At 44.7% G+C, this 115,343-nt stretch carries 108 protein-coding genes, 1 pseudogene and 1 other annotated feature (1 of these 110 cut by a window edge); of the genes and pseudogenes, 79 read left to right on the forward strand and 30 right to left on the reverse strand.

Annotated elements, in window-relative coordinates; translation table 11 throughout:
* The first annotated feature begins 238 nt into the window (after positions 1-238).
* The 8 genes from AC4G47_RS11420 to AC4G47_RS11455 all read left to right on the forward strand — a co-directional run bounded on the left by AC4G47_RS11420 (position 239) and on the right by AC4G47_RS11455 (position 12,058).
* On the forward strand, positions 239-4,609 hold the full coding sequence (locus tag AC4G47_RS11420) for a glycosyl hydrolase 53 family protein (RefSeq protein ID WP_491106054.1): 4,371 nt from the start codon (positions 239-241) through the stop codon (positions 4,607-4,609).
* Between the two features lie 201 nt (positions 4,610-4,810).
* Entirely contained in the window at positions 4,811-5,854 is a 1,044-nt protein-coding gene (locus tag AC4G47_RS11425; RefSeq protein WP_458123015.1) for an SPFH domain-containing protein, read from the forward strand.
* A 62-nt stretch (positions 5,855-5,916) separates the two neighbouring features.
* A complete protein-coding gene (locus AC4G47_RS11430; protein ID WP_458127286.1) occupies positions 5,917-6,891 on the forward strand; it encodes a diacylglycerol kinase catalytic domain-containing protein in 975 nt (324 codons plus the stop codon).
* A gap of 83 nt (positions 6,892-6,974) precedes the next feature.
* Positions 6,975-7,688 (forward strand): response regulator transcription factor, encoded by a 714-nt coding sequence (locus tag AC4G47_RS11435; RefSeq protein ID WP_458123014.1) that lies wholly within the window; start codon positions 6,975-6,977, stop codon positions 7,686-7,688.
* A complete protein-coding gene (locus AC4G47_RS11440; protein WP_491106055.1) occupies positions 7,685-8,683 on the forward strand; it encodes a sensor histidine kinase in 999 nt (332 codons plus the stop codon). The genes AC4G47_RS11435 and AC4G47_RS11440 overlap by 4 nt, the downstream gene beginning before the upstream one ends.
* Positions 8,684-8,869: 186 nt before the next feature.
* The gene (locus AC4G47_RS11445) at positions 8,870-9,640 is read left to right on the forward strand and encodes an ABC transporter ATP-binding protein (RefSeq protein ID WP_491106056.1); all 771 of its coding nucleotides are present in this window, start codon (positions 8,870-8,872) and stop codon (positions 9,638-9,640) included.
* On the forward strand, positions 9,615-11,573 hold the full coding sequence (locus tag AC4G47_RS11450; RefSeq protein ID WP_491106057.1) for an ABC transporter permease: 1,959 nt from the start codon (positions 9,615-9,617) through the stop codon (positions 11,571-11,573). Before AC4G47_RS11445 ends, AC4G47_RS11450 begins: the two co-directional genes overlap by 26 nt.
* Positions 11,574-11,713: 140 nt before the next feature.
* Complete coding sequence (locus AC4G47_RS11455) at positions 11,714-12,058, forward strand: cupin domain-containing protein (protein ID WP_491106058.1); 345 nt, start codon at positions 11,714-11,716, stop codon at positions 12,056-12,058.
* Between the two features lie 264 nt (positions 12,059-12,322).
* On the opposite strand, the gene AC4G47_RS11460 is transcribed toward AC4G47_RS11455, so the two are convergent.
* From AC4G47_RS11460 to AC4G47_RS11480, 5 genes are read right to left on the reverse strand one after another with little or no spacing between them, the layout of a single operon-like run.
* Complete coding sequence (locus AC4G47_RS11460) at positions 12,323-12,622, reverse strand: metal-sulfur cluster assembly factor (protein ID WP_458127285.1); 300 nt, start codon at positions 12,620-12,622, stop codon at positions 12,323-12,325.
* A gap of 31 nt (positions 12,623-12,653) precedes the next feature.
* Positions 12,654-13,886, reverse strand: a complete 1,233-nt coding sequence (locus tag AC4G47_RS11465; protein WP_491106059.1) for a YceK/YidQ family lipoprotein — start codon at positions 13,884-13,886, stop codon at positions 12,654-12,656.
* A gap of 13 nt (positions 13,887-13,899) precedes the next feature.
* On the reverse strand, positions 13,900-14,505 hold the full coding sequence (locus AC4G47_RS11470; protein ID WP_491106060.1) for a DUF2249 domain-containing protein: 606 nt from the start codon (positions 14,503-14,505) through the stop codon (positions 13,900-13,902).
* A complete protein-coding gene (locus AC4G47_RS11475) occupies positions 14,492-14,866 on the reverse strand; it encodes a hypothetical protein (protein WP_458123008.1) in 375 nt (124 codons plus the stop codon). The genes AC4G47_RS11470 and AC4G47_RS11475 overlap by 14 nt, the downstream gene beginning before the upstream one ends.
* A 17-nt stretch (positions 14,867-14,883) precedes the next feature.
* Entirely contained in the window at positions 14,884-15,117 is a 234-nt protein-coding gene (locus AC4G47_RS11480) for a DUF2249 domain-containing protein (protein ID WP_036613358.1), read from the reverse strand.
* 319 nt (positions 15,118-15,436) lie between these two features.
* Between AC4G47_RS11480 and moaA the strand changes: the two genes are divergently transcribed.
* Genes moaA through AC4G47_RS11510 form a run of 6 tightly spaced genes read left to right on the forward strand, consistent with a single transcriptional unit; the run spans position 15,437 to position 24,618 of the window.
* Positions 15,437-16,438: a GTP 3',8-cyclase MoaA gene (gene moaA, locus AC4G47_RS11485; protein WP_491106061.1), complete on the forward strand. Its 1,002-nt coding sequence runs from the start codon at positions 15,437-15,439 to the stop codon at positions 16,436-16,438.
* Between the two features lie 57 nt (positions 16,439-16,495).
* A complete protein-coding gene (locus AC4G47_RS11490; protein ID WP_491106062.1) occupies positions 16,496-20,248 on the forward strand; it encodes a nitrate reductase subunit alpha in 3,753 nt (1,250 codons plus the stop codon).
* Complete coding sequence (narH, locus tag AC4G47_RS11495; RefSeq protein ID WP_491106063.1) at positions 20,238-21,707, forward strand: nitrate reductase subunit beta; 1,470 nt, start codon at positions 20,238-20,240, stop codon at positions 21,705-21,707. The genes AC4G47_RS11490 and narH overlap by 11 nt, the downstream gene beginning before the upstream one ends.
* A gap of 23 nt (positions 21,708-21,730) precedes the next feature.
* Positions 21,731-22,384, forward strand: a complete 654-nt coding sequence (gene narJ, locus AC4G47_RS11500; protein ID WP_491106064.1) for a nitrate reductase molybdenum cofactor assembly chaperone — start codon at positions 21,731-21,733, stop codon at positions 22,382-22,384.
* Complete coding sequence (narI, locus tag AC4G47_RS11505) at positions 22,381-23,106, forward strand: respiratory nitrate reductase subunit gamma (protein WP_491106065.1); 726 nt, start codon at positions 22,381-22,383, stop codon at positions 23,104-23,106. The genes narJ and narI overlap by 4 nt, the downstream gene beginning before the upstream one ends.
* Positions 23,107-24,618 carry a nitrate/nitrite transporter gene (locus AC4G47_RS11510; RefSeq protein WP_491106066.1) on the forward strand — a complete coding sequence of 504 codons (1,512 nt, stop codon included), beginning with the start codon at positions 23,107-23,109 and terminating at the stop codon, positions 24,616-24,618.
* Positions 24,619-24,740: 122 nt separating this feature from the next.
* On the opposite strand, the gene AC4G47_RS11515 is transcribed toward AC4G47_RS11510, so the two are convergent.
* Positions 24,741-25,442: a Crp/Fnr family transcriptional regulator gene (locus AC4G47_RS11515; protein ID WP_458123002.1), complete on the reverse strand. Its 702-nt coding sequence runs from the start codon at positions 25,440-25,442 to the stop codon at positions 24,741-24,743.
* 71 nt (positions 25,443-25,513) lie between these two features.
* Between AC4G47_RS11515 and AC4G47_RS11520 the strand changes: the two genes are divergently transcribed.
* Both AC4G47_RS11520 and AC4G47_RS11525 read left to right on the forward strand, forming a co-directional pair.
* Positions 25,514-26,242: a YwiC-like family protein gene (locus AC4G47_RS11520; protein ID WP_491106067.1), complete on the forward strand. Its 729-nt coding sequence runs from the start codon at positions 25,514-25,516 to the stop codon at positions 26,240-26,242.
* 138 nt (positions 26,243-26,380) lie between these two features.
* Entirely contained in the window at positions 26,381-27,106 is a 726-nt protein-coding gene (locus AC4G47_RS11525) for a ZIP family metal transporter (RefSeq protein ID WP_491106068.1), read from the forward strand.
* A gap of 89 nt (positions 27,107-27,195) precedes the next feature.
* Here AC4G47_RS11525 and AC4G47_RS11530 read toward each other — a convergent pair whose 3' ends face one another.
* The 3 genes from AC4G47_RS11530 to AC4G47_RS11540 form a co-directional block, all read right to left on the reverse strand.
* Positions 27,196-27,621, reverse strand: coding sequence for a YlbF/YmcA family competence regulator (locus AC4G47_RS11530; RefSeq protein ID WP_491106069.1), 426 nt, complete (start codon positions 27,619-27,621; stop codon positions 27,196-27,198).
* Between the two features lie 147 nt (positions 27,622-27,768).
* Positions 27,769-28,455 carry a Crp/Fnr family transcriptional regulator gene (locus AC4G47_RS11535; RefSeq protein ID WP_458122999.1) on the reverse strand — a complete coding sequence of 229 codons (687 nt, stop codon included), beginning with the start codon at positions 28,453-28,455 and terminating at the stop codon, positions 27,769-27,771.
* Positions 28,456-28,504: 49 nt separating this feature from the next.
* On the reverse strand, positions 28,505-29,500 hold the full coding sequence (locus AC4G47_RS11540; RefSeq protein WP_491106070.1) for a multicopper oxidase domain-containing protein: 996 nt from the start codon (positions 29,498-29,500) through the stop codon (positions 28,505-28,507).
* A gap of 282 nt (positions 29,501-29,782) precedes the next feature.
* Between AC4G47_RS11540 and AC4G47_RS11545 the strand changes: the two genes are divergently transcribed.
* The 6 genes from AC4G47_RS11545 to AC4G47_RS11570 all read left to right on the forward strand — a co-directional run bounded on the left by AC4G47_RS11545 (position 29,783) and on the right by AC4G47_RS11570 (position 34,143).
* Entirely contained in the window at positions 29,783-30,388 is a 606-nt protein-coding gene (locus AC4G47_RS11545) for a hypothetical protein (RefSeq protein ID WP_491106071.1), read from the forward strand.
* Between the two features lie 181 nt (positions 30,389-30,569).
* Positions 30,570-30,998, forward strand: a complete 429-nt coding sequence (locus AC4G47_RS11550) for a hypothetical protein (protein ID WP_491106072.1) — start codon at positions 30,570-30,572, stop codon at positions 30,996-30,998.
* Between the two features lie 392 nt (positions 30,999-31,390).
* Positions 31,391-32,125, forward strand: a complete 735-nt coding sequence (locus AC4G47_RS11555; RefSeq protein ID WP_491106073.1) for an SMI1/KNR4 family protein — start codon at positions 31,391-31,393, stop codon at positions 32,123-32,125.
* A 21-nt stretch (positions 32,126-32,146) separates the two neighbouring features.
* Complete coding sequence (locus AC4G47_RS11560) at positions 32,147-33,448, forward strand: hypothetical protein (protein WP_491106074.1); 1,302 nt, start codon at positions 32,147-32,149, stop codon at positions 33,446-33,448.
* An 82-nt stretch (positions 33,449-33,530) separates the two neighbouring features.
* Positions 33,531-34,001 carry an SMI1/KNR4 family protein gene (locus AC4G47_RS11565; RefSeq protein ID WP_491106075.1) on the forward strand — a complete coding sequence of 157 codons (471 nt, stop codon included), beginning with the start codon at positions 33,531-33,533 and terminating at the stop codon, positions 33,999-34,001.
* Entirely contained in the window at positions 33,898-34,143 is a 246-nt protein-coding gene (locus tag AC4G47_RS11570) for an SMI1/KNR4 family protein (RefSeq protein WP_491106683.1), read from the forward strand. The genes AC4G47_RS11565 and AC4G47_RS11570 overlap by 104 nt, the downstream gene beginning before the upstream one ends.
* A gap of 300 nt (positions 34,144-34,443) precedes the next feature.
* On the opposite strand, the gene AC4G47_RS11575 is transcribed toward AC4G47_RS11570, so the two are convergent.
* Positions 34,444-34,776: a hypothetical protein gene (locus AC4G47_RS11575; RefSeq protein WP_491106076.1), complete on the reverse strand. Its 333-nt coding sequence runs from the start codon at positions 34,774-34,776 to the stop codon at positions 34,444-34,446.
* Positions 34,777-34,881: 105 nt separating this feature from the next.
* Here AC4G47_RS11575 and AC4G47_RS11580 point away from each other — a divergent pair, with 105 nt between their 5' ends.
* Together AC4G47_RS11580 and AC4G47_RS11585 are read left to right on the forward strand one after the other, a co-directional pair.
* Positions 34,882-35,934 carry a leucine-rich repeat domain-containing protein gene (locus AC4G47_RS11580; RefSeq protein WP_491106077.1) on the forward strand — a complete coding sequence of 351 codons (1,053 nt, stop codon included), beginning with the start codon at positions 34,882-34,884 and terminating at the stop codon, positions 35,932-35,934.
* A 148-nt stretch (positions 35,935-36,082) separates the two neighbouring features.
* On the forward strand, positions 36,083-36,886 hold the full coding sequence (locus AC4G47_RS11585) for a cupin domain-containing protein (protein ID WP_491106078.1): 804 nt from the start codon (positions 36,083-36,085) through the stop codon (positions 36,884-36,886).
* Positions 36,887-37,014: 128 nt separating this feature from the next.
* On the opposite strand, the gene AC4G47_RS11590 is transcribed toward AC4G47_RS11585, so the two are convergent.
* On the reverse strand, positions 37,015-38,061 hold the full coding sequence (locus AC4G47_RS11590) for a Rieske 2Fe-2S domain-containing protein (RefSeq protein WP_491106079.1): 1,047 nt from the start codon (positions 38,059-38,061) through the stop codon (positions 37,015-37,017).
* A 407-nt stretch (positions 38,062-38,468) separates the two neighbouring features.
* Here AC4G47_RS11590 and AC4G47_RS11595 point away from each other — a divergent pair, with 407 nt between their 5' ends.
* The 3 genes from AC4G47_RS11595 to AC4G47_RS11605 all read left to right on the forward strand — a co-directional run bounded on the left by AC4G47_RS11595 (position 38,469) and on the right by AC4G47_RS11605 (position 41,361).
* A complete protein-coding gene (locus tag AC4G47_RS11595; RefSeq protein WP_491106080.1) occupies positions 38,469-38,915 on the forward strand; it encodes a carboxymuconolactone decarboxylase family protein in 447 nt (148 codons plus the stop codon).
* Positions 38,916-38,947: 32 nt separating this feature from the next.
* Positions 38,948-39,883, forward strand: a complete 936-nt coding sequence (locus tag AC4G47_RS11600; protein WP_491106081.1) for a sigma-70 family RNA polymerase sigma factor — start codon at positions 38,948-38,950, stop codon at positions 39,881-39,883.
* Between the two features lie 144 nt (positions 39,884-40,027).
* Positions 40,028-41,361 (forward strand): IS3 family transposase gene (locus tag AC4G47_RS11605; RefSeq protein WP_491104603.1). Its coding sequence is split into 2 segments (ribosomal slippage): positions 40,028-40,430 and positions 40,430-41,361, totalling 1,335 coding nucleotides; the frame shifts between segments, so codons are not numbered across the junction.
* Between the two features lie 90 nt (positions 41,362-41,451).
* Here AC4G47_RS11605 and AC4G47_RS11610 read toward each other — a convergent pair.
* Together AC4G47_RS11610 and AC4G47_RS11615 are read right to left on the reverse strand one after the other, a co-directional pair.
* Positions 41,452-42,405 (reverse strand): hypothetical protein, encoded by a 954-nt coding sequence (locus AC4G47_RS11610; protein WP_491106082.1) that lies wholly within the window; start codon positions 42,403-42,405, stop codon positions 41,452-41,454.
* A gap of 274 nt (positions 42,406-42,679) precedes the next feature.
* A pseudogene (locus tag AC4G47_RS11615) lies at positions 42,680-42,766 on the reverse strand (spore coat protein); the annotation flags it as partial.
* Positions 42,767-42,958: 192 nt separating this feature from the next.
* On the opposite strand from AC4G47_RS11615, the gene AC4G47_RS11620 reads away from it, so the two are divergent.
* Complete coding sequence (locus tag AC4G47_RS11620; protein ID WP_491106083.1) at positions 42,959-43,495, forward strand: hypothetical protein; 537 nt, start codon at positions 42,959-42,961, stop codon at positions 43,493-43,495.
* A 28-nt stretch (positions 43,496-43,523) separates the two neighbouring features.
* On the forward strand, positions 43,524-44,252 hold the full coding sequence (locus AC4G47_RS11625; protein WP_491106084.1) for a DUF1361 domain-containing protein: 729 nt from the start codon (positions 43,524-43,526) through the stop codon (positions 44,250-44,252).
* A gap of 212 nt (positions 44,253-44,464) precedes the next feature.
* Here the strand turns inward: AC4G47_RS11625 and AC4G47_RS11630 are convergent, their stop codons facing one another.
* A complete protein-coding gene (locus tag AC4G47_RS11630) occupies positions 44,465-45,403 on the reverse strand; it encodes an alpha/beta fold hydrolase (RefSeq protein ID WP_491106085.1) in 939 nt (312 codons plus the stop codon).
* A 169-nt stretch (positions 45,404-45,572) separates the two neighbouring features.
* Between AC4G47_RS11630 and AC4G47_RS11635 the strand changes: the two genes are divergently transcribed.
* Positions 45,573-46,181: a TetR/AcrR family transcriptional regulator gene (locus AC4G47_RS11635; RefSeq protein WP_491106086.1), complete on the forward strand. Its 609-nt coding sequence runs from the start codon at positions 45,573-45,575 to the stop codon at positions 46,179-46,181.
* A gap of 144 nt (positions 46,182-46,325) precedes the next feature.
* Complete coding sequence (locus AC4G47_RS11640) at positions 46,326-47,348, forward strand: serine hydrolase domain-containing protein (RefSeq protein WP_491106087.1); 1,023 nt, start codon at positions 46,326-46,328, stop codon at positions 47,346-47,348.
* A 92-nt stretch (positions 47,349-47,440) separates the two neighbouring features.
* Here the strand turns inward: AC4G47_RS11640 and AC4G47_RS11645 are convergent, their stop codons facing one another.
* Entirely contained in the window at positions 47,441-48,418 is a 978-nt protein-coding gene (locus AC4G47_RS11645; protein ID WP_491106088.1) for a serine hydrolase domain-containing protein, read from the reverse strand.
* A 255-nt stretch (positions 48,419-48,673) separates the two neighbouring features.
* On the opposite strand from AC4G47_RS11645, the gene AC4G47_RS11650 reads away from it, so the two are divergent.
* Together AC4G47_RS11650 and AC4G47_RS11655 are read left to right on the forward strand one after the other, a co-directional pair.
* A complete protein-coding gene (locus AC4G47_RS11650; protein WP_491106089.1) occupies positions 48,674-48,817 on the forward strand; it encodes a DUF6809 family protein in 144 nt (47 codons plus the stop codon).
* Positions 48,780-48,944 (forward strand): DUF6809 family protein, encoded by a 165-nt coding sequence (locus tag AC4G47_RS11655; protein ID WP_491106684.1) that lies wholly within the window; start codon positions 48,780-48,782, stop codon positions 48,942-48,944. Before AC4G47_RS11650 ends, AC4G47_RS11655 begins: the two co-directional genes overlap by 38 nt.
* A 638-nt stretch (positions 48,945-49,582) precedes the next feature.
* On the opposite strand, the gene AC4G47_RS11660 is transcribed toward AC4G47_RS11655, so the two are convergent.
* Positions 49,583-50,254: an SOS response-associated peptidase gene (locus tag AC4G47_RS11660; RefSeq protein WP_491106090.1), complete on the reverse strand. Its 672-nt coding sequence runs from the start codon at positions 50,252-50,254 to the stop codon at positions 49,583-49,585.
* A gap of 1,358 nt (positions 50,255-51,612) precedes the next feature.
* Between AC4G47_RS11660 and secA2 the strand changes: the two genes are divergently transcribed.
* The 5 genes from secA2 to AC4G47_RS11685 all read left to right on the forward strand — a co-directional run bounded on the left by secA2 (position 51,613) and on the right by AC4G47_RS11685 (position 57,475).
* Positions 51,613-53,877, forward strand: coding sequence for an accessory Sec system translocase SecA2 (secA2, locus tag AC4G47_RS11665; protein WP_491106685.1), 2,265 nt, complete (start codon positions 51,613-51,615; stop codon positions 53,875-53,877).
* Positions 53,878-54,278: 401 nt separating this feature from the next.
* The gene (locus AC4G47_RS11670) at positions 54,279-54,563 is read left to right on the forward strand and encodes a hypothetical protein (RefSeq protein ID WP_491106091.1); all 285 of its coding nucleotides are present in this window, start codon (positions 54,279-54,281) and stop codon (positions 54,561-54,563) included.
* 285 nt (positions 54,564-54,848) lie between these two features.
* The gene (locus tag AC4G47_RS11675; RefSeq protein WP_491106092.1) at positions 54,849-55,268 is read left to right on the forward strand and encodes a hypothetical protein; all 420 of its coding nucleotides are present in this window, start codon (positions 54,849-54,851) and stop codon (positions 55,266-55,268) included.
* Between the two features lie 245 nt (positions 55,269-55,513).
* A complete protein-coding gene (locus tag AC4G47_RS11680) occupies positions 55,514-56,062 on the forward strand; it encodes a hypothetical protein (RefSeq protein ID WP_491106093.1) in 549 nt (182 codons plus the stop codon).
* An 825-nt stretch (positions 56,063-56,887) separates the two neighbouring features.
* Positions 56,888-57,475 (forward strand): hypothetical protein, encoded by a 588-nt coding sequence (locus tag AC4G47_RS11685; RefSeq protein ID WP_491106094.1) that lies wholly within the window; start codon positions 56,888-56,890, stop codon positions 57,473-57,475.
* A gap of 177 nt (positions 57,476-57,652) precedes the next feature.
* Here the strand turns inward: AC4G47_RS11685 and AC4G47_RS11690 are convergent, their stop codons facing one another.
* Positions 57,653-58,978, reverse strand: a complete 1,326-nt coding sequence (locus tag AC4G47_RS11690) for a hypothetical protein (RefSeq protein WP_491106095.1) — start codon at positions 58,976-58,978, stop codon at positions 57,653-57,655.
* A 740-nt stretch (positions 58,979-59,718) separates the two neighbouring features.
* On the opposite strand from AC4G47_RS11690, the gene AC4G47_RS11695 reads away from it, so the two are divergent.
* From AC4G47_RS11695 to AC4G47_RS11720, 6 genes are all read left to right on the forward strand, one after another.
* Entirely contained in the window at positions 59,719-60,693 is a 975-nt protein-coding gene (locus tag AC4G47_RS11695; RefSeq protein ID WP_491106686.1) for a phosphotransferase enzyme family protein, read from the forward strand.
* Between the two features lie 87 nt (positions 60,694-60,780).
* The gene (locus tag AC4G47_RS11700) at positions 60,781-61,122 is read left to right on the forward strand and encodes a hypothetical protein (protein ID WP_491106096.1); all 342 of its coding nucleotides are present in this window, start codon (positions 60,781-60,783) and stop codon (positions 61,120-61,122) included.
* Positions 61,123-61,186: 64 nt separating this feature from the next.
* Positions 61,187-61,615: a 3-hydroxyacyl-ACP dehydratase FabZ gene (fabZ, locus tag AC4G47_RS11705; RefSeq protein WP_458122972.1), complete on the forward strand. Its 429-nt coding sequence runs from the start codon at positions 61,187-61,189 to the stop codon at positions 61,613-61,615.
* 403 nt (positions 61,616-62,018) lie between these two features.
* Positions 62,019-62,162, forward strand: a complete 144-nt coding sequence (locus tag AC4G47_RS11710; protein ID WP_491106097.1) for a hypothetical protein — start codon at positions 62,019-62,021, stop codon at positions 62,160-62,162.
* Positions 62,163-62,249: 87 nt separating this feature from the next.
* On the forward strand, positions 62,250-62,390 hold the full coding sequence (locus tag AC4G47_RS11715; RefSeq protein ID WP_458122970.1) for a hypothetical protein: 141 nt from the start codon (positions 62,250-62,252) through the stop codon (positions 62,388-62,390).
* A 468-nt stretch (positions 62,391-62,858) separates the two neighbouring features.
* A complete protein-coding gene (locus tag AC4G47_RS11720) occupies positions 62,859-63,044 on the forward strand; it encodes a hypothetical protein (protein WP_491106098.1) in 186 nt (61 codons plus the stop codon).
* A gap of 158 nt (positions 63,045-63,202) precedes the next feature.
* Here the strand turns inward: AC4G47_RS11720 and AC4G47_RS11725 are convergent, their stop codons facing one another.
* Entirely contained in the window at positions 63,203-64,540 is a 1,338-nt protein-coding gene (locus AC4G47_RS11725) for a hypothetical protein (RefSeq protein ID WP_491106099.1), read from the reverse strand.
* A 342-nt stretch (positions 64,541-64,882) separates the two neighbouring features.
* Here AC4G47_RS11725 and AC4G47_RS11730 point away from each other — a divergent pair, with 342 nt between their 5' ends.
* The 5 genes from AC4G47_RS11730 to AC4G47_RS11750 all read left to right on the forward strand — a co-directional run bounded on the left by AC4G47_RS11730 (position 64,883) and on the right by AC4G47_RS11750 (position 68,610).
* The gene (locus AC4G47_RS11730) at positions 64,883-65,689 is read left to right on the forward strand and encodes a helix-turn-helix transcriptional regulator (RefSeq protein ID WP_491106100.1); all 807 of its coding nucleotides are present in this window, start codon (positions 64,883-64,885) and stop codon (positions 65,687-65,689) included.
* Positions 65,690-65,824: 135 nt separating this feature from the next.
* On the forward strand, positions 65,825-66,781 hold the full coding sequence (locus AC4G47_RS11735; RefSeq protein WP_491106101.1) for an aldo/keto reductase: 957 nt from the start codon (positions 65,825-65,827) through the stop codon (positions 66,779-66,781).
* 135 nt (positions 66,782-66,916) lie between these two features.
* Positions 66,917-67,510 (forward strand): cupin domain-containing protein, encoded by a 594-nt coding sequence (locus tag AC4G47_RS11740; RefSeq protein ID WP_491106102.1) that lies wholly within the window; start codon positions 66,917-66,919, stop codon positions 67,508-67,510.
* A gap of 142 nt (positions 67,511-67,652) precedes the next feature.
* A complete protein-coding gene (locus tag AC4G47_RS11745) occupies positions 67,653-68,333 on the forward strand; it encodes a hypothetical protein (RefSeq protein WP_491106103.1) in 681 nt (226 codons plus the stop codon).
* Between the two features lie 73 nt (positions 68,334-68,406).
* Positions 68,407-68,610 carry a chemotaxis protein CheW gene (locus AC4G47_RS11750; RefSeq protein WP_491106104.1) on the forward strand — a complete coding sequence of 68 codons (204 nt, stop codon included), beginning with the start codon at positions 68,407-68,409 and terminating at the stop codon, positions 68,608-68,610.
* Positions 68,611-68,702: 92 nt separating this feature from the next.
* Here the strand turns inward: AC4G47_RS11750 and AC4G47_RS11755 are convergent, their stop codons facing one another.
* Positions 68,703-69,587, reverse strand: coding sequence for a LysR family transcriptional regulator (locus AC4G47_RS11755; RefSeq protein ID WP_491106105.1), 885 nt, complete (start codon positions 69,585-69,587; stop codon positions 68,703-68,705).
* A 112-nt stretch (positions 69,588-69,699) separates the two neighbouring features.
* Here AC4G47_RS11755 and zwf point away from each other — a divergent pair, with 112 nt between their 5' ends.
* The 8 genes from zwf (at position 69,700) to AC4G47_RS11795 (ending at position 80,235) form a co-directional block, all read left to right on the forward strand.
* Positions 69,700-71,223, forward strand: a complete 1,524-nt coding sequence (zwf, locus tag AC4G47_RS11760; protein ID WP_491106106.1) for a glucose-6-phosphate dehydrogenase — start codon at positions 69,700-69,702, stop codon at positions 71,221-71,223.
* Positions 71,224-71,259: 36 nt separating this feature from the next.
* A complete protein-coding gene (gene fsa, locus AC4G47_RS11765; protein ID WP_076210039.1) occupies positions 71,260-71,925 on the forward strand; it encodes a fructose-6-phosphate aldolase in 666 nt (221 codons plus the stop codon).
* A 60-nt stretch (positions 71,926-71,985) separates the two neighbouring features.
* Positions 71,986-73,404, forward strand: coding sequence for an NADP-dependent phosphogluconate dehydrogenase (gene gnd / locus AC4G47_RS11770; RefSeq protein ID WP_491106107.1), 1,419 nt, complete (start codon positions 71,986-71,988; stop codon positions 73,402-73,404).
* A 246-nt stretch (positions 73,405-73,650) separates the two neighbouring features.
* Positions 73,651-74,754, forward strand: a complete 1,104-nt coding sequence (locus AC4G47_RS11775) for a metallophosphoesterase (RefSeq protein ID WP_491106108.1) — start codon at positions 73,651-73,653, stop codon at positions 74,752-74,754.
* Positions 74,755-75,082: 328 nt separating this feature from the next.
* Positions 75,083-75,925 (forward strand): BglG family transcription antiterminator LicT, encoded by an 843-nt coding sequence (gene licT, locus AC4G47_RS11780; protein WP_491106109.1) that lies wholly within the window; start codon positions 75,083-75,085, stop codon positions 75,923-75,925.
* Between the two features lie 145 nt (positions 75,926-76,070).
* Entirely contained in the window at positions 76,071-77,990 is a 1,920-nt protein-coding gene (locus AC4G47_RS11785) for a beta-glucoside-specific PTS transporter subunit IIABC (RefSeq protein ID WP_491106110.1), read from the forward strand.
* A gap of 50 nt (positions 77,991-78,040) precedes the next feature.
* On the forward strand, positions 78,041-79,504 hold the full coding sequence (locus AC4G47_RS11790; protein WP_491106111.1) for a glycoside hydrolase family 1 protein: 1,464 nt from the start codon (positions 78,041-78,043) through the stop codon (positions 79,502-79,504).
* Positions 79,505-79,668: 164 nt separating this feature from the next.
* The gene (locus AC4G47_RS11795; protein WP_491106112.1) at positions 79,669-80,235 is read left to right on the forward strand and encodes a 5' nucleotidase, NT5C type; all 567 of its coding nucleotides are present in this window, start codon (positions 79,669-79,671) and stop codon (positions 80,233-80,235) included.
* 10 nt (positions 80,236-80,245) lie between these two features.
* Here AC4G47_RS11795 and AC4G47_RS11800 read toward each other — a convergent pair whose 3' ends face one another.
* Positions 80,246-81,130 carry a helix-turn-helix domain-containing protein gene (locus AC4G47_RS11800; RefSeq protein ID WP_491106113.1) on the reverse strand — a complete coding sequence of 295 codons (885 nt, stop codon included), beginning with the start codon at positions 81,128-81,130 and terminating at the stop codon, positions 80,246-80,248.
* A 134-nt stretch (positions 81,131-81,264) separates the two neighbouring features.
* On the opposite strand from AC4G47_RS11800, the gene AC4G47_RS11805 reads away from it, so the two are divergent.
* From AC4G47_RS11805 to AC4G47_RS11855, 11 genes are all read left to right on the forward strand, one after another.
* On the forward strand, positions 81,265-83,985 hold the full coding sequence (locus AC4G47_RS11805; RefSeq protein ID WP_491106114.1) for a family 78 glycoside hydrolase catalytic domain: 2,721 nt from the start codon (positions 81,265-81,267) through the stop codon (positions 83,983-83,985).
* A 128-nt stretch (positions 83,986-84,113) separates the two neighbouring features.
* Entirely contained in the window at positions 84,114-84,590 is a 477-nt protein-coding gene (locus AC4G47_RS11810) for a putative immunity protein (protein ID WP_491106115.1), read from the forward strand.
* Complete coding sequence (locus tag AC4G47_RS11815) at positions 84,571-85,104, forward strand: GNAT family N-acetyltransferase (protein ID WP_491106116.1); 534 nt, start codon at positions 84,571-84,573, stop codon at positions 85,102-85,104. Before AC4G47_RS11810 ends, AC4G47_RS11815 begins: the two co-directional genes overlap by 20 nt.
* Before the next feature lie 139 nt (positions 85,105-85,243).
* Positions 85,244-86,332, forward strand: coding sequence for an acyltransferase (locus tag AC4G47_RS11820; protein ID WP_458122949.1), 1,089 nt, complete (start codon positions 85,244-85,246; stop codon positions 86,330-86,332).
* Positions 86,333-86,498: 166 nt separating this feature from the next.
* Complete coding sequence (locus AC4G47_RS11825; RefSeq protein WP_491106117.1) at positions 86,499-87,074, forward strand: DEAD/DEAH box helicase family protein; 576 nt, start codon at positions 86,499-86,501, stop codon at positions 87,072-87,074.
* A 40-nt stretch (positions 87,075-87,114) separates the two neighbouring features.
* Positions 87,115-87,420, forward strand: a complete 306-nt coding sequence (locus AC4G47_RS11830) for a hypothetical protein (RefSeq protein WP_491106118.1) — start codon at positions 87,115-87,117, stop codon at positions 87,418-87,420.
* Between the two features lie 223 nt (positions 87,421-87,643).
* Positions 87,644-88,483, forward strand: a complete 840-nt coding sequence (gene licT / locus AC4G47_RS11835) for a BglG family transcription antiterminator LicT (protein WP_491106119.1) — start codon at positions 87,644-87,646, stop codon at positions 88,481-88,483.
* A gap of 167 nt (positions 88,484-88,650) precedes the next feature.
* Entirely contained in the window at positions 88,651-90,591 is a 1,941-nt protein-coding gene (locus AC4G47_RS11840; protein ID WP_491106120.1) for a beta-glucoside-specific PTS transporter subunit IIABC, read from the forward strand.
* Between the two features lie 416 nt (positions 90,592-91,007).
* The gene (locus AC4G47_RS11845; protein ID WP_491106121.1) at positions 91,008-92,921 is read left to right on the forward strand and encodes a beta-glucoside-specific PTS transporter subunit IIABC; all 1,914 of its coding nucleotides are present in this window, start codon (positions 91,008-91,010) and stop codon (positions 92,919-92,921) included.
* Between the two features lie 32 nt (positions 92,922-92,953).
* Positions 92,954-94,396 carry a 6-phospho-beta-glucosidase gene (locus AC4G47_RS11850; RefSeq protein WP_491106122.1) on the forward strand — a complete coding sequence of 481 codons (1,443 nt, stop codon included), beginning with the start codon at positions 92,954-92,956 and terminating at the stop codon, positions 94,394-94,396.
* A gap of 313 nt (positions 94,397-94,709) precedes the next feature.
* Positions 94,710-95,108, forward strand: a complete 399-nt coding sequence (locus AC4G47_RS11855; RefSeq protein ID WP_491106123.1) for a RidA family protein — start codon at positions 94,710-94,712, stop codon at positions 95,106-95,108.
* 120 nt (positions 95,109-95,228) lie between these two features.
* Here the strand turns inward: AC4G47_RS11855 and AC4G47_RS11860 are convergent, their stop codons facing one another.
* Positions 95,229-96,386, reverse strand: a complete 1,158-nt coding sequence (locus tag AC4G47_RS11860; protein ID WP_491106124.1) for a S8 family peptidase — start codon at positions 96,384-96,386, stop codon at positions 95,229-95,231.
* Positions 96,387-96,596: 210 nt separating this feature from the next.
* Between AC4G47_RS11860 and AC4G47_RS11865 the strand changes: the two genes are divergently transcribed.
* From AC4G47_RS11865 to AC4G47_RS11885, 5 genes are all read left to right on the forward strand, one after another.
* Positions 96,597-97,124, forward strand: coding sequence for a GNAT family N-acetyltransferase (locus AC4G47_RS11865; RefSeq protein WP_491106125.1), 528 nt, complete (start codon positions 96,597-96,599; stop codon positions 97,122-97,124).
* Positions 97,099-97,479: an SMI1/KNR4 family protein gene (locus AC4G47_RS11870; protein WP_491106687.1), complete on the forward strand. Its 381-nt coding sequence runs from the start codon at positions 97,099-97,101 to the stop codon at positions 97,477-97,479. Before AC4G47_RS11865 ends, AC4G47_RS11870 begins: the two co-directional genes overlap by 26 nt.
* 54 nt (positions 97,480-97,533) lie before the next feature.
* On the forward strand, positions 97,534-98,388 hold the full coding sequence (locus tag AC4G47_RS11875) for a Cof-type HAD-IIB family hydrolase (RefSeq protein ID WP_491106126.1): 855 nt from the start codon (positions 97,534-97,536) through the stop codon (positions 98,386-98,388).
* Positions 98,389-98,525: 137 nt separating this feature from the next.
* On the forward strand, positions 98,526-98,708 hold the full coding sequence (locus AC4G47_RS11880) for a YjfB family protein (RefSeq protein ID WP_336764538.1): 183 nt from the start codon (positions 98,526-98,528) through the stop codon (positions 98,706-98,708).
* Positions 98,709-99,208: 500 nt separating this feature from the next.
* Positions 99,209-99,910 (forward strand): pseudouridine synthase, encoded by a 702-nt coding sequence (locus AC4G47_RS11885; protein ID WP_491106127.1) that lies wholly within the window; start codon positions 99,209-99,211, stop codon positions 99,908-99,910.
* Between the two features lie 111 nt (positions 99,911-100,021).
* Here the strand turns inward: AC4G47_RS11885 and AC4G47_RS11890 are convergent, their stop codons facing one another.
* The 3 genes from AC4G47_RS11890 to AC4G47_RS11900 form a co-directional block, all read right to left on the reverse strand.
* Positions 100,022-100,921 (reverse strand): DMT family transporter, encoded by a 900-nt coding sequence (locus AC4G47_RS11890; RefSeq protein ID WP_491106128.1) that lies wholly within the window; start codon positions 100,919-100,921, stop codon positions 100,022-100,024.
* On the reverse strand, positions 100,918-101,769 hold the full coding sequence (locus AC4G47_RS11895; protein ID WP_491106129.1) for an AraC family ligand binding domain-containing protein: 852 nt from the start codon (positions 101,767-101,769) through the stop codon (positions 100,918-100,920). Before AC4G47_RS11895 ends, AC4G47_RS11890 begins: the two co-directional genes overlap by 4 nt.
* A 226-nt stretch (positions 101,770-101,995) precedes the next feature.
* Positions 101,996-103,111 carry an NADH:flavin oxidoreductase gene (locus tag AC4G47_RS11900; protein WP_491106130.1) on the reverse strand — a complete coding sequence of 372 codons (1,116 nt, stop codon included), beginning with the start codon at positions 103,109-103,111 and terminating at the stop codon, positions 101,996-101,998.
* Positions 103,112-103,334: 223 nt separating this feature from the next.
* On the opposite strand from AC4G47_RS11900, the gene AC4G47_RS11905 reads away from it, so the two are divergent.
* Genes AC4G47_RS11905 through AC4G47_RS11915 form a run of 3 tightly spaced genes read left to right on the forward strand, consistent with a single transcriptional unit; the run spans position 103,335 to position 105,090 of the window.
* The gene (locus AC4G47_RS11905; RefSeq protein WP_491106131.1) at positions 103,335-103,916 is read left to right on the forward strand and encodes a TetR/AcrR family transcriptional regulator; all 582 of its coding nucleotides are present in this window, start codon (positions 103,335-103,337) and stop codon (positions 103,914-103,916) included.
* 53 nt (positions 103,917-103,969) lie between these two features.
* Positions 103,970-104,269, forward strand: a complete 300-nt coding sequence (locus tag AC4G47_RS11910) for a Dabb family protein (protein ID WP_491106132.1) — start codon at positions 103,970-103,972, stop codon at positions 104,267-104,269.
* Between the two features lie 44 nt (positions 104,270-104,313).
* Complete coding sequence (locus AC4G47_RS11915; protein WP_491106133.1) at positions 104,314-105,090, forward strand: NRDE family protein; 777 nt, start codon at positions 104,314-104,316, stop codon at positions 105,088-105,090.
* 54 nt (positions 105,091-105,144) lie between these two features.
* Here AC4G47_RS11915 and AC4G47_RS11920 read toward each other — a convergent pair whose 3' ends face one another.
* The 3 genes from AC4G47_RS11920 to AC4G47_RS11930 all read right to left on the reverse strand — a co-directional run bounded on the left by AC4G47_RS11920 (position 105,145) and on the right by AC4G47_RS11930 (position 108,732).
* Positions 105,145-105,930, reverse strand: a complete 786-nt coding sequence (locus tag AC4G47_RS11920) for a hypothetical protein (protein WP_491106134.1) — start codon at positions 105,928-105,930, stop codon at positions 105,145-105,147.
* A 2-nt stretch (positions 105,931-105,932) separates the two neighbouring features.
* Positions 105,933-106,928, reverse strand: coding sequence for an ABC transporter substrate-binding protein (locus tag AC4G47_RS11925; RefSeq protein ID WP_491106135.1), 996 nt, complete (start codon positions 106,926-106,928; stop codon positions 105,933-105,935).
* Between the two features lie 130 nt (positions 106,929-107,058).
* Positions 107,059-108,732: a helix-turn-helix domain-containing protein gene (locus tag AC4G47_RS11930; RefSeq protein ID WP_491106136.1), complete on the reverse strand. Its 1,674-nt coding sequence runs from the start codon at positions 108,730-108,732 to the stop codon at positions 107,059-107,061.
* A 311-nt stretch (positions 108,733-109,043) separates the two neighbouring features.
* Here AC4G47_RS11930 and AC4G47_RS11935 point away from each other — a divergent pair, with 311 nt between their 5' ends.
* From AC4G47_RS11935 to tyrS, 3 genes are all read left to right on the forward strand, one after another.
* Positions 109,044-110,360 carry a nucleobase:cation symporter-2 family protein gene (locus AC4G47_RS11935; protein ID WP_491106137.1) on the forward strand — a complete coding sequence of 439 codons (1,317 nt, stop codon included), beginning with the start codon at positions 109,044-109,046 and terminating at the stop codon, positions 110,358-110,360.
* Between the two features lie 295 nt (positions 110,361-110,655).
* Positions 110,656-112,125 carry a protein adenylyltransferase SelO gene (locus AC4G47_RS11940; RefSeq protein ID WP_491106138.1) on the forward strand — a complete coding sequence of 490 codons (1,470 nt, stop codon included), beginning with the start codon at positions 110,656-110,658 and terminating at the stop codon, positions 112,123-112,125.
* A gap of 548 nt (positions 112,126-112,673) precedes the next feature.
* Positions 112,674-112,901, forward strand: a binding site (T-box leader).
* A gap of 116 nt (positions 112,902-113,017) precedes the next feature.
* Complete coding sequence (gene tyrS / locus AC4G47_RS11945; protein ID WP_491106139.1) at positions 113,018-114,280, forward strand: tyrosine--tRNA ligase; 1,263 nt, start codon at positions 113,018-113,020, stop codon at positions 114,278-114,280.
* Between the two features lie 126 nt (positions 114,281-114,406).
* On the opposite strand, the gene AC4G47_RS11950 is transcribed toward tyrS, so the two are convergent.
* From AC4G47_RS11950 to AC4G47_RS11960, 3 genes are all read right to left on the reverse strand, one after another.
* Positions 114,407-114,685 carry a YxcD family protein gene (locus tag AC4G47_RS11950; RefSeq protein ID WP_017687903.1) on the reverse strand — a complete coding sequence of 93 codons (279 nt, stop codon included), beginning with the start codon at positions 114,683-114,685 and terminating at the stop codon, positions 114,407-114,409.
* Between the two features lie 5 nt (positions 114,686-114,690).
* Positions 114,691-115,194, reverse strand: coding sequence for a hypothetical protein (locus AC4G47_RS11955; protein WP_458122924.1), 504 nt, complete (start codon positions 115,192-115,194; stop codon positions 114,691-114,693).
* 99 nt (positions 115,195-115,293) lie between these two features.
* Positions 115,294-115,343: the 3' end of a PadR family transcriptional regulator gene (locus AC4G47_RS11960; RefSeq protein ID WP_458122923.1), read on the reverse strand. The gene runs 517 nt beyond the window's last position; the window shows 50 of its 567 coding nt (coding positions 518-567); its start codon lies off the right edge, out of view; the stop codon is at positions 115,294-115,296.

Here is a 115,343-nt window from a genome sequence, read left to right on the forward strand (position 1 = left end):
ATCTATAAATCTGTTCTGTTCTGCCTTAGGGCGGACGAACAGATTTTTTTGTGTTTCTTGCAAAATAGCGTGATTGCTATAGCACCAATGTAACTTTTACAGGATCATATTGTTAAAATAACTGCTGTTTCCTTTGGATAATGCCGTGTTACCCATCGCTATTAAGCGCTTACAATGAGGGAGGTCAAAACATTCATTGATCCATGCACAATCAAACACAAAAAGGGGGAGATCAAGAGTGAACAAGAGGTACATAAGCGGGTGTCTGGTATTGTTGTTGCTGTTCTGTGATCTGGGCTTGATGGTTCGTCCAGCGGCTGCAGAAGATGCGAAAGTGAACGTGGCACTTAACAAGGCGGTTACGGTAAGTGAAGAAGATCTATTGTATGGGGGGCAAAAAGAAAAGGCGGTGGATGGTGATGTGAATACTCACTGGAGTGCGAGCTCACCTTCTTCTGAAAGCAATCCTCATTGGTTGACCATAGACCTAGGTGCGCCATATGAGCTTTCCGGAGCAGAATTGACTTGGAAGGACAAAGACCAAGTTGTAAAATATCTGATTGAAGTTTCTGATGATGGTAACAACTGGTCGACTGTTGTGGACCAAACGACTAACGAAATAAAACAGAGTGTTGCCAGTGAAGAATTCCAGACCAGTACACCTGTCCAGTATGTGAAGATCACGATTCCGTACTATGCGGGAGCAAATTGGTGGCCCGGGATATCCGAGCTTAAGGTCTGGGGAGAAGAGGAAGTCAATGATCCGGCAAACATTACCGGATACGATTCAGTTCAGGTCAAAACATTGGCTGGGGTAGCTCCTGTTCTGCCAGCAGAAGTGAGAGCGCAGTATCTGAACGAAAAATCGGGTTCGGTTCCAGTAGAATGGGACAGTATCGACCCTTCAAAGTACGCACATGCGGGCAGCTTTACCGTGACGGGTGCAGTATATGGTGCGTCCATATCACCACCAGAAGCTAATGTTACGGTTGAGGGATATCGTGAAGACTATGTCAGAGGAGTGGATATTTCCACGTTAACGGCCATTGAGGCTAATGGAGGGAAGTATCTCGATAGTAACGGCACAGAGAGGGACTTGCTTGATATCCTCAAGGATCGCGGTGTCAATTATGTGCGCCTTCGTCTATGGAATGACCCACAAAAATCCGGTGGCTATAACGATAAAGAGGATGTAGTTGAGCTAGCGGCACGGGTGAAAGCAAAAGGCATGAAAGTGCTGCTTGATTTCCATTATTCTGACGAGTGGGCTCATCCGGGACAGCAGCTTCGTCCTAAAGCTTGGGAAGGTTATACTTTTGAACAGTTGAAACAAGCTGTATATGATTATACGTATGAAGTTGTAAGAGGGATGAAAGCTGCGGACGCTATGCCTGATATGGTTCAGATCGGTAATGAAATCAACAGCGGTGTGCTGAATGGATTCAACAGTAGGGTAAACCATCAGGAAAATTATGAATTGTTACAACGAGGCGTTGATGCTGTGCGTGCCCTCCAAGAAGAAGACCAGCATGTTCAGATTATGATCCATCTGGCTGAGGGTGGTAAAGCACAAATGTTTAAGGACTACTTTAGTGAACTAGAGAGTCGTAAGCTTGATTACGATATCATCGGGCTATCCTATTATCCGTTCTGGCATGGGACATTTGCCGATGTGCAGAAGACGATGAATGAAGTATCTGACAAGTTCGAAAAAGACGTGATCATTGCCGAGACATCGTATCCATTTTCGTATAAAAACGGGGATGCACACGGTAATATCATTGGATCGGATGAAGCGCTTCATGTTGGGGGAGCAACATTCCCTGCAACGGTAGAAGGTCAATATGATGCTATCGCTGGCATAATGGATATGATTGCTGATGTGCCGGAAAACCGCGGAGCAGGCTTCTTCTATTGGGAGCCCGCATGGATTGCAGCCGATGTAGGCTGGATTGCTTCCGAGGGAGATGCATGGGAGAATCATGCCATGTTCGACTATGATGAATTTCCGGGGAATGGTGGATACTCCTACGAAGGACGCGCCTTGCCATCACTGGATGTCTACAAGCGAGGGCTAGAAAATTTACCTGCGGATCGTCAGCATCTGGCGGCTGCAATTACACGTGCAAAAAGGTTGGTAGCTCCAGATTTTGAAGAAGCGAGTTGGAATTCACTTGCTCCTGCGATTCAGGCAGCAGAGGATGTCTACGACCAAGCGTATACTTCAACTGGAGTGACGCAATCGGACACCAATTCTGCAACAGCTACGCTCGAACAAGTTATGTTGCAAATGAATGTGATCCCTGCGAAGCGGGAAGCTCTCCAATCCAAGCTGACAGATGCTCAGACATACAAGGAGTCGGATTGGTCAGCATTAACTTGGGATATTTTTGCCAAGGCTCTTGCTAATGCAGATAAGGTTATGACAGATCCTAGAGCAACCCAGACTGAAGTGAATGCTGCTGAGAAACGGTTGCAGGATGCGATAAGCGGATTATCGGATGTAGATAAAACTAAATTGGCTCTGCTTATCGGTGAGACGCAACAGCAAAATGAATCTTCGTATACTCATCGTAGCTGGCAAACATTAATAGATGCATTAGGGAATGCAATCACAGTGAGAGATAATCAAAATGCAGTACAAGCTGAGGTGAATCAAGCGCACGAAGCACTGCAACAAGCCAATCAGAGTCTCGTTCAGTTACAAGCATTAACTACAGATAAGACGGCGACGGCTTCAACAAGTGCAGGTACGGGGGACAATCAACCCAACTCCCCAGAAGGAGCAATTGACAGCAATCCCAACAGTTCATGGGGAACAGACCAGAGTAAGGGTAGCTGGTGGCAAGTGGATTTGGGACAGGTTGCTAACCTCCGTAAGATCGAAATGTCAATGTGGAGTGGCGGAATCAAATACACGATCGAAGTGTCCAATGATAACAAAAATTTTGTGAAAGTGGTCGATACCACAAGCGACGTTGTTGTTTCAACAGCGCCAAGACATGTGTTTTTGAATAATACAGAAGCGCGTTATATTCTTGTAACGATTACAGAAGGTCCAGAATGGGTAGGATTTATGGATTTTGAAGCCTATGGTACGTTCCCGGCGGACAAATCTGCACTGCAAGCTACGGTAGATGCCGCTGAGAAGTTAAAGCAGACCGAATACACGACTTTAAGCTGGAATGTATTCAGTAAGGCGCTTTCTGAAGCGAAGGCATTCATTCAAGATGTAGAATCTTCAACGCAAGACATAAGCAAGGCGGATCGTGCGTTACAAGATGCTGTGAGTAAGCTTGTGCGTCAAGATGTAACACCTGGCCCTGGCCAGCCATCACAACCAAGTGTACCATCACAACCTTCCAACCCGGAAACAGCTCCAACGCCGGGGAATCCGGATGTAACCCCACCAGTTGGATCGGGTGCTGCACCAGAGAAGGGTTCGTTCACGTTAAAAGGAACAACAGCCGGGGATGAGCAGTATTCCATTCGTCCAGTTGCATCCCAATTAACCCAGGCACTGCAATCCATGGACGAAAGAAGTCGTTCATTGAAGCTGATTGCAGATGTGCCTGACACAGCCAAGAAAGTCACATTCCAATTGGCTGTAAGTCAATTGGCAGCATGGGTTCGTTCCGAGGAAGTGCAATCGCTGGATGTAGTCGTAGGACAGACTACCGTTCGTGTTCCTCTGAAATCACTCCCGCTAACCACTGCGGAGACTGCTGGAACGTTCGACATCGTAGTGGCAAAAGGATCGACAGACATGCTATCTGTATCGCAAAAAGCAGCGATTGGTGATCATTCTATTGTTGATGTGAATTTGATGATGAACAATAAGCCATTGCAATGGACGAACAGAGCGGTTGAAGTTGTGCTATCCAATGTGGAACAACCTAAGAAGAATGATGTCGTTATGGTCGTGCATTCCGTATCTCCAAGCGGGGAAATGAAACCTGCTACGTACTCGAAGTACGATGACAAGACTAAAACCATGGCGTTCAAACCTCTGGAATCCGGCAGTTATGTCATTGCGGAAGTTGACGTGCCATTAAATGATTTGCAAAATCACAATTGGGCAATCCAAGAGGTGCAGAACCTCTATGGTAAAGGGGTTATTTCGGGGATGAGCGCAACCCGTTTTGCCCCGCAAGGTGAACTGACCAGAGCACAATTTTTGCAAATGATTATTAAAGCTATCGGTGATGAACGCCAAGCTGATCCATCGATTTCAACACCAACGGATGTGAAGAAAGGTCAGTGGTATGCCGAATCAGTACGACTAGGAATTGAAATGAACATTATTCAAGGCCGAGCAGACGGAAGCTTTGGAGCCAATGAACGTATTTCACGAGAAGATATGGCTGTTATGCTGAATCGGGCTCTGCAGGTTGTGCAGCGTGATCTGGATGCGTCCAATTCTGCACTAGGAAATACGGTGTTTGTAGACAACGCCGAGATCGCCGGATATGCGAAAGAAGCAGTAGCCTCGATGCAACAACTTGGATTGTTGAACGGCATGCCTGATGGTACGTTTGCCCCGAAAGAAACAGCGAACCGTGCACAGGGTGCTGTTGCAGTCGCAAGACTGATGGAAAAGTTGTATTAGAATATAACGAAGCAGGTAAAGAGATCGGATCAAATGATTCGATCTCTTTATTTTTTTGTATAAGAAAAGAGGTTAAGACGAATTCGCTTTCTTTAAATAGGCATATGAACAATTTGTTAATGTCGTATTGACAATATCGATTTCATTTGTTATCATTTCGATAATATCAAAACGACAATATTAAGAAATGGGGAATGATCCATGTTTGGATTCCGATTCGCGAAATTTCAACCCAGTGAGTATGTAATGAAGGTGAAAAATGGTGAGGTACAACGTCAAGGTGTGGGATTGTCCTTCTATTATTATGAGCCGACCACATCGGTAGTGGTTCTACCCGTGTCCTCGGTGGATGTACCATTCATGTTTGAAGAGATTACGGCGGATTATCAGACGGTTACTGTGCAAGGGCAGCTAAGCTATCGCATTGTGGATTACCTGAAAATAACGCAGAGCCTGAATTACACGTACAATTTGCGCAAGAATCGGTATATCTCCGACGACCCCGGCAAGCTGGATCAACGGGTTATCACCATAGCCAAAGTACTGACCAAGAAACATCTGGAACAAATGCCACTGAAAGAAGCTATTCAATCCAGTGAACGGCTGGTGAGCAGCATGAAACGAGAAGTCGTGCAAAGTGAAGAATTGGAGAAACTGGGCGTTGAGCTGATGAGTCTATCGATACTGGCCATTCTGCCTAATAAAGAGACGATGCGTGCATTGGAAGCACAAGCGCGGGAAGAGATTTTGCGTCAGGCAGACGAAGCGCTCTATGTGCGTCGCAATGCATCCATTGAACAGGAACGCCGAGTGAAAGAGAACGAACTGAACACCGAAATTGCCGTGGAGACGAAGAAACAGCAGATTCGTGAGACCCAATTGCAGACAGAACGCTCGGTGAAACAGAAACAAAACGAGATGGAGCAGGAGCAGCTTCAGTTCAATACAGCGATGGAGGAACGTAAGCAGCAACTGATTGAGTTAACCATTGCCAATCATAATGCTGAAGCGGATGCCAAAGCCTATGAGATTGCTGCCGTGATGAATTCATTGCAAAATGTACAGCCGAATGTACTGCAAGCGATGGCAAACATGGGCATGAATTCTGATAAGCTGATCGCACTCGCGTTCCAGGAACTGGCTGGAAATGCAGGCAAGATTGGACAGCTTAATATCTCGCCGGATCTGTTGCAGGGATTGATGTCTCCTACGCCGGGCAGAGATCAGGGAGGTCGAGCAAGATGAGATTGGGAAGAAAAGAACAAGCAGAGAAATCGGTACGTCAGCAGGCTGCAGCGGACGATCGAATGACTGAACACAAGCTGATTCTGGTGAAGCGCCGGACCAGACTGGAGGAGCTGGTGGTACGATATAACACGGTGCAGCAAGCCCAGTTCTATATTGAACGTCTGGGCGCAGATTTCAGTGATTATATGGAGGAAGACCGTCGTTATCGACACTCCGTGCAGCAGGCACAGCAGCAGCTGGGACAATTGGGCCGCGTTCAGACGATTGATCGGGAACATGTGCCCAACTTCATTTTTGGAGAGCAGGATATCGTGGTTGTGGTTGGACAGGATGGACTTGTAGCCAATACCCTCAAATATGTGACCGAGCAGCCGCTCATCGGTGTGAATCCGGACCCGATGCGTTGGGACGGGGTGTTATTACCTTTTACCGTGGAAGATCTGAGCCTCATTGTTCCTGATGTCATTCGAAAGCAACGAACATTGAAAGAAGTCACTCTCGCCAAAGTGGAACTAAATGATGGACAGTATCTATATGGTGTCAATGATCTGTTCATTGGTCGGAAGACGCATGTATCGGCACGTTATGAAGTGCGTTTGGGTGCATCCGCAGAACAACAATCCTCCAGTGGTATTATTGTATCTACAGGCATGGGATCGACAGGCTGGTTCAAAAGTGTGCTGGCGGGAGCCACCGGGATTGTTGGATCGGCGGCATGGCAGAACATGAATTCCGAAGCTGAGGTTGCTACAGTATCCGCATCCATTCATGGAAGCAGGCAGGAGCTGAATCATTTTAACTGGGATGCGCCTTACTTATATTTTTCAGTACGTGAACCGTTCCCGAGCCGGACGACAGCGGCCAATCTCGTCTTTGGACAGATTCATTCAAAGCAACCATTGCACATTGTATCCCAGATGCCGGAGGATGGTGTTATTTTCAGCGACGGGGTAGAGCAGGACTTTCTTGAGTTTAATTCAGGGGTGGAAGCTATCATTGGGTTGGCAGAGAAGAGGGGGCGTCTCGTGGTCTGACCCTTTATTTTCAAGCCGTTTCCGACTAGAATGGGTAACTAGATGTGATACACTGACGTCAGGAAACGGAAAGAGGGTTAACGATGCAGTCGATATTGTTGGTTGAAGATGATGCCAAGCTAGCTGGATTGCTGGCGGCTTATCTGACACGAAATGGATTTCAGGTACAGGTCACGGATGATTTTCGTCATGTACTGGATGAATTTGTGAAAGTGAAGCCGGACCTTGTGCTGATGGACGTGAATTTGCCTCAATATGATGGATACTACTGGTGCAGGCAGATACGCACACATTCCATATGTCCCATTTTATTCATATCGGCTCGGGATAGTGGTATGGATCAGATTATGGCGTTGGAACATGGAGCGGATGATTATATTACGAAACCTTTTCAATATGAAGTTGTCCTTGCCAAAGTCCGTAGTCAGCTACGCAGAGCCTATGGTTCTTACGCTGCTGTTCAGCAGGAAGTGACAGTGAAGAATGGTCCCATGATCCTCTATCCTGAGCGATTCGTACTGGAGTATGATGAACGTTCAACAGAGCTGACACAGAAGGAAGCGATACTGGTGGAAGCACTAATGGCGAAGGCAGGGCGAGTTGTCAGCCGGGAAAAATTGCTTGAACAGATGTGGGAAGATCAGCATTTTATTGATGATAATACGTTGAATGTCTATATTACACGTGTTCGTCGGAAGTTGAAGGAGTTGGGTGCAGAAGAGATTTTGGAGACGGTTCGCGGAGCGGGTTATCGCGTATTGGAACTGGACTTATCCTCACAGGGGAAAGGCAAATGAGACTTTTCCTGAAAGACCACCTGATGTTAGTCGGATTTTATGTGTTACAGATGCTGTTGGTTCCGTGTGTCTACTGGCTCTCTGGTGAGGGCCGCCCGATGAAGATTGTCCTCTATGGCATGTTAATCAGTACCGCAGTGTTGATGGTCTATCTGTTCATACGTTACTTCCAGCTGCGAGCATATTATCTTCTACTTGAACAACCACGTAAACTCGTTAACGAGCCTTTCCAAACGCTTGGAAATTCGGTCGTTGCAGAAGCGATCCAGGAATTATTACATGAACTGGAGCGTAATCGGCAGAATGAGATGGGTCAATTACGTACTAGCAAGGAACAACAGGTGGTATTCATGAATCGCTGGGTTCATCAGATGAAGACACCGTTGTCCATCATCCAACTCACCCTGGAGGATGTGGACGATGAGACGGCGGGCAGTATTCAGGATGAGTTGGATAAAATGCGCAAAGGACTTGAAATGGTCTTGCATTCATCAAGGCTCGAACAGTTCGAAGGTGATTTTCGGGTGGAGTTTTTGTCCTTGCATGAGGTGCTTCGGAGCAGTATAGCGGAGAACCGACGTTTATTTATTCGCAGAGGCATTACGCCAGATATCCGGATGGAAAGCGATCTTCAGATATATAGTGACTCCAAGTGGTTGCGGTTCATGTTCACCCAGATCTTGACCAACGCCGTGAACTATTCCGATAGTAAATCTGGCAAAAAAGTGATCATTACAGGCTATAAACAGGATGAACATACCATCCTGGACATTCAGGATGAGGGGATCGGTATCTCGTCCGAAGATATTCATCGTGTGTTCAATCCCTATTTCACAGGCGAACGGGGCAGGCAATACCACGAATCTACGGGAATGGGTTTATATCTGGTCCGTGAGATTAGTGCCCGACTGGATAACCGTGTGGAGTTGTTTTCGGAGCCAAATGAGGGAACGTTGGTCAGATTCAGCTGGGTTCACTCGAAATATCCGAAGTAAAGAGCGCTTTGCCCATGGGCGAGGTGCTTTTTTTAATGTATAGAAAGTGGTGGAGGCAGGGGAACAGAACCTTAAACGGGCTGTAAGGGAACTTTAAGGTAATTCGATAGCACCGTTACGGGAGGTCGGTTAGGATAAGAATAGAATTAACGTATAAAGAATGATGGATCAGGAGGGAATTAACGCATGGATATGTTACAGGTATCGGGACTCAACAAAGTATATCAGGGCAAAGTGCAGACTCAAGCCCTTAGTGATATTCATCTGACAATCAAGCAAGGTGAGTTTGTGGGCATTATGGGGCCGTCCGGCAGTGGCAAAACCACATTGTTAAACATGGTGTCCACCATTGATGAACCAAGCTCAGGCAAGGTGCTGATTAATGGCATGAATCCGTTTGATATGAAAAAGAAAGAACTTGCCATGTTCCGACGTCGGGAACTCGGATTTGTCTTTCAGGATTTCAATCTGCTGGACACGCTGACTGTCGCAGAGAATATTGTACTCCCATTGACACTGGACAAGGTCAAACTGAAGGAGATGGAGAGCAGACTTCATCGCATTACAGCCAAGCTCGGGATTGATCACATTCTGGATAAACGAGTCTACGAAATTTCGGGTGGACAGCGACAGCGAACAGCCATTGCGAGATCCATGATCAATATGCCTTCGATTGTTTTGGCGGATGAACCAACCGGTGCCCTGGATTCTACGTCATCCCAAGCGGTCATGGAGTCACTTGAACAGATTAACCAGCAGGAGAAAACGACCATTATGTTGGTCACGCATGATCCGCTTGCTGCAAGTTATTGCAACCGCATTGTGTTCATCAAGGACGGAAAACTGGCAGCCGAGGTACACCGCGGAGATAATCGACAGACGTTCTTCCAGCGAATCATTGATACGTTATCCTTCTGGGGAGGGAATTCACATGAGCTTTCCTCAGTTCGCGTTTAATAACATTCGCCGTAATGGGCGAGCGTATATTGCTTTTTTTCTTAGCAGTGTGTTTATGGTCATGATTTTCTTCGCTTATGCGGTATTTATCTATCATCCATATGTAGCAGAGTTGCCGATGGGTGCGACAACCGCTACGGGGATGCAGATCGCTTCGATTATCGTGTATGTGTTTGCATTTTTCTTTGTTATGTATTCCATCAGTGCTTTTCTCAAATCACGGAACAAAGAGTTTGGCATTCTGACCATACTTGGTGCCGAGCCCAGACAGATTCGGAGATTGGTCATTCTGGAGAATATGTTGATCGGTTGCCTGTCCATTATTGCCGGTATCGGCGGAGGTATGTTGTTGTCCAAGCTGTTCCTGATGTTAACCACTCGTTTTATCGGGATGGATGATCTGCCCTTTTATTTTCCGGTGAAAGCGATTCTGATTACGATCGGGGCCTTTCTGTTATTATTTTTTTGCATTTCACTCTTCACATTGGTTTTTATCGGAAACAAACGGACGTTAGAACTTTTGACGGGGACCAGCAAACCTAAAAAAGAGCCCAAAGCTTCATGGTTCTTCTCCCTTCTGGGAATTGCATTACTTACAGTAGGCTTTGTGGTACTCCGCAGCGAGTTAAATGGCGGAACAATCATGATTGCAGCTGTAACAGGGATAACAGGAACGTATTTTTTCTACTCTCAACTTTCTGTGCTGATCATTCGCTTATTGAAACGTAATCGCAAAACCGTATGGCAGGGTACACGTCTGTTATGGATCTCAGAGATGAGTTACAAAATGAAGGATAATGCTCGCATGCTGTTTATGGTGACCGTGGTGATTGCGATTGCTTCAATGAGTGCAGTTGTAATTTTGTCACTGGATCAGGAGAACCGGGAGCAGTTTACAAACAACGATTTTCCAATTCAATACAACGTCTTCAGACCAGCGGAGCAATTGGATATGAGCGCTATTGATTCGATGCTTGAAGCTGCAGGCTTGGATTATCAACAGATATATCTGGAATATTTCTGGTCCGCTGCAGATCAGAGTGCTGTCTCGGTTATGCCGCTTAGTCACTACAACCAATACAATCGGACACAAGGGAGAAAGATGTTCCAATTGGATGCCGGATCCGCCTTATTTGTGGATACCCGCAATGAGAAGGATCAGGGTCAGATCGAGCGCAACAGATTTCGTAATTATGCGAAGGGAGACAAGTTGACGTTGAATCTGAACGATAGCCCACTGGAAGCCCGGGTTACGGATACAGATATCGATCCACGGTTTGGAACCCTACTCTATGCTACAAGTGTAGTTGTCCTACCGGATGAGAAGTATGAAGAGATTTCCCAACAGATCAAAGAGAATATGATATCAGGAAAATATCTGTATCAGATCCCTGCATGGGGCCATGCTGTACCTGACCGCCATTCCTCGGAAGCCATGGTTAGCGATCAGCTACTTTTCTCCGCGGATTCCATTGAAAGCAGCAACGCTTCAACGGATAATCAATCCGGATTTCTGACCACTCGGTACGGAGATTTTGAGAGATACAGACAGGCTACAGCACTCTTTACCTTTCTGGGTATATTTATCGGATTAATCTTCTCCATCTCTTCCGCAAGCTTTCTGTATTTCAGACTGCATACCGATCTTGAAGCGGATGGAAAAATGGTGCATTCTCTTTCGAAAATGGGTCTCAGTTTCCAAGAGATGAAACGATCATCCACCGTTCAGATTGCCATTCTGTTCTTCTTACCGATCGGGGTAGCTATCATTGAAACTTTGGTCGTGGTTAAGCCATTCCTGACTGAATTCGGTATTACCAATTATACGGTTCCGGTGTTGACTGTATTTGGTGCCTTTGTACTTGCACAGACGTTTTATTTCTTCGTTATACGTTCGAGATATATCGCTTCTCTGCGCAAAATGATGGTGTAATCATCCAAGAAACAAACGATCAGAAGGGATCGACTATGATCTGTCCTTTGCCCGCATTTCTTGATTCAGATCAAGGAAACGCGGGCTTTCTTGCGTTAAGATGAATGCATTCACAGATTATATTATTGAGGAGGACGATTATGATGAGTATCACGTCATTGCAAGAAGTCAAAGCATTCAGTGAGGACCGTTTTACGAAACGTGTTTTATTCCAGAAGGGTGGAGGAGTGACCTTTGTACTTCATTTTCTGCCAGGACAACAGCTTCCCGTTCATAAACATCCGGGCACAGACGTTATTTTGCTGGTGGTCGAAGGCACAGGCACACTTATGCTGGATGGAAAAGAACAAGCGGTGAAACAAGAGGATGTGATCCATTGCGGTGGTGAGGTGGAGTTTGCATTCCATAATACAGGAGATCAGGAAGTTCGTTTGTTCGTGGTGTTAAACAAAGTGCCAGCAGCATCCTATGCAAAGGACATCTAAGATCTAATATCAAGGAAGCGATAAAATGATTCACTGATCGGCACCAATATAAGGGAACTCTATTCTGGAGTTTCCTTATTTATTTTTATTCAAGAATACTCTTCTCCCACATTCGTCCTTCCAGCAATCTCCGGGGGGGATATCAAGTGTATGTTCCCATCGCAAAACAAAAAGCATACTTGGGTCTGAGAACATCAGATTTAAGTACGCTTCTTCGTAATTCGCCAGCAACATGTTTATTCATCCGGTCTATAGTCATTCTGCCTAGAAGTATCCCAGCATTTCCTTGGCTTCATTCGACATCAGCTGTGGAGACCACTGTGGCTCCCACACCACTTGAACGTCAATATCAGTCTTGCTCGTATTTTCCTGTAAAACCCATTTCACCGCACCAACGATGGTATCGTGCAACGGACAACCTGGTGTAGTCAGTGTCATCCGTACATGTACTCGTTCAGCTTCTTCCCTTACTTCATACACCAGACCAAGGTCAACGATATTGACACCTAATTCAGGGTCATATACTTCCTTGAGACATTCCAGTAAATGCGTTGTTTGTTCCATCATGTTCACTCTCCAATCAACCTTTTTAATATTAACGTCGGAATACCAAAGCAATATTCGCTATATATACGATGGAGACCAGAGATAAGATTGTTCCTCCAACCATCATGACCTCTGCCAGATTAATCAGAATTCCACTCACTAGCAGAAGGCTTCCAGCCACCATGGCGAGCATACCCCAATTGACGTTTCGTTCACTCAGCATACCGGCCATCAGCGGTGTTCCGGGTCTGCCCGCCTGCTTGCCGTATTTGTGGGTCCACCACAGAAAAGGCACGATTTTGGAGGCATATCCGAGTATGGTGAGGGACACCCAGCCACCGAGATATACCCATCCAGACAGCAGAACAACCCTTGGATGGAGCAGCAGTTCGGTTCCTTGCGCGGAATAGATCAGTAGGGCGACAGCATATACGGAAAAGGCACGACTTACATAGACAGACCAGCGAATGCCCGGGCCGGGGTTGCTTTTGTGACGTTTCTCCTGAATTTGCTCCAAGTGATACACATAGAAGAGTAGGGCTGCAGTTAGGAGCAAGAGCGCGAACCAGAGCAAGCCTCCCTTGATGCCTGTGAGAAATGCGACAACGCCTGTAATTACAGCTGCATTCCACAGAACCAGGACCACTTTTTGCAATCGATTGGAATAATCGTGGGACAGGTAGAACATGGGCAGCATTTTGTAACTGAATCCGGTAATTAACATGCCAAACCAGCCGAGTGTTCCCATCCAGATATGTGCACCGAATAAGCGTTCATGCAGACCATTCCAATCACCAAAGGCAAAATTCAGACCCATCAGCATACCGGATAACCCGGTAAGAACGAGATAGAGACAGGAACATGTTGCACTGATCGTTACCGGATTCCACTGTGAGGCACGGAAGAGGGTAACGGCCATATTCCATCCGAACAACAGGATGCCAGAGAGCGCGAGTGTCGCAGAACCGGCAATCCAGATGACATCTGCACGAATGAAGCCGTATAACATGCCCACGATTCCGATACTGAACAAGAAATAATGACAATAACCGAGAACCAGACTGTAGATGTTCGATTGCAAAATAACATGTATCAACTGATAAACGGCACCCATGGCCAGCATGGTTGCCCACCCGAGCACAAACAGATGGGCATGAAACCAGCCTTCGGGTCCTCTGAGTTCATCACCAAGCCAACCTGTCAGCGAGAGCAGAGAGAAGGCGTGATACATTACAAATCCAAAGATGCCCGTGATGATAAAAAGAAACGGCAACCTGGACATGGCTTTCGCCTCCTTACCCTTTTTCAATTCTCACTTTGGCTGTGCTATCTGCTTGATCTTCAACCGTGTAGGTGCAACCGAGATTGTTCAACTCTTCAATCAGAAATACAGGTACACGGTCATTATGAATCAGGACGACTTCCCCAGGTTTGCAACGCTCCAGAGCGGCAAGTGTTCGCATCATGGGCTGTGGCGGTTCCAATCCGCGATTGTCCAATATAACGTTGGGCGCCTGTGGAGTTTCAATGTTTTCAATGGCAACAACTTGCTCCTCCGGATGCCATTTGCATGAAGCTGATTCTTCGTCTGAACCAGGTTCCGAATTAACTTCTGATCCAGATAAAACCATTGCAGAAAATGCCTTTGAACCGGTTTTATTTTTTTTGTGCACAAATGTGGTAACCCAGTGATCTGAACTCCTACGTTCAGATGTGCTGGAGTACCCTTTCAGCTTGAGAATACCGAGGAGTGGTGTCGGTTTGAATGGAGCATGTAGTACAAACACATCGTCATGCTGAAGGCTTTTGACCGTGTCCATGATCAGCTGAAACGGCTCCAGCTTTTTACTCAGTTGAGGACGCACATCCAATTCAACAATATGGACATCAGATGGAGACATGTGCGTTCACATCCGATCCTGCGCCAGCTACATCCGTCTGCTGTACCAACTGTAGAGATGATTCATACAGGGCGGCCATACCACCGTACAGCGTGTAGAAGAATGAGTCCGGTGCATCGAGGGAGAAGGACAGATATGCTTTAGGGTCCATTCCGAGCACACGCTCAAAAAGTCTTGCACTGTCATAGGCGTAAAAACAGAAATGAGTATATTCGAACACAGGCATTTTTTCGTAAATGGTAATAATCTCTTGCGCATATTCGGCTTGCTCACGCTGTGCTATCTGCACCATGGTTGTGGCATCTTCCAACCTCAGCGTGATGCGAAGTGTAGTATCGTCAATGATTTCAACGTGGGCCATAGCGGTTCAGCTCCAATCTATAGTTTGCTGATCTTGACCTGGAAGGTTGTAGGGCCCTGCTCAATATACTCCCAGTTGAAACCATCAGGATGTGTGGACTGGAACTGGAATCGAAGTGGCTTTGGATCGTGATCGTTGATGAGCAGCATGGATTCCTGTGGTTGCAACTGATCAAACGTTTCGAAAATAACTTTATGTTTCAAATGCGGTGGATACTCCGTGGCATTAATGGTTGCTGCGTATGTGTTCATGTGTCATTCCTCCAAATAGGGATAGTGTGGTGTTGCAATTTGATTATAGAAAACGTGAAGAGGGATCTGTGTGAGCAGGCTCACACATTTCCTTTTGCCATAATTTTGCCTTATTTAGACCAGAATCCTGTTTGGAAAAGGGTTGCGGAGCATATATAGATGTGCAACTGTGCGCTATGTTTCACTTCTTGTGATATTTTGCACAGTTCAGCGAGCGAGACATCCTTATATTTAGCGTCAAGATGACACTGGATGAGATGAAGCAGCTTTCTCCTTCGGCTGATGTGAAGACAGCACCCTAGAGAAGGGAGGTACGTGTATGGAATCAAAATTAATGGACCCGTTTGGAAGAATACATGATTACTTAAGAATTTCGGTTACGGATCGCTGTAATCTCCGCTGTGTGTATTGCATGCCGGAGGAAGGAATGCAGTTTGAACCGACAGAACGAATCCTGTCCTATGAAGAAATCACGTCCATCGTTAAGGCGCTTGCTCCACTGGGCATTCGGAAATTGCGTTTAACTGGAGGGGAGCCTCTTGTTCGCAAGGGGTTGGATCAACTAATTGCGATGTTGTCCGCCATTCCAGAAATTGAAGATATCGCATTGACAACCAATGGCATCTATTTGGCAGCTTATGCGGATCTGCTGAAAGCTGCGGGGCTAACACGGGTGAATATAAGCCTGGATTCTTTGAAGCCAGAACGATTCGCAAGCATTACCCGGGGCGGCAAGGTACAGCGTGTGCTGGACGGCATTAAGGCCAGCCAAAAGGCCGGATTTCATCCTATTAAGCTGAACGTGGTGCTGATGAAAGGCGTGAACGACGATGAGGTGGAAGACTTTCTGAGGATGACCCGGGATGAACCCATTCATATTCGTTTTATTGAGTACATGCCTATTGGTGAAAGTGGAGAAGGTTGGAGATCAGGGTATATGCCCCTCGAACACGTGCTGGAAACATGCGGAGCACGATGGGAGTACGAAAGCTGTGGAGAGATTTATGGGAATGGCCCGGCAGATAGTTATCGCATTGTGGGAGCTGCCGGAACCTTTGGTCTGATTCACCCGGTGAGCAGTCATTTCTGCGGAAATTGCAACCGGCTCAGGCTAACAGCAGACGGAAATATCAAACCTTGTCTCTACTGGTCGGATGAGTTCAATGTTCGTCCACTGGTAGGTGATGACAAGGCGGTGCAGGATTTATTTTACAAGGCGCTCGGAGCCAAACCCGAAACACATGACATGTTAAAAGCCTTAAATGGGCAACAGATTGACGGCACGCCAACGCTGCGACATATGTCGCAAATCGGAGGTTAGCAACAGCAGTTCAGGATTCGACTTGCATCAACAGGTCATATATGTGGGAGGACAACAATGAGTAACAAAAGCGTGCCCTGGATGGGCAAACTCAAATATTTTGCCAAACGTGAAAAAAGTGCGGAGGGCTGGAGTGAGATGTCCCCGGTCAACCGGGATTGGGAAGATGTCTACCGCCGCCGTTGGCAGCATGACAAAGTGGTGCGTTCCACACACGGAGTCAATTGTACCGGATCATGCAGCTGGCAGATCTATGTGAAAGACGGCATTGTCACTTGGGAAACGCAGGCTACCGACTATCCTTCAACCGGACCGGATATGCCGGAATTTGAGCCGCGGGGATGTCCACGTGGAGCGAGTTTCTCATGGTATCTGTACAGCCCGCTGCGTGTCAAACATCCTTACGTACGTGGTGCGCTGCTGGACATGTGGCGTGATGCGCTTCAGACACATGGTGACCCGGTTCAGGCGTGGTCCAGCATTGCGGATGATCCGGTCAAAGTGAAAAGATACAAATCGGTACGTGGTAAAGGTGGATTAATTCGCGCGTCATGGGGTGAAGTGACACAGATTATTGCCGCTTCGCTGATTCATACGATCAAAGAATACGGACCGGACCGGATTATTGGTTTCTCTCCGATTCCTGCCATGTCGATGGTCAGTTATGCAGCAGGATCGCGGTTCTTATCCTTGATGGGATCACCATTACTCAGTTTCTATGACTGGTATGCGGATCTGCCGCCGGCTTCACCTCAGATCTGGGGCGATCAAACGGATGTGCCGGAGAGCAGTGACTGGTACAACTCGGGATACATTCTGGTTTGGGGCTCGAATCTTCCAATGACGCGGACACCGGATGCCCACTTCCTGGCTGAAGCACGTTATCGGGGAACGAAAGTGGTGTCGATCAGCCCGGATTATGCGGAATATGTGAAGTTTGCAGATACATGGATGTCGGTAAAACAAGGAACGGACGGCGCTTTGGCGATGGCTATGGGCCATGTCATCCTGAAAGAGTTTTATATTGAAAAGCCTACGGACTATTTCATGCAATATGCCAAACAGTATACGGACTTTCCAAATCTGCTGATTGTGGAAGAAAAGGACGGCGTACACACAGCAGGCAGATTTCTCGTTGGGGAAGATCTGGGTATTACGGGCAATAACATGGCATGGAAAACACTTGTATACGATGAAAATAGTGGAACCTATGCGATGCCAAAAGGAAGTTTGGGCTTCCGTTGGGGTGAAGAGGGCACATGGAATCTCAAAATGGAGCAGGTGGAGAATGGTGAGCCGATTGATCCTAGATTATCCATGCTCGGCGTTCATCACGACCTTCTAACCATACAACTGCCATATTTTGATGACGAGGGAAAACATGTCATGCAGCGGCAGATTCCTGTACGCCAGATCTGGCTGGGGGATAGATGGATTACAGTAACGGCAGTCTACGATCTGGTACTTGCCAAATACGGAATTGAACGTGAAATGACGCGTTCTGCGGATTCAGCAGAAGTAGTCACTGGTGCGGAGCAGTTGAGTGTACGTGTTCACCGGGGAGACGACATCTTGCATGCACCACAGGTAAAACCATTCACTCCAGCGTGGCAAGAGAAAATCACGGGCGTGGACCAAGAGACTGTCGTACAGATTGCACGTGAGTTTGCACAAAATGCGATCGATACCAAAGGGCGTTCCATGATCATCATGGGAGCCGGTATTAACCACTGGTATAACTCCGATGTCATCTACCGAGCCATTATCAACCTGATTCTGATGACCGGTTGTCAAGGGGTGAACGGTGGCGGCTGGGCCCACTATGTTGGTCAGGAGAAATTGCGTCCGGCTGAAGGTTGGCAGACGATTGCTTTTGCACGCGACTGGACCGGACCTGCACGTCTGCAGAACGGAACATCGTTCTTCTACTTTGCAACAGATCAATGGAGATACGAGGAGACCCAAGTAGGAGAGTTGACCTCAGCGCTTGAGGGTGAACCGCGGTTCCAGCATGTGGCTGATTATAATGTGATGGCTGCACGTATGGGCTGGCTTCCATCCTATCCCCAATTCAATCGCAACTCAATTGATCTGCATCAGGATGCGCTGCAGGCCGGAGCAACGACGAAGGATGAGATCGGTGCTTATGTGGCTTCTGAATTGCAGAACAAAAATCTGAAGTTCTCGATCGAGCAACCGGATGATCCTGCGAACTTCCCACGTGTGCTATTTGTCTGGAGAGCGAATCTGATCTCAAGTTCTGGCAAGGGACATGAGTATTTCCTCAAGCATCTGCTCGGTGCAACGAACGGATTGCTGAATGATGACGATCATGGACTGCGCCCAGAGCATGTGGAATGGGTGGATGAAGCACCGGAAGGAAAACTCGACCTGATGATCAATATGGATTTCCGGATGGCAGGTACGGCGATGTATTCCGATATTGTTCTGCCAGCAGCGACCTGGTATGAAAAAAGCGATCTGAGCAGTACGGATATGCATCCGTTCGTTCATCCATTTAATCCGGCTGTAGGCACGCAATGGGAATCCCGTTCGGACTGGGATACCTTCAAGGAAATTGCACGTGTATTCTCCGAGATGGCTGAGCAGCAATTTGATGGTCCACAGAAGGAGATCATAGCTACACCGCTGTTGCATGATTCACCGGATGAGCTTGCTCAACCGTACGGAGAGATCAGAGACTGGAGCGCGGGAGAATGTGAAGCGATCCCGGGTAAAACGATGCCGCATATTCAGGTTGTGGAACGTGACTATGCTGCCGTATATAACAAAATGATCAGTCTTGGACCTGTGGTGAAGGATAAACCAATCGGCACCAAAGGCATATCCTGGTCTGCCAGTGAAGAGTATGAAAAACTCAAGGGCATCCTGGGCGTGCACCGTAAAGATGGCGTTGGACAAGGATGTCCGGATCTGAGCACAGACCGTAATGTTGCGGAGGCCATTCTGACCTTGTCCAGTACAACGAACGGCAAGATGGCTGTGCGTGCGTGGGAAGCGCTTGAACAGAAAACGGCATTGCATCTGAAAGATTTGGCTGAGGAACGGTCTGAGGAATGTTTTACGTTTGACGAGATCACTTCCAAACCGAAAACGGTCATTACCTCGCCTGCATTCAGCGGATCGGAAAAAGGCGGACGTCGATATTCGCCATTCACCACCAATGTGGAGCGTCTGATTCCATGGCGTACATTGACGGGCAGACAGCAGTTCTACATTGATCATGCGATGCTCCGCGAGTTCGGAGAGACATTAGCGACATTTAAACCTGTGCTGAAACATACGCCGTTCCATCCAAACAGCAAACGTCCGATCGAAGGGGGCAAAGAGATTGTACTGAACTACCTGACACCGCATAATAAGTGGTCGATCCACAGTATGTACTATGATGCGCTGCCGATGCTGACGTTGTTCCGAGGTGGCCCGACGATCTGGATGAACTACGAAGATGCAGAAGAAGCCGGACTGGTCGACAACGACTGGATCGAATGTTTCAACCGTAACGGAGTAGTCGTTGCCAGAGCTGTAGTGACGCACCGTATTCCTCGCGGCATGGCATTTATGTATCACGCTCAGGACCGTCACATTAACGTTCCGGGTACCAAAATATCACAGACACGTGGGGGTACGCATAACAGTCCGACACGTATTCATGTGAAGCCTACACATATGATCGGTGGTTATGCCCAGTTAAGTTATGGCTTCAACTACTATGGCCCGACAGGCAATCAGCGTGACCTCAATGTCATCATAAGAAAACTGCAGGAGGTGGATTGGCTTGAAGATTAAAGCACAAGTCAGTATGGTCATGAATCTGGACAAATGTATAGGGTGCCATACATGCAGTGTTACGTGCAAAAACACCTGGACCAATCGTCCAGGTGCAGAATATATGTACTGGAACAATGTAGAGACCAAGCCAGGGGTCGGTTATCCGAAACAATGGGAGGATCAGGAGCGTTATCGCGGTGGCTGGGAGATGAAAAATGGCAAACTGGAATTGAAGTCTGGCACACGGGCAAGACGCCTGCTTAACATTTTTCATAACCCTGATCAGCCTACCATTGATGATTATTACGAGCCATGGACATACGAGTATGAGAAACTGACGAACAGTCCGGAGAAAAAACATCAACCTGTAGCAAGACCGAAATCCCAGATTACCGGTGAATATATGAATCTGGAGTGGGGGCCGAACTGGGAGGACGATCTGGCAGGAGCCCATGTAACCGGGATGGAAGACCCCAACATGAAGGGTGTCGAGGATTCGATCAAAATGGATTTTGAACAGGTATTTATGATGTACTTGCCACGGATCTGTGAACACTGCCTTAACCCAGCCTGTGTGTCCTCCTGTCCTTCCGGAGCGATGTACAAACGGGAAGAAGACGGAATTGTACTGGTTGACCAAAATGCATGCCGCTCATGGAGATTCTGTGTATCGAGCTGCCCTTACAAAAAAGTCTATTTCAATTGGCAGACGAACAAAGCCGAGAAATGTACGCTTTGTTTCCCACGGATTGAAGCGGGTCTGCCAACGATCTGTTCCGAAACCTGTGTGGGACGTATCCGTTATATCGGCCTGATGCTGTATGATGCGGACCGTGTTGAAGCCGCAGCTTCGGTTGAAAATGAACAGGATCTCTATGAATCCCAGATGGATATTTTCCTTGATCCGAATGACCCTGAGGTGATTCGCGAAGCGCGTGAGGCCGGAATTCCAGAGGATTGGATTGTTGCAGCGCAGCAGTCCCCTATTTATAAAATGGTTATTGATTGGAAAATTGCGCTCCCGCTTCATCCGGAATACCGCACCATGCCAATGGTATGGTACATTCCACCGCTTAGCCCGATTACCAATCGGGTAGAGGGACAGGGAAGTTCACTGGAGGCTAATGATATTTTCCCTGCGATTGATAACATGCGTATTCCGGTGGAGTATCTTGCCAATCTGCTTACAGCAGGAGATACGGATCGAATTCGTGAGGTCCTGCGGAAGATGGCAGTTATGCGCATTCACATGCGTAATCAGCAGACGGGTAAGACCAGTGAATCGGCATTGCTGGAAAGAGTGGATATGGATGTACAGGAAGTGGAGGACATGTACCGACTGCTCGCGATTGCGAAGTATAATGATCGTTTTGTCATCCCGCCAGCCCACCGTGAGGAAGTGGAAGATCTCTTCAGCGAACAGGGCAGCTGCGGACTTGATTTTGCAGGTGGTCCAGGTTCTTGTGGGGTATTCTGATGGGAAAGGAGACAATGACAACGATGACGATCGATACCAATGAAGGAACAGGTCAGGCTCTGGTTTACGATGCGGATACGAGAAGAATGGTCTGCAAACTTATCTCCTACCTGTTGCAATATCCGGATAAAGCGTGGAGAGAGGGACTATCGGGTGTTCAGGAAGCCATACAGTCCATTTCGGATGAGACGGTGAAGCAGATTCTGTTGACATTTGTGGATAAAGCACAGGCGGTAAGCTCGATTGAATGGCAGGATGCCTATGTTCGTACATTCGATTTTGATAAAAAGTCTAACCTCTATCTCACATATGCTCTTCATGGCGATGAGCGGGATCGGGGTCCGGCTTTGATTGAATTGAAGCGCAGATACGAAGCTGCAGGATTTTACATGGAAGTAAGTGAGTTGCCGGACTATCTGCCTATGGTGCTTGAATTTGTAGCTGAGGCTCCCGAGGAAGATGCCTTAGGTGTGCTCTCCAGTTGCCATAAGGCGTTGGTCACAATGAGCGAAAGCATTACGGGGCAGAACAGCCCATATGGACCATTACTCAGCCTGATGTTACAGGTCATCCCTGAACCTCCTGCCCGTGCTGTACCAGAACAAGAAGAAGCAGTTAACCAACAACCTGCAGATCTTATGCAGATCGCTGCCCAGATGAGGAGGGGGAATCGGTGAGTACACTGGAACTGTTGTTATGGGGCGCTCTTCCCTATATGGTCATTGTTTGCTGTATTACGGCGACGATCTGGCGTTATGTGACGAATCCTTTCAGTTGGACGTCCAAGTCCAGTGAGATGCTGGAGAAACGCATGCTGAAGTGGGGCAGTTTACTCTTTCATATCGGGATATTCGCTGTAATCTGTGGACATATTGCCGGTTTGCTTGTTCCAGTGGAGTTCTATCGCTGGATTGGCCTGAGTGATGAAGGATATCACTTGATGGCTATTGCAGGAGGACTGCCTGCGGGAATCATTGCATTTGCGGGTGCTGTCATTTTGCTGGTTCGCCGTTATGTTGCTCGCAGAGTGCGGGCGACAAGCAGCATTGGGGACTGGATGGCACTTGCCATGTTGATCATTGTCATTGTCACCGGAATACTGGCGACCTCGGCTAATGCGGTGAATCACACAGGTTTCGACTATCGAACAACGATTAATCCGTGGTTGCGCGGTCTGATCGTATTCCAGCCTGATCCGGTTCTGATGCAGACGGTACCGATGAACTTCAAAGTACACATTCTGCTTACCTTTGTACTGTACTGCGTGTTTCCATTTACACGTCTGGTTCACATGCTGAGTATGCCATTGGGGTATTTGAAACGCAGTTATGTGCTGTATCGCAGAAGAGATGGAGCAGTGTATCCGAATCAGGAACAAAAAAAGGAAAGGGCGATGTAAATGCAACATAAAGGAAAGGTTCAACTGCCCTTGCAAACCGCAAGTCTGGTTCTGGGTTTTATGGTATGGGTTATCCTGTCATCGCTGATGCCATTTATTAAAGAGGATATTGCGCTAACTTCTTCCCAGCTTGCATGGGCCACAGCGATTCCCGTATTGATCGGATCGATTGCCCGTATTCCGATTGGTTATTGGACGAATCGATATGGCGCACGTCATATTTTTATGATCAGCTTTGTCCTGTTGCTGGCCCCGGTATGGTGGATTAGCCGTGCGACGTCGTTCAGTGATCTGGTGATTGGTGGATTGTTCCTCGGTATTGGAGGAGCTGTCTTCTCCGTCGGTGTAACTTCACTGCCCAAATATTATCCGAAAGAGCGACATGGATTTGTTAATGGGATCTACGGAATTGGTAACCTGGGGACTGCCCTGTCTGCATTCGGAGCCCCGCTGATCGCCGAACAAATGGGATGGTCTACGACGGTTCTGTTCTACAGTATTCTGCTATTAGGGATGGCGGCGCTGAATTTCGTTCTGGGTGACAAACAGGAAGTGCGGGTTAACGCTCCTTTAACGCAGCAACTGAAGGCCATATCACGCAACAATAAACTATGGTTGCTCTGCTTGTTTTATTTTTTGACATTTGGCTCGTTCGTGGCGTTTACGGTATACTTGCCGAATTTCCTGGTAAGTCACTTCCAGATGGATAAAGTCGATGCAGGTATTCGTACAGCGGGATTCATTCTCGTTGCAACCATTATGCGGCCCGTGGGAGGTTGGCTTGGAGATCGATTTAATCCATTCAAAATATTAATGTTTGTATTCGGCGGATTAACGATCGCAGCGATTGTATTATCCTTCGCGCCATCATTCTATATCTATACGATTGGATGTCTGACTGTGGCATTATGCGCAGGGACAGGTAACGGAACCATTTTCAAATTAGTGCCAATGTATTTCGTCAAACAACCAGGTGTAGCGAATGGGATGATCTCCGCTATGGGGGGGCTGGGTGGATTCTTCCCTCCGTTGATGTTGACTTTGTTGTACAGTATGACCGGTCATTATGCCATTGGTTTCATGGCTTTGTCTCAGATCGCGTTGGTCAGTCTTGTACTTGTGATCTGGATGTTCTACCAGGAGAAGCTTCAGTTATCTGCCAGCATTCTGGAGAGTACCATTGAAGCCATTCTGATCACAGATACGAACAGTGTTATTACTTCCGTGAACCCGGCCTTTACTGCGGTCACTGGTTATAGTGCTGAAGAGGCGGTTGGACAGAAGCCAAGTCTGCTGAAATCCGGCAAGCAGGATAAATGTTTCTATGACCAATTATGGCTGGATTTGCGTGAAAAAGGATATTGGCAAGGCGAGATCTGGAATCGGAAGAAAAACGGAGAGATCTATCAGGAATGGCTAAGTATTACGGCAATCCGTAATGAGGCAGGCGAAGTCAAATATTATGCGGGCATGTTCAGTGACATGGGCAGGCCAGAGCTTACAATCGCCTGATACTTGTATCGGTAATTGTGCATACAGCAAGGGACCTTAACATCGATTGCAGGCGTTAAGGTCTCTTTTTTGCACACAGAGATTGGTATATGGGCTTGGGTACACCCAGTGGAGCTGGGTGGTCACGCATCCCTTTGTTGCTTCAATGCTTGTAAATCAAGAATGATAATTCGGCTGCGATCCACTTCGATCAAATGCTCTTTTGTAAGCTGATTTAGAAGCCGATTCGCTGTTTCCCTTGTTGTACCAATGGAATTGGCAAACTCCTGGTGTGTCATGGGCAGGTTGATGATAATTTGGTCTCCATGCGTCTGTCCATGCTGTTCTGCGAGCATGAGAAGGAAGGAAAGCACACGGTTGCGCACATCCTGACCAGAGAGCACCTGCAATTTATCCTGTAATTCTCGTATTTTGTCTCCGAGTACACGCATGATTTTGATCGCAATCGATGGAGTGCTCAGCATTAATCGTTCGAACAGTCTGACAGGTATGGCCAGTAGTTCGGTAGGGGTAATCGCTTCAGCGGTAGCCGGATAAGGGTGTGCGTTAAAAAAGCCGGTGTGCGGGAACATATCTCCTGTTTTGAGGAAAGAGACAATCTGTTCATGCCCGTTCTCATCCGTTTTATATGCTTTTACAATGCCGGTACGAATGAAAAAAACAGCTTCTTTTTCGCTACCTTCGCTAAAAATGACCGTTTTCTTATGAATGCTTCTGGAAATGACGATATCTTCGACCTGCTTTAATTCTTCGGGACTAAGGTCCTGAAAGATGGGGAACTGTTGTAGAAACTCTGCTGCTGAATCTTTGTTTACCCTGCTCATGAGAATCTTTCCTCTCTGTGTTCATATTTCTGAACTTCGACATCATTCAATCCTAGGAGGTTAACTGTGAAGTGAAAACCAATACGCATTCAATCGTTATCCCTCATGAACATGGCGGCTGGGCCATGGTTAGTGTGCCTTTTCTGGTAGGTGTGATTGCAAGTGGTCCGCACTGGCTGCATGCGCCCTTATTTGTAGCTTGGCTTGGATTATATCTAACAGCGTATCCCTTACTACAGTCTTTGAAAAAGAATGCCAATCGACACCGTCTCTACAAATGGGCGGCAATCTACGGTACAGTGGCTCTAATCTGTCTGATCCCACCCGTTCTGGGTCAGATCTCACTATTATTCTTTGGCCCGGTACTGACTGGCTTGTTGCTGGTGAACATCTGGCATGTGAAACACAAAGTAGAACGCTCGCTTACCAATGACCTGTGTGCCATGCTCGTATTCTCTCTAGGGGGAGCAGCTGCTTATCTCATTGGAGGCGGGCACTGGGACTATGGAATGGCGATCGTCGGTTTGTTTTCTTTCTTACATTTTACAGGAAGTACGTTCTTTGTGAAATCGGTCTTTCGAGAGCGAACGAATAAGCGTTGGCTGATGCTAACTCGTATGGTACATATCCTTCTAATCATTATACCCATGGTGATCGGGTATCCATGGATGTCTTTGGCGTATGTCTATTCCGCTGTGCGCACCTTCATATATGCAGGCAGAACGATGCGCCCTATGAAGGTCGGTATCATTGAAATTATTGGAGCCGTGCAGTTCCTGATATGGTCTGTTCTGTTGTAATTCGCATCATTTCATCATAGCGTGATTTTTGAACACAGCAGGTGATATAGGTCACAACGTCACAGGATTGTTTTTGATTCGTCGGCAAGGGTTAATGGAATGATAGAAGATTATTGAACAAGAGAGGAGTCGGCCCGGATGTGGACTGCATTCATGTGGGGCGGCATCTCTGCCTCAGCGGTTGTCATTGGTGCACTTGCAGCGCTGTTTCTAAATATTCCCAAACGAGTCATCGGATGGATCATGGCTTTTGGGACAGGTACATTAATCGGGGCAGCTACCTTTGAACTACTCGGAGATGCGCTGAATGATGGAGGGATTATTCCTACAGCCATTGGTTTTACAGCGGGTGCCGTCGTGTATACCTTGTTTGACCTGCTCATCTCGGCAAAGGGAGGGGCAGGGCGTAAACGCTCGGGAAGGTCAGGAGAATCGAATCAAAATGGCCTGGGGATTTTTGCCGGCACGGTAATGGACGCTATCCCGGAATCCATCATGCTTGGAGCCAGCTTGCTGGCCGGAAACGGTGTCAGTGTGGTGCTGGTGGTATCCATCTTTGTCAGCAACATCCCTGAAGGTCTGTCGAGTACGGTTGGACTGCAGGGCAGCAAGTACAGCAGAGCGAAAATCATGTTGATGTGGCTGAGTGTACTGCTGATCTCCGCGCTTGCAGCTCTGTGTGGATATCTGTTTCTGGAGCAGCTTCCTGAGGAGATGGGGGCAGCGATTGGTGCATTTGCAGGTGGTGGAATCATTGCGATGATCTGCTCGACGATGATGCCAGAAGCCTTTGAGGAAGGTGGACCTGTCGTGGGTTTGATTGCATCCATGGGATTGCTCGTATCACTGTTGTTGGATCTGTAGATATTAGTTGGAGTTATATAAAAAAGAGTATCCGAACAGAGTGGTTTCTGATCGGATACTCTTTTTTAATATTTAAACAAAAGATGTCCTTAGTGGTTGTTGGAACAGCTTCCTCCACACCCGCAAGCTTCTTTCCCCAGTTCATTCGCTTCGGGTAGACGGTTCATTTCCACGGATTTCGTGAAATAGTGACTGATCTGCTGATGCAGCTGGCTGAACTCACGCTGTGCATAGATGAACCGTCGAATGAGGGGATGATCATAAAGAGCACGTTCTTCCTCTTCATATACCTGAATGTCAGAGGCTAGCAATTCGATATTCTGCCGTTCTTTCTCCTCCAGTGCCTGATGTTTTTCCATAAAACGCTCATACTGGGCTGTGGCCTGCTCATCTGCCGCAAACTGATCAATCATATCTCGCATCTTTTTGTATCCTTCATCCTGTAACAACAGTGAACATAACTCCTGCATTTTGTGCATAATGATCTGTTTGTCCAATTTAACAACCGTATTCATCGCATAAACCCTCCTGTAGATCTTTTCTTAACTGTATACGCTAACGCAATCCCGCACTGTGACGATACTCACATCTAATGTGAATTACATTACTTGTCCAAATACGCTGTTATTCTGTCATCTCAGTGTTAGTGTCAAATCTTTAGTTCAGTAGGCAACCTTTTCCCTAAGCTGCTCCAGTTGAAGAATAAGGATGCAGTTCCCTGTAACCTGAAGCAGTCCCTGGGTCTGCATTATGGCGAGTTTACGACTAAGTGTTTCGGGTGTAATACCGAGTAACAGAGCCATATCTTTTTTGAAAACAGGCAAGCGGATCTCATGCCTTGCATGATTTCGGGTATGGAAATACAAAAGCAACTTGGCAATCTTCTGTTCCGTTGTCATCGCACTGAGTGAACTGTTCCATTCATCTGTTTCACGGAGAAGATTGGAAATGGCAAGCAGGAAATGGTAAGCAACCTTCGGATCATGTTCAAGTAACTGGTCAAAGTCATGCTTGCTAATGGAGCAGATGGCCGAAGGCTCCAGAATTTCGGCGTTCGCCGCATGTGCTGTTTGATGTAACAGGGAATCTTGTCCAAAGAAATCTCCGGGAAACAGAAATCGGATAATATGTTCCTTGCCATTTTCGTTGTATTTGGATAACTTCACACATCCCTGATGAACCACATAAAGCGTATCTGAACGTTCGCCCTCCTGTACGACAACTTCCCCTTTGTTATATGTACGGGTATGCAGAAGGGAGGTCAGCAATGCGGATTCGGATGGATCAAGATGCTGGAACAGAGATACTTTGGAGAAACAGGCATCTTTCGCTTCATGCGCACAAATCATCGTTTAATCACCTCGAATGGTTCAGGATGGGTATAGCCATTGTCATGTCTCAATGAGACAGTGCGGGTCCGCCATGATCAGTACCGTCCTTGGTTACACGGAGAACAGCGGAAGCTCCTTTGGCTACATGATTGAACTGATGGGTTACAATCGCATAATCGCCTTCTTCGGTTACGGTGAACTCTACGACAGCTCCACCACTTGCGGGAAGCATAACCGTCTGTATTCCATACTGGATGTTACGTGGGTTACCATCGGTATACACACGGTCCATGATTGTCCCGACAATGTGGAAGGATGAGACTTCATTGGGCCCGGCATTACTGACATAGATCCGCACTGTATCTCCTACTTTGGCTAGCAGGGGGTGCTTGGTCAATCCATAATCATTGCCGTTAAATACGACATATTCCGGTTCCCCGTTCAAAAAGGCTTCGTAATCATGTTCTTTATACCATTCACTCTGAACAAGGGTATATTCACGATCAACCATGTGATCAGAAGGATATCCAGCCTTGGGTTCAACAATAATCATGCCATACATACCGTTCGCGATATGGGCAAGGACTGGTTTGGTTCCACAGTGATACATGAATACACCGGGTGAGGAGGTCGGATAGGTGAACGTGCCTTCCTCGCCTGGCATAACATCAATAAATTTGCTGCTGGGAGCAGCATGTACAGCGTGAAAATCCATGGAGTGAGGCAAGCTGGAATCTTTATTTTTCAGCGTGAACACCAGTGTATCTCCCTCAGTCACTCGCAGAACGGGTCCAGGGACGGTGCCGTTAAATGTCCAAGCGTTGTAGATCACGCCTTTGGAGATTTCGACATCTGTAACCTGGGCAGTCATTTCAACATATACTGTGGTGCCTTCTTTGCGGATGATCGGGTCCACCGGGGCTTGACTGATGGCCGTAGGCAAGACTTCATTCTGGTGAACAGGTGGATCTGTATCTCTTGAACTACAATGAGACAGAGTGGCTGTGAAAATGGTGAATACGAGTGACCATTTATATACATTCAGGTTCAGTAATGAAAACATAGTTGCACAACCTTTACTCAAGTGATGTTTTTCACAAACTAAAAAACAGGCGTTCTTTCATTCCATTCGTTATGTAGTAATAGATTACGTTATTGGAGCAGGAATGGGTGTGATGGGGCACACACTTGGGGAAGTCGTATTAGAGTGATCCCCAATCGTCTTACCTTCGTTCCTTGTGCTAAGGAACGGAGTTTCATATAATTTTAGAAAGATGGATTGGTAAATGTTGAGTATTTTTTGACGGGGTATGTGTCGTAGTTTCAGGAGAAGGGTGGGTACAGAATGAAACGTTTCGAAGATGAAGGTGCATATAAGTACAGTTTCTATTCGGTTCTTCGACGGGGAGAGCGGATTGATGTGAAATGTTCCAAATGCGGTGGGCATGCTTCTATTGAACAACGGAATGATCAACTGGGATGGAAGTGTTTCGAATGTTACGCTCAAGCTCTTGAAGAACCAGTGTATCAATATAACGCCAAGGGTAATTGTGCTGGTTGTGAACGTTGGTTTAACGTGGAAGTCACGGACGAGAAGAAGACGTCTCACCGATCGACGCATGTGGAATGTCCGCATTGTGGTTCTGTTAATCAGGTTGAATTACATGCCAAGCCGACATATGAAAGGTATTTTGCCGAGATTCGTGCAGGAAAGGATCCTGTGTTCGGGTTGGAATTATACTTCTTGGATGATTTCAGAGGGAAATTAATATGGGCTGTGAACCGGGAGCACTTGAGTTATCTTATCGCTTATGTTTCCGCAGATCTGCGTGTGAAATACGGAAATATGCCTATAAGAACGGCTTCACACAGTATCCCTGCTTATATCAAGGAAGCAAAGAACAGGGATGTGGTTGTTCGTACACTATCGAAGCTTCAGCACAAGACATGAAACTACGCGTAAAACTTACTGTTTTTGCAATCATTCTGGGTGTATTGATGATTCCGGCTTATTTTATTTTACAGACATTCGGTGTATTTCAAAAAGAGAAAGTGTTATCTGACTATGCTCTCGCCGTTGATGTTAATGGCAAGTCTTATGAGCCTGGCCGCTCATTAACAGTTTTGCAGCGATGGACAAAGAGGGAGATAACCGTCAGCTTTATTACCGGATTGATATGAATCATATCCAATACCTGTTTAATCTGGCCTATCAGGAGTATGAAGTGAAGCCAGGTGGGGACAATCCATATCTGGCTGGTACTGTAAACTATCAACACACGGATCACAACTATGTGCAGACCGAGAGACAGTATGGGAACGCCAATGATTTTGCAACGGTCTTGAATCTGTACGATCAGGATGGGCAGGTCATCTACACCTACAATAATACTGGCAAAGGGGACAAACAGCTGGTAAAATCCATTATTCATCAGGGAATGAGCCGTTCCACTAATGGTGGTGGTGGTGGTGAAGCCGTTCGCGATCCTTACATCAATATTACGGCGTTATTTCGCGACAAGCTGAACATCGATGTGAAACTGACGGTGGATGAGGAGTAAAAATAGTTATCATCGAATGAACAAATCGGAGGCGAGATGATGAATGAGTATGGTGTACAACACGGACCTGCGTATCTGGAAGGACTAACAAAGCAGCACGGAAAGGCAAACTTCAAACGACGGATGGTCATGATAAATTCCATATTTTTTATTATGGTGACTTAACGGAAGATGATCTGAGTGCTTGGCATGATTCGACACCGCTTCTTGTATATGCGGAACACACGGTCACGGGTGAACGCATGGGGTTTGATCAGGTCAAGCGTGATGGATATGATGCATTTGCCATTCGCATTCTGAATCGTAAAGGGGTATGGACTGACATTGTACAGGAAGAACTGGCTTAGATCTGATAACGAATGAACCAAACTGAGAATGGGAGATGTCGACAAATGTATATTGTGTCCCGTGCACTTAAGCCGGTTCCAGCAGAGGAACTGAATCAATTTGAACAGCAACATGCCATCTCGCTACCTTCGTCATACCGTTCCTGGATTGAACAATACGGAGAAGGCACATACACGGGTTGGATGAATGTGCAGAGACCGGACCCGGAAGTACTGAAGCCTTTTGTTGAATATGATTTTTGGATACATACGGATGAAACGCCCATAAGTCAGCATCAACTTGAGCAGTGCATTACCATTGGTAGTTCTGTGGATGGAGATTTCCTGGCTGTTCATCCAGAGATTGAGGGGCTGTTGTGGCTACCGCGTCATGATGAGAATATTACCTTGTGGACATGCTTGGAGACTGAATTTGGTGAAACGCTGGACCGGATCTATTGCGGGTATTACCGTCAGGACCAACCGATAGTACCATCATACTATGAACCGTGGAATGAGCTGCGGAAGCATACGTTTTATCACTTTACAGGGACGGAACAGGGAAGCTCCATGAAGGAACTGGCCGATAGGTGCAAAACGGAATTTAAGTGGGACGCTGTGTTGGAGAATGAGTACATGTGCAAGTTGTTTATGGCTTCGATGGGCGGATACTTACGTTTTAACTATGCGACTGGAAGAGAAGTTGCCCTGTTCTATGAAGAAAAGAACGGTGCGGAGGAGGCAACGGATTACGATATCAGTCTATTTTTGCAAACACATCATTGTACGGCATATGAATAGGGGCAGAGTGGAGGACCACATATGAGCTGGTTAAAGGAAGACATCGCGGAACAATGGCGCAATGAAGGCAAGCGTTATGCAAGGGATGTCAATGCGTTTGTACGGAGAAGTATACAGGGAGAGCAACCGGATGAATCTGAGCTGGAGGGAGACTCCAGAAACGGAATGAGCACTGAAGTTTTTCGTATGGTAAGACAGGCCAATCTCCGCGGTGACGTGGAGGTGCTTCGACGTGAGCTACCCGCATCGACTTGGCCTCTGAATGAGGAGTTTCAAGCTTCCATGCAGGCGGTCAATGTTGTAGGTTATCTGAATGAGGAAACGTGTGTATGTCATACGGGGATTTTCACCGAGAATGGTCAGATATATACGATGGATCAGCACGGATGGCTGTCTTTCTCTTCGTATACATTTGCTGGATGCTCATCCGATGGGCTCGACTATGCGCTTGCAGGACCGGAAGGTATTCGTGTTATCCGTCAGCCTGATCGCAGGTTGGAAGGGCAGGAGATAGCGACATACCGTTGGGAGGATATTCAAGCTCGGCTGCATTCGGCCTTACCTCGAATTGAGTCACTTGCGGATTGTGAACATCCCGAACGAACACTAGAGGGGCTTATACCTATGGATGAAGGCAGAGCACTACTCATACATTCACGATACGGGATATATTTGGTAATGCAAGCTCAGGTGAACTTGCTGCATCCAGATCTGGCAGAGATCGAAGAGTATGAGCTAGAGGATACACAGATAGATATGGGACATGCAGCTGTATCACGGGATGGGCGATGGATCGCCTATGGCAGCCAAGGGAGCAACCATATGGTGATGGACCGTCAGCTGAACAAGACATACTCCCTCTATCCGGAATCCAGCTATCCTCATTATGCGGCATTCACGAGTGATAACCAGAACGTCTGGTTCAACGCATGTCATTTCTATAACGGGGTCACAATACAGGTCCCGCTGGAATCCATCGCAGGTAACGAAACGAAGGAAGATTGGCCAGTGATGGACGAGAATGCACGTGTGTATGCAGCGGTGGAAATAGATGCGGGTATGGTGCTTGGGGATGCATATGGTTATTTGTATTGTGTGAATGACAAGGGTGAGGAAGTTTGGCGTCATTTTGTAGGCAGTACCATCTATTCTCTCGCCGTATCACCAGAGCGGTCCAAACTTGCAGTGGGTACGTATGGGGGCATGCTGCATGTGCTCGATCTTCGTTCGAAAGAGATGGACGAGTATGGAATCGGTACAGGTACCCTTCGTGAGCTGGAGCGTTATGTGTTGTGGCGTGGAGAAGAGCCTTTGCGTTGGTGAACTTAAGCGAGAGTAACAGAAGGAAATGTAATGAATATTGAAAGTGTACACAAGGGGAACAGATCTGATATAGGAAGGTGTGATGAAACTGGAGCCGAATGTATCACTAAGCGTGCTAATGGACGAGCTGAATCGCTTGTTAGGTGAGAGAATACAGGATCAAGAGATTCGCCAATTGTTCGAACAATATCAACATCGGGAAGGTGCATCCGAGGAAAGTCTGGATCTATTCGAAAAGGAGTATGGCGTCAGGCTACCTAGCGATTTTCGTACCTTTTACCAAAGCAAGGATGGCAGTGGTTACGGGTTGCATGTGCTATACCCAGGGGATGCCGAGGAAGGTCGATGTACGCCCTTTTATCTCATGTCATTGGAAGAGATTCGAGAGACCAAACAATACTTCTGTGAAGTGGATGAGAAGTTGGAAAGAGTTTTATTCTGCGGAGGAAATCAGCCAGTTGGACCCGGAGATCAAGCCGTATCTGTTCCACAAACCATGGATACCTTTTGCAACGATTGCAGGAGGTTCACTGTATCTGATGTTCGATTTTGATCCAACGGCGGAAGGGACGTACGGGCAGATTATTATGTATGTGAACGATCCGGACTTTGTCTATTATCTAACGCCTACTTTCACGGATTTACTTACCATGTCGAACCGTAATCTGAAGATGATGGATGAGATCACATATTAAATCACGTATTATATAAATTGAACTAAACATTTACACAAAGCGGAGAGGAGAGAAAGGACCTGAAGAAGCAGAGCGTTCGCCTTTATCCCCGGATTTACCCTTTATAGAAGGAATCAAAAAAAATCTGGGGATAACAGTGATCGGAAGGTTGTTCTGTCATCGGAGTGTGCAGTGTTAAATATTCTTTAGTCCAATTTATATAGACCCTGAACGATTAGACAATAGCTTTTTAATACTAAAGAAGCTGCCGAAGCAGCTCCTTCATCTAATCTGTAACTGGACTTTGGATAAGTCTAATGATTACCACTGGAAGAAACGGTGTCCGTGAAATCCTCCGCCTGGAGGACCTCCGTGTCCACCTGGGCCACCCGGACCTCCTCCGTGAGGTCCGCCGGGATAGCCACCTCCAGGGAAAGGACCATGGTGCCCACCAGGGTAGCCACCGCCGGGATAACCGCCTCCTGGATAGCCACCATGCCACCAAGGACCGCCGATCGGAAATGGTAGTGGAAAAGGAACGATGGGTGGGTATGGATACGGATAAGGGTAAGGATACGGTGGGGGTGGTGGATAATAAGGGTAAGGATAACCCGCAGGTTGCGGGGATGACACTGAACCAGGGCCGTATGCCATGTAACAAGCCTCCAATGACTGGATTGATGATATCAGCCTATGCCACAGTGTAATCAGATGATACAGCAGATTGAATTTATGAATATAGAGCTGAGGAGGGATAATATGGTAGCCGTAGCTTTTCACACCGATCCAAGAGGAACCGCCTATGAGCTGTTGATTGACGAATTGATCGAGAAGACAGATCGTTTTATGCTGGTAGACAGAAAAAGGTACGAAGAGAACGAGATACCGGAAGTATTTCGTGTGTTAGAGAGATTGAAGCCCTATCTTGTGGAACGTGCTACGATGGAAGAGATGATGCTAAAAAGCGGAGCCTACTATTCGGAAGGCATCTATTATACATATCGCTGTACGCCGGAATCGGGTCAAGTGCTCAAAGAAGAAGCTAATCGTTTTCATGATTGGTGTTACCCGTCATTGCCGGACGATCTCTGCTTTATGACAGAAGATGGAAATGATTATTTTTTCTCTGTGGCCCATGAGCATATGTACGGCATGAGGATTACACAGAAAGAAGCGAGCGAACTTATGGAGCGAATTCCGGGGTTGTTCTTTGAATTGGACTGTCATAAGAAAATTGATTACCTGGTGGATGATGCGATCAGACATCAGACAGATAAGCTGGATATCAGCTTACATGGTTTAAGTGAACTTCCTGAACGAATTCAGGAGTTGAAGCACTTGAAGCAGTTGACAATTTTTGAGCAGAATCTATACTCGCTCCCTCCAAGTCTGTTCGAACTGATTTCATTGGAAAGATTGGTCATTACAACGCTGGATCTGGAACGTATTCCGGCAGAGATCGGGAAACTGAAGCAACTTCAAGAGTTAAGAATTTATTGTGGTAGCCCTTTTGAATCTGTACCTGGTTGGAGGCCCAAACCACAAACTGAATTGGGATTAAATTGTATTCCCCCTGAGATTGGAGAATTAAGTGAGCTCAAGTATCTGGAGATAGTATATTCTGGTATACGTGAACTTCCTCCCGAGTTGGAAAAACTGAAGAATCTGCGCGCTTTGCTGGTGACGAATGCACTAATTGAGGGAACTCCGGATGTTGTCACACGAATGCACTGGCTGGAGTATGTAGACTTAATGAATATTCCGTTTGGTACCCCTTGGGAAAAAGTATGGGAAATGAAAAAGAACATGTAGCCAATAAGCCCTGCTCGGGATATCCGAGTCAGGGATATTTGCCATGCGAATGAAGTCTGGCGGAAATAGGCTCACGCATCTGGGCGCTGGGCATAAGCTGGCATATAGGTTATGACCTAAACCGAGAGCGAAGGGCAGGCGTTTTATTGTGGCAACCTCATACATGGATTTTACTTTACCAACCACCGAATTTACTTACGATTTGAGCAATAATCCGTTGTTCAAGAAGGATGAGAACAACTATATTAACTCTCTTTCCATCAAACAGTTAAACACATTGGGCAATACTTCTTTATTGGATATTTTCCTCAGCACGGGCAATGTGGTTGAACCACATATTCATCAGAATGCAACTGAACTTGTGTACTGCATCAGCGGTTCGGCCGTCGTGTCCCTCATTAATCCGTTCACAAATGAATTGCTTCATTTCCCGATTACTCCAGGGCAGGTGGCTAATGTACCTCAAGGTTGGTGGCACTATGAAATGGCTACTGTAGATCATACGCACTTACTGGCGATCTTCGATGCACCTGTACCTGAAGCGATATTTGGCTCAGACATCTTGCGTCTTACCCCTGCCAATGTTTTAGCTCATACGTACTGTCTGGACGAGAAAAAAATTCAAGAATCGCTCGCCCCCATCCAAAAAACAGTGATTATTGGCCCGCCGGCAGATTGCCCGACTTCAACTGCCCCTGTCTCTAACAGTGCTCCGCATGTGAATCATCAACCTTACGTAATGCCTAATGTACAACCGAATGTACAACCCAATGTACAACCCAATGTACAACCCAATGTACAACCAAACATGCAACCTAATACACAGCCAAACATGCAACCTTACGTGAACCGTGTTCCGTACTGGGGCACTTGGGTTGATCCCCGCATTATTCACGAACCGGGTTGCCCGTATTATAGAGAGCTTCCTGTGAATACGAATAATCAAGATTAAATAATGAATGGGCTTATTAGACATGGTATTACTAATACATGATTAATACTTCATTTGAACTTGTTATCCAAAAGAAGAAGCGTCCACAGCGGAACGCTTCTTCTTTTATTTGTATTTATAATATTTATTTACGATGTGTAGTTTCGTCCCAAGCCAATTTCTGTTAATAATTGTCGATAAGCAATCGAAGTACGGTCCGCGGGAATATGGGCCTCGGCATGCAGATCAAGGGGCAGATCCTCCGGTTTCTGTGACTCGACCATCTCACGATCTTCTTCGAATACCTGCAAGTTGAACTTGATCGTGTCTTCTATCGGTGCATCTTTATCAAAGTTTCGTGTGATGGGACAGAATAGACGGGTATAACGAGCAGAGATTGGCGAAGCACAATTCAGAATATTCAGCTTGTCGTCTCCTGGGAAATGTACCGTAAGAGATGCCGCAAAGGGTGGGAATACCCGAAACTCGCGCAGCCATTGAAAACCTTCAGGCGCAACAAGATCTTGCCCTTTACCATAGTTGCTTACCGTACTCCAATACTCAGCCAGCAACTCATTACCCTCGCGTTTCACCTTGTATTGGGGGACTTCTGTATTGTTTCGATCACCAAACGTTTCGGTATGCACATAGGCAAAATGGGATACATCCAGGAATCCTTCCATTTGTCGTCCAGAGGAACCAGCAATATCAAAGTTGGGTGGCAAAATATTGATATAATCCGGATCATCCCATCCAGGGAAGGAAGGGATCTGTTCTTCCGTTCCTGCCAGTGTGGTCCATATTAAGCCATAACGTTCGACTGCTGGGTATACAATGAGTTTGAGCTTTGGTGAGATTTTGGAACTTGGATGCGCAGGTACTGCGGTACATTTCCCTTCACAATTATAACGGAAACCGTGATAAGGGCAGACAATCTCACCATTCTCTACCCAGCCTTTGCTAAGTGGAGCCCCACGGTGAAAACAAAGATCCTTGGCTACCACTACCTGATCATTACTGCGATAAAGTACCAGCTTCACATCGAGTAATTGAGCAGCCAGTGGCTTGTCGGTTACTTCAGTTACCTGTGCTACCGGGTACCAATATTGGGATAATACATGCCAGTCCTCAGCGGTGAACGTGCAACCTCTAGGCAATTCGGATGTCACGGTACGGTTTTCATTGGAAGTTATCATATTAAAACACTCCTTGCCGATATGAATAAATGACTCTCTTTTTATGTCAGAAAAGGTTACTTGATTAGCCGTATGTTACTACTCTTTTGGTCAATGTATCAATATATCCGACCTATTTTTGGTTGGAATCACAAACATCACCGTAAAAAACGGTCATGAATACGGAAAATTCCAGATTTATCTTACGTTAAATGTTATCTATATAAAGAGAATACCCTCCCATAAAGCATTGTTTCTCTTAACAATTGTTAACTCCATGGAGGTTATCCTATCATCAGAATTCAGTGTAAATATTCTTAAGTCGAGCAGATCCCTGCTGGAATACAAAGATTCTCGCAAAGAATGTCACAGATCCCGGCAGTCGTTTGTCTACAGTATGTAAACCAAATGACGGAGGCGAATGAGATATGAATTTAAGAACGAATTACAGAGTAGCGAGTCCAGGTGCTTTTAAAGCGATGATGGCGATGGAGCAATATATATCCGGGCAGTTTGAGGATAAATTGTTATACGAATTGTTGAAAATTCGCGTGTCTCAGATTAATGGCTGTGCCTTTTGTCTCGATATGCATGCCAAAGATCTGATGAAACTGGGAGATTATGCGGATCATATTCTCTTGCTGAGTGTGTGGCGTGAAGTGCCTTTCTTCACAGATAAAGAACGTGTTATGCTGGAGCTGGCTGAAGCCGTGACTCGAATCTCGGAACAGGGCGTACCCCTTGCGTTGTACGATAAGGTTCGTGAACATTTCAGTGAATCCGAACTGGTGGATCTGATCTTGGCCATTAACACGATTAATAACTGGAACCGGATTGCGATCACAACTGGGATGTATCCGGGTTGCTTTAACTAAAAATACACGAACCATGCCAGAGGAGGCTTCTTATGAATTCTAATTCTCACGCCAATGAGCCAGAAGTGTCTTCTCTGGATGTTGGTGAGCTGTATATTCGTTATAAAAATTATGCATTTTCGATAGCATACCGTATGCTGGGCAGTGTGGTAGAAGCTGAAGATATCGTGCAGGATTGCTTTGCGGGGATTCAGAGCAAATCTGCTCAGGATATTCGCAATCCGAAGTCTTACATTGCCAGACTGGTTGTGAACCGAAGCTTGAATCTGTTTAATTCCGCCCGCAACCAGCGGGAAAGTTATGTTGGCGAGTGGCTCCCAGAGCCGATGGGTGATCGTGAAGTGGATAACATGCCAGAGGAAACGATGCAGAAGAAAGAGATGATATCGTACGCCTACTTGGTCATGTTGGAACGTCTTTCGCCTGTGGAGCGGGCAGTGTTTGTACTTCGTGAAGCGTTCCGGTATGACTATTCCGAAATAGCGGATTGGTTGGGCAAAACGGAGAGTAACTGCCGTCAAATCTTTAGCCGTGCCAGACGAAATCTGCCCGAAAGACTGCCGCCGATCGAGCAAAGTGATGCGGATATGATAGCCAAAAGCGAATTACTGAGCCGTTTTACAACGGCTTTCCTTCGTTATGATGTCTCTTCCATGCTGGAGTTACTGGGGGATCAGCCTGTATTTACAGCAGATGGCGGTGGCGTTGTGCATACGGTGATGAGAACGATGAACGTCCACAAAGGCGTGCTTGCCCTCCTGACCTCACGGCGAGTCCTTACTCGATTGCGTGAAAGAGAATGGGTACCGATGTGGATCAATGGCGAGCTTCAACTCGCGTTGATGAAAGAAGGGCAGTTGTCCGAGGTATTCTGTTTGGAGTTGGACCCTTCCGGTGAGCGGATTGAAGGCGTTTATCTCGTCGTAAATCCGAACAAACTTACATCGATAGACACTTCAACTCTTTGATTAAATCGTACGGATTTGATATGTAACCTTAAAAGCGGCAACCTCTGTCTAAACTGTACCCTATAGAGTAGACACTTTAAAAAAGTCTCTCTATGGGGTACTTTTGTTGTATACCATGAACGAGACGAGGACGGAGAACGATTAATGAGTAAGAAAACATTTACAACACGCGAAGTAGAGCAATTTGCTACAAATCCCTATGTGAAGTCTGTTTCGACCAAGGGAATCACTTATACGGACGAGTTCAAACAACTCTTTATTACATTAAATCAGCAAGGAAGGCTGCCTAGAGAGATCTTTGAGACTTGTGGATTTGACGTTCAGATCATTGGAATGACTCGGGTCAAAGCCGCAGCTGACCGATGGAGAGCCAGTTACAACGAGCAAGGGGCTCTAGGCTTACAAGATACACGAGGCAAACATTCAGGAGAGTCTCTAAAACGAGAGTTAACCTTGGCAGAAAAGAACGCGAAACTCGAAGCACAGATTCACCTGCTCCAAGCAGAGAATGAACTCTTAAAAAAGATTCGCCTGGCCGAACGGGGGTGGAACCACGAGTAAAACTAACGCCTGGTCTTCGATACAGTTTAATCCGAACCGTGATTGAGAAATACCATCTTCAGCGAATGGTAAGTGTTCTGTGTGAGACTGCCGGGGTCTCCAAAAGCGGATATTACCGATACTGGAGCACTTCAGCCATTCACAGCCGCACGAAGAAGGAACAGGTTGATGAGGAAATAGGTGTGTACATCCGTCAAGCCTTCCAGTTTAAGAAACGTAACAAGGGCGCTCGCTCCATAAAGATGACGCTGCAAGGACAATTTCAGATCATCTGGAATCTCAAGCGCATCCGAAGAATCATGAAAAAATACGATATTGTATGTCCTCATCGACGAACTAATCCCTACAAACGAATGATGAAGGCAACCCATGAACATCGAACCATGCCTAACCTGTTACAACGCAACTTCAAACAAGGCATCCCGGGCAAAGTACTTCTAACAGATATTACATACTTAAGTTACGGCCAAGGGAAACGCGCCTATCTGTCCACCATCAAGGATAGTTCAACCAATGAAATTTTGGCTTATCATGTGTCGGAGCGAATGACGATGGATCTGGCGACAAACACGTTGCTCCACTTACAGAAAAATCGCAAATTCAAGAAGAGTCATGATGCCTTCATTCATTCCGATCAAGGTACGCACTACACTCATCCGGATTTTCAGAAGAAAGTGAAACGGATGGGGCTTGGGCAATCCATGTCCAGACGAGGAAATTGTTGGGATAACGCACCACAGGAGTCGTTTTTTGGTCATTTTAAGGACGAAACTTCCTTAAAGAGCTATGCCACGTTAGACGAAGTCAAACGAGAAGTTAAATCCTATATGACCTACTATAATCACTATAGATACCAGTGGAACCTAAAAAGGATGACCCCTGTACAATACAGAGATCATCTTCTTGAAGCCGTATAGTTTTTTTTAGAAATGTCCTTTACATAGGGTACAGTTTAGTCAGGAGGATTGCCGCTTTTTTGCATTCACAGTTTGCTATTCACCATCCGATTATTCACTGGCAAATTGTTGTTGAACGGGTTCAATGATTGCTCTAATCTCAGGTGTGAGCTCATCCTTGTTCTGATTGAGAACCAGCAAAGTCTTTTCCATGGTATCCAGAAGAACACTCTTCGTGTTGGGTTCCCGCTTAGCCAACGCTTTCTCGTAAGCCTTCTTCACTTCAGGATCCATTGTGCGGATTTCTTCGTCTGTATACCAGTCATATGCGGGCGTGTTGTCACTTCCGTAAAACAGATAATCTACAAACAACCATTGTTTTACTTTGGTTGTGCGATTGGAATTCGGGAAGTTGTTTAAAAAAGCTTCTTTCTCCAATGTACGCTGAATTAATTCGTTCCAGGAGATGATTATGCCACCATCCGAAGTTGTCATCTGATTGGACTCGGTAGCCATAATGTCAATGTAAGCAGCAATATCAGCCTGAACGAAAGGTTTGAACTTTTGGTATATCTCATAATTGATGATGGGGTAATACAAGCCTTCACTGGTTTCCAGTTTGAACCCGAGATCAGATGCTTCCTGCAGAAGCTTCTTCACGGTCGGATCTTTAATTTCTTTGAGCAGACGACTATATGTAAGCTTCTGCTCGTAACCGAGTTGTTCATGGACTTGAGATAAGGCTTGTTGAAACTGTTCCGTATACATTTGGTGATCCATATCAGCCAGCTTCACGTTCTGCATGTTCTCCAGTTGCAGGGTCATGAGTGTAGCTTGCCAAGGATTGACTTTATCAATATGATTCATCAGGTATTTTCGTGCCTTAACCAGACTCTCTGTGGATTTCACTGCTGCTGTACGATAGGTTTGGAATTGATGATACACCACTTTGGAAGCGGGAATAGGCGCAGCCAGTGTTGTTGAGGTCGTAAGAGTTGAGCCAATAGCAGTACAGCCTATAGCCATAGCCAGTAAACCAAGTTTAGCAGGTTGCTTCCATCTCATTCGTATACCTCCCAATGGACAAATATGTCGTTGCACTCTCGTATAACTGCTTTTCATCTTATCTTATATGTATGTTCCATAAGTTGAATATGTACGGTCTGTCTTTGATTAAACCAGCTTCTGGTAACCGAATCAAGTGTCTTAAGCAGGAAAATGAATGATTATAAATAACCAAAGAACAGCCCCTAACACCCGAATGGGTTGAAGAGACTGTTCTGGGTATTTGGACTTTATTTTCTAATTAATGAAGTGGTTTATTGCTAATAGGGATGTAGCGAAGGATCATATATTGATCCAGCACATTATTGTTGGAGGCTAGAATCTCATGCACATCGAACATCTCTTGTCCGCCATGATTCATGTTAGGGATGACATATGGATTTACATTCAATGTAGTTGTACTAAATTCTGAGGGTTCATGGAATTCGGATTCATTGTAAATTTGATTATCCTTTGGTAAATGGTATGATTCTAGTATGTTTGGAGAGTAGTAAATTTATGTAATATGTTATGGGTATAAGGTCAAATAGGAACAGGTATGGTGGTGGTTAAAATGGAAGAGACCGATTGGCGTGTAGCAAAGGATTTGTTCATCAAACATTACGGGAGCGCTATACAGATGCATCGAGAAGCCGTGTATGCGGACTATAAGCGATGGGACGTACCCCAAGAGTTAGAAGAACAATGGATAGGAGAGCGAATTCAACAATTAAGTTCCGAACTGTCTATCATGAATTGGGATGCGGTGGATGAGCTTGCGTTGATCGCCAAACATCGGACAGAACCGGGTATTGTTACGGCGATTACATCATTTTCTTCGAGACAGTTGAAGAGTGCGGACAGTATGGTTCGTCTCGTGTATGCTGAACGTCTGATTGAGCTGATTAAGCGGTACGAATCAAGACTACCGATGGACAAGTTACGGGAAACTTATCAATTGACGATGGATTTGCTGGTCGATGTGGCGACTAAACCGTTGGTGCTTGATCCGGGCCATGAATTGCAGCAGTATGGTTTGAAGGATAAACGTGGATTGAATTTGCGTGTTGAAAAGAATAAGGAAGAGATCATCCGCTATTTTCGAAATTAATGAATTTTATCAAGTGAGGTCAAAATCATTGAGAAAACTGAATTATATTCGCATATTTATTTTCCTTAGTGTAGTCACTATATTTACGCTTGGGCTGTACTATGTAGCCGCAGATTGGCTCGATCAGCGTTATTTCCGCTTCCTGATCTGGAATCTGTTTTTGGGTTGGATTCCTTTTGTGTTTTCTTATGCATCCTATCTTCTAAGTAATGTGAAATGGAAAGGCGCCGCATGGCTTGCAGTAGCAAGTGGGTTGCTGTGGTTGTTATTCTTCCCGAACTCTTCTTATATTGTTACGGATTTGGTTCATCTGACGGCTAGGAGTTCCCGGTATTATGGTGGTAACGGGGTTGATTACACATATTGGTACGACTTGAGTGTTGTATTAATGTTTGTCTGGACTGGACTTCTGCTGGGATTCCTGTCGATGTATCAGCTTCAGGAAGTGATCTATCACCGGATTGGACGCGGGGCATCCTGGATCTTTGTACTGGCAGGCTGTGCTTTGGGAAGTTATGGGGTCTTGCTTGGACGTGTATATCGACTGAATAGCTGGGATGCACTGACGAATCGCGAGACGCTGATTCAGCTGATGCACGAAAGTGTAAGCCGCCCGTCTCTTGCGTTTTGCCTGTTTTTTGGAACGTTTATCATTACGATCTACGCCACACTGTATTATCTGATCAATACGAGGTCTCCCCGTGAAACAAAGAAAAGTTCAGGAAGTCCCGAGGCGAACCTGCAAGCCTTACGCTAACTTATGTTTTCTTGAGGCAGAACTCATTAGTTCAATTTTAATTTATATTGCTAAAAGGGTTGTTCCAAGTCATACACATGGCTGATGGAACAGCCCTTTAAATTTCTACCAAGTCCAGGTTTTTCTTAAGAAAGTAAGTATACTCACAGGTGGAACTATATTTCGGAATGTATGTTAATACCATTTCATTTAATGTACAACTAAGACTCTCTCTACCTATTAGAGATTAACTCAAGGATTGTTTTCACAACTAGTTCAGGTTCGTCGTGAATAATCATATGATTACTGCGGGTGGCCATGATGAGCTGACTATCCTCCGATATATTCAACATGTCACGCTGTCCCGATTGCCATATGGATTCGAGCTTCTGCCCAATTTCAACCGAAATCCCTGCTTGAGCATAGTCTTGAGGACGTCCGCGTGCAATGATACGTACAGGGATTGATCCGAGATTTTGGCCACGAATGGCGTCTTCTGTTGAATGGGCGTGGAAGGCTTCTTCTTCTTTGGCGTGAAAAAAGGAGGGTGTAGCTATCACATTAACAAAAGTATCTCGATCTTGCTTGGCAACCAGACCATCAAGCAAAAAGTCTGGAAATAATCTGAAAGCTCCAGATACCTTCAGTAAGGATAATAAGGAGGCAGGCGGGTTTCCCTGAAACTGAGCCTGTTCCAACAACGGCTTTGTATTCTTCTCGTCATCCTCAGGTCTTGCATCAATGAGGACAAGGCTCTGAACCTCACTTGTATAGGTCTGTGCAAAGAGCCTAACATACATACCCCCAAGGGAATGACCTACCATAACGTATGGGCCGCGGATATTCTCCTTCTCTAGAGCTGCATGTAAATCTTTGATGATATTCGCACCTGTGCGTTCTGTAGGTGCGGATTCACTCCAGGCATATCCTGCGCGATCATACGTGACCACCGTTGCATGTTTGGCTAGTTCGGTCGGAATGTCTCTCCACGACAAACTGGTCTCACCACTTCCGGCTTCCATAAGTATGGTCGGCGAACCACTGCCTTGTTTATGAATGTGCAGTTGGTAACCGCCGACTTGGACTAATGTACCGGGAGGCGGAAAGTTCTTTTTGGCCTGTGATGAAGCAAACCGCTCATAGAAAAATGCTGCACCGATCAGCAATAACATTGTGCAGAATAGCCTTGTTATGAAGGTGATAACTCTGAATTTCTTACGTTTTGAGGCTGGGATCGTTGTATGCATGATCTTAATTAATTCCTCTCCATACAGCAGTTTTTATTTTAATACAATGTATTAAAAAGATTATAGCACAGTGTATTACAAAAAGAGAAGCTTGATGTATAATGATGTCATGCCAAAAATCGTAGATCATGAAAGTCAAAGGAAAGTCGTGGCTGATGCAGCCATCCGGGTCATTCAACAGCATGGGCTTGAGCATGCTACAGTTCGGAATATAGCAAAGGAAGCGGGATTATCTGTAGGTTCCATGCGTCATTATTTTGCCACACAGGCCGAATTGTTCATCTTTTGCATGAATCTTTTTGCAGAACGGGTACAGAAGAGGGTGGAGGCGTTACAGATGAGCGGAACTGTACTGCAGGATATGAAGAATCTGCTCTTGCAATTTCTCCCGTTGGACGAAGACAGAATGATGGAAATGGAGGTCTGGTTTTCGTTTACAGCCAAATTATTGGTTTACCCCGAATTAAAAAAATTAAGTGATCAGATGCATCAGGGGATGTATCGGTCTGCTCAGTGGGTAATCCAGGAGTTGCAGAAGCAGGGCATGACACATCCTGATCTGGATGCCGAGATGGAGACGGAGAAGTTATATGCTCTTGTGGATGGACTCGCCATTCATATGCTAATGCAGCCAGATAGACTTACGGTAAAACGAGTGGAACAAGTGATTGAACAGCATTTGAGCATGCTTTGTCCAACTTAAACTTACGTTGTCTGAAAGAAGGGTTATTTCCTTTTATAAGGGAGTGACCCTTCTTTTTATGAAAATTTGGCAGGTATGCAGGATATGACGAAGAATTAAGAATGAGAATGTAATGAATACATAGACAAGTAGGTGAAAAACAAAATGTTGAATGTATTAGAACTGACAACAAAAGTGGAAGAAGTCATGGAACGCGTGAATTTTTCGGGTGTCGTATTACTCCAGCAAGGCGGGAAACCCCTATTGAATATGAAACGTGGTTATGCGAATCGTAGCGAGGAACTTGCTAATCAGGTGGACACACGCTTCGGAATTGCATCAGGATGTAAGATCTTCACGGCAGTGAGTGTATGCCAACTAATTGAAGCAGGCAAGTTGTCTGCGGATTCCAAGCTTATGGATGTGTTGGATGTGGAGTTTCCACTGTGGGACGAAGGAATCACCATCCATCAGTTATTAACACACACGTCAGGCATACCGGATTATTTCGATGAAGAAGTGATGGAAGACTTTTCGGAATTGTGGAAAGACAGACCCGTCTACGCGATGCGGCGATTAAGTGACTTTCTGCCCTTGTTTCAGCATCTTCCAATGAAGTCTGCTCCGGGTGCACGTTTTCACTACAACAATGCGGGTTTCATTGTGCTGGGACTTATTGTAGAACAACATTCCGGATCGTCGTTTACAGATTATGTGGAGGAGCATATTTTCAAACCGTGTGGCATGAAGGACTCCGGTTATTTCTTAACCGATCAGCTTCCGCGTAACACAGCCTTGGGATATATAGATCATGAAGATGGCTCCTGGAACACCAATATGTTCTCCATTCCTGTCAAAGGTGGATCAGATGGTGGGGCCTATGTTACGGCACCGGATATGGTTCTATTCTGGGATGCTTTGCTAGGTCACCAATTGTTGAATGAAGAGACGACGCAGCAGTTATTAACTCCACATGCTCATCAAGAGGATGAAGAGTATTATGGGCATGGTATCTGGATTGAACGGCAAGGAGAGGACATTTTCAAATTTCATGTCATGGGGTTTGATCCAGGAGTATCATTCATGTCTTCTGTGTATCCAGACAGAGATCTACAACTGGTTGTGCTCTCTAATCAAGAGTCAGGCCCGTATCCAATAACGATTGCCATCGAAGAAGCTTTGGCATGACCAATAAACCCTCAGCCTAAGGGCAGGTAGGTTTGCTCAGATAAGGTTGGGGGTTCATTTATAGGACGAGATAGATAGAAGAATACCCGTGTTTATAACATTTTCCAAAGTTCAGGTGCGATTAATCGAGGGAAAACATCCAACGGAGGTTTCTCTTTCTTTCGTTTGTCATTGGTTAACACCGTAACGAGTTCCAGCTCAGGAACAATGTATACATACTGCCCACCAAACCCTCGCGCGTAATAATAATAGAGATTGGGCCTGTCATCAGCAGCGATATCTTCGGAGTCAGACCTTTCGTTCGGATAGACATCCACCCACCAATGCCAAGCATAACTGCCGTGATTTGGTGGAGTGACTGTAATGAAAGGCTGCGTCGAACGGGAGACGAGATCAATTGAAATGAGAGACTCACCCTCCCATGTACCTTGCTGTAGAAACAGCTGACCGAATTTCAGCAGATCAACGGGCAATATTTTTAGACCGAATCCACCTGTATGTACACCTTGAGGGTCACTTTCCCATTCATAATCCTTAATTCCCAGCGGGTCAAAAAGATAACGTTCTGCGAACTCGGCTACGTTCATGCCTGCTTTTTGCATCAGGATGGCGGATAGAATCTGTGATACTCCTGAATTGTATTCCATGTATGTACCTGGTTCATGACTTAAGCGCTGTTCCAACGCAAAATCCACCCAATGATCGGTGCGAGTCATACGAGGGAATGAATTCTGTCCACCGAACTCGTCCCAGTTGAATCCGGCTGTCATCGTGAGCAGTTGTTCCACCGTGATCGCAGGTTTAAGCGGATCAGGATCGAAAGTCAACTGTGGGAAAAAGGTGGAGATTGGGGCTGATGCCTCTGGCAACAAGCCTTTATCCATTGCTATACAGATGAGTGCGGACAGCACACTCTTGGTACAGGAGTTGACTTTTGCAATATCGTTCGCAGCCTCTTGGTTGCGGTAGTGTTCGTACATGATCTCACCGCGTACGCTGACCAGGCAGCTCCGCAGATCCAGCGGCGGAATGACTTGTTGCAACTTGGATGACAGTGATGAAGGATTCATTAGTGTCCTTTCTATGCGGTTGATTTATTAAAAGATTTTGTGCAAATAGGTGTCCATTATCTTAGCATACTCCCGAGGTAGGGCTCAACAAGCGCTACATTATTATGTCAAAGCAAGCATGTAAAATACGATATTTTATGAAAGCCATAAGAATCACATGCGAATATTGCATAAAACCCCAGCATTTTCTGTAAATTTTATATAATTGCCATGAGAAGAGCACAAGACATTTATTAGAGAAAGGAGGGCTGTGATGTGGGAAATATAATAGAAGAAATCTATTATGGTAATTTGAGACCAGAGGAGAATATTGTTCCTAAAGACGCCGAGTATCGATCTATTAATAAGGAGATTACAGCTCATATCGAAAAATTTCAGAGAAAGCTTTCGGGAGGATGATTTTAAACAGTTGGAGGAACTATTAGATATGATAGATAATATTAATTCCACTAATTCTTGTGATGCATTTGTGAAAGGATTTAAAATAGGGACACTAGTTACGAACGAGGTTTTTCAACGAGAGTAGGTTAGAAGGATTAGTAGAAGCGTATAGCACAGTATCCATTAAGATCATGGGGAAGAGGTACTTTCGAAATACATTTGAGTTCAGGGTACAAAAATAGGAGCCTTATGTGGCTCCTTTTATTACTGCATATTCGTTAATTAAAGTATGTTCGGATAAAAAAAAGTACCTCCTCATCTTCAAAGAAGAGTTGGAGACCATAAAATGCCCCCAACAAAAATCCACATCCGGCCAATAAACAATAAAATATAGAATTACCAGCCCTTGATCTACCGTAATGTTGCCCGCAGTGTGGGCACATGAAAGCGCCCGCAGAAATCACACTTTTGCATGATTCGCAATGCATTAAGTTGTTAGCGTTAGGTTTGAACTTTCTTTTTATATTTCAAAACATTGCTTTAAAAGCTAGATTGCTAGTACAAACATTGCCATAATGATCCCTATACCGAATAAATTACCTATTATATTGTTTATGCGCTCAAACATGACGTTCCTCCAACTATGTAATCAATCCAGAACAGTCTATCAGACCTAGATATAATTTTCTATATCTATGATTAAGAGTTAATTTTAAGAACAATGATGCACTATTAAATATGAAAAAGCTTTACCGACCTAAATAAGTCGATAAAGCTTTACCACTAAACTATTTCTTTCAATAATTCCACACTGTTATTTCTCACATTGCCCACTTCCTTCGGCACCTCATACGCTCGCATCTCAGATGCTTGATATGGCTTAAGAAAACCGAGCAACGATTGGACATCATCATTATCTCTTCCAAGCCACTCAGCCTCATCCTCAGGGCGCAAGATGACCGGCATACGATTATGGATAACCTCCATAAGACTATTTGGTTCCGTTGTAATGATGGTGCAAGTACTCAGTCTGTTTCCATCTGGATCTGTCCACGTGTCATACAATCCTGCCAATGAAAAGATACTGTCGTCTCTCATCAGAATTCGCATCGGCCGCTTTGTTGCTTCTTCTTTCTTCCACTCGTAGAATCCGTTCGTGGGGATGATACAGCGTTTGGAGCTGATCAGACGTTTAAAGGACGGCTTCTCTGCTAATGTTTCTGCGCGGGCATTAATCATCTTGTTCCCGATCTTATCATCTTTTGCCCAAGTGGGTACCAAACCCCAGCGGAGAGCGCCTAATCTATTACCGTTTTTACTTCCGATAATAGTTGGGATGTACTGCATGGGTGCAGCATTATAGTTAGGCTTGTACTCAAATCCATCAGCAATAGATGCATAGTACCTGTCCAAGATAGAGTCTAAAGGATCAGTGATTGTAAATCTACCACACATACAAAACACCTCCTGTATTGTGCTTACAATATATAATCATACACTGGTGTACGGGGTAATCTTGAATTTTGGGGATGTACATAATAACACCTCAACGTATTATAGCGGTTTGCTATAATACGTTGAGGCGGTAAGTTATGGAAAATACGACATGTGTTGATCAGTTCATATAAGTTCGTTCAAACCATTCAACGGACTCTGTTAGACTCGCAATTCCTAATACGAAAAGACCTACTCCAAAAAGAAAACAGATAAATATGGAATCACCTAATCCGTTCATTTTACCGTAATGTTCACCACAGTACGGGCAAATAATAGCAGTATTTGAAATCGAGCGTCTACATGTTGTGCAAGGCGTCATTCTGTCTTATTTTCACACCTTTTAATCTTCTATAAAAGCATCCGGAATTCTTCCAACTGGTTGTCTACCCAGCTACCAGCACCACGATTTTCTGATGTACTTATGTATTCGATATCTACACCTTCTCAGCCTTTCATAGCCCAACTTCCGTATTATTATTTCGGCAACTCCTTACAATACTCCTTCAACTGACGCTCAACGTGTATTGGCGTTTGATTTACCACTCCCTCACTTTGTACGTTTCTCCAGAAGTGGTTACCGGTCCTGTGCAGCGGTCACCTAGACTGTACTCATCCTTGTCAAAGGCTCTATACATATTAATCGGACAGACTCGGGATTCTGTTTACCTCTATCTATAGCGGTTATTTTTAAGGAACCAAGTTCTTGTCCCAAGCTCAGCACAAGAACATAGTACCGTTGATTGAACAGGACAAGAACAATGTGCCATTGCAGATTAGATTAATATCTAAACATTTAGGTTGTTGGAAATCATAACACGTGACAAAAACGATTTACTATAAAGATCGCAAAATTGATGCTTATAAACTCGTTTTGAGCCAAGGATAAGAACAACATACTATTAATCAGTCAAACAACTAATTTACCGGAATATCATTAAGCTAACGGGCATTTTATTACAATGTCTCTGCAATTTTTACAGAAGATGACGCAGAGAGTGCTTTTCAAAGTAAATAGGAGATCAATATAAGTACGTGAGCTACTGGTGTAATGAGCGACTACCTTATGATGGATTTCTCGCAAATATACCAAATCATTTAATTCAATATTTTGAGATTATATGGAAACTTTCACCAAGTAAGTACGTATGTAAAGTCATACTAGAATACAATTTAATAGGACAAGCCTTCTTGAAGAAAGCTACATCGGAAGCTGGTATCACAGTTACAGTGGGTAGTGTTATTGCTTAGTGAGATTTCAGTAGTTATAGGATCATGACCGAGGAGGGAATAAACCAGTGAGTATAGTCGTCAACTTGATGCGGAGGTTCAAAGACCGCGATGCCCAGCAACAGTTAAAAGGATATCGAGACAAGGTGGAACTCATCAGAAAACGAAATTTGGAGGCTTGGGACGATCAGCGGCTCCAAGAAGAATCTCTCCGCTTGAAAAAGGAAGCAAAGTGGGGAACACCTTTGGATGAGCTACTTGTCGATGCCTATGCGTTGGTCTGTGAGGTAGCGAAGAGAAAGCTCGGATTACAGCCTTTTAATGTGCAGATCATGGCTGCCATCGCTTTGCATGAGAGATTTTTGATCGAGCAGCATACGGGCGAAGGAAAAACACTCTCTGCTGTTATGCCTGCTTACCTAAATGCGCTGACTGGCCAAGGCGTTCATGTGCTGACGTTTAACGATTATTTGGCAAGTCGAGATGCCGAGTGGATGGGTCCGATCTATCGTTTTCTCGGGTTAAGTGTAAACTCAGTTCAAGCTGGTATGAGCCTTTTGGAGAAACAGGAAGCGTACGCCAACGATATAACCTATGTGACGGCTAAAGAAGCGGGATTTGATTATTTGCGCGACACGATCGCCCTAAACGAAGCTGATACGGTGCATCGTCCATTCCACTACGTCATCGTCGACGAAGCGGATTCATTGCTTCTGGACGAAGCGCGGGTGCCGCTAGTCATCAGCGGCGAGTCGAGCTCTTCCAAGAGCGACGACCTTCGTTTCGCAGAAGTGGCTCGGCAGCTCAACGAAGTAGAGCATTACGAATTCGACGAGTTTAAGCGGAACGTATATTTGAATGAAGCTGGCGCTGCGAAGGTGGAGTCCCTGCTCGGAAGCGGCAATTTGTACGATAGCCATAATAGTCATTTCTTAACGTCCTTAAATTGTGCGTTGCATGTGGAAACGTTATTAAAAAAAGATGTCAATTATATCGTGAGAGATGGTCAAATCGAATTAATAGATGAATATACCGGTCGTGTGGCGGAGAACAGGTATTTGCCGGATGGACTGCAAGCTGCGCTTGTGGCCAAAGAAGGACTAGAGTGGAAGGCAGGAGGGAAAATTCTCGGAACGATTACCATTCAACACTTCATTAGTTTGTATCCGGGAATTTGCGGAATGACGGCTACGGCGCAGGCTTCAGCAATGGAATTTGAGAATATTTATGCGCTGCAGGTCGTGAAAATTTCGCCGAATCAGCCAAACATACGGATCGATCACCCGCACCGAATTTACACTCATAAAGAAGCCAAGCTAAAGGCGCTTGTACAAGAAATTTCGTCTATCCATGCGATGGGACGTCCGATTCTCATTGGTACGTCTAGCGTTGAGGAGTCTGACAAACTGGCGGAGGCGCTGGTGAACGCCAATGTACAATGCCATGTTCTGAATGCGAAAAACGACGCAATAGAAGCCAAAATCATAGCTAAAGCAGGAGAAATCGGCGCCGTAACGGTGTCTACAAATATGGCAGGTCGCGGCGTCGACATTCGGCTCGGCGGCGGCAACCCGGAGAAGGCAGAAGTTGTCGCCAAGCTGGGAGGATTATACGTGATAGGTACATATGTGAACGAAAGCGTGCGGATTGACGATCAACTGCGCGGGCGTTCCGGCCGCCAGGGCGACCCGGGAGCTTCCGTATTTTTCGTCAGCTTAGAGGACGAGTTGATGCTTCAGTTCGGAATCCACAAAGTGGTTCGCGCTCCTCGGCAGGAGGAGGCTCTCGAGGAGTCAATGCTCCGCAGTAAAATCGAGCATGTTCAGCGCGTTATTATGGGCCAAAACTTCGATATCCACCAGGAACTGAATAGTTATTCCGATATGGTGGAGGATCAGAGGCGAATTCTATACGCTGAGCGACTCAAAATTTTGAAAGGCGAGCTGCCAATGAGCCCTTCGGAGCAGCGGGTACGGCTTTTTTATATCGACGAGTTCTGGGCTGAACATCTGGCATACGTTTCTTACCTTCGCGAAAGCATCCATTTGGAGAGCATTGCCAGCCGTAATCCAATCGACGAATTTCATGCAAAAATCACCCAGGCCTACGAGCAAATTCCAGCTAAAATCAATAAGGAGTCTACGGATATGCTTACAAAACTTGGGGGTTCAAATGATCCAGAGGAGTGGGAAAAGCTCGGTCTCAAAAGCCCTACTTCCACCCGGACCTATATTATCAATGACCAGTACAGCCAGAATAAGCGGAGTTCATGGACCGGAACGACCGTTTTGGCTTTTTGGGGCAGCAAAATTTTGAAGTTGGCACTGTGGCCTGTATACAGTCTGTCAAAATAGTTATGCAGAGTAGCTTTTTAATTGGAGAAAAAGAGAACTATGCGGAATGGTTGAGTAAACAATCATAAACGCTATCCCAATAAGATCATTTGGTACTTCGGGGGCGAAATTATCTCAGATGCGACAAATTTAGGTTTGAGATAAAACTTACCGGAAAACGGTAGTGCAAAACATGAAAGGAGTAGTTTGCCGTTGGCAGCTGCTCCACTTTTCGTTGAGCTAGAAGCATAAGTTACTATAGGTACGTCTGAGTAGCAAAAAGGAGGAGGAACATGAGGAAAATAATGTGCATTCTACTGCTGCTACTCATGGGGATTGCGATCATTGCTTGCAGTGAACCTCAAGCTGAGAAGCTGACTACAATGACATTATAAGAACTCTATCCAGGGGATATTGCGAACGTGGTTTCTATTGAGATTACGGACGGTGGCTCAGGCGAGCGGAAATTGATCTCTAACCAAAAACTGATCCTAGAGTGGATCGATCAAATAAAAGATATAAAATTAGAGCCTGATTCGAACCAAGAAGACAGAAGTGGCTTCCTGTACTCGGTATCTTTGCGGGAAGATCACAAGAGTAAGTTGGGATTCACTCCGAATTCGCAGGGCGGGCATTATTACATCCACAACGAGGAATTGACAACAAAAATTCAAGAGTTGTTTGGAAACGAGGATTCCCATAAATGATTAATAGGGACCGCACTAAGGCGGCATTATACGCTACGGGAAACGATAGCTTAATAAAACCAAGAAAGCAGCGTGTGAACTGCACCCCAATTGTTAGACACTATCTAGCAATTGGAGGTGCAGTTCAAGTGATCGGCTGCTTTTGTTCAAGTAACAGGCAGTTTAGTTTCGTAGAAAAAAGGTTTTATCTAAGTTTTATAGAAAGTAAAATAAAGTAAATTAACTTCTTGAGCGATTGCACTCCTTTTACGTTTAACAATACAATTAACAAGGAGGAATCAAGAAATGGTTAATGGTAAATCTAGGATAATTGGCCTTGTTGGTTTACTGCTAATTGTAACAATAGTTTTTGTTTGTTCTTATCAGGTTTATCTCAATGTAGGATATGTTCATAATTATTTTTCGCCAAAATTAACATCCGTTATTGATGCTGAAGACATCATAGACGAATGGAACCCTATAATATTTGATGGTAAAGACTCAATTGAATACGATACTATTTTCTGGGACAAGGCCATCATTAATGATGCAAATAGTAACCGAAACGTGTTATTAAGAGTTAAAGATGCGAAAGGGGATATTGTCATTGAGGAATTCCAAGTATCTCCTGGGACCAGCAAGCATTTAGATGGCCTGATTAATGATACAAAGTACTTCTTTGAAATTAAAGCTGAAGAAGGACAATTCATTCTTAATGCAACATAATAAGAACGTAATTGATATTCGAGCCCCACTTTTGATTATTTATAGGAGAAGAGGGGGATTTGGAAATTGTAAAAGTAAAATATTCATTCTACTAATGGGAAACGATAGCTCAATAAAAACAAAGGAGGCAGCCGACCATCGTGATCGACTGCCTCCTTTGTTCAACTAACGGGCAGGTTTGTTGAATGACAAGGGAATAACACACCTCATATAGAATACTTTATCTCTAAAGGGAGGGGAACACATTGCATGATATGATGAATAAGAGACAATTTATTGAGATGACAGTTAAAGAACAACGTTCTGTAGTATTTAAGGTTAATAATCAAGATGAATTTTTCCGTGGTGTTTCTAGAGAACTAAATGAGGGCTACCTATTTGTTGAAACAGAAGAAGGCATAAACTATGAATTTAAAATGGATGACATCATTGAGATTTATGCTACCAAGTCTTCATCTCCAAAGCATAGTGCTATCCAATCCCACAGTTTGATGAAAGTTAGTAAGGATGACCTTGAAAACCTTGTACTCCAGTTTGAAAGTTTAAATGGCGATGTAAAGAAACAAATTACCTCTTCTTTATCAGAAGTGCTTGGTAAGCAAGTGATCATTTCGAAAATGGATATAACTTCATACAATTTATCTGAAATTGAAATGATTGCTAACACGATAAATGGACATATACTCACTATTAAAACACTGGATATTCGTTCCGAACTACTCGAATCATACAACAATATGGATTTACCTCATAAGACTTGTTTTGGGAAAGGGCTAGATCACAATCGAGAATAAGCTAATGACAAGGTAACGTTTAATTAATCAACTAATGGGTAGGGATAGTTAAACAAACAACTGAAAAAACCATCATTATTGCATTAATTGCTGATCACTCAGGAGGGATACCAAATGAATAATACATTGCTTATTAGAAAGGAAGCTATTATTTCATTGAATTTTTTTGATTTATATTCAAAATATATTCCTAAATCGAAGTCGAAATAGGGACGAATTTAAATTCCTTTACATAACATAAAATTGTGAGTTTCAAGAAAACTTTGAAATACGGTTCCGAGAGCTATGGAATGCGGTATCGAAACGAATTTCTGAACATTCTGTAAATTTCCTGGAAGATGAGAAAGATTTGTTTTATCAAGGTTTATTTTATCAAAGTGAAAATAATTTAATTGAATACAATGAGATATATCATTCATAAAAAATATGGTGGCGCAGCTTTGCTGGAGGGTTCTCAGAAGAGAGGTCTATGGATGAAGAGGCCAATAAATATATGAAGAATTAGCAAGTTGGCTTTTAGAAAAAGGAATACAGCCAGAAAAAGAATTGAATATTAGCCTAATTTATGACGATTGTTTATTAGTTGAATTAGTGCCTTCTTCTTATTACACAGTTGTTTCTATTAGAGACTATTATACGAGATACAAAGAGTTGATTTCAAAATTACAGTTAAGCATCTAAGCTAACGGGAGACGTTAGTAACAAACACAGGAGAGCGGCCGGGCTAGTGAGGTGTTATGCTTAATAGGGTATGGAACTTTAAGGTTAATTTAACGTCTAATAAGAGAGATCTACTTTTAGTCATGGTAACTGGGGAGATATCCAATGAAAAAGATTATATTTATTGCAAGCCTATTGATATTAGGGATTTTTCTAATTGTGGCCCTAGAAGGATTACATTTCAAAGAAATAAATGCAATACCAAACGACGTCAAAATTGTGCGGTCCGAAGAAGTTAATGGTTTTGGGAAGGCTGTGTTGTTTGAAGATAAACACGATAAGACATTCGGGATAACTGGATTAAAAAAGGAGTTCAATGTCCTATATCGTTACGTTGGGAGTACAGTTGGTCATTGGATCGAGGAAGACCAACCGTTTGAAACTGCTGGAATTGGTGATTCAAACTATTTTTTAGTTGCGGTAAAAACAGCTAGAGAATCACATATCAAATATATCGCACTTGGAAATCACATAGAGAGTGTTTTGCCCTCTGAAACCTACGAATTATCTCTTGAGAATGTGAAAGCAAATCGTGATGACTACCATTTGAAAGAGGTTATTGATAATTATGTGCTGTTTGTATTAGATGAGTACTCAGAGGATACATGGACAATAAGAGCCTTTAGTAAAGATGGAGACTTAGTAGCAGATAAACTATTTGGTGGAGAAGAGAGATATATTGAATGGGAATGAACTAATTGAACTAACGGGAAACGGTAGCTCAATACTCTAAAAAGGTAACCGATCCTCATTTTTTATGTTGGGCTGTCGGTGACATAAATAAGTAAAAAAAGAAGTGGTGACTCAAGATTGGAACTCAAAAATCAAAGCAGTCCGCAGGTATTCGCGGGACTGCCTTTTCTATTGTGGTTAAAAGTTGTAATTAATGCCTTCGCCAGCGCCTGTGCGGGCGTTGATATATACATGAGAAACGCCTTCGATCCCAGTGACGGGAAATGCATATACGAGCTTGTCGTTGCGGAGCTCTAGCTTTGGCTTACCCGAAACGTTAACTTTTGGGCCAAGCTTCGCGGAGGCTTGCTCCGCTGTCAGCTTCGGGTGAATGGGGAAGGTTTTATTGTAATGGGTATAATACTTAGACGCATCAAAGCTCTTTAACGCACCAGTACGGCGATCAAATTGCCAAACGACTTTCATCTGCGGAATGGAAACCTGCTCCCGGACCGGAATATACTTGAGATAAATGGAGGTTTCTTTTATCTCTTTCGCTACTAATGTCAGACGTTCGTCAGACCATCGCACCATCCAGGCGTCGGCAACCGCGATAACCTGCTTTAAGTCCACAGATTGCTCCACAGCTGCTTCTTCGGGGATTGAGCCCTTGCGTCTCACTTGGAGCACGTGTCCGCTTTTACTTAGTGTTGCAATATAGGAGCTGGTTGGTTTCCCATCGGTGTCCGATAAATTGAAATCCATGACTTCTCCGAACTCGGGGCCGATCCCGCCGGAGGACATGTGGACGATTTGCTTACCTACTCCTTTATTCCAAGCCTCGCCCATGAAAATTTTCGCTTTGGCCGCAAGCTCCGTAGCCGTATAAGTGGTTTCACCGGCGAAAACGGTTCCTGGCTTCAGAGGTATGTAAGGATTCTGGTTGTACAGGAACTCGTTAAAGGCTTTATTGCCGGACGTGAAGACCGAGTCGAGTTGAGACAAGGCCTCTTCCATTTCGGTCGAAATCTGTTGTATATCTGATAAAGAGGAATCAACAGCTTTCTTTCTCATCTGCTCGAGATAAGGTTGGGCGGTCCTCGCGAACGTTCTCAAACGCTGAATTTGTTCTAATTGATCCGGGTTGAGCGAAATTCCCTTCTCGCTGGCGGGATAGGCCAAGTAGCGGCTGCCTTCCGTGATGAACCACTCATACGAGGACCAAGATGGAAAGTTCATTGTAGCAGATGCGCTCCTTACATATTGCAAGATAACATTGGCACTTTCAATCGCAGATTGGAGGGAAACTTGTCGATCTGTAAACGTAGATGCCGCAAGGGACTCCGCAAGCGCATAGTCGAATTCGCGCAGGTAGATCGATTGCATATGCGACCAGTATTGCGTATTGCGCTGTTGTTGTTGCTCCCATTGTTGATTATTCTGATGCTCCGTATAACTGAAATACGTGCCCGCTAATGTTGTCACGCAAAGCAAGCCAATGATGGATTTGGTGCGAACATTCATGTCTATTAAAACTCCCGTCTTTGTCTTCATAATGCTTATCCACTTTAACAAAGATGAGAACACAGTTTAATGAGTAAATATTTCCAATGTAAATCGTTAGTCCGTTGACCAATTCTGCACGCATGAGGCTGATGAAAATACATTAGAGGTGGGAAATAAGATCATTAGAATATTAGATTATTCACGCTAATTTTCGTTATATCTTTTACGACTACTGAACTACCCGAGTCTCTTCAGACAGGTGTGAACGAAGTGGCGTCCATCTTAATTAACGCGCCACTTTTAACGAGATAGACGTGTTCTCCTTGTTGTCAGGCAAATAGCTAGTCTATTGCATTGACAAGATAGGCTGGAAAAGTATAGAAACGATTATCGTAATAGGAAGGATAATCATGGTAAGGATGCAACTGATTTAAAGCATACGCAGTTCCCAGCTATATATGGGTTGTAATAGGTAATTGAGGCAAATGGACATAAGGGTAAATGCCTAATTATTTTTTGGAGAAATCAAGAAACCATTCTACGCTAACGGGAAACGATAGTTGAATAAGGAATTACTTAAGTCGACAACATATTGATTAATTGTTGGTCATTTTCTGTTGTATCCGGACGATACTGTGAACGCGCCTCTTTTTAAACTGATGGACAGTAGAGTTTGTTTATAATCAATCTTGGTCTTCATAACATAAATGTTCCTGATATAATCATTTTATAAAATGGAAACAACTGGGGTGGGTAGTATGTTTTGTGAAGAGGATTATACGAAGGTAGCGAAAGAAGCGTTAATTCAATACCCGATAAATTGTGGGAAAGTTGTATACCTCGGGGAAAGTGATAATGTTACATTCCGAGTTCATACAAAAGACGATAATCCGAAGTTTCTTATCAAAATCCATATCTCGAAGAGTTCCAATTACTCAAAGGAAAATATCGAATCAGAACTCATTTGGCTTGAAGCCTTGGATGAAGATACAGGTCTTGTTGTACCTAATCCTATAAGAAATCTTGAAGGCGATCTGGTCACAGTTATATCAACTGATCATTATGATAATAAATTCCTTGTGACTGTTCACCAGTGGGTTAATGGTAAGGTGCTTAACAGAGAACCAACAAGTAATGAAACTGCAAATTTGGCTCTTTTAATGGCGGCTTTACATAAACATTCTATGAAGTGGAATGCACCTGACGACTTTAATAGACCAATATACAATTCCGATCATTTATATTCTTCACTTAATCAATTAAAACAGTTGGTAAGTTTAGAACTTATGTCAAGTGAAGCATTTGCTTATGTGGAGGAGTCAGCACATAAAATAGCAAAAATGATACAAAGCCATAAAGGAGAACAGAGTAACTGGGGAATCATTCATTCCGACCTTCACGAGAGTAATTATGTGTTTTATGAAGATATTCCTCGACCAATAGATTTTTCGAATTGTGGTTATGGCTTTTATTTATTTGATATGGCTGAAACATTTTTGCATCTTTCAGTTGAAAATAGGAAAATATTCGTTAAATCATATAGTAAAGTAAATCAACTACAAGAAAATTATATAGAGTTATTAGAAGCTTTCTTTATATGGTCAATAATAAGGACTTTCGCATTTCATTCTTTAAATCCAAACGAACAACAATCTTTGGCAGCTAATCTTTCATCAGTTATTCAACATTATTTTATAAAATATTCTAAAGGAGAAAGTTTCTTGTTCAACTAACAGGTGGTTTACCTGTATAGTGACAAAGCATTGAAATTAGCAACCTATTCAAGAAAGTGTTCGTCTAATTACACGGAGATGATCTTAATGACGAAAATGAATAGCTCCATTATAATGTTAGTTTTAGTAGTGTGTATGATTTTTGCAGGCTGTACAAAGGAAAATAATACTGAAATAATATATACTTTCAAAAATAAAAGCAAAAAAATAGTGAATGTTATTGGCGGAGCAGGGTATAGGTTGATAAAAAACAACAAAGTAGTAGACGAAGGTGGTGTACCAACAAAAGACTATATTGATTTGGAGCCTAATCAGGATTATACAGATATAAAGACATTTTCGAAACTGGAGCCAGGCTCATACACATGTGGAATGGAACAAAACTATTGTATCTGCTGCTTTTGTTCAACTAACGGGCAGGTTAGTTGAATAATGGCTGATTTCTCCAAATGACGTTAGAATGGTTATAAGCCAATATTAGAGGAGGAAATCCATGCTTGATATTAATCAAATTAAAGAGCTTATTCCCCATAGATATCCCTTTCTTTTGGTCGATAGAATCTTAGAAATTGTTGAGGGAATGAAAGCCGTTGGAATCAAAAATGTGACTTTCAATGAACCTTATTTCCTTGGTCACTTTCCCGATTATCCTGTCATGCCTAGAGTCTTGATTGTAGAAGCACTGGCACAGGTGGGTGGTATCGCAATGTCCAACGTAGAGAGCAATAACCATAAGATTGGGTTACTGACTGGTATTGATAATTGTCGGTTCAAAAAGCAAGTAAAACCAGGGGATCAACTCCATCTTGAATTCGAAGTGAACCGAACCAAGGGACAGATTGTCAAAGGAACAGGCATCGCAATGGTAAACAATGAATTGGTTTGTGAAGCAGAAATAATGTTTGCATTTAGTTCTATTTAGGCATTCAACTAACGGCAAACCTTAGCTTAATACATAATAAAGCAGCTGACACAGTGTGATCGGCTGCTTTATTCAACTAACCGCCTGAATATTAAGGAAGGTAAAAGAATACATAATTCAGCATCCCAAAATAATTTGATTACGTAATTTTAGCAATCGAGGAGTTATGTAAGTGCCATAAAACTAAAAGGAGTAACTTTTACTATGAAGGATTTACATAATTTTGTAAAACTTTTCCTCAAGCTTTGGCCTGTGGAGTTTTTTTGTTTTCACCTTCTGCTATAAAATTTCACAATTTCATGTAAAGTAAAAAGAATATTCTTGTCAAAATGTAAAACACAAGTCGAATTCCCTGAATACCAAAGTAAGTTTGTGTTGTTCAAACCAAATGAGGAGGACACTTGTGACCTACATTGTTCATATACGAGTCAACGACTCGGCAATTCAGACGGTGGTCGAGCATTTGCGTGAGGTAAGCAGAGCCAGTGACGAGCCGGGGCAAAATGGACGTGGAACATCTGGCAGCGCTGGCAGGATTATTACATGATATGGGCAAGTTCACCGATGAATTCAAAAACTATATCCAGCTTGCCGTCGTCCAAATGGTGGGCCTGACCAGAAGGTACCAAGTCGGATGACAGCAGAATGGCTGGCGAATTGCATCATCTCACACCATCAGGGACTGCGGGATTATGTATCACCGGACCGGGAATCTCCTTATCTGAAACTTGTCCAGAATAATGATCTGCCTCATTATGAGCAAGCCAAGCAATAATTCCATCAGCATGTAACAACGGAAGAACTTGACCACTTATTAGCTCAAGCCGTCGAAGAATGAAAGAATTTTATCGTAAAGCCGCTGATCACGGCTTCACTCATGACGAAATACATATTTAGTTGTATGATCGATGCAGACCGAAGTAACACCCGAGAGTTTGAAGAGAACGAGCCTCCGGCTGAGGCGCCGGATTACAAGCTTTTTTCAAAAAAAGTTACGATGCCCTTATGAACGACCTTCATCAGATAAGCTCGAATAATCCGATTGAGGCGTTGCGTCAGGAGAGATTTCCGATCTATGCGAACAGTTTGCATTTCGTGAGTCGGACATTTACTCCTTGTCTATTCCCACAGGTGGAGGCAAGACGCTTGCGAGTATGCGCTGGAACACAGAAAGCAACGCATTATTTACGTTGTACCGTTCACCACCATAATCGAACAGAATGCTGCGGAGATCCGCCGTATTTTGCCGGGGGACAATGATGAGGAAGGAATGATTCTGGAACACCATTCCAATGTGGTCGATAACCAGGATGATGAAAGACAAGACGATGAAGATGGCGAACGTTATGATATGAAACGTAAACAATTGAAGCTGGCGCGGGATCATTGGAATCGCCCGATTATTTCACAACGATGGTACAGTTTTTGAATACGTTTTATGGTCATTCTCTTGAAGGTGTTTTGATTTGTCTCACGTTACGGGGTCAGTCCATAGGACCCTCTATGCGTAAACAGTTGTTTTTTGGAAGATATATTGCCGTCCTAGCGACTGAACGAGCGAATCTTAACATGTAACCTAGAAATCCCTCAAACGATCAATACTTCATATAATTCCTCGTGATTAACCTTAATCGAATCATTTTGACGCAGTTCCGAATTATGCTGCAACTGATCCAACAACTCCGTTAGAACCAAATATATCTCTTCACGCTCAACAGTCTCAATTAAGCCAGTCTTAGCATCCAACTTGTTGAAGGTCTGTGTGTAGTTCTCAACCATGGAGACGAGTTGTTTTTGTAGAGACTCCTGATCCATGGAAACTTGACTTAATTGACGGATTTCCTTCAAGCACTGCTTGTACAATTGAGCTGCTTTTTTCGCGTGTGCTGCCTTGAAGTGGTCCCACCCATCCCAATCCCGAAATGGATTGTTCAGGTTCTCCGCAAGCCATTCCGGTTTGCGTGGTTTGGTGATTTCCATATCAAGTCCGGCAGCAGGGAATTTTTTATATCTGGTTTTGATCGATTTGGCTGCATCGGCAGGCAGACTGGTTAGCCACAAGGTAGTCAATTTCGGAAGTTGCTCTGGATCAGGGAATTGTTCACCATTGAAGCCGAACAGGTCATATGTAGTGAAAGTTTGCAAATTCGCCAAATGCTGAATCGATTCTATATGGGATACGTTGCCGGGTTTACCCCACAATCGTAATTCTGAAAGCTCAAGATAGAACTGCACAAGTGGCCCCAGGTTGAGTTCCGTGATTTCTCTGATATACAGACCTGCAAGTCGCGAGACTCCGATAACTTGTGGTAGGCTGGATGGAACATGGAGAGTTATGCATTTACCCTCTTCATGAGCCACGATACGAAGATCAGGAGACAGCTCTCCTGTGAAATTCAGACTTTTCAACTTCGTGTTCAAAATTAACCGCTCCAACCCGCAGACATCCACAATAAGTTTGGTCAGGTGGCTCTTGCTGATATCCAGCATCGTTTGACCATGATTTATGATATGAAGTTCATTGATGAACGGATTCTCCTCTAAAAATGAAAAGATCGGTTCCTTACATCCATCCGTCAAACAAGGTAGCTTGGCGAGTTCGGCTACATCTTCCGCAGATGCAGGGCAGAAATCGCGGAGTGTACTCGTACTGCGCCGTAGTACACGATTGCCAACCATGACTTCTTCGTCATCATTCGCAGCTTGATTGAACTGTGCTCTTCGGATCGCATCTATACCTTCCCATTCACGCTGGCGATAAAGACTTTCTCCGATCGGCCTGCCTCCGCCATACATATTCGTTTCCTCGGTGTAAAGAGGAGGGATGCTGCCTGCAAGCTCATACTGTGGAGGAACATTAGCATGTACGAAACGATGGGCAACTCGATCATTCCAGAAGTAGAAATTACAGATCAGTGGCTTCATCTGATGAAGCTGCATTTCATTAGGCAGTTGATATCACCAGTCCAATCCAATTGAAGGACTGAGGCAAGCGTATCAGAAGATTTTACCTTCTGTTTGTTTCAGTCCAGTTACCTGTCAGGCGGCATATTGTTGTAATTCTTCGACGTACACGCAGTACACATCTCCAACCCTGGGGATCATGTTATACTCCTTTCGTTCTGTACCAATCGATGCTAAGCTACTAGTAAATGAGGAATTCTGCAGAACTAATAATAGATGAATTATATCAAAGCTATTCAGAGACTTCCATTTGGGGATAGAGTCTGTCTTGCTTGAGCAATTTTATAAAAAGGAACGATGTCTATGGACACAGGTATGAGTCGCAACAAAAAAATGGGTGAGTTTTTGAAATCGCGGAGAAGCCGCATTCAGCCGGAACAAGTCGGATTGTCGGGATCTTATGGACAGCGAAGAACGCCGGGTCTAAGACGGGAAGAAGTGGCCGTATTGGCTGGTGTGAGTGCAACGTACTACACGTGGCTTGAACAGGGTAGGGAGTTGGCGGCTTCGCGGGAAGTGATGGAGAGCATAGCGAATGCGCTCCTCTTAACACTGGAAGAGAAGAGTCATCTGTTTGACTTATGGGACCCGAATACGGAACATGAATTCCTTGCTTCGTATTCTCAACTGGAGCCAGGGTGGCAGAGCATTATTGGACAGTTGACTCATCCCTCCTTTATTACGAATGAACGTTCTGAGGTACTTGCCTGGAATGAAGCTGCAACGAAGAATCTTTTCAACTTTTCCTCGATGAAGGTGAATGAGCGTCTTATGATTCGGATTTTATTTCTGGATACAACGCTCAGGGAGCGTATGCACAACTGGGAGGAATTCGCGCGGCACTCGGTAGCTGTTTTCCGTACGTACTATGACAAGTATCCGAATGACCCCGAATTTACCAGGATAGTGAAACAGTTGAGTGAAGAAAGTGTAAATTTCCAAACGATCTGGAACCTGCACCAAGTCGAAATGAAACAAGTCAATCGAGTCCTGCTTGAAACGACGGATCGGACAGATGGTGTTGTGCATGCGTACGATATTTTTTCCATGAATAATCTGAACAGCCAATTAGGCATTCATTGTTGTATTTACGTTCCTGTTGCCGTATAAAAGGTCGATCACCCTGGTAATTTCTTTACTAGCATAAACAGAGTGTGGTTGGAATCTCGAGAGTGAAATAGAATGAACTCAAGTTCAAACGTTTCTATATAACGTTGCTATTTCAATAAGAAAAGAGGGAGCCACATGCTCAAAACAAGAACGCTGGGAAATGATAAATTACAAATATCCGGGCTCGGCCTGGGTGTGATGATGATGCCGGATAATGATGAATCGGTACATACTATTCAGGGTGCGTTGGATGCAGGAGTCACCATGTTTGATACGGCGGATCTGTACGGAGAGTATGAAAAACAGCGATTTGGAGGGAATGAAAAGCTGCTTGGACGCGCGCTTAAAGGTCGAAGATCCGAGACGATCGTTGCCACCAAATTCGGTGTAACACACACGCAGGGCCCCAAGGGAGATCCGGCCTACATCAAAAAGTCAGTAGATGCGAGTCTTTACAACCTGGGGATGGATTATATCGATCTGTATTATCAACATCGTCCTGATCCCAATACACCCATTGAAGAGACAGTAGGCACGCTTGCCGATCTGGTTCAACAGGGGAAAATTCGATATATTGGTTTGTCCGAAGCGCCAGTAGAGATCATCCGGCGTGCACATGCTGTTCACCCGATTACAGCGTTGCAGACGGAATATTCATTGTGGAGTCGTGAGCTTGAGGATGAGATTATGCCTGTCCTGCATGAATTGAACATTGGCTTAGTTCCATACAGCCCATTGGGACGTGGCTTCCTGACAGGTCAGATCCGATCTATGGACGATTTGGCGGAAGATGATTATCGTCGTCATTATCCTCGTTTTCAAGGTGAGAACTTTCAGAAAAATCTGGAGGTTGTCAGACTGATTCAAGAAATGGCTAAGCAAAAAGAATGTACGCTCTCTCAACTTGCTCTGGCCTGGTTGCTTGGAAAGGGAGAACATATCGTTCCGATCCCGGGGACTCGCAACTTGGAAAGAGTTCACGAGAACTTGGGAGCGCTACAGGTTTCCCTAACGGATGATGAGATGAACCAGATTGATCGCATATCACCCCAAGGTATTGCAGCTGGTGGGAGATCCCCCGGCCAAGTCTAGTTCCTTAAGATATGGTGCAAGAAACCTGCAGTTTCGGATCAAAAAGAGTGTATCATGTGTCAACGGTATTATCTTTCCATTCTCCGGCATACAGTACAACAATGAGATGTATGCCCAAGGAGGAGAAATAGTCGTATGATTAATCCGATTCTGCAATCCCCGGACGTTCAGCTGGCGGCTGATTCTAATGCTGTTGTTAATTACCGGAGGGACCCGCGCAATTATGTTACCCAGCTATTCGAAGCGCAACTGCCAACGATTGAAAATGGTTTCTTCAATGTTTATCTTAGCAAAGGCATTATTATACAGCCTCATTGGCACACGAATGTTACGGAAATGGTCATCGTCATCAGTGGTGAGGTTACAACATCAGTGTTTAATCCATTCACGCGTGAGCGATTGACTTATCGTTTGAAACCGGGGCAGGTTTCGGTGTTCCCCAAAGGCTGGTTTCACTGGTTTGTGGCCGAAACCGATGATGTACACGTATTAACTATTTTTGATCAACCGACCCCTGATATTGTATTTGGAGCTGATTTTCTAGCCGCAACGCCACCGGAAGTAGCACATCGGGCCTATTGTCTGGATGAAGAGGCTTATGCCAGAGCCGTTGCGTCTATTAAAAACGATGCTATTTTGGGACCGCCTATAGGGTGTGATACTGCTGTTTCCGACCTGTCTACCCAACCATCCAATGCACCCAAACCAACTAAAGGATCTAGGGATTAAGAGCAATTCCTCTCTAATAAAATAGAAGCATTCAAGCCTGCAGCTGGAACTCATCCAGTTGCAGGCTTATTCTATACGTTAACACCTATACATATCTCTGTTAATATAGTTGTAACATTGATGAAAATGGGGGATACCATCCATGACAATGACAGAGACCGAAATGCTTGAAACGGCTATGAGTTATGCACCTGTATTGATGTTTGATCGGAACGAACCCTTCTATCCGGATTTTGTTGGCATTACTGTGCTGGATCGTTCAGGTCCGTCGCCTTCATTCAGGAGGGATATTCAATTTCCGGCTGAAGCAGTCCAGTATGTAATTGAATATGCCATCTGGTGGGATTATGAGATTGGGCATCTGTATGAAATGGAGCATGTGTGGATATATGTGGGCCATGACGGTGAAGTTGTGGACTGTGAAGCTAGCTTTCATGGCAAAGTGCTGCGGGGGTTGCTGAAGGATCGGGTCAATGTGGTTGGACGTCATGTATGTTTATACTCGCAGCCTGGCAAACATGCTTTCTCACCATTGCCAGTTGTATTCGAATTATTACCGGACTTATACAGTGCAGCAGGTGCCAGGGCTGGATGTGATGGGCTACTTGTGAATGAGTTATTCCAAGGCTATTTTGAAACGAATGAGCACATTGATGCTCAGGTTATGCGTTATCTGCAAACCCAGGCGTTCGTACCTGCCATGGAGTTTGAAGAGTACCTGTTGAAACCGGAGATGTTCATGACTTGGGACAAGCTGTTTGACATTATTCCACAGCGAATTAGGTATCGGTTAGTCGAACTGGAGCAGTTGTACGGCACGTAATTCTATTCGTGTGAATCCATAGAATTTATACCAAACTCACTGTAAGAAAATGAAGTGGCACAGTTCGAGAGGATTGAACCGGATTTCACTCGTGATCTTGCGTTCCGTCGACAAAATTGCAGCATACGAAGTAGATGAGATCATTGGCAATCAGGAAGTGGTGATTAAGACGCTCGGTACGTATCTGGGTGCGATGAACCATCTGTCTGGTGCAACGATCCTGGGCAGCGGAAGAGTTGCCCTTATATTGGATGCTTCCTATCTGGTTAGTCATTAGTTGTTAGCTATAGATATTATCCAGGCCGAAGAGCCTCGTCATCCATAACTGGATGGGGAGGCTCTTTGTTGTACCTTTTTGATTGTGCCGACTCACGTTTTGAAAATGAGATCCATAAAACGGTTCGCCGCCAGAGAAATCGGCATATTACGTTTGGTCATAATTCCCACATGGGAAGGCGGGAGTGGGACATCAAGCTGAATTTCGAAGAGAGAACCTTCCTCCAACTCTTTGGATATAAATTCACGTGTTACATACGATATGCCCAATCCACGACGGGCAAATTCAATGAGCAGATCAACGCTACCGACCTCAATCTCAGGCTTCAACGTGTAATTATAGCTGTTAAACAACTCGGTTATAGCCATTCGGACCCGGCTGTTCCGGGAGAAAAGGATCAGCTGATGCTCAAGAAGCATCTCAAGTGTCATCACTTTACCCTTCAACTGAGCATAACGTTCCCCCGCTACAAAGCAGTCTTTCAACTGAATGCTTTCCCTGACTTCGAGCTGCGGATCAACAATGGGCATTCGAACAACACCAAGGTCGATCTTGCCTTCCTTCAGAAAAGTAATAACTTCTGGTGTAGTTCCATGGCTCAAATGCAGCTTGATGTTAGGGTACAAGGTGTGGAATTCCTCAAGGTACGCGAGCATGTAATGCTTGAATAGGGAGTCGCTGCCGCCAATCCTCAATTCACCATTGTCCAAACTCTTCAGTGCAGCCATCTTTTCTTCCGCAAGCGAGATGAGAATCTGAGATTGTTCAATATAGGAATATAGACTGACACCTTCCTGTGTCAACGCTACACCCTTGGAATTTCGATAAAACAAAGTGAGACCAAAGCTCTCTTCCAACTGCTTGATGGCATGACTGACGCTCGGTTGAGTGATATACAGTGCTTTGGCAGCTTGTGTCAAACTGCCTGTTTTGGCGGCCCAATAAAATACTTTATATAGTTCGTAATTTGTTGTCATAGATATGGTCTATAGCTCCTGTGAAATATATTAATTACTTGTATAGCTATAAAACGTATTATAGTGTAACTACAACAAAGAAACCAGAGTTACTTGGAAGGAGAACGGTGAGATGGAACCAACTACCATTGTTTTATTTGGTGCTACTGGCGATTTAGCCAAAAGAAAAATATATCCTGCCTTATATAACTTATATCTTGAGCAGAAGCTTCCGGAAACCTTCTCATTGATTGGTCTGGGGCGTAGAGATTGGTCTGATGAATTCTTTCAGGCACAAGTGGAAAAATCATTAAATGAATTTTCCAGACGCCAAGCTGATCCTGAAGTTGTGAAGTCATTCGTGAAAGCTTTTCGCTACAGTGTATTGAATATAAGCCATAAGGAAGATTATATAAAGCTGTTAGGATTAGTTGAACAAAGAGAAGCTGAGCTTGGCATTTCGTCCAATCGCTTGTTTTATCTCTCGGTTGGTCCAGAATTCTTTGAACCCATTGCCGAAAACATTCAAGAAAGCGGACTGGGCTCCACGGAGGGCTGGAAACGTCTCGTCATCGAGAAGCCATTTGGTCACGATCTGCAGTCTGCCAGAGACCTGAATCGCAAATTAAGCGAATCGTTCACCGAGGAAGAAATTTATCGGATTGACCATTACTTGGGCAAACCGATGGTACAGCGTCTGGAGACGTTGCATCAGAGTAACCCGATCATGAAGGCGTTATGGAACAATCGTTACATCTCCAATGTGCAAATTACGGCTAACGAGACTGTGGGTGTTGAAGAACGTGCATCCTATTATGATCATGTAGGCGCTGTGCGAGACATGTTCCAGAATCATATGCTGCAATTGCTCATGATGATGGCGATTCAGCTTCCATACAACAGTACTTCCGAAAAAGTTGGATTGAAGAAAAAGCACATCATGGAATCGATCCAGCCATTACAGAAGCAAACTGTAGGTGCAAGCATCATCCGCGGACAGTATGCTGAAGGCAACATTCAGGGCAAACAAGTAAATGCATATGCTGCTGAACCGGGTGTAGCAGAGAATACGATGAATGACACGTTCATTGCTGCCAAATTGCAAATCGATGATTTCTTCTGGCGCGGTGTTCCGTTTTACATTCGCACGGGTAAAAGAATGAAGGAGAAATCAACACGTATCGTGATTGAATTCAAAGAACCTTCAGGACAGACGAATGTGCTGAAGAACAAGGGTTCCAAGCCGAACCTGCTCGTTATCGAGATGAGTCCTGATCAGAGTATGACATTGCAGCTCAATGCAAGTGATCCTGAGAATAAAGGTGAATTCAAACCGGTTCATATTGATCTTTCTCCGGATAAAGGCGAACTCGCAGAAGCTTACGAGAACCTGATTCGTGATGCTTTGCTCGGAGATCCAACATTCTTTGCCCACTGGGATGAAGTAGAATTGTCCTGGGCTTGGGTGCAACCGATTCTGGATGCATTCCAGGAAAATCTGTTACCACTTCACTTGTATCCTGCGGGTAGCTATGGACCTGCTGAATCGGATGCTATGCTTGAAGCAGAGGGTCACCACTGGTGGTTCGATGAGCCAGCGGATCAGCAGTCTGTAGTTGCAAGTAGTACACCCTTGGCTGTTAATGCGAATCTCTAAACCATAATAAAAAAAATATCTGGAGGTAATTTAATCATGAAATTTTTTATCGATACTGCTAACGTGGAAGATATCCAAAAAGCTTACAAAATCGGCGTATTGTCTGGCGTAACGACGAACCCTTCTTTGGTAGCCAAAGAAGGCGTGAAATTTGAAGATCGTATCGAAGAAATCTTGCGTTTGGTACCTGAAGTTGAGTCCGTTTCTGCGGAAGTGACACCAGATGCCCTTACTGCTGAAGAGATGATTGCACAAGCAGACGAATTGATCAAAATTAACAACAGTGACAAAAACATTACGATCAAACTGCCAATGACACTTGCTGGACTTGAAGCTTGCCGTTACTTGACCAAAAAAGGTGTGAAAACCAACGTAACGTTGATCTTCACGGTGAACCAAGCGCTTCTGGCTGCTCGTGCTGGTGCAACATATGTATCCCCATTCCTGGGACGTCTCGATGATATCTCTGAAGATGGCGTACAATTGGTTGCCAAAGTGGCTGAATTGTTCCGTACACATAACCTGGATGCTCAGATCATTGCGGCTTCCGTGAGACATCCGGATCACGTTACACGTGTGGCGATGGCTGGAGCACATATTGCTACTGTTCCATTCTCCGTCATCGAACAGATCTCCAAACACCCGCTGACAGATCAAGGTATGGACAAATTTGCAGCGGACTGGAAAAAAACTGTACAATAATATCTAACAATTCATCCGTTTCAACTTACTATATAAATAATGGAGTATTGGGAGGACATAATGAGTAAACAACAGATTGGTGTTATTGGATTGGCAGTAATGGGTAAAAACCTGGCTTTGAATATTGAAAGCAAGGGTTTCTCGGTATCGGTATTTAACCGCTCCCCGGAGAAAACGAACGATCTTCTGAAAGAAGCAGAAGGTAAGAACCTGACAGGTGCGTTCACAATTGAAGAATTCGTGGAGTCCTTGGAATCCCCGCGCAAAATTCTGATCATGGTGCAAGCAGGTAAAGCGACAGATGCTACGATCGAGCAACTGCTTCCTCATCTGGATCAAGGCGACATTATTATCGACGGAGGTAATGCTTACTTCCCTGACACACAACGTCGCAGTAAAGATCTGGAAGAAAAAGGTTTCCGCTTTATCGGCGCAGGTGTATCCGGTGGTGAAGAAGGCGCACTGAAAGGCCCGGCAATTATGCCAGGAGGTCAGGAAAGTGCATATCAACTCGTAGAACCGATCCTTACAGCAATCTCAGCCAAAGTTGGCGATGATGCTTGCAGCACGTACATCGGACCTGACGGTGCTGGACACTATGTGAAAATGGTGCATAACGGTATCGAGTACGGAGACATGCAGTTGATTGGTGAAGCTTACCACTTGCTCAAATCCGTATTGAACGTTTCTGTAGAAGAGCTGCATGAGATCTTTACAGAATGGAATCAAGGGGAGCTGGACAGTTACCTGATCGAAATCACAGCAGATATCTTCTCCAAATACGATCCAGAAACCGGTAAACCAATGGTTGACGTGATTTTGGACGCTGCTGGACAAAAAGGAACAGGTAAATGGACAAGTCAAAGTGCACTTGACCTCGGCGTACCATTGTCCATGATTACGGAATCCGTATTCTCCCGTTTCCTGTCTGCCATGAAGGACGAGCGTGTAGCAGCTAGCAAAATCCTGAATGGACCAGTGACTGAAGCGTTCTCTGGCGACAAAAAAGCGTTCATCGAGAACGTGCGTAAAGCGCTGTTTGCAAGTAAAATCGTATCCTACGCACAAGGTTTTGCACAAATGCGTGCAGCTTCCGATGAGTACGGCTGGGATCTGAAATACGGCAACATTGCCATGATCTTCCGTGGTGGTTGCATCATCCGTTCGCAGTTCTTGCAAAACATCAAAGAAGCATATGACAAAGATGCAGAACTCAAAAACCTGCTGCTTGATCCTTACTTCCAAAACATCGTTGAATCTTATCAAGGCGCATGGCGTGAAGTTATAGCGGCTGCTGTAAAACAAGGTATTCCAGTACCTGGATTCTCCAGCGCATTGTCTTACTACGACAGCTATCGTACAGAGCGTCTGCCAGCAAACTTGCTGCAAGCGCAACGTGACTACTTCGGTGCTCACACATTCAAACGTGTGGACAAAGAAGGTTCATTCCACTTCCAGTGGATGGACACAAACGAGTAATTTTAATTCCGAAAATATAGCATTCCTGCAGTTGTCCTTGAATTTAACTATTCATGGCGGCTGCGGGAATGCTTTTTCTCGTTAAAGATTCGAATTTGAATATCATTAAATTGTAATAAAATGTACCCATCTGGGTTTTGCAAAAAGGTGATCTGACCCTTCAACTACGTTATACTTGTTCAGACGGACCTACATCCGTGATTAAAATTCAGAATACAACTTATTGACGTGGAGGTTAGACCGGGGATGTTCGTATTAGCGGGTATATTGTTTTTGGTAGTTTACGGTTTATTAGTGTTCTACATAGGCTGGAGCGGTTGGAGTTGGATGAAACCTGTCGTGTCCGCCAGATTTCGGTGGTTGTATATTATAGCGCTTGTATTCCTTGCTACTTCCTTCATTTTGGCACGAGTATTTGGAAGCATTTCGTTCCTCGGTATCATCGGTTCCTACTGGCTGGCAATCTTCTCGTTATTATTGCTGATCCTGCCCGTCATTCACCTGACGATGTGGCTGCTGAGATTAACCCGTATTCCAAGACATCACACACAGAAGTGGGCAGGTGTCGTTACGCTGGTGTTGTTAGTGTCCACATTAGGTTATGGCATTTTCAACGCCTACAGCCCAGTAGTGAGAACATATAATATCCAGATTGATAAAAAAGTAGAAGGTGTAGACAAGCTCAACATTGTCATGGCTGCTGATATGCACTTCGGACTTCTATCTGGCCCTGCACATGCCAAACGCATGGTGGAGGAGATCAATGCACTGAAGCCAGATCTGGTGCTGTACCCTGGAGATATTATTGATGACAATCTGGATATGTATCTGAATAGCGGAATTGCTGACATTATCAGTGACATTCAGGCTCCGTACGGCGTCTATGCTTCGCTCGGGAATCACGACAAGTTCGATGGTCCGATTGAAGATCTGATTGCTGCGCTGGAGAAGAGCAACATGCAAGTTCTGTACGATGACAAGATCGTTTTGGATGACAAGATCACCCTGATTGGACGGAAAGACCGGACAGAGAAGGATCGGGCAGAAGTAGCTGCATTAATGCAAGATACGGACTTGAGCCAACCGGTACTTATGATGGATCATCAACCGTATGATCTGGATATTGCGGAGCAGAACAATGTAGATCTGGTCGTATCAGGTCACACCCACCGTGGTCAGATTGCACCGGCTCAGTTCATCACACAGGCGATCTACGAGAATGATTGGGGTTATCTGCAAAAGGGTTCCATGCACTCCATCGTGACCTCCGGATTTGGCTTCTGGGGACCTCCAATTCGTACGAGTAGTCGTTCGGAAATTGTACAGATTAATGTGACATTTCAACAGTGAGACAGAGGGCCCTTCGAGAGAAGGGTCTTCAGTTTGTTCGAAGCAAGTGATAAGTTCTTGAGTGACGCCGTTTGAATCTGCATCAAAATGTGAATATTAAAACATATGTACCCTTAACCGCGGAAGCTTAGGGAAATGACTCATGTAAGGGAATGAAGTGGAATAGCAGTACTAGTATTTTTGGGTTGACACCGTTTTCAGGTTATGATAAATTAGATCCGAGGCTTGTTACCGGTAACGCGGGCAAAACCACGATGGAAATGATTTTATTATTTCTGTTTTGGTTTTGCCCTTTTTTATTCCTCAAAAAAAACCAGGTGGGTCCATAATGATTATTAAACAGATATTTAATAACAATATTGTCAGTACCGTGGATGACAAAAATCAGGAACTGCTGATCCTCGGCCGGGGTATCGGATTCAAGTTCAAAGCAGGCGATGAGATTGATGAAGAGCGAATTGAGAAAGTATTCCGTCTTCAGGATGCATCGATCTATGAGAAATTCAAATCCATCGTAGCTGAAGTGCCGATTGAGATTTTGCAGGCAACAGATGATATTGTGACACTGGCACGAACGCAATTGAATAAAACCATCAGTGACGGGATCTATGTCTCGCTGTCTGATCATATTCACTTTGCTGTTCAACGCTTGGAAAAAGGAATGATTACTCGCAATCCACTCTCCTGGGAAGTTCAGCATTTCTATAAGGCGGAGTATGATGTGGCCAGAGAAGCACTGACCTTGTTGAAAGAAAGACTGGATATTGAGTTTCCCAAAGATGAAATCTGTAATATTGCACTACATTTCATCAATGCGGAAGTAAATGATTCCATGAACAATGTCACCCATCTAATGCAGCTGTTGCAGGAGATCATGAATATCATCAAATATCACTTCAACATCGAATTGGACGAAGATAGCGTCAACTATTTCCGCTTCATCACCCATTTGAAATATTTCTGTCAGCGTGTCATTACACATTCTTCACATGATGATGCCGAGGAGTATTTGTACGAGGTAGTTCGGAAAAACTATCCGGAGACTTTCAAATGCATTGGCAAGATCGAGACTTTTATCCATAAAAACTATCAGTATGACATGACCCACTCTGAACAGTTATATCTAACGCTCCATCTGGAACGTTTGATGAAAACCAAGCGGGACATGTAATATTCACGCGATAGATTAAACCACAATTTGATATCCTATGGGCTTGTTACTGTTCAATCAGGCAATACCCGAATGAGATGGCGCCATCAATATGCGCTATATTCGTTCGGGTATTTTTTATTGAAAAAATGAGGAGGAAAACATCATGAAACATCAGGAAACGGCGCAGGAAATCATTAAAGCCGTTGGGGGAACAAAAAATATCAATTCAGTGTATCACTGCGTCACACGTTTGCGCTTTGATCTAAAGGACAACGAGAAAGTTGACAATGGCTCACTCAAGAAATTGGATAAGGTCATGGGAACAAATATTTCCGGCGATCAATTCCAAGTCATTATCGGTAATGATGTGGCAAAAGTGTTCGATGCCATGGTGAAGGGAAATCCGGCAATCCAGCAAACTACAGAAAATAAAGAGCCAAAGTCGGATAAAAAACAAAATGTCGTGCTGAAAATTTTTGAAACAATCGCAGGTGTCTTTGCACCGATGCTTCCAGCGATTACTGCGGCAGGTATGCTCAAAGGATTACTTGCACTATTCGTGTCCGTAGGTTGGATGTCTGCTGGAACGGATACGTATCGTATTCTTTCAGCCATTGGTGACGGCGTATTCCACTACCTGCCTTTACTGATTGCAGTTAGCGCTGCTCGTAAATTCGGCAGTAACCCGTTTGTTGCGATTGCGCTAGGTACTGCACTGATGTATCCAGACATGACAGCATTGCTATCTAGCGGTGAATCGGTTGGATTTTTGGGAATCCCGGTTACGGCTGTAAGTTATGCTTCATCGGTTATTCCGATTTTACTCGCTGTATGGTTGATGTCCTATGTTGAGAAATGGGTTGACCGCGTGATCCCTGCTGCACTCAAGCTATTGCTTGTGCCACTGATTACCTTGCTTGTTATGGTTCCGGTGACGCTGATTGCAATCGGTCCATTGGGTACATTTGTAGGTAGCGGATTGTCTGGCGGTATCAACTGGCTGTTGAATGAAGGCGGATTGATTGCAGGTATTGTTCTTGGCGGTGCGATGGCACTCATTATTATGACAGGAATGCACTATGCACTTGTGCCGATCATCCTGAGTAATATCGCCACATTGGGCTTCGATAAATTCCTGCCATTGACGTATATCTCCAATATGGGTCAGGCCGGAGCGACTTTGGGTGTATTCTTCCGTGCAAAAGACAAAAAGCTTAAAACAGTTGCATTGTCCACGAGCTTTACAGCTCTGATGGGTGTAACCGAGCCAGCAATGTACGGTGTAAACATGAAATATAAAAAACCGTTTGCCGCTGCGATGATTGGTAGTGCAGTAGGTGGCGGATTCGCTCTTGCTTTTGGAGCCAAAGCGTATGTGCTTGCGGGTAATGGGGGTCTTCCAGGTCTGCCAGCCCTGATCGGACAAACCTTCTGGTATTCCTTAGGCGGTATGATCCTTGCCTTTGTAGTTGGGGCAATTATGTCTACTGTGTTCGGGATCAAGGAAGAAGAAGGCGACGCCGAGGCGTTGGCTCAATTCTCACCAGGTGCTTCTGCTGCACCAGCAAAAGCACCTTCCAGCGATGTTGCAACCGTGAACGTGGATGACATGGGCGCTCCAACACCGACGAGTGATGCAGTAGCTGTTGCACCGATGACAGGTACATCGATTCCGCTTAAAGAAGTCAATGATCCAACATTCGGTGATGAATTGATGGGTAAAGGTGTCGCATTTGTTCCAACGGTGGGTGAATTGGTTTCTCCAGTGACAGGTACCATCATGAATGTGTTCAAAACGAAACATGCGATCGTTGTCCGCAGTGATAACGGAATGGAATTGCTGATTCATGTTGGAATTAACACGGTGAAGCTGCGTGGACAGTACTTCGATGCACATGTTGCTACAGGGGCACGTGTACAGGCCGGAGACAAGTTACTCACATTTGAACTGGCCGAGATTGCAAAAGAATACGACATTACAACCGCTATGGTGGTTACTAATACGGCTGATTACAAGGCAGTTTTGCCTGTGAAATTGGGTGAAATCACGATAGGTCAAGAAGTATTGAAAGCTGAAATCTAAACTGTGTCTTCGGAATAAAGACAAAATCAACAAAAGAAGGAGAGATACGAATGATCAATCGACAAGGGTTTCCAGAAGGATTTCTATGGGGCGGCGCTATTGCCGCCAATCAGGCTGAAGGTGGATTCGACGTTGGCGGCAAAGGATGGTCCACAGCGGACATGGTTCCTTATTTTGAGAAAAAGGATTATACCAACCTTAGAGAACTGATGCATGTCACCAGTGCAACGGTTGAGAAAGCAATGGCACATCACAGTGCAGAAGGTTATCCGAAGCGTTACGGGATTGATTTTTACCACCGTTTCAAAGAGGATATTGCGCTCTTCGCAGAGCTGGGCTTCAAGACATTCCGTCTGTCCATCAACTGGCCGCGTATTTTCCCGAATGGTTATGATGCCGAGCCGAATGAAGAGGGACTGCGCTTCTATGACGAAGTGTTCGATGAACTCCGGAAATACAATATCGAACCACTTGTAACCCTCTCGCATTATGAGATGCCTATGGCACTTGTCCTGAAATATAACGGCTGGGCTGGTCGCGAAGTGATTGGACATTTTGTGAGATATGCGGAAACCGTGATGACCCGGTACAAGGACAAAGTAAAATATTGGTTGACGTTCAATGAGATTAACACAACCATTATTGAACCTTTTACAGGTGGCGGTATTATTGAAGATCGAGTTGAGAACACGATGCAAGCTTCTTATCAGGCACTTCATCATCAATTTGTAGCCAGCAGCCTGGTGACAGAGAAAGCACGTCAGATTAACCCGAACTTCCAGATCGGATGTATGCTTGCTCGCATGATTCATTACCCGGCGACGTCGAAACCAGAGGATGTGCTGCAAGCTCAGATCGATAATCAGCTAAACCTGCTGCATACGGATGTACAAGTTCGCGGTAGTTATCCAACGTTTATGGCTCGGTACTGGTCAGAGAACGGGATTACGATTGCCATGGAACCGGGAGATGAGCAGATCTTGCGTGAGCACACGGTTGATTTCATCTCGTTTAGTTATTATACATCTCTGGTATCCGCAGTTAATCCAGAGGAATATGGAGTAACTGGAGGCAACCTGTACAGTACGATCAAGAACCCGAACCTGAAGCGTACGGAATGGGGCTGGCAGCTTGATCCGATCGGTCTGCGCGTTGCACTGAAAGAGCTGTATGATCGTTATCAACTGCCATTGTTTGTGGTGGAGAACGGCCTTGGGGCCAAAGATACGGTTGAAGCAGATGGCTCCATCAACGATGATTACCGGATTGATTATCTGAGAAAACATATTACACAAATGAAAGAAGCCGTTATGGATGGTGTGGACCTGATGGGATATACCAACTGGGGAGCGATTGACATCATCAGTGCATCCACTTCGGAAATGTCCAAGCGTTATGGCGTAATCTACGTGGATCAGGATGACAACGGACAAGGCACATTGAATCGTTATAAGAAAAAAAGCTTTGGCTGGTACCAAAAAGTCATTGCCTCGAATGGTGAGAACTTGGAATAGATCAATCTATAAAGGCACCCCGGCGTAGCACCATTGCGGCGCAGGGGAGCCTTTTTATTATAATCTGGCAGAATTCTCTTGAAGGCTAATGGCACTGTAATGTGAAAAAGATGACTTCATAACATTCGGGATGGTATACTGTGTTCGTATTGGGGGGGATAACCATGAAGAAGCCTATTATAGCTGTAGATATGGATGACACGATATGTCATCTGGTCAAGCGGGCTATTTATCACAACAACCTCAACTTCCCGACCCATCCGCTTCGCTACGAGGATATGATCCATTGGGATACAACCCATTTGCGTCATCCGGAGAGCACGCATGATGTATTCTATGGTCGGCCGGGTCTGTTCGAGGAATTGGAATTATACGATGAGTATGTTGTAGATGAGATGCGAAAGCTGAACGATGCGTATGATGTTATTGTTGTGACGGCAGCGGAACCAAGAACAGTCGTTGAGAAGTGGAACTGGCTTCAGCAGCATATGCCTTTTATAAGCGCAGAACAGTTTATTACATGTAAAAGAAAAAACCTGCTCGGTTTCGATCTGCTCATTGATGATGGAGCACATAACCTGATTCCCGCGCATGAGGATGGCAAGAAAGTCATCTGTATCCCGCATCCATGGAATATACAGGAGCGTGAGCGATACAACTTTCCGTTGATGTCTTCTTGGAAAGAGGCTAAGGCTTACATAGATGAAGTGTTACAGGTTGTCGGTGTCTGAAACGTTAATTTTATTGTCCAGAGCGCGGTGCTCTGGATTTTTTGCGATAGGCCAGTGGCGTTTCGCCTGTTATTTTTTTGAATGCAGCGTAGAATGAATCCATATCCCGATATCCGACAAGCTCCGCAATCAGGCTGACTTTGTGCCCTGAACTTTTGAGCAGTTCGCAGCTTTTTTGTATACGAAGATGTTGCAGGTGGCTGCTAAAGGTCTGTCCGGTATGCCTTAGAAACATTCGTCCGATCTGCTTTTCGCTCCAGCCTGATACACGTACGAGATCAGACATCCGAATACGATTGCTCACGTGTTGCTTGAGATAATGAAGAATGTACTCAAAATCGGTAGAATGGAGTTCTTCATCATGAACCTCTTGATTGAGTTGTCTGTAGGTCATCAATACCAACTGGCTTACCAGGGTGTATAACATGGTAGACGAACCGATTCCCGGAACGGAGGATTCTCGATACAGCTTCACCAATAGTTCTTCAATCTGGTCGTTGTGATCCACAACGGATATATAAGGAACCTGATTTTGTGCCAGATCCATCAGATGTTGAATGATTTCTTTTTCCTGAATGACGGATGTCAGTGTGTTGATCAATTCAGCATTGAAGAGACAATTATATAGAATTAATGGATGCTCGCTAACGTTTGTGGACACAGGACGGAAAACATGAGGGACACCGACAGGAATGACAAACAGCATCCCTTTCGTCACCGGAATGATATCTTCACCGATATGGTGAAAGCCCTTTCCTTCGGAAACATAGCTATATTCAATAAAATCATGTGCGTGAAATGGAAGCACAAAATCTTCAGAGCAACGATTGACGAAAAGCTGCAGATGATTATGCAGAAAGTACTCACTTTTCATAAGTTGTACAGATGAATTCACAAGTAACCTCCTCGCATAGATGGCTGAACCCCCGGATGAAATAGTCCTGATTACCGGGTATGTACGACAACAGGATCGATATAATTATATCGTAACCCGGAATGGGAAGCCAAGATGGAAAGGACGATATGCTGATGTTCAACGTTAGTCACCTTCGTTGTGAGTACAAAATTAATCCGATTGGTCTCGACGTAAAATCACCGCGTTTAAGCTGGCAGCTGCAATCCGATCGTCGGAACTGCATGCAATCTGCTTACCAGATTCAGCTGTCGTTGACAGAAGATTTTAAAGCGATTACATGGGATTCAGGAGAGCAAAACACGGATCAATCCATACATGTGGAATTAAACCATTTTCAGCCTTCTCCGCGAACGCGATATTACTACCGAATTCGGGCCTGGGATGATGAAGGAAAGGAATCTGGTGGGTCTGAAACGGCTTATTTCGAAATGGGACTGATGGATAGCAACAACCGGTGGAAAGCGGAATGGATTACAGCTCAACCAACGGACGATGCGGAACGGTCATGCCCGCGAATGCGCAAGCAGTTTAATGTGAAACAACCGGTTACGTCTGCCAGAATATATGTGACAGCACTTGGATTATACGAGTTGCATATGAACAACACAAGAGTAGGAGAAGATTATTTTACACCAGGCTGGACTTCTTATTGTAAGCGGTTACAATATCAAACCTATGATGTAACACATCTACTTCAGGATGGGCAGAACATATTGGGTGCTTATCTGGGTGATGGTTGGTACCGAGGGTATCTTGGCTGGAACAAAGAACGGGAGATATTTGGATCGACATCCGCATTGCTGCTGGAATTGCATATGAAATACGCAGATGGTTCGGAGGAATGGATTTTATCCAATGGGGATTGGACGGCTGCTCCAAGTGCCATTCGCATGTCGGACATCTATATGGGAGAGACGTATGATGCACGAATGGAGTCCGATTGGTCGGATTCATCTCAAGTGAATTGGTCACCCGTGAACGTACTGGAACATCCGAAAGATATCATCGTTGCGCAGGAGAACGTACCCGTCACCCAAGTCGAACAGCTGCAGCCAATCGCCTTGCTAACAACCCCACAGGGAGATCGTGTAATCGACATGGGGCAGAATATGGTGGGATGGGTGAAATTCAGCATTCAAGGTGAGGCGGGTCATACGGTTGAGTTGCACCATGCTGAGATATTGGATCATGAAGGCAACTTCTACACCGATAATCTTCGCGCAGCCAAGCAGTGCATTCGCTACACCTGCAAGGGGGATGGAGTGGAAACTTTTGAACCGCATTTTACGTTCCAAGGGTTTCGCTATGTGAAGCTGGTTAACTTCCCGGAACACGTTCGTCTGGAGGAATTCACCGGAATAGTGCTGCACTCGAATATGGAGCAAACAGGTCAGTTCTCATGCTCCAGTCCACTGGTGAACCAGCTGCATCACAATATATTGTGGGGGCAAAAGGGGAATTTCCTTGATGTGCCGACCGACTGTCCACAGAGGGATGAACGGCTCGGATGGACCGGCGATGCGCAGATGTTTGTCCGCACGTCGTCCTACCTGATGAATACGGCTCCCTTCTTCACCAAATGGCTGCGGGATCTGGAAGCGGACCAGGGAGAAGATGGCGGTATTCCATTCTTCGTTCCGGATCTGAGAAGTTCCACGTCAGAAGGATGGGGAGACACCAGTCATTCTTCTGCCGCTTGGGGTGATGCAGCAGTCATCTGTCCATGGACCATCTATGAGATGTATGGGGATGCCAGATTACTGGCCGAACAATATGAGAGTATGAAGGGTTGGATTGAATACATTCACGTACAGGGTGACAATCCATATCTGTGGAACACGGGATTCCACTTTGGCGATTGGCTGGGACTGGACTCCAAGCCCGATAGTTATGTCGGCGCAACGGACACGGACTATGTGGCAACTGCATTCTATGCCTATTCGGTTTTGTTAACTCAAAAAGCGGCTGAGGTCCTTGGAAAGACAGACGATGCTCAATATTACAAGCAGTTGCATACGAACATTGTTCATGCCTTTAGAAATGAATTCGTGACTCCAGCCGGCAAAATAGCTGTTCCGACGCAAACAGCGCATGTTCTTGCGCTTCAATTTGACTTACTGGACGCCACTGCTCGAACTCGTGCTGTTGAACAATTGGCAAAACTCGTAAAAGAGGCGGGCAATCATCTTACTACAGGATTCGTGGGTACACCTTATCTGAATCCGGTACTGAGTGACGCAGGTCTTCACGGCCTGGCGTATACATTACTTTTTCAAGAGGATTATCCGTCCTGGTTGTATCAGGTGACTCAAGGCGCAACGACTGTCTGGGAACATTGGGATGGGATCAAAGAGGATGGCAGTCTCTGGAGTGCTGACATGAACTCATTTAACCATTATGCGTACGGTGCGATTGGGGAATGGTTGTATCGTTATGTTGCGGGAATCCGATCCAATGAACATCAGCCAGGGTTCCGAATGGTGCATATCGAGCCGCAACCCGGACCGGGACTGGATTGGGTGGAAGCGAGTCTTGAGACGATGTATGGCCAAGTCGCATCCAGCTGGCACCGACTGGCGGATAACGAAATGGAGATACGGGTGCATATTCCTGTTAATACGAGAGGCACGGTTCGTTTGCCTGGAGCTGGTGCTCAATTGATTCTGGAGCAAGGGAAACCTTTGGAGCAAGTGAGTGAAGTTCAGGATATTCGGAGTATTGGAGACGATGTTGAAGTTACACTGGGATCTGGAAGTTACCAATTCAAGTACAACTACTTTAATGCGGCGAAGGAAGAGGATGCGCAAGAAGCCAGATTGACAGAGTCCGTATAATAAATAGAATAAGCAGAAAGATGTACATTTGAAGAGGGTCTGCTCATACGCAGATCCTTTTTCGAACTTCCTTAAAGGTGTAATTGTGATTTGGAGCAATGAAAGGTGAACAAAGAAAGGAGCATACCATGGCAAAACCTGCATTCAAAGATTCACCTTTACGTCGTGAAATAGAGGATCTGGCTAAGCAAAAGGACCACCATACACTGGCCTATTGGGCTGCGGAGTGCGCTGAACGTGTCTTGCATATATTTGAGGTACAGCAGTCGGAGGATCGCCGAGCCCGTAATGCCATTGCCGCAGGACGTGGTTGGATCCGTGGTGAGATTACTATGGTTGATGCTCGAAAGGCGGCTTTTGCAGCTCATGCTGCTGCACGGGAATCGGATCATGTCGCTGCCTCAGCTGCATCTCGTGCGGCGGGGCATGCAGCTGCAACTGCCCATGTGAAGGAACATGCGGTACATGCTGCAACATATGCAATGAAAGCTATCTTTTATGACTGCCCGATGGAAGAGCAAGAACAGCGTATCCTGGAGGAGAGAACGTGGCAATATCAATATCTGTTGGGAGGAAGTACGGACCATGGGGAAAGAACACGTTAGATTAATTAAACCATCACTATCGTATAAGGAAGCCTATTTGGCATTTTATGAAGACTGGGTCAAAAGTGGAGAGTTGATGGTACCTTGGGTCATTTCCAAAGATCCTTACGCGTATGAGGATATGTTGGCGTTTTTGCAGCGTAATGAACAAGGGATCGACATCCCGGAAGGCTGGGTCAAAGACAGTACATACTGGCTGGTCACGGAGAGTCATCGAATCGTGGGTGCCGTGAATATAAGGCATGAGCTTAACGACAGACTATACAATAGCGGAGGGCATATCGGATATGGTATTCGTCCAGGGGAGCGGAACAATGGCTATGGTTCCGAAATTCTCAGGTTGTCTTTGGAGAAAACGAGAGAGCTCGGAATCATCAAAGTATTAGTCGTATGCGACGCGATGAATGAGCCTTCCAGAAGGGTTATCCTTCGTAATGGTGGCATCCAGGATGTAGACTATGTAGAATCCAATGGCAACGTTGTAGAACGATTCTGGATAGATAATGTCGAATAATGCGGAATAATGATGTAATATAACGAAAATAATATGCATTATGATTGTATTACCCTCGCGTGCTGATTAAAATAAAGCATAGAATCTGGATTGCGGCCGGAAACTATCGTCCCATATCAGGCATAAGTGAGGTTATTGTATGAATCAACCGGTTAATCGGCCCCGGCGTATTATGTATCTGGATCTCTATCGTGCTTTTGCCATTATGGCAGTTGTAGCCATCCATGCTACTTCAACGGCCGTTGCGCATTATCCCAAGCATACGCTAGATCATGATGTGTATTACTTCTGGAACACGTTTCTCCAATTTGCTGTTCCAGCATTTCTGTTCCTGTCCTCTCTGGTATTGTTCTACAATTACAGTTCCAAGAAGTATGAGAAGGGCTGGATGCAAGCATTTTATAAGAAACGATTATTCTATGTATTCGTACCCTATGTCGTATGGTCTCTTATCTATTTTGCCATCAAACAGCTGCTTGCTGGTAAAGAACCTCTGACACATGGTGTTCAGTTTGCCAAACAATTAGTGATGGGAACGGCCCATACGCATTTGTACTTTTTTCTAATTATCCTTCAGTTTTATATCGTTTTTCCATTGCTTCTGTCACTTACACGTCATCGTTTGTTTAATCGGTACTTGCCATTATTCTTTATTGCGGCTCAGGCCATATTCTACGTATTGCACTTGCAGTTTCACTTTGAACGAACAGGCAGTTTGTTACCCAGTTACCTGATCGTGATCGGATTTGGCGCATGGATTGGGTTGAACTTTGAGTGGGCATTGCAGAAACTGTATACGCACCGTTATGTGCTTATAGCTGCATTGTTGAGCGGAGGTGCCATTTATATATATGGTAATGCTTATATCAAAACCGCTTTCGCTGCTTACCCAGTTGTAGTCTATACGGTGCTGTTCCTGTTCCGAAATCTGTTTACTCTGTCAGCCTGTCTGCTCCTGCTGATCTTCAGTGAACGAATCGGTACAGGAAAACATATCGAGGTTCGTAAAGCTACCCGTGTTCTGGACTCCCTGGGTACAGTTGCGTTCGGTGTATTTTTAATGCACCCACTTGTGTTGCTCTTCTGGAGGCGTGAATTCACAGATGAACTGGCTCAACATTTCAGTCTGGGCATCATATGTTCTTATGTTGTGGCGCTTCTAATTTCATGGGTGTTCGCAATTGGATTGCGCCGGATGAAGTGGGGATGGGTACTGATTGGACGTTAAGTTAGAATAAACATATACAAGTTAAGATAAGAGATTTCAAGCCCTTTAGTGTTGAGGGGATCACTTGAAACCTCTTTTTTATTTGACCTAAAGAAGGTATCATAGATTCTAATGTCCATAAAATTCAATTAATGGAATGAATATCACCTTGGTCAGGAGTGATCGAATGAAATTTGTGATTATTTTTGGTCCGCAGGCTGTGGGCAAAATGACGGTTGGACAAGAACTGGAGAAGATAACGAATCTGAAATTGTTTCATAACCATATGACGATTGAACTGGTAACTCCATATTTCAGTTACGGTACACCGCAAGGCAAAAGACTGGTGAGTCTCTTCCGTCAGGAGATTTTTGAAGAAGTGGCGAAGAGTGACCTGCCGGGTTTGATTTTCACATTTGTGTGGGCGTTTGATTTGGCGAAAGACGGAGAGTACATTCGTCAGATCAGCCAGTTATTCGAATCTAATGGAGGACAGGTCTGTTATGTGGAACTGGAAGCTGATGCATCGGAAAGACTGGAGCGCAATAAAAGTCCGCATCGCCTGTTACATAAGCCAACAAAGCGTGACATCGCGTGGTCTGAGCGAGATTTGCTTAATACGATGAAGCATTATCGATTGAATTCGGAACCGGGGGAAATCATGCATGAGCACTACATACGGATTAATAACACACACAAGAGCCCGGACGAGGTGGCAAAGCTGATCCAGCAACGTTTCAATTTGTATCTGAAAAACGTCTAACGTAGCAGAGTTGATACTTTATAGGAGAGGGGCATCACACATGTATTTTGTTATATTTTTGCTCATAGGACTTGTTCTATGTTATCTGTTCCCATTCGGTTCGATTGTGGCGGGGGGGATTGTTTTCGCACTCGTCGTGGACCAGTACCGCCAGACGATGCATATGCGTGAAGATATCCGTGATATCAAAAATCACCTGGGCCTAATGAACAAAAATGAGGCGAAGGAGTACGAGCTTGATAAAGAATATACTCAAGTTGATCGATTGAGTTCAAAAGAAATGGACATGATTAATCGAAGAATCGAAGTGGAACTGGAGAAAGACAGCAAAAACAATAAACCGTGAATCCCTGTAAAATAATTCTTGATTTACTCACTCCTGTGAGTATATTTACCTAGATCGGGAGTCATGCTAATTCGATATAACTTTTTGTTGCACTGTGTAGAATTTTGTAATATTATGAGGGAAGCGCGTACAACATATCGGGTTGTAACTGTTGAATCAGGCAAAGCCGTATACCTTGAGAAAAGGGATTGGTTTGTCTTTTTCTGTATATTGGAGTGATAAAGTGAAAATCGAGAAGGTGCTGAACAATAATGCTGTAGTTGCAATGAATGACGAGCAGGAAGTTATTATCATTGGCCGTGGGATTGCTTATCAGAAGCGGGCGGGTGATATAGTTTCCGAGCAGCATATCGACAAGATATTTACTTTACAGAATGAAGATATTCAGGAAAACTTCAAGGCATTAATCTCAAGCATCCCTCTGGAATACATGAAAGTATCCGAGGAAATCATCGCTTATGCCAAATTAAAACTTGGCAAGAAACTGAATGAGAGCATTTACTTGCATCTCACAGATCATATTCACTTTGCCATTGAGCGGTATCGCAAGAATCTGCCCATACGCAACGGGTTAATCTGGGAGACAAAGCAGTTATACAAAGAGGAATACGAAGTCGGAATGGAAGCGCTCAACATGATCTGTGATCAGTTTGGTGTGATCTTGCCCGAGGACGAAGCCGGTTTTATGGCACTTCACTTTGTAAATGCAGCTTTGAACGAGGAAATGCCCAACATCAAGAGCATGACGCAGGTCATGCAGGAAATCTTGACGATCATCAAGTATCATTTCAAGATTGATTTTGATGAGAACTCACTGACATTCTATCGCTTTGTGACGCATTTGAAGTTTTTCGCCCAACGTTTGGTGAAGGGGAAACATTACAAGAGCAACAACGACGATGAACTGTTCCTGATGATTCAGAAAAAGTATCCAGCAGCGCATAAGTGCTCGGAGAAAATCAAGAAATTCATCGAAAGCAACTACACGTATCAACTAACTGACGAAGAAATGATGTACTTAACGATTCATATTGAGAGAGTTGTGAATGCAACTTCTGAATAATCCCATAGATCAGCTTGCAGGGTTGCAACCACTAGGGCAAAACCTGAACGATTGAATGACAGAACATGACCGTTAACCGGCTGTTCCGTATATTCAGATGTTCAGGTTTTTTTATTCTCTCCAATATCTTCGAATCCGTGTTGATTCAGAAAGGAAGAAATAACTTCATGAAACACGAGCAATTAGCCAAAGATATTCTGTCTGGCGTTGGTGGGAAACAGAACATTAACAGCGTGGTGCACTGCGCGACCAGACTTCGTTTCAAATTAAAAAATGATAGTAATGCAAAAACAGACGACCTCAAAAATCTGCCCGGAGTCATAACGATCATGCAAAGCGGGGGGCAATACCAGGTTGTCGTTGGTAACGAAGTGTCTGATGTGTATAAAGCCTTGCTACAGGTTGGCAATATGAATGCGGATGAACCGGTCTCAAGTGATGATGAGTCTGAATCTTCCGGTAAAAAAGAAAGTCTTCTGGGTCGGTTTATTGACTTGATCTCAGGTGTATTTACACCAATTCTAGGCTTGCTTGCTGCAACAGGGATGATCAAAGGATTCCTGTCCATGTTTACTTCTCTCGAATGGCTGGACCCAGCTTCAGGAACATATCAATTGTTGAATGCTGCAGGAGACTGCCTGTTCTACTTCTTCCCAATCTTCTTGGGTTACACCGCAATGAAAAAATTTGGTGGATCTCCATTCCTGGGGATGGCCATCGGAGCATCGCTGGTATATCCGGCTTTAACCGGCCTTAGCGGTGGAGAGCCGTTATATACGCTGTTTGCAGGCACGTTGTTTGAGTCACCGATTCATATCACGTTCCTGGGTATTCCTGTTATCTTGATGAGCTATTCCTCATCCGTAATTCCGATTATTATTGCTGCTTATTTCGGAGCAAAAGTAGAAGCTTTCTTCAAAAAGATCATTCCGTCTGTTGTGAGAACGTTCCTCACGCCATTCTTTACGATTCTGATTGTTGTACCAGTAACATTCCTATTGATTGGTCCAATAGCGACATGGGCAAGTCAGTTGATTGGTGCCGGCGTATCGGGAATCTATGACTTGAGTCCATTGGTAACCGGAATTGTTGTTGGTGGATTGTGGCAAGTATTGGTCATCTTCGGATTACACTGGGGAATCGTACCAATCATGTTGCTCAATTTGTCCACGCTGAAAGCAGATCCGATTCTGGCAATGATGTTTGCTGCTTCCTTTGCTCAGATTGGTACTGTTCTTGGCGTCATGCTTAAAACAAAAAACACTAAACTCAAATCACTGGGTGTTCCTGCCTTCGTGTCCGGGATCTTTGGGGTAACTGAGCCAGCTATTTATGGTATTACATTGCCATTGAAGAAACCGTTCATTATGAGCTGTATAGCTTCTGCAGCAGCTGGAGGTATTATTGGATTCGCAGGCTCCAAAATGTTTGTGTTTGCTTCCGGTATCTTCGGTGTTCCGGCGCTGATTAGTCCGACAGAAGGTATTAACTATCAATTCTGGATGGCCATGATTGCGACAATCATTGCTTTTGTATTAGGTTTTGTTCTCGTGTATGTTTTCGGGTTCAAAGATCCTGCTAATCCAGAGGCTGCCAAACAGACTCCAGAGCCGGTGAAAGAAGAGAAGGCTGCACTTGAGCCTAATCCAAATAATCGTTACGAAATTTCCAGCCCGATGACGGGTGATGTGGTTCCGCTGCAAGAAATTAATGATGCCACATTCGCTGGTGAGCATATGGGTAAAGGGATGGCTATTCGTCCAACCAGTGGGAGAGTTGTATCCCCGATTAATGGTGTGGTACAGACGATTTACCGTACCAAACATGCGATTGGACTTGTAGATGATCAAGGTGTAGAGATTCTGATCCATATTGGTCAGGATACGGTACAGCTCAAAGGTCAGCATTTCACTGCACATGTGAAAGACGGAGATCGTGTGAGTGTTGGCGACCTGATCGTTGAATTCGATCTGCAGGCTATTATCGAGGCGGGATATGAGACCGTAACTCCAATTATTGTAACGAATACCGCAGATTATCTGGACGTGGTTGCAACGACAGAACTAAAAGTGCAGGAGAAAGATAAATTGATTACCGTTATTGGCTAATTCTGTTTCAGGTGCAGGGACAACTTCGATTCATTCGAAGTTGTCCCTTTTTTTCATTTCCTGTAGCTTCGATATATTTTGTAATATTTCAAAAATAAGTGTTGCAAATGTAGTTCGGATGTACTATGATGAGTTCAAGAAGTAAGCGCATACATCAATCGGATTGTAACTGTTCAATCAGGCAATGCCGACCTTCCTCAGTTCAGAGGATATGGAATGCAACTTACTTTCTTTATCAAAATAATTAAATACCAATGTGTACAGCCTTACAGGGTTGCAACCGTTAAGGGCAAAACCTGAATTGCTGAATAACACGACTGATTTCCGGACGATCCGGTATGTTGTGTATGTTCAGTGGTTCAGGTTTTATTTGTTTCAAAAGTCATGGGGAGTCTACTTAGAGAGGGAGAATTACAATGAGCAACTACGATCAATTGGCTAAGGACATTCTGTCACGTGTAGGTGGTCGCGAGAACGTAAACAGTGTATTCCATTGCGTAACAAGACTGCGGTTCAAACTTAAAAATGAAAGCGTAGCCAAAACGGAAGAACTTAAAAATCTGCCAGGTGTTATTACCGTCATGCAAAGTGGTGGACAATATCAAGTCGTAATCGGCAATGAAGTGCCGGATGTATATAAAGCAGTCGTTAAAGTAGGGAATTTCCCAAGTGAAGGACAAGTTGAAGAGGAAGCGGACAACTCCGGTAAAAAAGTAAGCTTGTTCAGTCGCTTTATCGACATGATCTCCGGTGTGTTCACACCGCTACTCGGTTTGCTCGCTGCAACGGGTATGATCAAAGGTTTCACAGCCATGTTTTTATCATTCGGATGGATTACAGACACCTCCGGAACGTACCAATTGTTGAATGCAACAGGTGACTGTCTGTTCTACTTCTTCCCGATCTTCCTGGGTTACACTGCAATCAAGAAATTTGGGGGTTCACCGTTCCTGGGTATGGCGATAGGTGCTTCATTAGTTTATCCTACGCTGTCCGGTCTGACTGCTGGAGATCCACTGTACACCCTGTTTGCAGGTACATTGTTTGAATCACCGATTCACATCACGTTCCTGGGTATTCCGGTTATTCTGATGAGCTATTCAACATCGGTTATTCCAATCATTATTGCTACATTCTTCGCTGTTAAAATTGAAAGATTCTTTAAAAACATTATTCCTAAAGTCGTTAGCACGTTCCTTGTTCCATTCTTTACTTTGCTCGTTATCGTTCCGGCAACATTCATTCTTATTGGTCCAGTATCCACTTGGGCAGGCCAATTGATTGGTGCAGGAGCAACAGGTATTTATGATTTAAGTCCAGTTGCTACAGGTTTGATTATTGGTGGATTGTGGCAAGTGTTTGTACTGTTCGGTCTTCACTGGGGACTCGTGCCGGTTATGCTTCTCAACCTGAGCACATCCGGAGCTGACCCGGTGGTTGCGATGTCTTTCGCCGCTTCCTTTGCTCAAACAGGTGCTGTACTTGCCGTAATGTTGAAAACCAAAAACACGAAATTGAAATCATTAGGTATTCCTGCATTTATCTCGGGTATCTTCGGTGTAACTGAGCCAGCCATCTACGGTTTGACACTTCCACTGAAAAAACCGTTTATCATGAGCTGTATTGCAGGTGGTATCGGTGGCGGTATCTTGGGATTGGCCGGTTCGAAGTTATACATCTTTGGTGGACTGGGCGTGTTCGGTTTCCCAAGCTTCATTAATAAAGCAACAGGCGTTGATTCAGGATTCTATATGGCTCTGGTTGCATGTGGTATCGCGTTCATCCTTGGTTTCATTCTGACGTACGTGGTTGGATTCAAAGACAAAGTAGAAGCTGCACCAGCTCCAGCACCTGTACTTGATCCAAACCCGAACAGCAGATACGAAATCGTCAGCCCAATGGCTGGTGAAGTCGTTGCACTGAACGAAATTAATGACGTAACGTTTGCAGGAGAGCATATGGGTAAAGGGATTGCAATTCGTCCAACCAGTGGTAGAGTGGTATCTCCAATTACAGGTATTGTACAAACCGTATATCGTACGAAACATGCCATTGGTCTTGTCAGCGATGATGGTGTAGAGATGCTGATCCATATTGGACAGGATACGGTGAAGCTGAAAGGTCAACATTTTACAACACATGTAAAAGACGGAGACCGCGTTAACGCCGGTGACCTGATTGTTGAGTTTGATCTGCAAGCCATTAAGGATGCAGGGTATGAGACGGTTACACCGATCATTGTCACCAATACTTCGAATTACCTGGACGTTGTAGGAACCAAAGACGCATCCGTTCATGAGAAAGATAAATTGATTACCGTATTAAGCTAATTGAAAATACAAAGGTTAGGAGGAACTCCTCAATGAATGAAAAGTGGACAGCCTTCCCGGAGAATTTTCTCTGGGGAGGAGCAACCGCAGCGAATCAATTGGAAGGTGCTTATCTGGAAGGTGGGAAAGGGTTAACAACCGTAGATTTGATTCCGATTGGTGCCAATCGATGGAATATTGCTCTGGGTAATCTGGATTCGTATGTACCAAAAGAGGGGGAATTCTATCCTTCACATGAAGCCATTGACTTCTATCATCGATATAAGGAAGATATTGCGTTATTTGCAGAAATGGGATTCAAGTGCCTCAGGCTTTCCATTGCCTGGGCACGGATTTTCCCTAATGGCGATGAAGTGGAGCCGAACGAAGCAGGATTGCAATTTTATGATGATGTCTTCGATGAGTTGTTAAAATACAATATCGAACCTGTTGTGACGATCTGCCATTTCGATGTACCTGTACATCTGGTGGAAACGTATGGCGGTTGGAAAAATCGCAAAATGATCAGTTTATTTGAGAAATATGCGACAACGTTATTCAATCGATACAAGAATAAAGTGAAGTATTGGATGACATTTAACGAAATCAATATGTTGCTGCATCTTCCGTATATTGGAGCGGGCATTGTTCTTCAGGATGGTGAAAATAAAGAACAGGTTCTGTATCAGGCAGCACATCATGAATTGGTAGCGAGTGCACTTGCTGTTAAGGCTTGTCATGAGATCATTCCTGGTGCACAGATTGGTTGTATGTTAGCCGCTGGAATGGTCTATCCATACAGCTCTAACCCGGATGACGTGTGGAAGGCCATGGAGAAAGATCGTGAATCGTTCTTCTTCATCGACGTGCAGTCGAAGGGAGCATATCCGGGTTACACGAAAAGATTTTTCAGAGAAAATGACATTCGGATTGACATGCAACCGGAAGATGCAGATATCTTGATGCAGAACACGGTCGATTATATCGGTTTTAGCTATTACGCAAGCCGGTGCACCAGTACAGACCCTGAGATTTTGAAAGATTCGACAGAAGGCAATGTATTTGGTTCGGTAAAGAACCCTTATCTGCAAGCTTCCGAGTGGGGATGGACCATTGATCCCAAAGGACTCCGGATTACATGTAATCAGCTTCATGACCGCTATGGTAAACCTTTGTTTATTGTAGAAAATGGACTTGGCGCTACAGATGTACTGCTTGACAACGACTCCGTAGAGGATGACTATCGCATCGAATATTTAAATAGTCATTTTGCCGAGATGGCTGAAGCGATTCAAGACGGGGTAGAGCTCCTGGGTTACACAAGTTGGGGGCCGATCGATCTGGTCAGTGCGGGTACCGGAGAGATGAAGAAACGTTATGGTTATATCTATGTAGACAGAAACAATGATGGCACGGGCTCACTTCGCAGGGTGAAAAAGAAGAGTTTTCACTGGTACAAAGATGTCATTGCGAGTAATGGCGTACAATATTTCTGATACAAGGTGTTCGACGTTATGGAAAAGACAAAGAGCAGTCTCGTTATTACGGGATTGCTCTTTGTTTATAAGGGAATGAAATTTGACCCATGATATAGCTATTAGATATAATAAATAAATCAAGAGAATCTTGTCACTTAAGAAGGGGGAGCATCCAATTATGAAGAAAAAATCGCTTGCGTTTATATCTTCGGGATATGGATACTCCACTGCTGTCTTTTTCTAGAATTTTTTCCAAGGGTGAGGTCTGCCCAAAATCGGAAGAAACTAGGAAATAACGCAGAAAAATCTTAGGAATGACGAGGTAATCAAAATGAAAAACGACAAAATTACTAGAACCAATCCATCCAATATGCCAGCTCCAGTAGGACAGTACACGCATATTACAAAAATCCCAAGGAACGCAGAGCTATTTGTAACTTCGGGTCAGATTGGAGCAGATCTTAGCGGACGCTTTCCTGACAGTCTGAATGAGCAAGTCACTAATACATTCAACAATATTAAAACAGTGCTCGAATCTGAGCGTTTAGATGCTGAACATATTATCAAAGTGAACGTATGGGCTACCGAGAAAATCGATTGGGATTTCTTTTATGCCGAGTGGGGACAGTTATTCAGTAATGATTATCCTGCAATGACGATTGGATATATTACGGAGTTGGGTCTGCCAGAGATAAAAATTGAGATTGAGCTTTGGGCAGCAAAAGTTTAACATCGAATACATTTCATCCAAACCAAGGACATCTAACGTATAGATGTTCCTTGGTTTTTTAATTTGTGGAAAATAGAAGGGGATGCTCGCTCCATGCAATCATGATCGAGAGTAGGTGCATTATGGTACCTGCAAGCTCTGATAGGCATTCAGTCGACCATACGTCCAATAGATCCCGGAGCCGGATACCGGATCAGAAGCGAAGCACAGCGCATCCCGAATCTGAGCATTTGTTTTCCCACGTGCAGCGAGAAGTGCAGCCACTCCAGCCACATGAGGGGCAGCCATGGATGTTCCGCTAAGATAGGCATAGGAACCACCTAGGAATGTGGACAGAATGGTATCACCCGGTGCAGCCATGTCCACCCAAGAGCCGTAGTTGGAGAAATTGGATTTGAGATCGGAAGGATTGGTAGAAGCGACGGCAATTACGTTGGGATAAGATGCGGGTACGATGGGGAAAGAAGTGTTGTCATTACCGGCTGCAGCAATAATCACGGCTCCACGATCCCATGCATACTGTACGGCAGCTTGAAGGAAAGCATCTCCCATCGGTCCACCCAGACTCAGGTTAACAACCTGAACACCATTATTGGCAGCGAAGACAAGCCCGTTACCGACATTGCCTACCGTTCCTTGCCCGTTGTTATCCAGTACACGGAGCGGAACGATGGATGCGAGTGGTGCAACGCCTGCGATACCCACACCGTTGTTGGTGACGGAGGCAGCAATCCCGGCTACATGGGTGCCGTGGCCGTTTCCATCCTCGGGAATGTTATCATAATCAACATAATCGTAACCGGGGAGGAGCTTGGAGGCCAATTCCGGATGGTTCAGCTGTACACCTGTATCGATAATGGCGATTTTGACAGAGCTGTTGCTTTGCGTAATGTCCCATGCAGCCGGTGCATTAATTTTTGACAGATTATACTGATAAGGAAAGAATGGATCATTAGGGGTGAACGAAGCCGCCACGAGGTAATTGGGCTCTGCATGTTCAATTAGCTCATGATCTTTGTAATGTTTGAGCATTCTGTGCATTTTTTTACGGGATTCCATGCGGTACCAACCTAAATCTTTATAGGTCTCAGCGACCTTACATCTCCCTTTTTTGTGCAAAGAGTGCATCTCATCCTCGGTTGTATTTTCCTTGAATTTGATTAGGAGCTGGTTTGGCGCGTGAGGATGAAACTGGCTCTCTGCCTGATGGTCCAGATAACGATACACGTACCCGATTGCTAGCAAGATGGTAGCAAAAATACCTAACCAAAACCACATGAGCGTTTCCCCCTCCAATAGAGAATATGACACGCCTTATCGTATGCGAACTCTATCAGACTGCGCGGGCACTCTTTCAATTTGGATAGTAGTGTAGATAGATTGATTGGGCGAGGTAATTTCGGTAAGATGAAATGAAGAGAGCGGATCTGGCATGGAACAAGATCAGGAAAGGCCGAAAGGCAGCTTTCAATACACAGGATAAGGAACGTGGATTTTTTGACACAACTTCAGATACCGACAGTAGCACCTGTTCAGGCACATCAGATTCATGATGCGATTCATTTTGCCATGCGTGTACGCAGAGAAGTGTTTCCCATGATGGATCATACGAGATTACCTGTGGACTTTGAGCAGTTCAGAGAACACTATCTGGACTCCGACGATGCGATCTTTCTCGTTGCAATGGTGGGGGATGTGAACATCGTCGGTTCTATTGGGATGTTGCCATATGATGGACGTATTGAAGCCGTGCAAGGTCGATATGCAGCTCAATCGGCTGCCGAAATAGTAAAATGTTATGTAGATCCCGCGTATCGTAGGTTCGGTATTGGTTCGATGCTGGTGAACGAACTGGAGAACGTGGTGAAGGATATGCACTATACGACGCTGTATTTGCATACCCATCGCTTCTTGCCAGGGGCCGTGGATTTCTGGAAACGTCAGGGCTACACGATTATTACCGAGCAGGACGATAACTGGCAGACGGTACATATGGACAAGTTGGCACGTAAGTGACTGCTTTCCGTTACCTCCTTCCTATCGCTGGTGGCTTCTGAATTATGGTGAAGCGATGTTAAGCGGAACAGAAATTCTGACCATTACGTCTCCAGAACACCGAGAGTATACGGACACTGACATTTTGTATATATACCGACTTACGGATGAAGACGCGAAGAAGGAAGGGAAGCTTGCGCTGTTTGTACCGGACGAGGATGAATATTACTATTTTGATACGCGGACGGCTGATTACCTTGGGGAGTACAAAGTGATGCGCTTGGATTACTTTAATGGGGAACCTGAAGTATACGCGGATTCTTTTGCCGGATTTTTGGAGAAATTGATTGATCAGCGAACACCTCGGAATCGGTAAATTTGTATTAAACAACATAGACGTATATGAGATACATGATGGGGGCATAAACAGATGCAAGAAACGAACCGGAAAATTGTTTTTATTGATATTGATGGCACATTGGTTGACGATGACGGAAACATTCCGTTGTCAGCACAGAAGGCTTGCAAACAGGCGAGGGAGAATGGACATCTACTATATTTGTGTACAGGCCGCTCCAAGGCAGAGATCTATGATTCCATCTGGGATGTCGGATTTGACGGTCTGATTGGTGCAGGTGGAGGCTATGTGGAATTTGGCAAGGACGTGCTTTATCACAAAAGGGTAACAGCGGAAGATGTTCGCCATATGGTCGATTTCTTCAATGAACACGGCATTGACTTCTACCTTGAATCCAATTCGGCATTGTATGCGAGTAGCAATCTGCAGTCTCATCTGGAACGCCGCATCTACGGTGATGTGGAGAATGACCCTGTAGCCAGAGAGAAGAAGGAACTGAAGCCGCACCCGTTTATTGCCGGATTAACGTATGGAGAGGCCGATCTGTACAAGGATGACGTGAACAAAGTATGTTTCCTGGAGAGCTCAGTTATCCCGTTCGACCGAATTAAGCAGGAGTTTACAGGTAAGTTCGAAGTCATTCAATGCACCGTGCCGATCTTTGGTGAAGGAAGCGGTGAACTGATGATCCCTGGTATTCACAAAGCCGTTGCGATTGCAGATCTGTTGGAGCATCTAGACATGTCCCAGGAAGACACATTCGCCATCGGCGATGGTATGAATGATGCAGAGATGTTGGAATTTTGTAACGTCGGAATTGCCATGGGCAACGCGAAGCCAGGTCTGAAAGCCATTGCGGATGATATTACTGGAACCGTTGAGGAAGATGGATTGTATCATAGTTTTGTGAAGTATGGTTTGATTTAGGGGTAAGTAAACGAGTAGACTCCATGAAGTTTGCGTAAAAATTAGCAGAGTTGTGTAATTTCTTCAACATTTGCTCATCTCTGTCCGATATATATTAAGTACACCTATGTGATCAGAAAGTGAAAGGAGTGCAGAACATGGATATTGCAGCTTTATCAATGGCGATGAGCCAAGCTTCAGTAGTGCAATCAGCCAGTTTGCAAGTGATGTCAATTACAAAAGACATGGCGCAGCAGCAAGGTCAGCAGATGGCGGAAATGTTGAAGTCAGTACCTGCTCCTCACCCTAATCTGGGTGGCAGTCTGGATATTTCAGTATAGGCAGATTAGAAGGATGCATTCTTGTGTAAACATTGCAGCAAGCAAAGCTCAAACAGCTCCAATTCTAACGAATTGAGGCCGTTTGGGCTGTTTATTTTTCAATCTCACGGCTAAACAGGGAAGGGCTGAGAGCGAACTCCTGCCAAGAAAAAAATCAGATGGGCATGAACCGAGCTCTATTGCAACTGAATCATTTAACCTAAGGTGTAGATACTAAGCAGTCTGTACGAAAAATAGTCCATCCAATGGCGCTTTAGCAGAGGCGGGACCCTAATTCTGGTTCGGATGATCAGAATTAACTGTAATTTGAGTCACGTGGTACATGGAAAACGCCTTCTTTTCTCGTACTTTCGGTTAACAATCCATTGCTTCGTTACATTATAAGTGAGATGATGTGGAATGAAAATCAGTACAAGGTACTAACTCGTTGTACGAAGCGAATGAACGTACCAGCACTTAAAGAACCAGTGGCAATACTATAGATGAGAAGCGGTGGAACAATGTTAATTAACAAATACATAAGTGAAACGGGATTCTGCTCCCGCAGGGAAACGAACCGATTAATTGCAGCTGGACGCATAACGATCAATGGCAGAGTATGTGAAAAAGGGGCGGATGTTGAACCACACGATGTGGTACGCATTGATGGCAAGGAAATTCCTCATAATGAGAGCGAACCTGTATATATTGCTCTAAATAAACCCATCGGTATTGTCTGCACTGCAGCAGAACACGTAGAGGGGAATATCATCAAATATATGAATTATCCTTCTCGCATATTTGCGATAGGCAGGCTGGATAAGGCATCTGAAGGGTTGATTTTGCTAACGAATGACGGAGGGATTGTGAACAAGATGATGCGTTCAGAGCACAATCATGATAAAGAATATGTAGTGACTGTAGATAAACCCATAACGGACGAATTTGTACAGTCCATGTCCGAAGGAGTTGAAATTCTGGACGTGGTGACCAAGCCCTGCGAAGTGTATAGGCAAAGTGAAGACGTATTTCGTATTATTTTGACACAGGGTCTCAACCTGCAGATCCGCAGAATGTGCAAAGCCTTGGGGTATCGCGTGTTGAAACTGGAGCGCGTCCGAATTATGAATATTACGCTAGATCAACTGGAGCGGGGGCAGTGGCGTCATCTGGAACAAGAGGAACTGGAGATTCTGCTGTCTCAATTACATGAGATAAAATGAGTTCTGCTGCATGTCAACGCAACGGTGTTCAGACACAATGAACGTTTATAACATAAAAAAAGAATCAGACACTAACCCCTGCGTGGATTAGTGTCTTTGTTGTTGAATGGCTTACCTTTTTCGCTCTGAAATGTAAGATCCGAATAAGGTTAAGAACGCCCCGAGTATAATCACCCAGGTTATCCGTTCCTGAAGAATCAGTGCAGATGACACGACAGTAATGACAGGAACCAGATAGATGTAGACACTCGTTTTGATAGCACCAAGAACATTAACCGCTCGGTTCCAGGTCACGAAACACAATGCGGAAGCATCCAGGCCGAGATAGAGAATATTGGATAGATTGGTCATATTCGTGAAGCGTCCGAGATCCCAATGGAATTCAAATAGGAACAGAGCTGGTAACATGAAGATCAGGCCATAGAAGAACACTTTGCGAGTGGCACCGATGGTGTGATAACGAAGCTCACCAATTTTACGCATCAACACAGAATAAATTGCCCATACCGCGGGTGCTATGAAAGCAAGCAGATCACCTAGCGGATTGAGTTGCAGAATGAAACTGCCGTTCAATGCGATGAGTATGATGCCGCTCAGGGCAATCCCGAATCCGATGATAAAGCGGCGAGTTAACTTTTCTCCATCCAGGAAGAAATGGGCGAGCACAGCAGTGAAAAATGGGGCAATGGAAACAATTACACCCACATTGGAAGCCGTTGTGTACACGAGTGCTATATTTTCAATGAGAAAATATAACGTCACTCCGCATATGCCTGCTCCGATAAATAACCATTCTTCTCTGAATGATGCGATCCGTAGTGAACGTGGATAGATCAGTAATAGTACCAAATACCCGATCAGAAAGCGAAAAAACAAAATTTCCACTGGAGTAAAGTCAATCAGCAGAACCTTCGTCGAGACAAACGTAGTTCCCCAGATCAATATGGTAAATAAAGCGAGCAAATGTCCGGTAGAGGCTTTAGTGTTTTGATGGCTAAGATGGCTTGTCATATGATGTTATCGGTGGTGCGTTTCGGTTCTGTGTCATGATTGAAGATACGTCTGTATTGCTTGGGCGTCAGGCCAATCAGTTTTTTGAAAAAATTCGTAAAGTGGCTTTGATCACTGAATCCCGTCTGCGCGGCAACTTCAATCGGAAGCTGACCTTGTTCCAACAGCCGTTTGGCTTGGTTAATACGAATTGTTTCCAGGTAGCGATAAGGTGATATCCCTTTCTGCCGAGTGAATAAACGCAGCAGGTGATACTTGCTCATCTCCGTCAAGTCGGCTAACTCGTTCAACGAGATGCTCTCCATGTAATGAGATTCTATGTAATCACATATGCGTCTGATCTCAGTAGTCACATCCTGTGTTGAAACGGGTGGTTCCGCATCTGAATAATCTCTCAACAATTGATCCAGCAGAAAGAGTAACAATTCTTCTTTGCAAAAATCGGATTGCTCCTCAAGAATGATCTGGTGCAGCTCATGCAGGGAACCAACAAGTTCACTCTGGTAGAGAACGGGAGAGGTAAACCGTGGCAAGTAAGCTTGTCCAGTAATCTCTTTCGCATACTCTCGCATAACCTCAGGCTGGACGTTGATACAGCGATAATCGAGAGTTCTTCCATCGACTTGTTCGCAGGCATGAGGATCATGTGGATTAAAGACAATCATGTCTCCGCTATTCAGAATATATTCTTCGTTGTTGCAGACGAGGTGTCGCTTGCCTTGCTCAATGAATCCAATGACGTAGTAGTCATGAAAATGATTGGGGAACTTCTGCATAATGCCTTCAAATTGATAAGCTTCCAGCTGTAGATCCGTATCAAATACAACAGTTCGAACTTCCCGAGTCATGATGCACCTTCTTTCTGGTATGTTAACGTCATTATAGGATGTAAAGAAGGAATTTTCTTGAACGATATTGCTGGTGTTCGAAGGGTTTGATCGGACAGATATCTCCAAAAACAAAATACCCGCTATCCCGGAGGGAAAGCGAGCCCTTTGCTTAGTATAGTTGATTCACGAGTTCAAACCTATATATATGAAACCGAATGTTTCTGGAACAATACGTAATTATTTTTTAATGTAGTGTAGCTAGTGCTTCAGGTGTAAAAGGCTGAATCTCGGATACGCGGCCTTCGCGTATTTTAACTGCCCATGCCGGGTCACCAAGGAGCGCACGTCCTACAGCTACCAGATCAAATTCCTGATGATCCAATCGCTTCATAAGTTCGCCCATACCTGGATGCTTTGCTTCATCGGCTCCTGCTTCAGGCTCGTCTGGCATACCCACAGAACCAACGGTAATTGTGGTTCGGCCACTCAGTTTTCTTACCCATCCGGCGAATCCTAGATCAGATCCTTCGAACTCGGGCTCCCAGAAGCGTCGTGTCGAGCAGTGGAAGATATCTACACCTGCATCAACCAGCAAGCTGAGGAATTGTCCCAGTTGTTCGGGTGTGTCGAACAGTCTGGCTTGATAATCATTCATCTTCCATTGGGAGATCCGCATCGCAATAGGAAAATCAGGCCCTACCGCAGTCCGGACTGCCTTAACAAGTTCAATCGCGAATTGTGTTCGTTTCTGAAGGTCGCCACCGTAGCGGTCCGTTCTCCTATTCGTTGTTTTCCAGAAAAATTGATCGATCAGAAAACCATGAGCACCGTGGAGCTCAATTCCATCAAAACCAATGCGTTGTGCATTAACTGCTGCATCTGCATAAGCTTCAATAACAGTTGCAATCTCTTCTTCGGTCATAGGCTCACCAACCTGATTACCTTCTATATCAACTCCCGATGGACTTAGAGATGCAGCTTCCGGGTGTGGGTGAGATCCTGAAGGACGAACGATTCCCATATGTAAAATCTGAGGGAAAATCTTGCCACCGGCAGCATGGACTTGTCGAACCACTTCAGCCCAGCCTTGAAGAGCTGCTTCCCCATACATATGAGGGATTCTAGGCTCACTTGATGCAGATGGATGTTCAATGGTTGCACCTTCTGTAATAATTAAGCCAACACCTTGCTCCGCGCGTCGACGATAATATGCTGCTACATCGGCTCCCGGTACACCATCCGGGGAAAAAGCGCGAGCCATGGGGGACATGACAATTCGTGAGGACAGGTTTAATTTTTGAACGGTGTATGGTTGAAACAGAAGCTCCGTAGAAATAACGTTATGTTGTTGATTACTCAAACTAAGCACCTCCATTATGTTGCACCTTCAAGCGGGTACGAGTGCAATCTTAACAAGGTCTATAGGCATGCTCAACCAACAATCGGAGCATTTTGTTGCTTAAGCGAAAGACTCGGATTATTGTATTGTGTTTGTACACTTACTTTCACTTGTTGAACAAATAGCACTTATCTATAATGAAGGAGTCTAGCCAAATATTTTGTGTACGAAGGAGGATTGGGACATGTCTGGTGTATTGTCTCCAAACTCGAATGATCCGCGTGTAATTCGCACGCGTCAATTAATTCTTGATGCGTTTTTAAACCAATTGAACCTTAAAAACTTCAGTAGTATTACCATTCAGAATATTACAGAACAAGCCACAATCAACAGAGCTACATTTTACGCCCATTTTCAGGATAAATATGTGCTGCTCGAAGCTTTGTTATCGGATGCATTTATGGAATATGTAACGAAAAGAGTGGATCCGGAAGCCCGATTGTCAGCCGAGACCATGCAGCAGCTTATATATTCGTTATGTGACTACCACGTCTCAAGCAATGAGTGCATCAAAAAATATGATACAATTGCACCGATTATTGAAGAGAATATCAAAACGCAGCTGGAGCAGTTCCTTCTTCAATTCATGCTGCAAGGAGCGAGAGACGTAGATCTTAAAACGCTGAAAGCTACTGCGACCATGTTAAGTTGGTCAATCTATGGAATAACGTATCGATGGAATATCGAAGGAAGACAGGAATCCCCTGCTGACTTAGCCAAGAGAGTGGTCCCCTATATGATGGGCGGATTGGAATTGTTGAATTGACTTCATTTAACGAAATTGCATTACTATTCGATGGACATAGGAGGAATAACAAGATGTTTGAACATTTGGTTGTTTTTAAATTTAACGATAAAATCACATTAGCGAAGCAACAGGAACTGGTGGCTCAATTGCTCGCGTTACAGGAACAGATTCCAGGAATTGTCTCGCTGACCGCGGGAATCAATACTACGGAGGAAACGGATCGTATCCAAGGTTACACGATTGGCTTGCGAGTGACGTTTGAAGATCAGGAGGCATTGCGCGCCTATGGTCCACATCCTGCTCATCAGGCATTTGTAGCTTCATTAGATGGTTGGGTAGAAGATGTTATTGTGGTTGATTATGCGATATAAAACGACGATATCGAGGTTTGACGAATATAGGAGTTGAAATCCCCATGTGTTTAATTTTATTTGCTTACAAAATGAATTCGAAGTATCCACTTATATTGGGATCAAATAGGGATGAATTCTATCACAGACCTACAGCACAAGCTCATTTTTGGGAAGATTATCCTCATATTTTGGCTGGCCGGGATTTATCGAAAATGGGAACCTGGATGGGCATAACCACAGGTGGGCGTCTGGCTGCTGTCACGAATTATCGTGATCCGAATGAAGAGGTACATGCCAAGTGCTCCAGAGGAGATCTGGTTGCTGATTTTTTAAAGGGAACGTCCACACCTGAGCAATATATGCAACGTGCGCAGCAAAATCGCAATGATTATCCTGGCTACAATTTGTTGGTGGGTGATCCTGACGACCTCTATTATTATTCTAATGTGGGTAATATCGTGATGAAGTTGAAACCGGGAATATACGGGATTAGTAATCACTTGATCAATACAGATTGGCCCAAGGTGAGACGTGGAAAAGAAGGATTGGAAAAAATCATCAACGGGGAGGGCGAAGGTTCCCTGACAGAGCAAATATTAGATTTGCTGCAAATGGCAGACCCTTCAGTGGATGAGCTTCTCCCCCATACAGGTGTTCCATTGGAGTGGGAACGTTTGCTTTCTCCCATATTCGTTAAAAGTGGCAAATTCGACTATGGGACCAGAGCTTCATCCGTTGTCCTCATGACCAAAGAAAAAGTATTGTTTACAGAGAGGGTTCATCAGAACGGAGAGGTAATGGAGCAGCGTTTAGAGATAGAGTACAACTTCCGAAAATAGAAACAGGTCATGTCGAGATATTACTTCTCAACATGACCTGTTCTATTTTCTCAACTAACCGCATGAGCCTGCGCGCATGGATGCTCTATCCACTTCTTTCAGGCGGGGACAATCGTAGCAGTATCCGAATTTGGCATCCAGACGATAAGCCTGACAGCAGGAAGGTTTGATCAAAACTTGCCGACCAGGGTCATTTATATGCTGGGTAAACCTCAATTTGATGTCAAACGGATTTTTTAGAAGTCCCAAAGTACTGGCATCCAACCCACGGCGAAGAATATGTTTTTGGAAAGTAATACTTCCCTTCCTATTCTCATCTGATGTTTCGGATAGTTCTTCTTCCATATAACTGTATAAAGCGCTGACGACTTGTCCCCATAAAGAGAGGACGCTGATCTGAGTTATGTCGGATAACGCTTCTAACAGCGGTCGTACGTTCTCTTTATAGAATACTTGTAGAATCTGTGCACACCATTCTTCACGGTTACGCTTGGGAATCTGAATACGCTTTGTATTTTTAATTTTAAATGAAAACAACGGGTATTGTTCCTTGATGTACAGTTGCACACTGATATTAGATAAAGACAAATCGTAAATATAATCGGCACCTCCAAACAGCATGTTCTGAAGCGCACTACATACGGAAGCATACCAGTTGCAGAAAAAAGCTGCGGTCACACAGCGTTCGCCTGACTTGATCAGAGGGCCATACGTGTCGAGCAAATGGTTCATATGATTTTCATGAAGAAGATCTGTAGCAGAAATGGTAAACAGCAGATGCATAGGATCGGTATCATGCAAACTTAGGAAATAACGATTCTCCAGCTCGTTTACTTCCACGTTTAATTTTCTTTCTTCTCAAAGGCTTGAAGCACATCGTTCACTGCGTTGCTATCTGCCAGCGGAGACATGCCCAGACTAAACCATTCCTTACCGCCCATGGTATATACCTGGTTTTTCTTGACTGCAGTCATATTTTCCCACAACGAACTATTCATCATTTCCTTGTATCTCTTTTGCACTTTATCACTGGACTCATCATCCAACTGTAAAATAATATGATCAGGGTTGTACTCAGGGATCTTTTCCAAAGAAATTGAGACACTCATTTCACTCTGTGGAAAATCTTTGACCGGATTTAAACCCAGCTCTTGATGAATGAATTTGCCCCGATCGATATTTTCTCCATATATAACGATCTCGTCAGCCATGATCATCATATACATAACCGTTTCATCGCCAACAAGGGTATCCAGTGTCTTCTTGGCTTCTGCTTCTTGAACCTGCAGGTCAGTGATGACCTTTTCAGCCAGATCTTTCTTGCCCAGAACTTCAGCGATATCTCGCAGTTCATCCCGCCAGTTGTCTCGCTGCGGCAGAAGAACGGTTGGGGCAATGGCCGTCAGTTGATCATAGTCCTTATCGGACCACCAGGCTGGAGCAATAATAAGATCTGGTTGCGTGGATAGAATCGCTTCAAAATTAGGTGTTTGGGCGAGCCCAGTCTTCAATGTGTCTTTCAATGCCTCTTGCAGATAAGCCGGGAATTCTGGATGGTAGTTCTGTACCGCAACAGGTTTTACACCCAGAGCATACAGAAATTCTGGGTAAACAACTGAAAGACCAACAATTCTTTGGGGATCAGCAGGGATGCTGACATCTCCTTTTTCACTAGCTACAACACGATTTTTATCAGATAACGCTGTTTCTGTTGTGCCGGAATCTCCAGTGGCAGTTCCTGAAGTATCTGACCCTGTGTTGCTTCCTGCACAGGCAGTGCACAGCGCGATTAACAATACAATAATGATTCCTGTACTCCAACCTCGTTTTTGTTTCATTTCTTGATGCTCCCCTTGAATAAATAAAATTTGCAATTGACAATCTCACAATAAGATTGATTATCATTATCACATAAAAAGAGTATAAATGTTTTTCAACTTCCGGAATATTGACGATCATGACAACGTTTTATGCACGATTACGCCAAAGCATCAGCACCTCATCCAAAACCAGATCATGCGTAAATGCCGTATATTCTATCCATGGGTACGTAGGTAGAAAATCGATCCGACCATTTCGGACCGCTTTGAGATTACGCCATGGTTCAGATTGCATGAGCAATTGCCAACCGGACTGTGAGCGCGCATCCTCATCACGGATTATCACTAAACGATCAGCATCATATTTGGCCAGCTCTGCAGGTGTAATCCCAAGATTGGGCATCGAGCTATCGATATCATGTGGGGGAGAAATGTGCAAATCATCGTAAAAGACCGTAGCGAGGCTTCTGCAGCCCAAAATGTGTATCAGATCTCCTGAGACTCTAAGAACAAGAAGCGTATCTTTTTTAATGGTGGACTGTATTTGTTCTTTTACAAAGCGTGACTTTCGTTCGTATTTTTCAAACCAGATTTCGGCCTGGGACATTTTGTCCAGAAATTCCGCAATCAGCTGTACATGTTCACGCCAGTTGTGGTCTAACCAGGGCACGAAAAAGGCAGGTGCGATTTGTTTAATCCAAGCCTGATCCTCAGCGGAAACCATATTGTCAATTCCGATAACATAATCCGGATTAGCCAGAAGAAGTTCTTCTCTTTTTGACGCGTTATTTGAATGCAATGATAGGACCAGATCTGCTCCGTACTTTCTCTTGTAATAATCAGTCCAGGGATGATCTCCCGGTGCGGCAATAGGAGTAATCTCTAAAGGCAGCAATTGTCCGATATTAAAAGGGTTATAGGCAACAATTTTTTGCTTGTTGTTCCTAATAAACGTGGCTGGAGGGATGCCCGCAATCTGCTTGAATTTGCGACGAAAATAAATATCGTCAGGATAACCTACGTGACTGGCGATATCCTTGAGTCGGTATTCACCGCCCATTTTCATAAGTTTCTGAGCTTGATTAATTCGATAAACAGCCAGATATTCGATTGCGCTGCATCCATACCTTTTCTTAAACAGTCTCATAAAATGACGAGAACTTATTCCTGCCACCTTTGCCAAATGTTCAATAGTTAACTCTTGTTGATAATGCTGTTCCATATAGGATTTTACATATTCGAGAGCTGCCTCCGGATCATTTTCATCAACAAGTAAGTCATCTTGAAAGAGGTGATGCAGGAGTTCCTGAAAGTAAATTTGACTTCGGAACTGCTTCAGACGATCCTCACTTTGCAGGTATTTCGTAATATTCTCGCACAAAGCGTTTATAGAAACTGGTGAAGAAAGAATAATCTTTTCTTTTATAGGAAAAGGAAGTTCGCCTTGGATTGGCCGAACGGAGTCAGTCGTCCTTGAATCGTGATCGATAATGATATCGAATCGCAGAAGGTAAAGGCCGCGTTCATCCAGTGATTTTGCTGCTGCCTGTACCAGTTGACCAGGGTTACAGATGTACACACTACCTTCTTGCCATTCGATGTACTGTCCATCAATGGTTAGCCATCCTCGTCCGCTTGCTGCAAAAACAAGTAAGTGGGATTCAATGAACTGGAGTTTTAGCTCCCAATCGGTGGCAGTGTTTTTGATATGTTGGATCTGTCGGAGTTTGAAAGATGAATGTTCGAGTATAAAATATTTGGAATTTTCGTTGTTTCTGTTGATATGTACGATGCGAATCACCAACCCTTTGCTATTGAACATTCTAGCTCACAAGCATGCTTATCGCAATTGGTCAGAAATAGAGTAACGTGAGGAAGTTGTTCATCTCTAGGTACTTCTTCTGGATGTAAATAGGTGTTGCTCAATCACAAGTGTTAACTATTATGACGCTAAACGAATGGTATAGATTTTCTTTTGTATAACATGCCCAATTTAAGTTGAACTCTTTATCTCGTATAACAATTCTATGTTATGAATCATGGAACTTCCCTGAATAGTTTATATAATGTGAATCAACATAACATGATTTTGCAGCGGTTCGGTTGATTCTAATTTCAGGGGGGCAACGTGGGATGAAAGAAACTAAAAAGATGAGAATTTTTTCACTGGGGATTCAGCACGTATTGGCGATGTATGCGGGAGCAATTTTGGTGCCTTTGCTTGTGGGAAGAGCGTTAAATCTGACTGCAGAGCAGTTGGCGTATCTGGTATCCATTGACCTGTTAACGTGCGGGATTGCAACATGGCTTCAGGCTCGGAAAGGGAAGTACTTGGGTATAGGTTTGCCGGCGGTGCTTGGAAGCTCTTTTGTAGCGGTCACACCCATGATTGCAATTGGGTCACAATACGGGATTCCAGCCATTTATGGCTCCATCATAGCAGCGGGAGTATTTATCGTCATCTTTGCCGTGTTTTTCAGCAAAATTGTCAAATTGTTTCCCCCAGTCGTTATAGGTACAGTTGTGACCATCATCGGTCTTGCACTAATCCCAACAGGCATTAAAAACATGGCGGGTGGAGCAAACAGCGAGAATTTTGGAAGTTTGGACAATTTGGCACTTTCCTTTGGCGTATTACTTTTCATTCTGATCCTGAATCGATATGCTCGCGGTTTTGTGAAATCCCTGGCTGTTCTCCTTGGTATTATCGTGGGGACCCTCGTCGCAGCCTTCATGGGAAAGGTGAATTTTGCCGCTGTACAGGAAGCCTCCTGGTTCCATTTGCCCCAGCCCTTCTACTTTGGATGGCCAACCTTCGAAATCGGCCCCATTATTACAATGATCATTGTAGGTACGGTGGTTATCATCGAGTCCACAGGTGTATTTATGGCTTTGAGCAAAATCTGTGATCAACCGATCAACGAAAAAGATCTGGCACGGGGATATCGCGCAGAAGGTCTTGCGTTTGTCCTTGGCGGCATATTCAATGCTTTTCCATACAATACATTCGCTCAGAATGTCGGTTTGGTTCAGCTCTCCAAGGTGAAAACGACCAATGTGGTTGTTGCGGCTGGAGGCATCCTTATCTTTCTCGGACTTATTCCCAAAGTAGCAGCTTTTGCAACCATTATTCCGAGTGCTGTATTAGGTGGTGCGACTGTCGTACTGTTCGGAATGGTCGTGTCATCCGGGATCAAAATGCTGCAAAACGTCGACTTCGGCAAACAATCCAATCTGTTGATCGTGGCTTGCTCCGTTTCACTTGGGCTCGGCGTTACTGCTGTACCCGATCTGTTTGCCCAGCTTCCTCAAAGTATTCGCATCATTGTTAGCGATGGTATTATCACGGGAAGCCTGTCAGCGATCCTGCTCAATGTCTTCTTTAACCTCGGTTTCAAAAATAAGAGTTTGCCAGTACAGCCTGTACAGGCTCAAGAAGTACACACGTAATTCTTGTAATAACAGACATGTTAGCGTGTAAACGAAATAGATCCAAGACGGTTTTTCTGGGAAGTGGAATGAAGGGCAGTGCCCCCACTTGGTAAAGAAACCTCTTGGATTTTTTGTGCTTACTATTTATGAGGAATGCAAAAGGAATACAAATATGCTAAAGTTTCATCAAGAACATTTTATATGTTCACTACATTGAATTTCCATGCGACTACATAAATGAGCATTGGTTCACAAAGGCTAAAATAAAACCAGGGGTAAATCCCTTGGGCACAGAAAAGGAGTTGTGATCACCATGCAACAAGAGACGTTGAACAAAGGATGGAATTTGGACAATAGTTATGCGCAGTTACCGCAACCCTTTTTTACAAGTCAGGACGCAGTACCTGTTGAATCACCGAAGTTGATCATCTTCAATAGACTGCTTGCATCCAGTCTGGGTCTGAATGTGGAGTCTCTTGACAGTGATGAAGGAGCGAAAATTTTCGCGGGTAACCTGATTCCGGAAGGAGCCGAGCCTTTAGCTCAGGCCTATGCAGGACATCAATTCGGCAATTTTAACATGCTTGGTGATGGACGGGCTTTGCTGCTGGGAGAACAGATTACGCCACAAGGCGAGCGAGTGGATATCCAGCTGAAAGGTTCAGGAAGAACACCTTACTCTCGTGGAGGGGATGGACGTGCTGCTGTTGGTCCCATGTTGCGAGAATATATCATTAGTGAAGCGATGTATGCACTGGGTATTCCAACAACCCGAAGTCTGGCAGTAGTATCTACCGGAGAAAACATTATCCGCGAAACAGAACGGCCTGGGGCCATATTGACCCGAGTGGCTTCCAGTCATATCCGGGTAGCAACTTTCCAGTACGCAGCCAGATGGGGGTCTATCGACGATCTCCAAGCGTTGGCTGATTATACACTGGATCGACATTTTCCTGATGTCGCCCAAGCTGAGAATCGCTATCTTTTGCTCCTTCAGGAAGTGATTAAGCGTCAGGCCGCGCTCGTTGCGCAGTGGCAGCGTGTTGGTTTCATTCATGGGGTGATGAACACGGATAACATGGCGATCAGCGGTGAGACCATCGATTATGGCCCATGCGCCTTTATGGATGCTTACAATCCTTCAACCGTATTTAGCTCCATTGACACGCAAGGTCGGTATGCTTATGGGAATCAGCCGTATATTGCTGGATGGAATTTGGCTCGATTTGCCGAGACACTTCTGCCACTATTGCACGAAGATGAAGAACAGGCCGTGCAACTCGCTCAGGATGCGATCGCACAATTTTCGGAATTGTACCATCATCATTGGCTTAAGGGAATGCGGGCCAAACTGGGCTTGTTGAATGAAGAGACAGAAGATGAAGCCCTGATCAAAGACCTTCTTGAACTCATGGAGAAGCATAGTGCAGATTACACGAATACGTTCTTGGCATTGACCTTTGATAACTTGGAAGGGACAACTTTGTTTGGCACGACAGAATTTGCTGAATGGAATGAGCGGTGGCAAGCAAGATTGGACAGACAGCAAGAGACGAGAGAAGTATCACAACAGTTAATGAGAACGAGCAATCCGGCAGTCATTCCTCGTAATCATCGGGTCGAAGAAGCACTTGAGCGAGCGGAGAATTACGGAGACCTTAGCGTGATGGAGAAGCTTTTGGCTGTTCTTTCCGATCCGTTCGCGCACTCACCTGAACAGGCTGAATATGCCGAACTGCCTGCACAGTGCAATACTTCGTATCAGACTTTTTGTGGGACCTGATTGAACAGTGTGTAATGAAGAGGCTGCCTTAGGCAGCTTTTTCATTATACAGTTGTTAGAGCGAACAGCATTCCGCAGGCAACAGATGGAAAACTATGTTAATGCTTGTTTGATATCTTTAAATGGGATGGTGTCCCCTATCATACGAAGTGATGAAGGATCTGGACAGGGGCGTTCAGAAAGCCCTCAACAGATCGGTGATCTGTATTTACACTGGCATAGCAAGATATTAATGACGTATGGTATGGCTATGCATTATCATTTCTCGAAAAAAAGAATGAATCTGAACAAGGATGGGAAGCCTTAACTTCAAATGAACAGGAAATTGCTGCTCTATGCAGGAGCAGCAACTTGATATGCTGGATCAGCAATGTTGGAACAATGAGGATCAGATTGCAGAGAAGGCACATCACTATTATCACGGAAAGTTGAACATAATGACCATATAAGTTGAGTTTATGTGCTTGTCCATTGTTATATTTAAAGTTTGCAGACTTGACCTTGCAATGACTCCAACGTTCGGCTATACTTGCTATAAATTAAATACATGAATCACGTTGATGGAGCGCAGTAGCGGCTTTGTCCCTGTTACAGAAAGTCAGGGGTTGATGGAACCTGATACATACAAGGGCTGCGAATTACACTCTGGAGTACTTGGGTAATGCCAAGCGGATGGGCAAACGATATATTGCCGAAAGTGGTATGGATAGCGTGTTAAGGTCACGTGTTGTTCATGCAATTTGGGTGGTACCACGGTTATGATAATCGTCCCTGTGTCTAATAAAGACAAGGAGGCGATTTTTTTGTGTCCAAAAAAGCCGTTCCAGCGTGTATTTCGTAATTTAACGTAGATCATGACTGAATCTTGAGGATAGAAAAGGGGTTTTTACGAATGAATATTATTGATGAACTAGAGTGGCGCGACGCCATTAACCAGCAGACCGATGCAGAGGGATTGCGTGAACTGACTGAAACCAAATCAGTCTCATTGTACTGTGGAGTTGATCCTACGGGGGATAGTATGCATATCGGACATCTCATTCCCTTCATGATGCTGAAACGTTTTCAACTGGCAGGACACCGTCCGGTCATTCTGATTGGTGGAGCTACAGGTACGATTGGTGATCCAAGTGGTCGTCAGGCAGAGCGATCCTTGCAAACGATGGAACAAGTGCAGGAGAATGTGGATGCACTGACAGCGCAGATGAAAAAGTTGTTCGTAACAGACGGTGATAATCAGGTTCGTATGGTGAACAACTACGATTGGACACACAAAATCAATGTGATTGAATTTTTACGCGACTACGGCAAAAACTTCAACCTCAATACGATGCTGGCCAAGGATGTAGTTGCGAGCCGACTGGAAGGCGGAATCTCATTCACCGAGTTTTCCTACCAGATTCTTCAATCCCTCGACTATCTGCACCTGTTCCAGAACGAAGATGTACAACTGCAAATCGGCGGTTCGGATCAATGGGGAAATATCACGAGTGGTCTCGATCTGATTCGCAAAAAAGAAGGATCTGAAGCAAAGGCGTACGGTCTGACCATTCCGCTCATGCTCAAATCTGACGGAACTAAATTCGGTAAAACAGCTGGTGGCGCAATCTGGCTTGACGCGAACAAAACAACACCATTTGAGTTCTACCAGTTCTGGGCGAATACAGATGATCGTGATGTCATTAAATACTTGAAATACTTTACTTTCCTCAGCAAAGAAGAAATTGAAGCTTTGGCTCAAAAGGTAGAGACAGAGCCACACAAACGTGAAGCACAGAAAGCACTCGCGGAAGAAATGACAAAATTCGTTCACAGCGAAGAAATGCTCGAACAGGCTAAACGTATTACAGCAGCGCTGTTTAGTGGAGATATCCGCTCCCTGACAGCTGATGAAATCGAGCAGGGCTTCAAGGAAATGCCAACGTTTGAAACAGACGGCGAAGCGAAAAATATCGTCGACTGGCTCGTGGATCTGGGGCTGGAGCCATCCAAACGCCAGGCACGTGAGGATGTCACTAAAGGTGCGATTTCCATGAATGGTGAGAAAATTACTGAGCTTGAATTCACAGTTTCAGCAGAGCATGCCATTGGCGGTAAATTCATCATTATCCGTAAAGGTAAAAAGAACTACAGTCTGGTTAAGCTTCAATCCTAGTGTCTGACAATTAAAACGTACACTTATACAATTACAGAAACAAACAAAAAGACCGCCTTCCATCTCTGTCAGGCGACAGAGGGGAGGCGGGTCTTTCGTATATCAGGCCAGTGTGAGTGACCTATCTTATTGATTTACGATCGCTGTGATCTCTTCATCCAGATCAAGTCGTACGTTCTCACGGTACGCCCGGATGTTGTATTCACTGTGCAGGTAGCGAAGAATCGCTTCAATCATGTTGGACTCGACCAGATATTGACTGCGTCCTTGGATCCAAACTTCAGCGGAATAACCTGTATCTTCTTCCCAGCTCAGTTCTACATTCACATCGGTTGGACGTACACCCTTACGTTCTGCCATATGAATACAGATTGCATTCACAATTTCATCCATGCTCAGAACCATAGAGATTAGTACCGTCCGTTTCTGTTACGGTCATCATCACGATCATTGCGACGGTCATGACGGCCATCCGCTGCAGGTTTGCGACGATTGGAGATGGCTCTGAAGAGTGCCATAGCCAGCATAACAATCAACATAATTGCTGCAACGTTCACGAGCAATCCAAGGATGTTACCCAGGGCGCCCATGCCACCGAACAGTCCGCCGAACATCATACCAGCAAGACCACCAAGCATCATGCCTTTCATGAAGCCGCCGCCACCGCCGAAGAATCCACCACCACGAGTTGCAGCTGCGCCAGTACCGGAGTTATTGCCGGAATTGGATTGATTCACGTTGCTGTTGGAGTCGGATTTCTTAGGTGTGTTGGTATAACTTTTCGTGCCGGATTTGAATCCGCCACCACGTCTTGCATCCGCAGAATCCGGATTCGTTACTCCCACTGTTGCGAACAATAATGTAAAGGCCATAAATACCATCATTAGATGTTTAACTCCAAATTTTTTCTTCATTGTAAAGATCGTAACCCCCCGATTAATTTGTTTGACAAGCCCAAAAATGGGCCTTACTCATGTAATACGGTCAACTTGCAGGAACGTTTCAAATTTTGATTAAATTTCTGAAACGCTTGGGCTTGGGTCTTGAATTGCAGCTTGGCCAT

The organism is Paenibacillus sp. Negev47 (assembly GCF_058313655.1).

Coding starts and splice junctions, on each gene's coding strand:
- AC4G47_RS11635 (WP_491106086.1), top strand. CDS start 45,573: ATGTATAATGATGTCATGCCAAAAATCGTAGATCATGAAAGTCAAAGG.
- AC4G47_RS11925 (WP_491106135.1), bottom strand. CDS start 106,928: ATGAAACAAAAACGAGGTTGGAGTACAGGAATCATTATTGTATTGTTA.
- AC4G47_RS11475 (WP_458123008.1), bottom strand. CDS start 14,866: ATGGCCCACGTTGAAATCATTGACGATACTACACTTCGCATCACGCTG.
- AC4G47_RS11715 (WP_458122970.1), top strand. CDS start 62,250: ATGACAGCAGAATGGCTGGCGAATTGCATCATCTCACACCATCAGGGA.
- zwf (WP_491106106.1), top strand. CDS start 69,700: ATGGAACCAACTACCATTGTTTTATTTGGTGCTACTGGCGATTTAGCC.
- AC4G47_RS11875 (WP_491106126.1), top strand. CDS start 97,534: ATGCAAGAAACGAACCGGAAAATTGTTTTTATTGATATTGATGGCACA.
- secA2 (WP_491106685.1), top strand. CDS start 51,613: ATGCGGAGGTTCAAAGACCGCGATGCCCAGCAACAGTTAAAAGGATAT.
- tyrS (WP_491106139.1), top strand. CDS start 113,018: ATGAATATTATTGATGAACTAGAGTGGCGCGACGCCATTAACCAGCAG.
- AC4G47_RS11430 (WP_458127286.1), top strand. CDS start 5,917: ATGACTGAACACAAGCTGATTCTGGTGAAGCGCCGGACCAGACTGGAG.
- AC4G47_RS11850 (WP_491106122.1), top strand. CDS start 92,954: ATGAATGAAAAGTGGACAGCCTTCCCGGAGAATTTTCTCTGGGGAGGA.
- licT (WP_491106109.1), top strand. CDS start 75,083: ATGATTATTAAACAGATATTTAATAACAATATTGTCAGTACCGTGGAT.
- AC4G47_RS11855 (WP_491106123.1), top strand. CDS start 94,710: ATGAAAAACGACAAAATTACTAGAACCAATCCATCCAATATGCCAGCT.
- AC4G47_RS11935 (WP_491106137.1), top strand. CDS start 109,044: ATGAAAGAAACTAAAAAGATGAGAATTTTTTCACTGGGGATTCAGCAC.
- AC4G47_RS11600 (WP_491106081.1), top strand. CDS start 38,948: ATGAATTCTAATTCTCACGCCAATGAGCCAGAAGTGTCTTCTCTGGAT.
- AC4G47_RS11425 (WP_458123015.1), top strand. CDS start 4,811: ATGTTTGGATTCCGATTCGCGAAATTTCAACCCAGTGAGTATGTAATG.
- AC4G47_RS11840 (WP_491106120.1), top strand. CDS start 88,651: ATGAAACACGAGCAATTAGCCAAAGATATTCTGTCTGGCGTTGGTGGG.
- AC4G47_RS11795 (WP_491106112.1), top strand. CDS start 79,669: ATGAAGAAGCCTATTATAGCTGTAGATATGGATGACACGATATGTCAT.
- AC4G47_RS11565 (WP_491106075.1), top strand. CDS start 33,531: ATGAAACTGGAGCCGAATGTATCACTAAGCGTGCTAATGGACGAGCTG.
- AC4G47_RS11595 (WP_491106080.1), top strand. CDS start 38,469: ATGAATTTAAGAACGAATTACAGAGTAGCGAGTCCAGGTGCTTTTAAA.
- AC4G47_RS11610 (WP_491106082.1), bottom strand. CDS start 42,405: ATGAGATGGAAGCAACCTGCTAAACTTGGTTTACTGGCTATGGCTATA.
- AC4G47_RS11620 (WP_491106083.1), top strand. CDS start 42,959: ATGGAAGAGACCGATTGGCGTGTAGCAAAGGATTTGTTCATCAAACAT.
- gnd (WP_491106107.1), top strand. CDS start 71,986: ATGAGTAAACAACAGATTGGTGTTATTGGATTGGCAGTAATGGGTAAA.
- AC4G47_RS11465 (WP_491106059.1), bottom strand. CDS start 13,886: ATGTCCAGGTTGCCGTTTCTTTTTATCATCACGGGCATCTTTGGATTT.
- AC4G47_RS11560 (WP_491106074.1), top strand. CDS start 32,147: ATGAGCTGGTTAAAGGAAGACATCGCGGAACAATGGCGCAATGAAGGC.
- AC4G47_RS11435 (WP_458123014.1), top strand. CDS start 6,975: ATGCAGTCGATATTGTTGGTTGAAGATGATGCCAAGCTAGCTGGATTG.
- AC4G47_RS11700 (WP_491106096.1), top strand. CDS start 60,781: ATGACGAAAATGAATAGCTCCATTATAATGTTAGTTTTAGTAGTGTGT.
- AC4G47_RS11860 (WP_491106124.1), bottom strand. CDS start 96,386: ATGTGGTTTTGGTTAGGTATTTTTGCTACCATCTTGCTAGCAATCGGG.
- AC4G47_RS11690 (WP_491106095.1), bottom strand. CDS start 58,978: ATGAATGTTCGCACCAAATCCATCATTGGCTTGCTTTGCGTGACAACA.
- AC4G47_RS11525 (WP_491106068.1), top strand. CDS start 26,381: ATGTGGACTGCATTCATGTGGGGCGGCATCTCTGCCTCAGCGGTTGTC.
- AC4G47_RS11540 (WP_491106070.1), bottom strand. CDS start 29,500: ATGTTTTCATTACTGAACCTGAATGTATATAAATGGTCACTCGTATTC.
- narJ (WP_491106064.1), top strand. CDS start 21,731: ATGACGATCGATACCAATGAAGGAACAGGTCAGGCTCTGGTTTACGAT.
- AC4G47_RS11490 (WP_491106062.1), top strand. CDS start 16,496: ATGAGTAACAAAAGCGTGCCCTGGATGGGCAAACTCAAATATTTTGCC.
- AC4G47_RS11895 (WP_491106129.1), bottom strand. CDS start 101,769: ATGACTCGGGAAGTTCGAACTGTTGTATTTGATACGGATCTACAGCTG.
- AC4G47_RS11885 (WP_491106127.1), top strand. CDS start 99,209: ATGTTAATTAACAAATACATAAGTGAAACGGGATTCTGCTCCCGCAGG.
- AC4G47_RS11825 (WP_491106117.1), top strand. CDS start 86,499: ATGAAATTTGTGATTATTTTTGGTCCGCAGGCTGTGGGCAAAATGACG.
- AC4G47_RS11590 (WP_491106079.1), bottom strand. CDS start 38,061: ATGATAACTTCCAATGAAAACCGTACCGTGACATCCGAATTGCCTAGA.
- moaA (WP_491106061.1), top strand. CDS start 15,437: ATGGAATCAAAATTAATGGACCCGTTTGGAAGAATACATGATTACTTA.
- AC4G47_RS11460 (WP_458127285.1), bottom strand. CDS start 12,622: ATGGAACAAACAACGCATTTACTGGAATGTCTCAAGGAAGTATATGAC.
- AC4G47_RS11455 (WP_491106058.1), top strand. CDS start 11,714: ATGATGAGTATCACGTCATTGCAAGAAGTCAAAGCATTCAGTGAGGAC.
- AC4G47_RS11830 (WP_491106118.1), top strand. CDS start 87,115: ATGTATTTTGTTATATTTTTGCTCATAGGACTTGTTCTATGTTATCTG.
- fabZ (WP_458122972.1), top strand. CDS start 61,187: ATGCTTGATATTAATCAAATTAAAGAGCTTATTCCCCATAGATATCCC.
- AC4G47_RS11790 (WP_491106111.1), top strand. CDS start 78,041: ATGATCAATCGACAAGGGTTTCCAGAAGGATTTCTATGGGGCGGCGCT.
- AC4G47_RS11785 (WP_491106110.1), top strand. CDS start 76,071: ATGAAACATCAGGAAACGGCGCAGGAAATCATTAAAGCCGTTGGGGGA.
- AC4G47_RS11675 (WP_491106092.1), top strand. CDS start 54,849: ATGGTTAATGGTAAATCTAGGATAATTGGCCTTGTTGGTTTACTGCTA.
- AC4G47_RS11940 (WP_491106138.1), top strand. CDS start 110,656: ATGCAACAAGAGACGTTGAACAAAGGATGGAATTTGGACAATAGTTAT.
- AC4G47_RS11685 (WP_491106094.1), top strand. CDS start 56,888: ATGAAAAAGATTATATTTATTGCAAGCCTATTGATATTAGGGATTTTT.
- AC4G47_RS11815 (WP_491106116.1), top strand. CDS start 84,571: ATGGGGAAAGAACACGTTAGATTAATTAAACCATCACTATCGTATAAG.
- AC4G47_RS11440 (WP_491106055.1), top strand. CDS start 7,685: ATGAGACTTTTCCTGAAAGACCACCTGATGTTAGTCGGATTTTATGTG.
- AC4G47_RS11805 (WP_491106114.1), top strand. CDS start 81,265: ATGTTCAACGTTAGTCACCTTCGTTGTGAGTACAAAATTAATCCGATT.
- AC4G47_RS11535 (WP_458122999.1), bottom strand. CDS start 28,455: ATGATTTGTGCGCATGAAGCGAAAGATGCCTGTTTCTCCAAAGTATCT.
- AC4G47_RS11775 (WP_491106108.1), top strand. CDS start 73,651: ATGTTCGTATTAGCGGGTATATTGTTTTTGGTAGTTTACGGTTTATTA.
- AC4G47_RS11725 (WP_491106099.1), bottom strand. CDS start 64,540: ATGAAGCCACTGATCTGTAATTTCTACTTCTGGAATGATCGAGTTGCC.
- AC4G47_RS11575 (WP_491106076.1), bottom strand. CDS start 34,776: ATGGCATACGGCCCTGGTTCAGTGTCATCCCCGCAACCTGCGGGTTAT.
- AC4G47_RS11580 (WP_491106077.1), top strand. CDS start 34,882: ATGGTAGCCGTAGCTTTTCACACCGATCCAAGAGGAACCGCCTATGAG.
- AC4G47_RS11450 (WP_491106057.1), top strand. CDS start 9,615: ATGAGCTTTCCTCAGTTCGCGTTTAATAACATTCGCCGTAATGGGCGA.
- AC4G47_RS11555 (WP_491106073.1), top strand. CDS start 31,391: ATGTATATTGTGTCCCGTGCACTTAAGCCGGTTCCAGCAGAGGAACTG.
- AC4G47_RS11950 (WP_017687903.1), bottom strand. CDS start 114,685: ATGGTTCTGAGCATGGATGAAATTGTGAATGCAATCTGTATTCATATG.
- AC4G47_RS11550 (WP_491106072.1), top strand. CDS start 30,570: ATGGACAAAGAGGGAGATAACCGTCAGCTTTATTACCGGATTGATATG.
- AC4G47_RS11630 (WP_491106085.1), bottom strand. CDS start 45,403: ATGTTATTGCTGATCGGTGCAGCATTTTTCTATGAGCGGTTTGCTTCA.
- AC4G47_RS11745 (WP_491106103.1), top strand. CDS start 67,653: ATGACAATGACAGAGACCGAAATGCTTGAAACGGCTATGAGTTATGCA.
- AC4G47_RS11530 (WP_491106069.1), bottom strand. CDS start 27,621: ATGAATACGGTTGTTAAATTGGACAAACAGATCATTATGCACAAAATG.
- AC4G47_RS11730 (WP_491106100.1), top strand. CDS start 64,883: ATGGACACAGGTATGAGTCGCAACAAAAAAATGGGTGAGTTTTTGAAA.
- AC4G47_RS11820 (WP_458122949.1), top strand. CDS start 85,244: ATGAATCAACCGGTTAATCGGCCCCGGCGTATTATGTATCTGGATCTC.
- AC4G47_RS11735 (WP_491106101.1), top strand. CDS start 65,825: ATGCTCAAAACAAGAACGCTGGGAAATGATAAATTACAAATATCCGGG.
- AC4G47_RS11930 (WP_491106136.1), bottom strand. CDS start 108,732: ATGTTCAATAGCAAAGGGTTGGTGATTCGCATCGTACATATCAACAGA.
- AC4G47_RS11810 (WP_491106115.1), top strand. CDS start 84,114: ATGGCAAAACCTGCATTCAAAGATTCACCTTTACGTCGTGAAATAGAG.
- fsa (WP_076210039.1), top strand. CDS start 71,260: ATGAAATTTTTTATCGATACTGCTAACGTGGAAGATATCCAAAAAGCT.
- AC4G47_RS11545 (WP_491106071.1), top strand. CDS start 29,783: ATGAAACGTTTCGAAGATGAAGGTGCATATAAGTACAGTTTCTATTCG.
- AC4G47_RS11660 (WP_491106090.1), bottom strand. CDS start 50,254: ATGTGTGGTAGATTTACAATCACTGATCCTTTAGACTCTATCTTGGAC.
- AC4G47_RS11645 (WP_491106088.1), bottom strand. CDS start 48,418: ATGAATCCTTCATCACTGTCATCCAAGTTGCAACAAGTCATTCCGCCG.
- AC4G47_RS11515 (WP_458123002.1), bottom strand. CDS start 25,442: ATGAGCAGGGTAAACAAAGATTCAGCAGCAGAGTTTCTACAACAGTTC.
- AC4G47_RS11640 (WP_491106087.1), top strand. CDS start 46,326: ATGTTGAATGTATTAGAACTGACAACAAAAGTGGAAGAAGTCATGGAA.
- AC4G47_RS11905 (WP_491106131.1), top strand. CDS start 103,335: ATGTCTGGTGTATTGTCTCCAAACTCGAATGATCCGCGTGTAATTCGC.
- AC4G47_RS11880 (WP_336764538.1), top strand. CDS start 98,526: ATGGATATTGCAGCTTTATCAATGGCGATGAGCCAAGCTTCAGTAGTG.
- AC4G47_RS11910 (WP_491106132.1), top strand. CDS start 103,970: ATGTTTGAACATTTGGTTGTTTTTAAATTTAACGATAAAATCACATTA.
- AC4G47_RS11470 (WP_491106060.1), bottom strand. CDS start 14,505: ATGTCTCCATCTGATGTCCATATTGTTGAATTGGATGTGCGTCCTCAA.
- AC4G47_RS11740 (WP_491106102.1), top strand. CDS start 66,917: ATGATTAATCCGATTCTGCAATCCCCGGACGTTCAGCTGGCGGCTGAT.
- AC4G47_RS11755 (WP_491106105.1), bottom strand. CDS start 69,587: ATGACAACAAATTACGAACTATATAAAGTATTTTATTGGGCCGCCAAA.
- AC4G47_RS11845 (WP_491106121.1), top strand. CDS start 91,008: ATGAGCAACTACGATCAATTGGCTAAGGACATTCTGTCACGTGTAGGT.
- AC4G47_RS11445 (WP_491106056.1), top strand. CDS start 8,870: ATGGATATGTTACAGGTATCGGGACTCAACAAAGTATATCAGGGCAAA.
- AC4G47_RS11915 (WP_491106133.1), top strand. CDS start 104,314: ATGTGTTTAATTTTATTTGCTTACAAAATGAATTCGAAGTATCCACTT.
- AC4G47_RS11695 (WP_491106686.1), top strand. CDS start 59,719: ATGTTTTGTGAAGAGGATTATACGAAGGTAGCGAAAGAAGCGTTAATT.
- AC4G47_RS11890 (WP_491106128.1), bottom strand. CDS start 100,921: ATGACAAGCCATCTTAGCCATCAAAACACTAAAGCCTCTACCGGACAT.
- AC4G47_RS11510 (WP_491106066.1), top strand. CDS start 23,107: ATGCAACATAAAGGAAAGGTTCAACTGCCCTTGCAAACCGCAAGTCTG.
- AC4G47_RS11955 (WP_458122924.1), bottom strand. CDS start 115,194: ATGAAGAAAAAATTTGGAGTTAAACATCTAATGATGGTATTTATGGCC.
- AC4G47_RS11480 (WP_036613358.1), bottom strand. CDS start 15,117: ATGAACACATACGCAGCAACCATTAATGCCACGGAGTATCCACCGCAT.